The 115,343-nt window shown below is 71.5% G+C and carries 93 protein-coding genes and 2 pseudogenes; 38 read left to right on the top strand and 57 right to left on the bottom strand.

Annotation, left to right across the window (positions count from 1 at the left end; translation table 11 throughout):
* Window positions 1–198 precede the first annotated feature (198 nt).
* Entirely contained in the window at window positions 199–1,029 is an 831-nt protein-coding gene (locus FL583_RS05175) for an NADPH-dependent F420 reductase (RefSeq protein WP_205751857.1), read from the bottom strand.
* Between the two features lie 17 nt (window positions 1,030–1,046).
* Here FL583_RS05175 and FL583_RS05170 point away from each other — a divergent pair, with 17 nt between their 5' ends.
* Complete coding sequence (locus tag FL583_RS05170; RefSeq protein ID WP_170323491.1) at window positions 1,047–1,853, top strand: LysR family transcriptional regulator; 807 nt, start codon at window positions 1,047–1,049, stop codon at window positions 1,851–1,853.
* A gap of 71 nt (window positions 1,854–1,924) precedes the next feature.
* Window positions 1,925–2,368: a DDE-type integrase/transposase/recombinase gene (locus FL583_RS41425; RefSeq protein ID WP_170323490.1), complete on the top strand. Its 444-nt coding sequence runs from the start codon at window positions 1,925–1,927 to the stop codon at window positions 2,366–2,368.
* Here FL583_RS41425 and FL583_RS05160 read toward each other — a convergent pair.
* Window positions 2,286–2,741 (bottom strand): VOC family protein, encoded by a 456-nt coding sequence (locus tag FL583_RS05160; RefSeq protein WP_142703301.1) that lies wholly within the window; start codon window positions 2,739–2,741, stop codon window positions 2,286–2,288. The two genes, FL583_RS41425 and FL583_RS05160, sit on opposite strands and share 83 nt — an antisense overlap.
* Window positions 2,742–2,803: 62 nt before the next feature.
* Between FL583_RS05160 and FL583_RS05155 the strand changes: the two genes are divergently transcribed.
* The 4 genes from FL583_RS05155 to FL583_RS05140 all read left to right on the top strand — a co-directional run bounded on the left by FL583_RS05155 (window position 2,804) and on the right by FL583_RS05140 (window position 8,230).
* Window positions 2,804–3,823, top strand: a complete 1,020-nt coding sequence (locus tag FL583_RS05155) for a helix-turn-helix transcriptional regulator (RefSeq protein ID WP_142703300.1) — start codon at window positions 2,804–2,806, stop codon at window positions 3,821–3,823.
* 578 nt (window positions 3,824–4,401) lie between these two features.
* The gene (locus tag FL583_RS05150; protein WP_142703299.1) at window positions 4,402–5,001 is read left to right on the top strand and encodes a hypothetical protein; all 600 of its coding nucleotides are present in this window, start codon (window positions 4,402–4,404) and stop codon (window positions 4,999–5,001) included.
* A 274-nt stretch (window positions 5,002–5,275) separates the two neighbouring features.
* On the top strand, window positions 5,276–7,414 hold the full coding sequence (locus tag FL583_RS05145; RefSeq protein WP_142703298.1) for a hypothetical protein: 2,139 nt from the start codon (window positions 5,276–5,278) through the stop codon (window positions 7,412–7,414).
* 555 nt (window positions 7,415–7,969) lie between these two features.
* Window positions 7,970–8,230: a hypothetical protein gene (locus FL583_RS05140; RefSeq protein WP_142703297.1), complete on the top strand. Its 261-nt coding sequence runs from the start codon at window positions 7,970–7,972 to the stop codon at window positions 8,228–8,230.
* 390 nt (window positions 8,231–8,620) lie between these two features.
* On the opposite strand, the gene FL583_RS39945 is transcribed toward FL583_RS05140, so the two are convergent.
* From FL583_RS39945 to FL583_RS42795, 3 genes and pseudogenes are all read right to left on the bottom strand, one after another.
* Window positions 8,621–8,776, bottom strand: coding sequence for a hypothetical protein (locus FL583_RS39945; protein WP_170323489.1), 156 nt, complete (start codon window positions 8,774–8,776; stop codon window positions 8,621–8,623).
* Between the two features lie 686 nt (window positions 8,777–9,462).
* Window positions 9,463–10,032 carry a hypothetical protein gene (locus tag FL583_RS05135; protein WP_142703296.1) on the bottom strand — a complete coding sequence of 190 codons (570 nt, stop codon included), beginning with the start codon at window positions 10,030–10,032 and terminating at the stop codon, window positions 9,463–9,465.
* 291 nt (window positions 10,033–10,323) lie between these two features.
* Window positions 10,324–10,520: pseudogene (locus tag FL583_RS42795) on the bottom strand (hypothetical protein); the annotation flags it as partial.
* A gap of 584 nt (window positions 10,521–11,104) precedes the next feature.
* Between FL583_RS42795 and FL583_RS05125 the strand changes: the two are divergent.
* The gene (locus FL583_RS05125; protein ID WP_170323487.1) at window positions 11,105–11,533 is read left to right on the top strand and encodes a TIGR02391 family protein; all 429 of its coding nucleotides are present in this window, start codon (window positions 11,105–11,107) and stop codon (window positions 11,531–11,533) included.
* 147 nt (window positions 11,534–11,680) lie between these two features.
* Here the strand turns inward: FL583_RS05125 and FL583_RS05120 are convergent, their stop codons facing one another.
* The 4 genes from FL583_RS05120 to FL583_RS05105 form a co-directional block, all read right to left on the bottom strand.
* Window positions 11,681–12,262 carry a hypothetical protein gene (locus FL583_RS05120; RefSeq protein WP_142703294.1) on the bottom strand — a complete coding sequence of 194 codons (582 nt, stop codon included), beginning with the start codon at window positions 12,260–12,262 and terminating at the stop codon, window positions 11,681–11,683.
* Window positions 12,263–12,298: 36 nt separating this feature from the next.
* On the bottom strand, window positions 12,299–12,994 hold the full coding sequence (locus FL583_RS05115; RefSeq protein WP_142703293.1) for a hypothetical protein: 696 nt from the start codon (window positions 12,992–12,994) through the stop codon (window positions 12,299–12,301).
* Window positions 12,995–13,676: 682 nt separating this feature from the next.
* Window positions 13,677–17,114 carry an AAA family ATPase gene (locus tag FL583_RS05110; protein WP_170323486.1) on the bottom strand — a complete coding sequence of 1,146 codons (3,438 nt, stop codon included), beginning with the start codon at window positions 17,112–17,114 and terminating at the stop codon, window positions 13,677–13,679.
* A gap of 45 nt (window positions 17,115–17,159) precedes the next feature.
* Window positions 17,160–17,498, bottom strand: coding sequence for a hypothetical protein (locus FL583_RS05105; RefSeq protein ID WP_142703291.1), 339 nt, complete (start codon window positions 17,496–17,498; stop codon window positions 17,160–17,162).
* 96 nt (window positions 17,499–17,594) lie between these two features.
* Here FL583_RS05105 and FL583_RS05100 point away from each other — a divergent pair, with 96 nt between their 5' ends.
* Window positions 17,595–18,605 carry an ABC transporter substrate-binding protein gene (locus FL583_RS05100; protein ID WP_142703290.1) on the top strand — a complete coding sequence of 337 codons (1,011 nt, stop codon included), beginning with the start codon at window positions 17,595–17,597 and terminating at the stop codon, window positions 18,603–18,605.
* Between the two features lie 47 nt (window positions 18,606–18,652).
* Here FL583_RS05100 and FL583_RS05095 read toward each other — a convergent pair whose 3' ends face one another.
* Complete coding sequence (locus FL583_RS05095) at window positions 18,653–19,258, bottom strand: response regulator transcription factor (protein WP_142703289.1); 606 nt, start codon at window positions 19,256–19,258, stop codon at window positions 18,653–18,655.
* Window positions 19,255–20,370, bottom strand: a complete 1,116-nt coding sequence (locus FL583_RS05090) for a sensor histidine kinase (RefSeq protein WP_142703288.1) — start codon at window positions 20,368–20,370, stop codon at window positions 19,255–19,257. Before FL583_RS05090 ends, FL583_RS05095 begins: the two co-directional genes overlap by 4 nt.
* 86 nt (window positions 20,371–20,456) lie before the next feature.
* On the opposite strand from FL583_RS05090, the gene FL583_RS40755 reads away from it, so the two are divergent.
* From FL583_RS40755 to FL583_RS05075, 3 genes are all read left to right on the top strand, one after another.
* Window positions 20,457–21,200, top strand: coding sequence for a hypothetical protein (locus FL583_RS40755; protein ID WP_205751856.1), 744 nt, complete (start codon window positions 20,457–20,459; stop codon window positions 21,198–21,200).
* 47 nt (window positions 21,201–21,247) lie between these two features.
* The gene (locus tag FL583_RS05080) at window positions 21,248–22,144 is read left to right on the top strand and encodes a LysR family transcriptional regulator (protein WP_142703287.1); all 897 of its coding nucleotides are present in this window, start codon (window positions 21,248–21,250) and stop codon (window positions 22,142–22,144) included.
* 66 nt (window positions 22,145–22,210) lie between these two features.
* Window positions 22,211–22,858, top strand: a complete 648-nt coding sequence (locus tag FL583_RS05075) for an SDR family oxidoreductase (protein WP_142703286.1) — start codon at window positions 22,211–22,213, stop codon at window positions 22,856–22,858.
* Here the strand turns inward: FL583_RS05075 and FL583_RS05070 are convergent.
* Window positions 22,849–23,382: a dihydrofolate reductase family protein gene (locus FL583_RS05070; protein WP_142703285.1), complete on the bottom strand. Its 534-nt coding sequence runs from the start codon at window positions 23,380–23,382 to the stop codon at window positions 22,849–22,851. The two genes, FL583_RS05075 and FL583_RS05070, sit on opposite strands and share 10 nt — an antisense overlap.
* Before the next feature lie 72 nt (window positions 23,383–23,454).
* Between FL583_RS05070 and FL583_RS05065 the strand changes: the two genes are divergently transcribed.
* The 5 genes from FL583_RS05065 to FL583_RS05045 all read left to right on the top strand — a co-directional run bounded on the left by FL583_RS05065 (window position 23,455) and on the right by FL583_RS05045 (window position 28,616).
* Window positions 23,455–24,075, top strand: a complete 621-nt coding sequence (locus FL583_RS05065; protein ID WP_142703284.1) for a winged helix-turn-helix transcriptional regulator — start codon at window positions 23,455–23,457, stop codon at window positions 24,073–24,075.
* Window positions 24,076–24,163: 88 nt separating this feature from the next.
* Window positions 24,164–25,204, top strand: coding sequence for an aromatic ring-hydroxylating oxygenase subunit alpha (locus tag FL583_RS05060; protein ID WP_142703283.1), 1,041 nt, complete (start codon window positions 24,164–24,166; stop codon window positions 25,202–25,204).
* Between the two features lie 24 nt (window positions 25,205–25,228).
* Complete coding sequence (locus FL583_RS05055; RefSeq protein ID WP_142703282.1) at window positions 25,229–26,620, top strand: purine-cytosine permease family protein; 1,392 nt, start codon at window positions 25,229–25,231, stop codon at window positions 26,618–26,620.
* Window positions 26,617–27,639 carry an isopenicillin N synthase family dioxygenase gene (locus FL583_RS05050; RefSeq protein ID WP_142703281.1) on the top strand — a complete coding sequence of 341 codons (1,023 nt, stop codon included), beginning with the start codon at window positions 26,617–26,619 and terminating at the stop codon, window positions 27,637–27,639. Before FL583_RS05055 ends, FL583_RS05050 begins: the two co-directional genes overlap by 4 nt.
* Entirely contained in the window at window positions 27,636–28,616 is a 981-nt protein-coding gene (locus tag FL583_RS05045; protein WP_142703280.1) for an adenosine deaminase family protein, read from the top strand. Before FL583_RS05050 ends, FL583_RS05045 begins: the two co-directional genes overlap by 4 nt.
* Here the strand turns inward: FL583_RS05045 and FL583_RS05040 are convergent.
* Window positions 28,613–29,224: a helix-turn-helix domain-containing protein gene (locus tag FL583_RS05040; RefSeq protein WP_142703279.1), complete on the bottom strand. Its 612-nt coding sequence runs from the start codon at window positions 29,222–29,224 to the stop codon at window positions 28,613–28,615. The two genes, FL583_RS05045 and FL583_RS05040, sit on opposite strands and share 4 nt — an antisense overlap.
* Before the next feature lie 107 nt (window positions 29,225–29,331).
* On the opposite strand from FL583_RS05040, the gene FL583_RS05035 reads away from it, so the two are divergent.
* Complete coding sequence (locus tag FL583_RS05035) at window positions 29,332–29,676, top strand: hypothetical protein (protein WP_142703278.1); 345 nt, start codon at window positions 29,332–29,334, stop codon at window positions 29,674–29,676.
* 12 nt (window positions 29,677–29,688) lie between these two features.
* Here the strand turns inward: FL583_RS05035 and FL583_RS05030 are convergent, their stop codons facing one another.
* The 10 genes from FL583_RS05030 to FL583_RS04925 form a co-directional block, all read right to left on the bottom strand.
* Window positions 29,689–30,237 (bottom strand): GNAT family N-acetyltransferase, encoded by a 549-nt coding sequence (locus FL583_RS05030; protein ID WP_142703277.1) that lies wholly within the window; start codon window positions 30,235–30,237, stop codon window positions 29,689–29,691.
* A gap of 97 nt (window positions 30,238–30,334) precedes the next feature.
* On the bottom strand, window positions 30,335–32,314 hold the full coding sequence (locus tag FL583_RS05025) for a right-handed parallel beta-helix repeat-containing protein (protein WP_142703276.1): 1,980 nt from the start codon (window positions 32,312–32,314) through the stop codon (window positions 30,335–30,337).
* A 153-nt stretch (window positions 32,315–32,467) separates the two neighbouring features.
* Window positions 32,468–33,238, bottom strand: coding sequence for a hypothetical protein (locus FL583_RS05020; RefSeq protein ID WP_205751855.1), 771 nt, complete (start codon window positions 33,236–33,238; stop codon window positions 32,468–32,470).
* A gap of 32 nt (window positions 33,239–33,270) precedes the next feature.
* Entirely contained in the window at window positions 33,271–57,867 is a 24,597-nt protein-coding gene (locus tag FL583_RS39935; protein WP_170323485.1) for a non-ribosomal peptide synthetase, read from the bottom strand.
* A gap of 33 nt (window positions 57,868–57,900) precedes the next feature.
* Window positions 57,901–59,655, bottom strand: coding sequence for an ABC transporter ATP-binding protein (locus tag FL583_RS04950; protein WP_142703275.1), 1,755 nt, complete (start codon window positions 59,653–59,655; stop codon window positions 57,901–57,903).
* Entirely contained in the window at window positions 59,652–61,337 is a 1,686-nt protein-coding gene (locus tag FL583_RS04945) for an ABC transporter ATP-binding protein (RefSeq protein ID WP_142703274.1), read from the bottom strand. Before FL583_RS04945 ends, FL583_RS04950 begins: the two co-directional genes overlap by 4 nt.
* A complete protein-coding gene (locus tag FL583_RS04940; protein ID WP_142703273.1) occupies window positions 61,334–61,555 on the bottom strand; it encodes an MbtH family protein in 222 nt (73 codons plus the stop codon). Before FL583_RS04940 ends, FL583_RS04945 begins: the two co-directional genes overlap by 4 nt.
* 27 nt (window positions 61,556–61,582) lie before the next feature.
* Window positions 61,583–62,614, bottom strand: a complete 1,032-nt coding sequence (locus tag FL583_RS04935) for a FecCD family ABC transporter permease (RefSeq protein WP_142703272.1) — start codon at window positions 62,612–62,614, stop codon at window positions 61,583–61,585.
* A complete protein-coding gene (locus FL583_RS04930; protein ID WP_240746585.1) occupies window positions 62,611–63,660 on the bottom strand; it encodes a FecCD family ABC transporter permease in 1,050 nt (349 codons plus the stop codon). Before FL583_RS04930 ends, FL583_RS04935 begins: the two co-directional genes overlap by 4 nt.
* 5 nt (window positions 63,661–63,665) lie before the next feature.
* The gene (locus FL583_RS04925) at window positions 63,666–64,964 is read right to left on the bottom strand and encodes a lysine N(6)-hydroxylase/L-ornithine N(5)-oxygenase family protein (protein WP_142703271.1); all 1,299 of its coding nucleotides are present in this window, start codon (window positions 64,962–64,964) and stop codon (window positions 63,666–63,668) included.
* Between the two features lie 159 nt (window positions 64,965–65,123).
* Between FL583_RS04925 and FL583_RS04920 the strand changes: the two genes are divergently transcribed.
* Complete coding sequence (locus FL583_RS04920; RefSeq protein ID WP_142703270.1) at window positions 65,124–66,074, top strand: methionyl-tRNA formyltransferase; 951 nt, start codon at window positions 65,124–65,126, stop codon at window positions 66,072–66,074.
* Here the strand turns inward: FL583_RS04920 and FL583_RS04915 are convergent.
* Window positions 66,050–66,715 (bottom strand): GntR family transcriptional regulator, encoded by a 666-nt coding sequence (locus FL583_RS04915; RefSeq protein WP_142703269.1) that lies wholly within the window; start codon window positions 66,713–66,715, stop codon window positions 66,050–66,052. The two genes, FL583_RS04920 and FL583_RS04915, sit on opposite strands and share 25 nt — an antisense overlap.
* Window positions 66,716–66,811: 96 nt before the next feature.
* Window positions 66,812–67,573: a LamB/YcsF family protein gene (locus FL583_RS04910; RefSeq protein ID WP_142703268.1), complete on the bottom strand. Its 762-nt coding sequence runs from the start codon at window positions 67,571–67,573 to the stop codon at window positions 66,812–66,814.
* Window positions 67,574–67,866: 293 nt separating this feature from the next.
* Here FL583_RS04910 and FL583_RS04905 point away from each other — a divergent pair, with 293 nt between their 5' ends.
* Complete coding sequence (locus FL583_RS04905) at window positions 67,867–68,643, top strand: IclR family transcriptional regulator (protein ID WP_142703267.1); 777 nt, start codon at window positions 67,867–67,869, stop codon at window positions 68,641–68,643.
* 638 nt (window positions 68,644–69,281) lie between these two features.
* Here FL583_RS04905 and FL583_RS04900 read toward each other — a convergent pair.
* Window positions 69,282–70,394, bottom strand: a complete 1,113-nt coding sequence (locus FL583_RS04900) for an ROK family protein (protein ID WP_142703266.1) — start codon at window positions 70,392–70,394, stop codon at window positions 69,282–69,284.
* Window positions 70,391–71,626 carry a Gfo/Idh/MocA family protein gene (locus FL583_RS04895; protein WP_142703265.1) on the bottom strand — a complete coding sequence of 412 codons (1,236 nt, stop codon included), beginning with the start codon at window positions 71,624–71,626 and terminating at the stop codon, window positions 70,391–70,393. Before FL583_RS04895 ends, FL583_RS04900 begins: the two co-directional genes overlap by 4 nt.
* Window positions 71,627–71,692: 66 nt before the next feature.
* On the opposite strand from FL583_RS04895, the gene FL583_RS04885 reads away from it, so the two are divergent.
* From FL583_RS04885 to FL583_RS04870, 4 genes are all read left to right on the top strand, one after another.
* Entirely contained in the window at window positions 71,693–73,117 is a 1,425-nt protein-coding gene (locus FL583_RS04885; RefSeq protein ID WP_205751854.1) for an ROK family transcriptional regulator, read from the top strand.
* A 62-nt stretch (window positions 73,118–73,179) separates the two neighbouring features.
* Window positions 73,180–74,439 (top strand): ABC transporter substrate-binding protein, encoded by a 1,260-nt coding sequence (locus tag FL583_RS04880; RefSeq protein ID WP_142703264.1) that lies wholly within the window; start codon window positions 73,180–73,182, stop codon window positions 74,437–74,439.
* Window positions 74,440–75,396, top strand: coding sequence for a carbohydrate ABC transporter permease (locus FL583_RS04875; protein WP_142703263.1), 957 nt, complete (start codon window positions 74,440–74,442; stop codon window positions 75,394–75,396).
* Window positions 75,389–76,189 (top strand): carbohydrate ABC transporter permease, encoded by an 801-nt coding sequence (locus FL583_RS04870; RefSeq protein ID WP_142703262.1) that lies wholly within the window; start codon window positions 75,389–75,391, stop codon window positions 76,187–76,189. The genes FL583_RS04875 and FL583_RS04870 overlap by 8 nt, the downstream gene beginning before the upstream one ends.
* A 45-nt stretch (window positions 76,190–76,234) precedes the next feature.
* Here the strand turns inward: FL583_RS04870 and FL583_RS04865 are convergent, their stop codons facing one another.
* On the bottom strand, window positions 76,235–77,305 hold the full coding sequence (locus FL583_RS04865; RefSeq protein ID WP_142703261.1) for a TauD/TfdA family dioxygenase: 1,071 nt from the start codon (window positions 77,303–77,305) through the stop codon (window positions 76,235–76,237).
* A 33-nt stretch (window positions 77,306–77,338) separates the two neighbouring features.
* Here FL583_RS04865 and FL583_RS04860 point away from each other — a divergent pair, with 33 nt between their 5' ends.
* The gene (locus FL583_RS04860) at window positions 77,339–78,604 is read left to right on the top strand and encodes an acyltransferase family protein (RefSeq protein WP_142703260.1); all 1,266 of its coding nucleotides are present in this window, start codon (window positions 77,339–77,341) and stop codon (window positions 78,602–78,604) included.
* A 180-nt stretch (window positions 78,605–78,784) separates the two neighbouring features.
* Here the strand turns inward: FL583_RS04860 and FL583_RS04850 are convergent, their stop codons facing one another.
* Entirely contained in the window at window positions 78,785–79,057 is a 273-nt protein-coding gene (locus FL583_RS04850; RefSeq protein ID WP_142703259.1) for a hypothetical protein, read from the bottom strand.
* 126 nt (window positions 79,058–79,183) lie between these two features.
* Between FL583_RS04850 and FL583_RS04845 the strand changes: the two genes are divergently transcribed.
* A complete protein-coding gene (locus FL583_RS04845) occupies window positions 79,184–80,290 on the top strand; it encodes an acyl-CoA dehydrogenase family protein (protein WP_142703258.1) in 1,107 nt (368 codons plus the stop codon).
* On the opposite strand, the gene FL583_RS04840 is transcribed toward FL583_RS04845, so the two are convergent.
* Genes FL583_RS04840 through FL583_RS04825 form a run of 5 tightly spaced genes read right to left on the bottom strand, consistent with a single transcriptional unit; the run spans window position 80,287 to window position 82,422 of the window.
* Complete coding sequence (locus FL583_RS04840; RefSeq protein ID WP_142703257.1) at window positions 80,287–80,712, bottom strand: VOC family protein; 426 nt, start codon at window positions 80,710–80,712, stop codon at window positions 80,287–80,289. The genes FL583_RS04845 and FL583_RS04840 overlap by 4 nt on opposite strands.
* Complete coding sequence (locus FL583_RS04835; protein WP_205751852.1) at window positions 80,705–81,562, bottom strand: helix-turn-helix domain-containing protein; 858 nt, start codon at window positions 81,560–81,562, stop codon at window positions 80,705–80,707. Before FL583_RS04835 ends, FL583_RS04840 begins: the two co-directional genes overlap by 8 nt.
* 54 nt (window positions 81,563–81,616) lie before the next feature.
* Entirely contained in the window at window positions 81,617–81,931 is a 315-nt protein-coding gene (locus FL583_RS04830; protein WP_142703256.1) for a TfoX/Sxy family protein, read from the bottom strand.
* The gene (locus FL583_RS39930) at window positions 81,928–82,092 is read right to left on the bottom strand and encodes a hypothetical protein (protein ID WP_170323484.1); all 165 of its coding nucleotides are present in this window, start codon (window positions 82,090–82,092) and stop codon (window positions 81,928–81,930) included. Before FL583_RS39930 ends, FL583_RS04830 begins: the two co-directional genes overlap by 4 nt.
* Before the next feature lie 18 nt (window positions 82,093–82,110).
* Entirely contained in the window at window positions 82,111–82,422 is a 312-nt protein-coding gene (locus tag FL583_RS04825; RefSeq protein WP_142703255.1) for a hypothetical protein, read from the bottom strand.
* Window positions 82,423–82,468: 46 nt separating this feature from the next.
* Between FL583_RS04825 and FL583_RS04820 the strand changes: the two genes are divergently transcribed.
* The 3 genes from FL583_RS04820 (at window position 82,469) to FL583_RS04810 (ending at window position 84,146) form a co-directional block, all read left to right on the top strand.
* Window positions 82,469–83,020 carry a TetR/AcrR family transcriptional regulator gene (locus FL583_RS04820; protein WP_142703254.1) on the top strand — a complete coding sequence of 184 codons (552 nt, stop codon included), beginning with the start codon at window positions 82,469–82,471 and terminating at the stop codon, window positions 83,018–83,020.
* 8 nt (window positions 83,021–83,028) lie between these two features.
* Window positions 83,029–83,568: a DUF4865 family protein gene (locus FL583_RS04815; protein WP_142703253.1), complete on the top strand. Its 540-nt coding sequence runs from the start codon at window positions 83,029–83,031 to the stop codon at window positions 83,566–83,568.
* A 269-nt stretch (window positions 83,569–83,837) separates the two neighbouring features.
* On the top strand, window positions 83,838–84,146 hold the full coding sequence (locus FL583_RS04810; RefSeq protein WP_142703252.1) for a hypothetical protein: 309 nt from the start codon (window positions 83,838–83,840) through the stop codon (window positions 84,144–84,146).
* 110 nt (window positions 84,147–84,256) lie between these two features.
* Here FL583_RS04810 and glpK (FL583_RS04805) read toward each other — a convergent pair whose 3' ends face one another.
* From glpK (FL583_RS04805) to FL583_RS04790, 4 genes are all read right to left on the bottom strand, one after another.
* Complete coding sequence (gene glpK / locus FL583_RS04805) at window positions 84,257–85,756, bottom strand: glycerol kinase GlpK (protein ID WP_142703251.1); 1,500 nt, start codon at window positions 85,754–85,756, stop codon at window positions 84,257–84,259.
* 43 nt (window positions 85,757–85,799) lie between these two features.
* On the bottom strand, window positions 85,800–87,512 hold the full coding sequence (locus FL583_RS04800; protein ID WP_142703250.1) for a glycerol-3-phosphate dehydrogenase/oxidase: 1,713 nt from the start codon (window positions 87,510–87,512) through the stop codon (window positions 85,800–85,802).
* A 65-nt stretch (window positions 87,513–87,577) separates the two neighbouring features.
* Entirely contained in the window at window positions 87,578–89,083 is a 1,506-nt protein-coding gene (gene glpK, locus FL583_RS04795; protein WP_142703249.1) for a glycerol kinase GlpK, read from the bottom strand.
* A gap of 12 nt (window positions 89,084–89,095) precedes the next feature.
* Window positions 89,096–89,950, bottom strand: a complete 855-nt coding sequence (locus FL583_RS04790) for an MIP/aquaporin family protein (protein WP_142703248.1) — start codon at window positions 89,948–89,950, stop codon at window positions 89,096–89,098.
* A gap of 138 nt (window positions 89,951–90,088) precedes the next feature.
* On the opposite strand from FL583_RS04790, the gene FL583_RS04785 reads away from it, so the two are divergent.
* From FL583_RS04785 to FL583_RS04775, 3 genes are read left to right on the top strand one after another with little or no spacing between them, the layout of a single operon-like run.
* Window positions 90,089–90,847 carry an IclR family transcriptional regulator gene (locus tag FL583_RS04785; protein ID WP_142703247.1) on the top strand — a complete coding sequence of 253 codons (759 nt, stop codon included), beginning with the start codon at window positions 90,089–90,091 and terminating at the stop codon, window positions 90,845–90,847.
* A gap of 5 nt (window positions 90,848–90,852) precedes the next feature.
* Window positions 90,853–91,413 (top strand): DUF2238 domain-containing protein, encoded by a 561-nt coding sequence (locus FL583_RS04780; protein ID WP_142703246.1) that lies wholly within the window; start codon window positions 90,853–90,855, stop codon window positions 91,411–91,413.
* A 59-nt stretch (window positions 91,414–91,472) separates the two neighbouring features.
* On the top strand, window positions 91,473–92,477 hold the full coding sequence (locus FL583_RS04775) for a LamG domain-containing protein (RefSeq protein ID WP_170323483.1): 1,005 nt from the start codon (window positions 91,473–91,475) through the stop codon (window positions 92,475–92,477).
* Here FL583_RS04775 and FL583_RS04770 read toward each other — a convergent pair.
* Entirely contained in the window at window positions 92,455–92,946 is a 492-nt protein-coding gene (locus FL583_RS04770; RefSeq protein WP_142703244.1) for a MarR family winged helix-turn-helix transcriptional regulator, read from the bottom strand. The genes FL583_RS04775 and FL583_RS04770 overlap by 23 nt on opposite strands.
* Before the next feature lie 47 nt (window positions 92,947–92,993).
* On the opposite strand from FL583_RS04770, the gene FL583_RS04765 reads away from it, so the two are divergent.
* Window positions 92,994–93,986, top strand: coding sequence for an EamA family transporter (locus FL583_RS04765; RefSeq protein WP_142703243.1), 993 nt, complete (start codon window positions 92,994–92,996; stop codon window positions 93,984–93,986).
* Window positions 93,987–93,996: 10 nt separating this feature from the next.
* Here FL583_RS04765 and FL583_RS42790 read toward each other — a convergent pair.
* Window positions 93,997–94,140, bottom strand: a pseudogene (locus FL583_RS42790) (antibiotic biosynthesis monooxygenase); the annotation flags it as partial.
* A gap of 43 nt (window positions 94,141–94,183) precedes the next feature.
* Window positions 94,184–94,555, bottom strand: coding sequence for a response regulator (locus FL583_RS04755; RefSeq protein ID WP_170323482.1), 372 nt, complete (start codon window positions 94,553–94,555; stop codon window positions 94,184–94,186).
* A 43-nt stretch (window positions 94,556–94,598) separates the two neighbouring features.
* Here FL583_RS04755 and FL583_RS04750 point away from each other — a divergent pair, with 43 nt between their 5' ends.
* On the top strand, window positions 94,599–95,708 hold the full coding sequence (locus tag FL583_RS04750) for a class II histone deacetylase (protein ID WP_142703240.1): 1,110 nt from the start codon (window positions 94,599–94,601) through the stop codon (window positions 95,706–95,708).
* On the opposite strand, the gene FL583_RS04745 is transcribed toward FL583_RS04750, so the two are convergent.
* From FL583_RS04745 to FL583_RS04720, 6 genes are all read right to left on the bottom strand, one after another.
* Window positions 95,672–96,061 (bottom strand): VOC family protein, encoded by a 390-nt coding sequence (locus tag FL583_RS04745; protein ID WP_142703239.1) that lies wholly within the window; start codon window positions 96,059–96,061, stop codon window positions 95,672–95,674. The genes FL583_RS04750 and FL583_RS04745 overlap by 37 nt on opposite strands.
* A gap of 11 nt (window positions 96,062–96,072) precedes the next feature.
* Window positions 96,073–97,581: an L-piperidine-6-carboxylate dehydrogenase gene (amaB, locus tag FL583_RS04740; RefSeq protein ID WP_142703238.1), complete on the bottom strand. Its 1,509-nt coding sequence runs from the start codon at window positions 97,579–97,581 to the stop codon at window positions 96,073–96,075.
* Entirely contained in the window at window positions 97,578–99,059 is a 1,482-nt protein-coding gene (locus FL583_RS04735; RefSeq protein ID WP_205751851.1) for a VOC family protein, read from the bottom strand. Before FL583_RS04735 ends, amaB begins: the two co-directional genes overlap by 4 nt.
* Window positions 99,059–100,390: an L-lysine 6-transaminase gene (lat, locus tag FL583_RS04730; protein ID WP_142703237.1), complete on the bottom strand. Its 1,332-nt coding sequence runs from the start codon at window positions 100,388–100,390 to the stop codon at window positions 99,059–99,061. Before lat ends, FL583_RS04735 begins: the two co-directional genes overlap by 1 nt.
* 141 nt (window positions 100,391–100,531) lie before the next feature.
* Window positions 100,532–100,993, bottom strand: a complete 462-nt coding sequence (locus FL583_RS04725) for an Lrp/AsnC family transcriptional regulator (RefSeq protein WP_142703236.1) — start codon at window positions 100,991–100,993, stop codon at window positions 100,532–100,534.
* Window positions 100,994–101,064: 71 nt separating this feature from the next.
* Window positions 101,065–101,664: a TetR/AcrR family transcriptional regulator gene (locus FL583_RS04720; protein WP_142703235.1), complete on the bottom strand. Its 600-nt coding sequence runs from the start codon at window positions 101,662–101,664 to the stop codon at window positions 101,065–101,067.
* A 76-nt stretch (window positions 101,665–101,740) separates the two neighbouring features.
* Between FL583_RS04720 and FL583_RS04715 the strand changes: the two genes are divergently transcribed.
* Together FL583_RS04715 and FL583_RS04710 are read left to right on the top strand one after the other, a co-directional pair.
* Entirely contained in the window at window positions 101,741–102,706 is a 966-nt protein-coding gene (locus FL583_RS04715) for a quinone oxidoreductase family protein (RefSeq protein WP_142703234.1), read from the top strand.
* A gap of 29 nt (window positions 102,707–102,735) precedes the next feature.
* On the top strand, window positions 102,736–103,704 hold the full coding sequence (locus FL583_RS04710) for an SMP-30/gluconolactonase/LRE family protein (RefSeq protein WP_142703233.1): 969 nt from the start codon (window positions 102,736–102,738) through the stop codon (window positions 103,702–103,704).
* Between the two features lie 59 nt (window positions 103,705–103,763).
* Here FL583_RS04710 and FL583_RS04705 read toward each other — a convergent pair whose 3' ends face one another.
* The 4 genes from FL583_RS04705 to FL583_RS04690 all read right to left on the bottom strand — a co-directional run bounded on the left by FL583_RS04705 (window position 103,764) and on the right by FL583_RS04690 (window position 107,478).
* The gene (locus FL583_RS04705; protein WP_142703232.1) at window positions 103,764–104,534 is read right to left on the bottom strand and encodes an enoyl-CoA hydratase; all 771 of its coding nucleotides are present in this window, start codon (window positions 104,532–104,534) and stop codon (window positions 103,764–103,766) included.
* A gap of 76 nt (window positions 104,535–104,610) precedes the next feature.
* Window positions 104,611–105,597 carry an NAD(P)H-dependent flavin oxidoreductase gene (locus tag FL583_RS04700; RefSeq protein ID WP_142703231.1) on the bottom strand — a complete coding sequence of 329 codons (987 nt, stop codon included), beginning with the start codon at window positions 105,595–105,597 and terminating at the stop codon, window positions 104,611–104,613.
* 2 nt (window positions 105,598–105,599) lie between these two features.
* Complete coding sequence (locus tag FL583_RS04695) at window positions 105,600–106,766, bottom strand: thiolase family protein (RefSeq protein WP_142703230.1); 1,167 nt, start codon at window positions 106,764–106,766, stop codon at window positions 105,600–105,602.
* A gap of 88 nt (window positions 106,767–106,854) precedes the next feature.
* Entirely contained in the window at window positions 106,855–107,478 is a 624-nt protein-coding gene (locus tag FL583_RS04690) for a TetR/AcrR family transcriptional regulator (protein WP_205751850.1), read from the bottom strand.
* A gap of 49 nt (window positions 107,479–107,527) precedes the next feature.
* On the opposite strand from FL583_RS04690, the gene htpG reads away from it, so the two are divergent.
* Window positions 107,528–109,372, top strand: coding sequence for a molecular chaperone HtpG (gene htpG / locus FL583_RS04685; RefSeq protein ID WP_142703228.1), 1,845 nt, complete (start codon window positions 107,528–107,530; stop codon window positions 109,370–109,372).
* Here the strand turns inward: htpG and FL583_RS04680 are convergent.
* Window positions 109,355–109,744 carry a DnaJ family domain-containing protein gene (locus FL583_RS04680; RefSeq protein WP_142703227.1) on the bottom strand — a complete coding sequence of 130 codons (390 nt, stop codon included), beginning with the start codon at window positions 109,742–109,744 and terminating at the stop codon, window positions 109,355–109,357. The two genes, htpG and FL583_RS04680, sit on opposite strands and share 18 nt — an antisense overlap.
* A gap of 24 nt (window positions 109,745–109,768) precedes the next feature.
* Window positions 109,769–110,479, bottom strand: coding sequence for a hypothetical protein (locus tag FL583_RS04675; protein ID WP_142703226.1), 711 nt, complete (start codon window positions 110,477–110,479; stop codon window positions 109,769–109,771).
* Window positions 110,480–110,560: 81 nt separating this feature from the next.
* Between FL583_RS04675 and FL583_RS04670 the strand changes: the two genes are divergently transcribed.
* Window positions 110,561–111,064, top strand: a complete 504-nt coding sequence (locus FL583_RS04670) for a mycothiol transferase (protein ID WP_142703225.1) — start codon at window positions 110,561–110,563, stop codon at window positions 111,062–111,064.
* Window positions 111,065–111,069: 5 nt separating this feature from the next.
* The gene (locus FL583_RS04665) at window positions 111,070–111,414 is read left to right on the top strand and encodes a TraR/DksA family transcriptional regulator (protein WP_142703224.1); all 345 of its coding nucleotides are present in this window, start codon (window positions 111,070–111,072) and stop codon (window positions 111,412–111,414) included.
* Here FL583_RS04665 and FL583_RS04660 read toward each other — a convergent pair.
* The 4 genes from FL583_RS04660 to FL583_RS04645 form a co-directional block, all read right to left on the bottom strand.
* Window positions 111,315–111,719, bottom strand: coding sequence for a hypothetical protein (locus FL583_RS04660; RefSeq protein WP_142703223.1), 405 nt, complete (start codon window positions 111,717–111,719; stop codon window positions 111,315–111,317). The two genes, FL583_RS04665 and FL583_RS04660, sit on opposite strands and share 100 nt — an antisense overlap.
* 76 nt (window positions 111,720–111,795) lie before the next feature.
* The gene (gcl, locus tag FL583_RS04655; protein ID WP_142703222.1) at window positions 111,796–113,493 is read right to left on the bottom strand and encodes a glyoxylate carboligase; all 1,698 of its coding nucleotides are present in this window, start codon (window positions 113,491–113,493) and stop codon (window positions 111,796–111,798) included.
* The gene (locus FL583_RS04650) at window positions 113,494–114,369 is read right to left on the bottom strand and encodes a 2-hydroxy-3-oxopropionate reductase (protein WP_142703221.1); all 876 of its coding nucleotides are present in this window, start codon (window positions 114,367–114,369) and stop codon (window positions 113,494–113,496) included.
* The gene (locus FL583_RS04645) at window positions 114,366–115,178 is read right to left on the bottom strand and encodes a hydroxypyruvate isomerase family protein (protein WP_142703220.1); all 813 of its coding nucleotides are present in this window, start codon (window positions 115,176–115,178) and stop codon (window positions 114,366–114,368) included. The genes FL583_RS04650 and FL583_RS04645 overlap by 4 nt, the downstream gene beginning before the upstream one ends.
* Between the last annotated feature and the right edge of the window lie 165 nt (window positions 115,179–115,343).

The following is a 115,343-nucleotide window of genomic DNA, read 5'->3' as shown; positions in this document are numbered from 1 at the left end:
AGAGCGGTGTCGGCGATGGCGGTGAAGGTCCGGGCGTCCACGCCTGCCCGGGCCAGATCGAGGACGCGCTGTTCGTCGAACTTCCCGACCGGGCGCGACGCCGGCCGTCTCGAGGCGGCCATCAAAGACGTCGGCCCGCTGCGGTTGCCGGGTAAGCAGTACATCGCCGTGCGTTTCCAGGCCGTAGGCGACTGCCGGTCAACGAGCGGACAGACCCGCCGCGGCGCGGTAGAGCGCAACGATGTCGTCGAAGAACGTCGGTCCCTGTTCCCAAGTGTCGATGATCGACAACACGGCGGAATGACGCACTGTCACCGCGTCGCGGTCAGCGAGCGTGAGCGCCGCCCGCAACTGCTCGGCGCTCAGCTCGGTGCAGTACGCGGGTGCCCCGGCTTGCAGGCGCCAGGTGTCCTCGGCCGTTCCCGCGTCGACCGGATCGAAACCGGTGTCGTCGACCAGATCCATTACGAGCCGCTTCGCGACGACATCGGAGCCGGCGACCGCTACGGCCAGCCGGTCGGCGGCTCCCCGTGGCCGCCCCTTGTCCGCGAGCGTCGTCTGCAGCAGCGAATTCCACGCCCGCACGACCGGGCGACCCAACTGTCGCTCTAGCCAGACGCCCTCGGCCTCTCCCCGTTCGATCTCCTCGATCCGGCCGTCCCGGCGCGGGTAATAGTTCGACGTGTCGGCGACCGGAACCCCAGCCGGGAGCCGATCGACGATCGTTCTGAGCTCCGGCATCCGCCGGAACGGGATCGACGTGATCAGCACGTCCACGTCCACGTCGCGTCCGACGTCCTCGAGCGCCGACGCGGTCGCGCCCGACTCCGCCGCCAACTCGGCAAGGCTCTGCGGTCCGCGCGTATTCGCGATCGTCACGACGTGACCGGCCCTGCTGAGCCCACGCGTGAGACTGGCCCCGATGCTTCCGGTGCCGATGATCCCAATCTTTGCCACAGTGTCCCTTTCTCTGGTGGGACAAGAATGACAACCGAGGGCAGCTCCCTGCGATGACGAGAAAATCATCATTCATTACCGTGGAGGTCATGAAACGCCTGGAGGTCCGGGAGCTGGAGTACTTCCTGGCCGTGGCCGACACACTGCACTTCGGCCAAGCCGCCGAACGGCTCGGCATCGCTCCTCCCCCGCTGTCGCGGGCGATCGCGCAGCTGGAACGCCGCCTCGGACGGCCCTTGTTCAAACGGACGAGCCGCCGGGTCGAGCTGACCGCGGCCGGCCAGATCCTGGAGGTCGAGGCGCGGGCCGTGCTGCGCTCCCTCGACCGCGCGATCCTCCGCACCCGCCAGGCCGGTCAGCCCGTGCTGCGCATCGCGACACCACCCGGGACGGGCGCGGGTCTGCTGCGCGATTTGGTGCGCGGCTACGTCACGACCTTCGGCGGCGGCTCCGTCGAACTCGTCTTCACCCGCGAGCAGACGAGTGCCGTCCGCGACGGCCGCGCCGACGTCGCACTGATCTGTTCCAGCGACGACCTGAGCGGTCTGGACGCGCAAACCGTCACAACCGAACGCCCAGTAGCACTCGTCCCGTCCGACCACCCGTTGGCGGGTCGCACCGCGGTGACGCCAGCCGATCTGCTTCGCGACCGCGCCTACCGGGCCGAACTCCCACCCGTCGGGCTGGACGCCTTGGTCGACCTCGTCGCCACCGGGCAACTGATCGCGGTGATCGGCGACAGCGCCGTTGACCGCTTGGGGCACCACGTCGTGGCAGTCCCGGTGACCGGGCTACCCGCGACGGAGGTCCTCCTGGCCTGGCCGGCCGACGCGCACGACACCCGCGTGGCCGACCTGCTCGACTTGATCGAGCTCCCCCAGCGCCGACCGGCGTGATGGGCCGCCCCGCGAGTCGGGGCGGCCCGTGACCGCCGTTGCCGTAGGCCACGTCGTCCGGCGAGAGACCGATGTCCTTTCAATTGCCGGGAGGCTTCCTCCGGGACCGCGCCGACACCCAGCGGCAGTTCCGGGCCGACGGGCCGAATCGACTCTGGCTCACGGACTCGACCGAGCGTCGGGCGAGTGAAGGAAAGCTCAACGTCTGCGCGGTCAAAGACGTCTGGTCCAACCGGATCGTCGGCTATTCCACTGGCGACCGCATGGAATCAGCGATCGCCGTCCGCGCCGTCGAGTACGCCGTTGCCCGACGGGGCGGGAACGTCGCCGGTTGTGTGCTGCACAGCGACCGCGGCGGCCAATTTCGTTCGCGAAAGCTCGCCAACGTCACCCGAAAGACCCTCAGCGAGACAGTCCCGCGTGCGGCTGGAATTACGCCTCGGAGGGCAGCATCCTGGGTGTGCGGTTGCGCTGCAGCTGCTGTCCCTGCGGTGTCACCGGCGTGTAAAGGTTGATCAGCGCCCCGTCGGGGTCGCGGATCAGGACCGACAGATTGCCCCACGGCATCATGGTGGGAGGTTGAACCACGTCGAGGTCGTTCCCGAACTGGGTTACCAGCTTTTGATATTCGGCTTCGGCATCCTCGACGAGGAATTCGACGATCGCGCTGTTGTTGGCGCCTCCGCGGGGGGTATTCGCGGTGATGAAAGCAACGCGGTCAGGACCGCTGACCGCGAAGGTCGCCGAAGGCGTCACTAGTTCGACGAAGTCGTCGGTCAGGTACTGCGGTGTGGCGCCGGTGAGGACCTCGTAGAACCGGACGAGGCGGGGAAGGTCCTCGGTGATGACGCGTACCGAGGCGAGCTGAACGGTAGTTGGTGAAGTCATGCAGCGACGGTAAATCCGATAGGGGTCAGTTTCCGCCCGGTATCGTGGGCAACATTGGTGACATGGCGAGACCGACTGCACGAGTCCTGGCCCTGCTTGAGTTGCTGCAGGCCGGCGGCACCCACACGGTCGCTGACCTCGCCGAGCGCCTCGAGGTCGATAAACGCACCGTGCGTCGGTATGTCGAGCATCTGCGCGAGCTGGACATTCCGGTGGACGCGGTTCGGGGTCGGTACGGCGGTTACCGTCTCGCCCGCCACTACCGCATGCCGCCACTGATGCTGACCGACGAGGAGGCCCTCGCCGTGGTGTGGGCGCTGCTGTTCGACCGCCATTCCGAAGCCGGCCCGGCGTCATCGCTCGCAGTGGACAACGCGATGGCCAAGGTGCGCCGGGTGCTACCTGACTCGCTCGCTCGGCGCATCGACGCGGTACTGCAGACGGTGGACTTCACCGGCGTACGGAGCGTCAGCGGCCGGGACCATGCCACTGCGAACCAGTCCGGCAACCGGGATGGACGGACGCTGCTTGATCTGGCCGAGGCAGCGCGAGACCGGCGGCTCGTCGCGTTCGATTATCAGCCTCGTCAGGGACGCTGGGCGCAGCGGCAGGTGCAATCGCACGGGGTGGTGGCGCACCGCGGTCTGCTCTACCTCACCGGATTCGACGTCGACCGGCAGGGGCTGCGAACCTTTCGCCTGGACCGCATGGCCGGTCTGCAGGTGCGGTCGGTCACTTTCGCCGCGCCAGCCGACGTAGATCCGGTCGCGCAGGTCGTCGGACCGCTGACCGCGGCACCGTGGCGGCACGACGTGTCGGTGCTCATCAATGCAGACATGGCATATGTGCAGACCCGCATACCGGACACGCTGGCCTCGGTGACGCCGGCTGCCGACGCTACGAGAGGTGACGGCTGGCTGCGGGTGTTTCTGCGTGCCGAACACCTCGAATGGGTCGCCGGCACCCTGGCCGCGCTAGACCGGCCCTTTGTCATCGAGCAGCCCCCGGAACTACACGACGTGGTTCGCGAACTCGGACGCCGCCTCATCGAGGGCGCAGTTGATCGAAGCGACCACCGGTGACGGCGACGCCCGTCGAGGCTCTCGGACGCAGTTGCGCGGGTGTCATAGGGGTTCGACGGCGGTGCCGTTGCGCCGAGGGTCGATCAGCACTTCGGCGTGTGTCCCGCGATCTCCGAGCAGGTCCAAGTCGCTGCTGACGCCGCCGAGTCCAACCCGTCCGGTCAGCAGGGGCGGGGGCCACCTTGCCCTCCGTAAGAGGGGTGGCCGGTGAAACACAACCGCCCGCGGGCAGGACGCACTACGCGCGCGGCGCTCCGGGACTGGTCTGTAATCGCGGGCGATACGGGTAACCACGACTCGCCCTACCTGACGACATCGGCTACGAAGCCAGGCTTGCGCCCCGAAACAGCCCGATCCACGGCCATCACCCCACCGCGAACCACGCCGCTGCAGTACATCCGAGCAACCACGACCCGGCGGCGAGCGGCGTTGCCGGCGCGGCCGTCTGCGCCGAACGCGGCCCGGGTTGCCTCAGGCGTTCTTTCGGACGGCAGCGGATCGCCCCGGCGAAACGCGGTGCCGATAAAACCGTGGTACGCGTCGAGTCCTTACCGGATCTGGGGGCAATGATGAGTGGAGTGTCGGCTGAGGGGTTCAGCCAGAGCAACGGGTCGCAATCGCGCTGGCGTATCCGGCATGTCTACACCGGTCTGGAGCGAATCCGTTGGAGCGTCTACTACGCAGCGCTCAAAAAGGTGTTCGATCGAGCCGCGGCGGATGGCCTGGTCTTCGCGCTGGCTCAGTTCGAGGCGCGGACTCATGCTGAGATAGAGGCCGCACTCGCCGACGTGCACGACGTGGATCTGCTGCTGCTCGACTTCCACGGGTACGTGGACGGGGCCGGAGAGGTCCGCCTATGCCTGCTCGAGGAGGACGCGGGCTACAAACTGGCGGACCTCGACGCCCGCTCCTGTGACGCTTCGGTCGTCGTGCTTAGCTGCTGTCAGGGCGGGTCGGACGAGTTCCGAGACGAGCTACGCCGGCTAACGCGCCGCGATCTGGTCACGGTCGGGCACTCTGCCACGGTCGACACCGGCGACGACACTACGGTCGGCGTAGTGGAGGCGCTGATCCGGTCCAGTCGCCCGGGCATCCTTGACAAGGCACACGAAGTCTCCGAGCGCGCCTTAGCCAGTCGGCAATGGTCCGTCGCGACCCTCGCGACGAGCGCTTCCTAGGCCCGGGCGCCTGCTCCGTAGCGTCAGGGGTGGGATCGAGCCGGGAGCCATACCAGAGGAGGTGCGCCGAGTCATGGACCGAGCGCACCTCCCGAGCAAACTACGCGGCAATAGAGTGCGTGCCGATGGCAGACTCAATACAACTGACCCAGCACGGCTGCCGTAGCTGATGCAGCCTCGTTCCGGACACCTACTCTCCTGCGCGAGGTGATTGACTGACCGGCGACGCCGCGGGGTAACTCCTCGGACTGATCTTGAGGGGCTGAAGGGTTCAGTGGATGGATTTGTCCGCCAGGACACGATCGGGCTGCAGCTAGGACCACGACCGCTGGCCCTTGGGGTCGCAGAAGCCGATCTGGAGCAGTTAACCCTCGCGTTTCGAGCGGCCAGCAGTATGTGGGGTGGACGGCGCTTTCCTATAGTCGCGATCGACTTGGACGGTCAGCCCACCGCCGCCGGTGGCGCACTTCAGTTGATCGACGTGGCCGGGGTGGCCGGGCTGATCGATTTCAGTGGTCGAGTACGTTCTGGAACGAAGGTGGCACTAGGAGCGTTCGAAGTTGACGTCGCAGCGGCACGCCCCCTAGATGATGGTCGGCAGTGGAGCCCGTCAGCATTTGGCGTCCATACGGACGCGGACCTTCAGCAGATGCAGCTGGTCGAGGCTGCGGATGATGATGCCTTTGGGTTGGCGGCGGTCGGCCGTCTGGCATGCCGTGATGAATTGGAAGAATGGCGTTCTCACGGAGGAGAAGTAGTCCCCGTCGATGACAGCACGCTGGTGAGCGCACAGCTCAACCGTTGCGGGGTCATCGATTCCACGCTGCATAGACTGTCCACGTCCTACGCTTCAGGAGCATTCCTCGATGCAGCGGTATTCGTATACGTGGCACCGGAAGTTCCTACTTTCGAGGACTTGCAATGGTTCTGGAATACACGCGCGCTGCGCCCAAGCGAAGGTGGAACCGACCTTCTCATCACGCGCCAGCTCGCAGACGCGGCAGCCGCCGACATCCAATCGAAGGTTCGGGCCGTCGCGCGATCCAGCCCCACACTCTTTATCTGCAGCTTGTCTGTTCCCACGGACGAGCTCCAAGAAATACTGCATAGATTTGAGATCCTCGAGCATGCGGGCTCTAAATGGACCGACTTTCCGGTCAGAAAGAGCACCATAGAGCCGACCGCAGTCGTCAACACAGAATTTCGTAACCACTGGCAGGGCGCCAGACGATACGGGGCAGGCGCGGCGCATATCACGACCGCAATTTACCGCCCGACGACGATCGTCGACTGGCCCAACCCTGTGCCCTATCGTTCGACTTCTTTCGGTGCTCCAGTCGAACTCGGACTCAGTGGAAATCTAATCGAGGTGCCTCAACGACCGGCCGTGGCCGAACTCTTCCTCTCGGGATCTCGGTGGGCAGGACCGGAGCTGCGGGTACCCACACGCCTGTACCCGCGTTACCAACTTCCGCTCCACCTGCCAGACCCAGATGCCATCCTGCGTGCGGCAACATCGTTGAACTTCCGGCAATCCGACAAAGCTCGGCAACTCCGCGCAGTGCTAGCCCATGAGGCGGGCCGCCTGGACTTTTACCGAGAACCAGCCGCAATTGCCGTCATCGAGGCGCTGACCCCGGCGGACTCTCGAGGCCTCAGGCGCGCGCTCGAACATGTCTCCCCGGACGATCGCGATTATCTCCGCGCCGCTGTGGCCGCCTTCCGAGACCGTGTTCGGACACTGGACGACGTCGCAACATCCCTGCAGCAGCCAGCCCCGAGCGCACCTCTCGGGCAGGTGGCGCGAGCGCTCAATGAACTGGTCGCCCGTGGCCACGTAGTCCGCGGGCTGCGTGCAGACTGCAGCGTCTGCGACACACAAGAACTGCGTCATCTGGACGACGCCCCGCCCCAGCCGGTCTGTCGGGCCTGCCGGGCCCCCGCCGCCTATAAACTCGCCGACCGCGGCGAGCCTGCCCTGCACTATCGGCTATCGCCCGCCATGCGCATCATCAGCGCGAACGGTGGGCTGCCAGTTCTCGCTGCCGCGGCCGTCCTCGAAGCCGAAGGCGCCTACGTCGTAGGCGGCGCGGAACCGATCGACGGGCCGCCCTTCGAGGTAGACCTCCTAGGCTGGCACAAGCAAGACGTACTTGCCGGCGAGGCAAAACGTCGCGCGCCAGGCTTCACCGACGTCGCGTCCGACGTCGGGAGCAGTGCCAAGTTCGGCGCGACAGTTCACATCGCGGCAACTCTCGAGCCAGTCGATGATGCACTACGCGAACAACTGGAGGCTGCTTGCGACGAGCACGGCCTTCGACTCCGTGTGCTTGACGGGCCGGTCTTGCTGACAGCTGACACGCCCTCCATCGGAATCGACAGCGCGTCGGCGTCGGTTGACCCGAGCAGTTGAGCAGAAGCCAGTCCGTTACACGCTGCGTGCAGGCGCCCAGGCGAAGAGCCGGTGCGTCTCACCTACTCGGATTACCCCCCATTGCGACGAGGCGGGCTCAGACCGTCATCACTGATCGCTTCGAAGGCACGCCCCTCCGGTGCGGCTAAGTTCAAGGCGCCGGCCCGGCATCCGCCCCTCCGAGGGACCAGTCGATTCGTATCGATCGACGCCAGTTTTATCGCAAGCCGCACGCGTTCTCACCAGGCCTGCGCTGTTCATCGCATCATCACTGCTGGCAGGGGGTATTTCTCGAGATTCTGATCGATAAGCGCGGGTGGATAGACCCGGACGAGGCGACAGGACCCGAGTGATTATCGTGGCGACTGTCTTGGTTGGGCCAACCCGGTTCACTCACGTTCTTTTGGGCTTCCGGCAGTGATTTCCCGCCGGTCACTCTTCAGAATTGAAGGGGCGCCCGTAAGCGAGGACTCGAAGAGTGGCCCCCGTCGTGGTCAGACGACGAGGGCCGGCGCAGAACCAGTCCGTAGGTTGGTCGACCGAGGAAGGCCCCGCATGAATAGCGTAACGAGCAACAAGCCGCCAGCGGCAGAGCTGGGCATGAGGGATCCGGCTGAACCGCACGTGAAAGAGTTCCCGCGCTGGGCAGTCATGCTTTTCATGGTGGCGGTGTCCGTCGCCGTCGGTGAAGCCGCAGGGATCGTGGCGGCGGCGGGCGGGATGGCTCCGGCAGCGGCGATCGGTGTGGGTGCGGCTGTGTTCGGCGACGCGCTCGGCTTGTCCCTCGCGGGCTGCCAGTACCTACAGCGAAGCTAGGCGAGGGGGCGGGCGGTCGGGCGCCCGCCTTTCCACGTTGGCATCCGGATCGCAGACTGCGCAGGGCATGCGCCCCCACTTCCGCGGTCTCGATCGGAACCCAGAGTTCGTCGGCCACGCCGTAGCCACCTTGCCCGTGGCGTCCTGCTCGCCAGCCGCTGCACGTCGCGTCGGTGTGGTATCGGTCGCTGGCCTCGGATGTGAGGACGTTCTGGCCCGACACCGCTGAGGGCGGGATCGCGGGGACGCCCGGCATCGCTTCTCCCTTGCGGTAGGAACGTCGATCGCCGCTTTCGCCGGCTGCCTCAGTCCAGACGACGGGGCCCCGCCCGTAAGCAAGGTCCTCGTCGGTCGTCCAAGTGAGCTCGAGGCCCCGCTCGATGTCAGTGCTCACCCGAGCTTCTTGTCGGTACAGCGGATCCACGCTGGCTCGAAGCCCGGCAGGCATGTCTTCGGCTGGATGACGCGAATGAGGATCGGCGGCATGCACGTGTCGTGCAGGTGCCATTGAGCGCTGCCGTCGTGGTTGAGCGGGGTCTCGGCCACGGCTCACCTTGTCGCGTCAAGCCGAGCGGGAAGCGTCGGCTCTCGCATCGCGGCAGGAGCAAGTCCGGTGAGAGGTTCGGCTGCGCGGTCCAGCCACCTCCACGTCACGCGTCAGACCTAAGAAGCCGGACTACCCAACGCGGCAAGTGAGTGTGTCGCTGCGAGTGTGCTCGACTAGATGGCATCAACGGATCAGCAATCACCCTCCACAATCACCGTCAACTTGGCAGAAGTGACGACCGGTTCGAGGGTTTGGTGTCTTTGAAGAGCGTTTCGGCTAAGAGTATCTATGTCCGGCGCCGCTCGATGGTGTTCGGATGGCTTATCCAGCGGCCGCGTGCTGGCGAATCGTGACGATCACGATACCGTCGCGCATGGCCAAGGAAGCCGTTGAGAGGTGATACCTGTATGGCCACGGCCAGAGGCCTTCCGCTTCATGACGAGCCAAGCCGGGTCGGCCATCTCTCAGACTCGGAGCGACGCCTTGCAGCGGTTAGACCGAGCCGTGTCTCGAAAATCATTCTGCGCCATGCACAGCAGTACGCGTCGTACCCTAAAGGGCTTTCGGAGCTGACGGGAAGCAGTCAAGAGAGTAGATGGTTTTGCACATTCGGGGCAGACCGCGGACGGGCGCGCTAGCCACTGGACCGCGGGTCAATGAACAACGGGACAGCTGGCCCGTTTGTTCAGAAACTGAGGATGCAACACCCGTAGTTGAAAAATTCATAATAGTGTTTCCCTGGGCCGCGACCGCCTATGACGTTCGGAGTTGGAGCCGCACCCTCATGATTCGACGATACGTCATGACCGCACTCAGGGCAAAGTGCGGCCGATCTGGGGTTGACCTTGACGACAGCCGAATCGGCGGAGCGAAAAACGGACTCAATCATTTTAGGCCCGTGTTCTCGAATGCCTTGCTGGATGAACTCGAACGCGCCGTACATGTGTCCGCAGTTGCTACAGTTGATCCGATTGGAGTTGCAGAAGCCGTCAATGCGAATTCCGAAGCGCGCCTCGATACGCATCTTTTCATCAGCACCAACCTCCTCCAGCCCAGACTCTACGCGCCGTTCTGGCGTCCAGTACCATGCCCGAATTGCACTATACTGAAGATGGGACACATAGAATGTTGCTGAATGCCCTGCTTTTACCGCTTCCTTGACTAATGCAACAACCGTCGCGCTCTCGGCCGAGACGATACAAGATCCCCCCGCCACGGCTGAATCGATGTATTCGAATGCGAGTCCAGCGGTCACTGGAGTTTCCTTTCGTGCAGAGGTGTTTGCTTCTCGGGTTCCATTTGCCTGGGCTCCAACTAGCCGGCGCGTGATCAGTAGAATGACACGTTTACAGCCCTGCCCTCTAGTGGCAATCTTGCGCCAATTTTCATGGAACCTTCAGGTGGGGTGTGCAAGGCGTTGCGGCCGGTCAGGGCGCCTCGTTACTAGGTCATTCCGAGGGTCGCTTTTCCGCGGCCGAACCGTCCCTCACTGAGACGGATCTGATGGTATGGAAGTCCGATTGATGCAGCCATAGAGTCCGAGGGGTGAGGGCGATGGCCGTCCGTCGGCGATCAGCCGGATCGCAGCGTGGTAGGCGTCCAAGTGGGTGAGGTCGTGTCCGTCGAGCTCAGGCAGGGTGTGCCGGACTACGAGCCGGGCGTCTTCCGGGTGCAGGCGATGCAGATCTTGTTCCGCGCGTTCGCCGAGGTGGCGGCGAGCAGCTCCCGGGGAAACTGCGCGAGAGATCCTGGTCCGGTACAGGAAAGCGGAAAGTAGTCAGCCGCCACGTCGCCGCGAGGTACTGTCGGTGATGGACTGGGCGGCCGAGGCGGTCCGGGACTGCACCGAGAACGTCCGGCCCAAATTCGGCGTCGGGCATCCCGCGCCGTGGGTGACGCAGCGCGGTGGCCGGATCTCCGTCACGCACTCGACCGGCTCCGCCCCTGTCCTCGCGACCAGCGACGAGGGCCTCGTTGGCTGCGTTCCACCGAAATCCCGGGATGAACTGCAAGCGCTACTTCGTGAAGGCGGCGCCGGACCAGGTGGTCTCGAGAACACAGGTGGGGCTACCAAAGCTGCCCCGTCGAGGTAGCGCGGGTCGTCATCAAGCCGGGCCGGACGGCCTGCCAGGCCGCCGGGATCCGTATCCGCAGCCTCTACAACACGCCACTTCAATGCCGACTGTGGCGGATCGGTTTCCGCTGATCACATACCGGCTGAGGCCTCAGGCGAGAACGGCCTTCCCGACGGCGGGCCTGGTCAACTTCGACGGGCCTGAAGGTGCTGGCGACGGGCGCAACGCGTCAGCGAGCTGGGACGCGAACTCGTGAGCGATCCGCACCTTGTCGCGAAGATCTGGGCGGCCGACAGGCTGGCGGGCGACATCGATCCCTTGCTTACCTCTGCTCGGACCAATTTCGCGCTTGGGGACTATGAGACGGCGGCGTTCGCTGCGATGAAGGCCGTCGAGGTTGAGGTTCGCCGCGTTTCGGGCCTGCCGAATGAATCGCTCGGGGTCGCATTGATGCGAAAGGCCTTCAGCCCTAAGGATGGCGTGTTGAGGGATCCGAAAGCCGAAGGTGGAGAGCAGCAGGCGACGGCCGACTTGTTTGCGGGCGCGATGGGCGCCTACAAGAACCCTGCGAGTCACCGCCCGGTGCAGTTCAATGATGCCGTGGAGGCGGCCGAAATTATTCAGCTTGCGGACCTTCTGCTAAGGATTGTGCACCGCGCGGAGGCTCGGACCAAGGATTAGTCCCCCCAGCTGGCCGGCGTAGCACTCGCAGAGTTGTCCGCAAATACTCCGGTTGACCGCGATCACCGCAGCAGAGTAACGCGCCCTCAGGATTGTCTCCGAATAGTTCGGATTGGCGCCGTCGTCCGTTTCGGCTCAGACAAATGGCTATATGCTTCGATCATCGTCCCGAAATCCGCGACGGACTTCCGCTAGCGCCTCGAGCGCGGCGGCATCCGGCGTGTGACCACGCCCGTCGGCGGAGATTTGCGCCGCAAGCTCGCCAATCCGCTTTGTTACGGCAGCAATAGAAAGTTGTACGCCTCGCGTCTTCTTTGCCACGTCTCCTGAATGATTCTGGAGCGCTACTTTGGCAAGCGCCGCCGCATCCAGCGAATCATCGATGCTCGTTTCGAGTCCAGGGTCTCGCCGGATTGCGGCGCCCGCCATTCCCTTCAACTGACTTGCTTGCCACCTCCATACCCCCAAGTGATGAATGATGCTGTCCGGATCTGCCCGCCCTATAGCCCACTCAATATCCGACTCCGCACGCTGAAGCTGCGGAATGAGGATCAATAGATGATTTCTCATCAAGGAGACTTGCGTGTTCTTCGCAGCCTGTTCCGCCCGCTCCGCCGCGGCTCTTGCTGCTGACGCCTCGGCAAATGCCTTTCGGATTTGCCATATCGCGATCCCCAGCCCGATGAGCTGAAGCGGAAGTGCGCTCCAATCATTTATAAGATCAAGCATTGATTGCGCCCGAGATCTTGAGCGTCCACGAAGGGGTCATTCGGCTGACACATCCGACGCATCCGAATCAGTCTGGGATGCATGGGCTCGCTCGTCGAGCCGTCGTTGCAGCGCTTCGTCCCGCTTGTCGCCGTCGCGGACGTAAACGGCGACACCTCCACGCACACCCTCCTGCCATTTTCCCAGCTTCTTGTCGATATCTCGCAGAGCCTTAGCGGCGTGGTGGACGCCGTAAATGTTCACCCACATTCTTCCCTTAAAGGCGCCCCAATCGAGGATCGATTCGGTTGGCTTCATCTTACGGTTCCGCGAGTCGCGATAAGCCATCGTAACTCGATGCCGCTCCGGGAGGTCAGCCGAAGATCGCTCAGGACCGAAGTCCCACATCGTTCGCCACTCCTGGCCGGGCACCAACGTTGGCAGCTCATCAAAGAGCCAAACATCCTCGATTGAACCCTCTGACGTTCGCTGCAAAACGGGATCGCTTTGTAGCGTGACGCTAGTCGCCGCCGTCGTCCCAAAATTCCTCACTACCAGGTCAATAATTTGCGGCGATGCCTCACTTGGCTCCATGAAAGCGACGACGTAGGGTTGAGCCTGTTCCTCGCGCAGTCGGCGAGCCTCGCGGACTTGACGGAGAGCGATCGAACTGGCGGCAAGTGCGACGATAACAGTAAGAAATGAGGCAACAGCCGACCAGTCGGCCGGGCCCCATGCTGTGAAGTCAGGCATCTTGCTCCAATGTCGCTTTGCTGAACTTAGCCGCAGACTATCGCTTCAGTCTCGTCTGTTAGCAGCCGAAGGACTTGACCTGCGGGACCGGGAGGCGGAACGTCCTCCCGCGCAGACGAGCGGCAGCTTTTCAGCGAGGAAGGATACCGGGCTGATTAGTCGGGTAGCTGGGGCAGGGAGACCGGCCAGCGCTCTTGTCCGCACGATATGCGCCCTCGTGTCCATCATTGCTCTGGGCAGAACATCCGACCTTCGGCATGTGCGTACGTTCCCGCGCGGACGGTGAGGGGGCAGGACCGATGACCGTTGTCGTCTTCGGCCCACCCGCCCCATTCCTCTGCCGCGCCCAGCTCACCACTCGCTCACCTCAACCAGAGCATCCCGCAGGCATCCCCCGAACCCTCCGCGGCTTCCAGGTCTGAGCCTGCTGAGCCTCTCGCTTGCAAGGGTCGTGCAAGGCTCAACCACCACACTGATCGTCACCGGGCGGGGACCCGCAAGTCCTCCGTCCTCCGCGCCGGGACTCGCTGCGGAGGAGGGGGCGCGGCGAGCCCCGGCGCGGCCGGCCCGCTCCCGCGTCAAAACGACCCACCCAACGGCCGCCTGCGGCGACCGACCCGACCCGATCCGACCCGCATCCCGCGGCCGGCTCCACGTCCGAAGGGAGATCGTCAGGAGAGCCCTAGGAGACCTGGTGCGTCAGCACCTGGGCCCGTGCGGAGACCTCCGCCATGCCCAGGCGGTCGGCCGTCACCAGGACCTTGCGCAGCAGGGCCGCGGCTTCGCCGCGATCGCCCGGACCGTCGCGGAGCAGATGCGCCCGCGCCTGGTCGAGGCGGACGCGGGCGAGCGTCGGCGCCGCTGCCGACACCAGCCGGGACGCGATGCCCAGCTGGCCCAGTGCCTCGTCCGGATTACCGGCGGCGAGCGAGAGAGTCCCGGCGAAACGTGCCGCGGGCCCGATCAGCGCGGTCGGCCACCCGGCGAGGAGCACCTCGTCCAAGTGCGGGCGCAGCAGCGCCGCTAGGCGAGTTCCGAGAGCCGTGAGTTCGGGACCGGCGACCGGGCTCTCCAGGAGCAGCGCGCACGCGTCGGCGAGGAGGCCGAGAGCCGGGGTGGCCCACCCCTGTGGCGGCAGGGTGGCCAGCCCGGCGGTCTCGTCGACGAACGCGGCGAGCAGGTCGGCCGCGTCCTCGTACCGGCTGGTCCGGGCGTGCGCGAGGATGAGCGCGGCCTGCCAGATTCCGAAGAAGCCGTGTTCCTCGATCTGGTCGGAGAGACCGAGGTCGAACAGCTCCTCCATCCGGCCCTGCTCGTGCCGGAGCCAGAAGAACTGGCCCATCCAGGTCTGTCTCAGCGTGCTCACCGGGAGCGTCTGGGTGCTCTCCAGCTCCTGCACGGTGCGGGCCTGTTCGCCGAGGATGCGCGCCTCGGCGGCGTCGAACTTGCCGCGCCAGAGGTCGAGGAGCGTCTGCAGGACGCTCAACTGCCAGACGTTGAGCGGGCTGCGGTTGAGCTGGACGTGCTGGCGGAACTCGTCGACGGCGGCGAGCGTGTCGCCGAGCCGCCCGAGGCGCAGCCGGTCGATCGCCAGCGCCACCAGGCCCTCGCTGCGGAAGTACGGCGACTGCGCGCGGAGGCTGGTCTCGTAGAGCCGGCCGGCCAGCATGACCAGCTCGGACGGCGGCTGCGTGTCGTAGAGGCCCCACCGGCACTCGGTGAGGATCTCGCACTGGACGACCGGGTCCCAGGACGGTTGCAACGAGGCCAGCGCCACCTCGGCCAGCGCCGCTCCGGACTGCCCGTCCGGCGTGGCGACGTCGATCGACATCGCGGTCTTGTGGGCGAGATGGGCGCGTAACTGGGCGGCCAGGGCGTCGCTGTCGGGCTCGCGCGCCAGGTCTGCCAGACACGTCCGGAGAATGGTCGTCAGCTGGACGTCGACCTTGCCCGGGTCGGACCAACGGCGGGCCAGCTTGACCGCGGCCACGGCCTGCAGCCGCGGCCGCCCGGCGGCGACCTCGTAGGCGGCGAGGTAGTCGCGGCCGGCCTCGTCCATGAAACCGGTGTCGTTGCGGGCGTCACCGAGCGCGACGAGCAGCGCGAAGCGCGTCGGTGGCGAACAGTTCCGGCGCAGGCCCTCCTCGGCCCAGGCCATCGCCGCCTTCGGCGCGAACGTGTGCTGCTCGGCCTGGGCCGCGGCCAGACAGGCGATCGCCACCTGCTCCTCGGTCAGTTCGACGGCGGCGGCGCGGGCGTGGTTGGCCAGCCGGACGGAGAGGGCCTGGTCGAGGACGCGAGCGGACTTGATCCGAGCGTCCAGGACCTCGAACGCGCGCCGGTGCAGGCGGCGAGCCAGCGCCGGATCCTGCTCGAGGCCGGCCAGCACCTCCTCGCGCCAGAGCGCGTGCCGGAACCGGACCCGGCCGTGCCCCTCGATCGCGCGGCTCGCGACCGCGGCGGCCTGCTCCCGGTCGGCCTCGTCCGGGCTCAGCCCGAGCATCTCGGCGACCAGCCCGGCGTCGATCCCCTCGTCGATGCACGTGATGGCGGCCGCGGCCAGCCACGGTGACGGCGCGGTGCGCCGCTCCTCGGGCGCCGGCTCGGCCGGCGCGTCGAGTTCGCCGAGGCGCACCGGTAGGCCGCCGGTCGCCCGGTAGGCGGCCAGGATGTCGTCCTCCGTCGGCTCCCGGGCCAGGGTCTCGGTCAGCCACTCCCGGACGCCGTCGGCGCCGAGCACCGCCGGCCGGAGCGCGATCAGCGACCCACGACGATCGTCGCGCGGCCACTCCGGCCAGGCCCCCTCGTCCCGTCCGGACAGGACGAAGCCGACGCCGACGTCTCCGACCGCGGCCCGCACGTCGTCGAGGAGTTCGAGCGCGCGGGCGCTGAGCAGGTCGGCGTTGTCGAACACGACGATCAGCCCGCCGGGCCGGGCGGTGCGCCAGAGCAGCGAGCACAGCACCGAGGTCAGTTGCCGGGGCGAGCGTTCGGACCCGCCCTGGCCGGCCACCGCGGACAGGAAGTCGACGAGCGTCCCGCGGTCGAGAGGGCTCGGGCCGGTCGACGGATCCCGTCGGATCCGGGCCCACAACGCGCCGGCCACGATCCGCCAGGGCTGCAGGTCTCCGGATGCGTAGCAGGTCGCGGTCACGACCGCGGTGCCCTGCCGGTCGGCCAGCCGGCCGAGCTCCTCCACCAGCCTGGTCTTGCCGACGCCACCCACGCCGACGATCGTGAGCGCCACCGGACGCTTATCGGCGATCGGTTCGAGCACCGCGGCCAGCGCGGCCGTCTCGGCGTCGCGTCCGACCAGACGGGCGGGCGTGCCCGGGTCGCGCGGGCGGGGGGCGACCCGTAACGGCCGGTGGACGTCGAACCCGAACTCGTGCAGCGAAAGCAGATCGAACGCCCGGGTGGCGACGTCGTCGTAGCCGTGGGTGGCGCGGCGGGCGTCGATGAGGGCCTCGGCGGCGGCGCCGGACTCCTGGAGCGTGGTGAGGAAGCGGGCCAGCCAGACGCCGTCCGTCATGGCGTCGGCCACCGCCGGGCGGGGTGCTTCTACGAGGACGTCGTAGCGGCCGAGCCGGAGGCCGACCTCGGCGAGGTGCGTGACGAGGTCGGCGCGCTGGCGCTCCAGGGCCGCGACCAGCCGCAGGCACGGCTCGGGGACGTCGTCGCCCCAGAGCGCGAACGGCGCGTCGGTCCACTCCGCGGCGGCGGCCCGGTAGGCGTCGAGGGCGTCGGCGTCGCGGCCCGCGGCCGCGCAGTGGTCACCCTCGGTCACGAAGTGTCCGAACCGGACCGCGTCGACGGCGGCGGACGGGCCCTCGCCGAGGTGGCCGGTGAGCTGGTAGGTGCGCCGGTCGCGGTTGAACGCGATGTCGAGGTCACCGGCCGACAGCCGCTTGCGGAGCCGGGCGACCACCGGCGACAGACCGTCGCCGCGGGGCGCGTCGCCGTCGGCCCAGACCGCGTCGACGAGCTGATCACGGCGCACCGGGCCCGGAGCGGCCACCAGGACGGCGAGGACCGTGGCCTCCTGGCGCGCGATCTGCAGGGGCCGGCCGTCAACGACGACGTCGACCCGGCCGAACACCCGGATCCGCAAATCGGTCACGGCGGAAGTGTGGCACGGCACCTCGTACGGTGTCCGGCCCACTCGTCAGCAGCCGCAGGACACTTTGGAAAAGACGAGGGGCGCCAGGATGTCCGGTACGGCCGCGACTCCCGGTCCGCCGGCGTCGAGCCAGCCGACGACCGCGTCGACGCGTTCGGAATCGAGGATCTCGCCCAGGTAGACGACCCGGGCGCCGTTCCGGCGCGCCGGAGGGCTCGGATGGACGACGACGACGTTGGACCGCGCGCACAGGTCGATGCATTCGCTGACGCGGACCCGGGTCGCGGCGCGCAGGGCGGTGAGGTGGGCGTCGTGGTCGACGTCGGGGTGCTTCGCCGGGCTGCCGCAGCAGCAGTCGCGACAGACGGTGACCGAGCAGCTCATGGGACTCCCGGAAGCGATCGGAGACTAGGTTAGCCTAGCCTAAATTCTGCTAGGGTCCGGAAGACTTCCTCGGGAGCTTCGGGACAAGGAGTGTTGATGACGTCACGCTGGTTACGCGCTGCTGCCGGTCTCGCCGCCGGTCTGCTGCTGGCGTCCGGATTGGCCGCGTGCGGTTCCGATGACGACGGTGCTGCTTCGTCGTCGTCCGCGTCCTCGTCGGCGTCGTCGGCGTTTCCGGTGACGATCGAGCACAAGTTCGGGTCGACGACGATCGAGAAGCAGCCGACCCGGGTGCTGACCGTCGGCTGGAACGACCAGGACTTCGCGCTCGCGCTGGGCGTCGTGCCGGTGAGCACCCGCGAGTGGTTCACCGAGTACCCGACGTACCCGTGGGTCGCCGACAAGCTCGGCGGCAAGAAGCTGCCCACGTTCTCCGCGGAGATCAACTACGAGGCGATCATCAAGCAGAAGCCGGACCTGATCCTGGCGATCTACGAGACGATCAGCAAAGAGGTCTACGACAAGCTGTCGGCGATCGCCCCCACCGTGATCCAGTCCAAGGACTACAAGGACGAAGAGACGCCGTGGGACGTGCAGACGCTGACGACGGGCCGGGCGCTGGGCAAGTCGGCCGAGGCGCAGGCGCTGGTCACGAAGGTGAAGGACGCCGCCGCGGCGGCGACCGAGGCGCACCCGGAGTTCGCCGGCAAGACGCTGGTGGAAGATTACGGCCCGGAGAACGGCTCGCACTGGCTCATCGGGGCCAACGACCCCAGGCGGGCGCTGTTCGATCTGCTCGGGTTCAAGACCCAGCCGGACAGCGGGGACGTCAGCGAAGAGCGGCTCGACCTGTTGGACAAGGATGTGCTTTTCGTGAACGGGGCGACCAAGGCGGACATGCTGAAGAGGCCGGTGTTCGCGCGGTTGAAGGTCGTGAGTGAGGATCGGACGCTGTACACGGGGTTCGACACGCCGCTGGCCGGGGCGTTGTCGTACAGCGGGCCGGATGCGTTGTTGTATGCGCTGGAGACGTTGGTGCCGGAGTTGGCGGCGGCGACGGACGGGAAGCCTTCGACGCCGGTGAAGGATCTTTCGACGGCGGCTTGAGTTCTGGGGGTCGGGCTCGCGGTGGCGGGCGCTACCACCGCGACCCGTCAGATCCAGCCCTGTTCCCGGGCCTTGGCCGTGGCGTCGGCTCGGGTTCCGACGCCTAGTTTGGCCAGTATCGCGGTCAGGTGGTTGCGCACGGTGCCCGGTGACAGGGCCAGCCTCCGGGCGATCACCCCCACCGGCACGTCGGGGTCGGCGCATCTCAGTACGTCCAGTTCCCGGCCGGTCAGGGGACATTCCGGCAGGCTCAGCGCGTCCGCGGCCAGGGCGGGATCCACGTATCGTCCGCCCTCGTGCACTCGGCGGATGACGTCGGCCAGGGCGCCGCCGGGGGAACCCTTCGGCAGAAAGCCCTTCGCGCCCGCGGCCAGGGCACGTTGGAGCTGGGCCGGGCGGGCCCGTCCGGTGAGGATCACCGTGGCGCAGTTCGGCAGGACCCGGGACAGCTCGGCGGCGGTGGCGATTCCGTCCAGCTCCGGCATCTGCAGGTCGAGGATCGCGACGTCCGGGCGGTGGGCCAGCGCCACGCTGATCGCGGTCCGGCCGTCGGCGGCCTGGGCCACGACGGACAGGTCGGGTTCCAGGTCCAGGAGCGCGGCCAGCGCGACGCGGATCAGCTCCTCGTCATCGGCCAGCAGTACCCGGATCACGGCGTCGAGGGTACGACGGCCTCCAGCGTGTAGTGGCCGTCGGCCGCGGTGGTGCGGAGTTCGCCGCCGGCCTCGGCGAGGCGGTCCCGGAGGCCGCGCAGGCCCGAACTGTGCTCGTCCGACGTCGACGGAAGCACTCCGTCGTTGACCAGCGTCATTCGCGTCCGGTCCTCGTCGACCTGGATCGTGATCGTGCACCAGTGCGCCCGGCTGTGCCGGAGCACGTTGGTGGTGGCCTCGCGGAGGGTGGCCGAGAGCACGTCGGTCACCGTCGCGGGCAGTTCGCGGTCCGGCGCGGTCACCGTGCAGGAGACCCCCGAGGACCGCAGGAGGTCCCGGATCGCGGTCAGCTGGTCGCGGAGGTCGACCCGGCGGTAACCGTGCACCACCTCCCGCAATTCGGTGAGCGTCGATGCGGCGATCCGCCGCACCTCCGCGGCCTCCGAACCGGCTCGCTCGGCGTCGATCGTCGCCAGGCGCTCGACCAGTTCGGCTTTGAGGGCGATCACCGACAGGTTGTGCCCCAGCAGGTCGTGGACGTCGCGGGCGAACCGCAGCCGCTCCTCGGCCGCCGCCAGCTGGGCCTGGGCTCCGCGGCCCCGTTCGGCCTCGACCAGCAGGTCCCAGAACCACACCTGCAGCCGGTTGACCGCCGCGATTCCGAGACCGAAACCGAGCGTGATCACCAGCGCGTCCAGGCGCCGGTCGGGCGTCAGGGCGACGGCGGCGGCTCCGGTTGCGGCGGCCAGCAGGGTTGCCGGCGTGGTCGACGTCAGCACCGGGAACAGACCGACCAGGCAGGCGGCGAGCCAGGACCACGTGGGCCAGCCGTCACCGACCGGTCCGACCAGCGGCACCGAGATCAGCGCGGCCGCCGCGAACGCGACCGTCGCCCGACGGCGGGTGGGCGGCGTGATCCACGGGGTGATCAGCACGTACAGCACGAACGCCTGCGCCACCGCGAACGCGGTGATGCCGACCGCGCCGAGGACGACCCAGCGGACGTCCGACTCCCGCACCAGGCCGACCGCAGGCAGGAACAGGCTCATCGACGCGTTGACGGCCAGCCCCACCAGCGTGACCGTCCGGGCCTGGCGCAGTCGTCGTCGCATGGGGCGATCGTAGGGAGCGGCCGGTCACGCCCGACCCGGGAAAAGTTCACGGGTTCCGCGCGGCCGGACCGCCCGAGGCTGCCGGCATGACACTTCGATTCCTGCGGCACTTCGCCGAGATGCTGGTCGCGATGTACGTCGGCATGCTCGTGCTCGGCCCGCTGTGGCCGATCCCGACCGATCGGGCCGACGTCGCCTCGTTCGTGATGGCGACCGACATGTCCCTCGCGATGGCGGTCTGGATGTGGCACCGCAGCCACGACCGGCTCGCCATCGGCGAGATGACCGCGGCGATGTACGCGCCGTTCGCGGTGCTGCTGCTCCCCTGGTACGCCGGGCTGTGGTCGAGCGGGATCGTGCTGGTCGGCGGGCACGTGCTGGGGATCCTGGCGATGGCCGCGGTCGTGCTCCGCCATCCGACCGGCTCGGCCGGCCCGCGCACCGGCCCGCTCACCCGGTGGCCGACGGCGCTCGCTCTGCTCGCGACCGTCGACAACGTCGTCGACCCGCGGCCGCTTCCGGCCTGGAGCCTGGTGGTGCTGGCCGTCAGCTATCTGCTGATCGGTCTCCTACGGCGGACGCTTCGGCCCGCGCGCGTTCTCCGCCGGCAACTGGCCGCGGCCGGCTTCTATCTGACGCTGATCGCGGTCGCGCTGCTGGCTCCGGGGGACGTGGGGCTGTGGGTGGTCGGGACCGGGTGGCTGGCCCATGCCGGGTGGGACTGGTGGCACCACCATCACGACGCGGTCGTGCCCCGCCCGTTCGCCGAGTGGTGCGGGGTCGTCGACGCGGTGATCGGGATCTCGGTGCTCGTCAGCGTCGCGCTGTGACCGGCTCGGCGGGGTGTCGGCCCGGCTCGGCTGCTTGAATCGACGGCATGGCTGATCTGGACCTGCGTCGCCTGCGGTACTTCCTCTCGCTGGCCGACGAGCTGAACTACGGCCGCGCGGCGGAGAGCCTCCATCTCGCGCAGCCCGCCCTCAGCCGGTCCATCGCCGCACTGGAACGCGAGCTGGGCGTCAAACTCTTCGAGCGCTCGCGGGCCGGCACCCGCCTGGCCCCGGCCGGCGAACTGCTCCGGGAGGAAGCCCGGGAGTTGCTGCGCGCGGCCGACGCCCTGCAGCGGCGGGTCCGCGTCGCCGAGCGCGAGGGCCGCAGCATCACGCTGGGCTTCGCCCCCGGCGTCATCCTGACGCCGATCATCCGCCACCTCGAGCAGGCCTTCCCCGGCCTGCTGGTCAACGTGCTGCGCACCACCTGGGGCGACCAGATCACCGCCCTCCGCGACGGCCGGGTCGACGCCACGTTCGCCACCCGGCCGTTCGACGACGAGGGCCTGGACGTGGTCGAGCTGTACTCGGAGGCTCGCGTGGTCGTCCTGCCCGACAGCCATCCGGGCGCCGGTGAGCGTGAGCTCACGCTGGCCGACCTGGCCGACGACCTGCTCCTGCAGCCGGCCGCCGCGGTGCCGGAATGGACCGGCGCGGTGGGCTATCCCGGCTTCGACGACGCGAAGGGCCAGCCGGCCACCCCGACGGTGGAGGAGAAGTTCGAGCACGTGGCGGCCGGGCGCGGGGTGCTGCTGCTGACCGGATCGGCGGCCCGCTTCTACCGCCGCCCCGGCGTCACGTCGGCCCGCGTCGCCGACCTGCCCGAGACCCGGATCTGCCTGGTCGTGGAGCCCCAGCGACGCTCGGCCGTGCTGCGCGAGCTGGAACGCGTGGCTCCGTCCCTGAGCTGCGCTGATGCCGATGCGGCATCAGTTGGGACCTGATCGGTCTTGGCGGCCCCGAGCCCTGGGGGCCGAGGCTGAGGAGAACCTTCCACGGAGGAACTTCTCATGGCGCTCTCGTCCTCGTCCCACGTCGTCGTGCTCGGCGGAACCAGCGGAATCGGCCAGGCGGTGGCCCGGGCCGCGGCGGCGGCCGGCGCTCGGGTGAGCGTCGGCGGCCGCTCGTCCGACCGGCCGGTCGACGTCACCTCCTCGGCGTCGCTGGCGGCGTTCTTCGCCGCGGCCGGACCGTTCGACCACCTCGTCTACACCGCGGGCGACGCGCTGGCCCGCGGGCCGCTGACCGACTACCGCCCGCAGCTGGCCCGCGACTTCTTCGGCGTTCGGCTCTTCTCCGCCCTGGACGCGGTGCGCCTGGCCCTCCCGACGCTGAGCCCGACCGGCTCGGTGACGCTGACCAGCGGGGCTGCCGCCTTCCACGGCGGACCGGGGCGCCTCCTGGGCTCGACGGTCAGCGGCGCGGTGATCACCGCCGCCCGCTCGCTGGCCGTCGAACTCGCTCCGATCCGGGTCAACGTCGTCGCGCCGGGCATCGTGCGGACGCCGCTCTGGGCGGGGGCACCGGAGGATGTGCTGGCGTCCGCGGCCCAGCCCGACGACGTCGCGAAAGCCTATCTGGCGTTCCTGGAGCAGGACCACGTCACCGGCAACGTCGCAGTCGTCGACGGTGGCAGCAGCCTGGGCGCTCAGGCATAGGCCGTCTCGTAGTGCAGCTTCACCGCGCCGTTGGGGAAGCGCAGCGAGTCGGTCAGCGACAGGCTCAGGCCGGTGGTGTCGACGTTCTCGAACAACCGGCGGCCGGCGCCCACCGCGGTCGGGCTGTAGATGAAGTCGTAGCGGTCGACCAGCCGGCCGCGGATCAGGTCGGTGTCCACGTCGCTGACCCCGTATTTGATCAGCCGGACGCTAGCCTCCTTCAGAGCTGCGATCGACGAGATCGGGTCACCGGTCAGTGCCCTGGAGTTCCAGCCCAGATCGTCGGCCCGGTGGGTGACTATCCACTTCGGCATCGCGTTGATCGCGTCGATGTAGGGGTCGCCCGAGAGCGGGGCCCAGCTGCGCGAGAGGTCGTCGTACGCGCGCCGGCCGAGCAGGAACGCGTCGTAGGAGGCCAGCTCGTCGAGCGAGTGCTGCCGGGCCGCGTCGTCGAACATCGCCCACTGCCACGGGCTCTCGACCACTCCGTCGAGCGAGACGAGTGTGCTGACCACCAACGTCATGGGGTCTCCTCGATAGTCGGTTTTTCCGACCTTACACTTGGAAAAACCAACCGGCTCACACTTGGATCAAACATGAAGACGTACAGCGACGCGTGCGGGGTCGCGCGGGCGCTCGACCTGATCGGCGACCGGTGGGCGCTGCTGATCGTGCGTGAGTTGATGCTGGGTCCGAAGCGGTTCGGCGCGCTCGCGGACGGGCTGCGGGCGGCGGGGCCGGACATGGTCGCCAAGCGGCTCCGCGAGCTGACCGACCACGGCATCGTGGTGCGCCGGTCGCTGGGCGCACCGGCCAACGTCGACGTCTACGCGCTGTCGCCGCGCGGCCTGGCGCTGCGGCCGGTACTGCGCGAACTGGGCCGGTGGGGAGCGACGACCAACCTGCCGCCGGACCATCTCGGGCTCACCGACGACGCGTTCCTGCTCGCGTTCGACGCCGTCTTCCCGGGGCGGGACGACACGGAGTTGATCGTCGAGTTCCGTCTCCCGGGCGGCCCGGCCAACGCGCGGGTCGCCGACGGCGGCATCGAGGTGGGGTGGGGCGCGGCGGCCGAACCGGACCTGGTGCTCGAGGGCGACCCGGACGCCCTCGGCTCCGTCCTGTGGAACGAGGCCGACCCCGATGCGTCCGGCGTCCGGGTCATCGCCGGCCGCGCGCTGCTCGACCGATTCCGCGCGCTGACCACGATCCGCTGACCCGGGTTACCAGGTCGAAACGCCAGCGTCATCCCACCGACAATCCGAGCCCCAACCATAAGTGTCACTTACTGATTGGGGTCGTCGGATGGCCACTACCGCTGCTCCGTCGTCATTCTTGTCCAATATCGATCCGGCGCTCCGCCAGTTCTGGCACCCGGTCGCGCTCACCACCGAGGTCCCCGACTCCGGGCGTCCGCTCCGCGTCGACCTGCTCGGGCACAGCTGGGTGATCCTCCGGCTCGACGGCCGTCTGGTGGCGCTGTACGACCGCTGCCCGCACCGGCTGGTGCCGCTCAGCGAGGGCACCGTGGTCGGCGATCGGCTCCAGTGCCGGTACCACGGCTACGAGTTCGACGCCGACGGCCGATGCCGGCACGTCCCCGCGCTCGGAACCGAACCGCCACCGCCCCGCATCCGGGTGCCGACCGCCCACGTCCGGCCGGCCTTCGGGCTGGTCTGGCTGTGCGAAGCCGAGATCGAGCCCGCGTTTCCGCTCAGCGAGTCCCCGTATCTCGATCCCGACCTCGACACGTTCGTCGCCGGGCCGTTCGAGACGCGGGTCGACGCCGGCCTGCTGACCGACAACTTCCTCGACGTCACCCACCTGCCGTTCCTGCACGCCCAGACGTTCGGCGGAGTCACCGACGAGGTCCACGAACTCGAGGTCGAGCGCTCCGGCTGGTCCCTGCGCCAGAGCACCGATTCGGTCACCACCGAGCGCGGCGAGACGCTGCCGGTGCACTACGACTACACGCTGCACGCTCCGTTCGCCTGCCAGCTCGCGATGACGACGCTGGCCGGCGACCGCGAGGGCCGGACCGACTACGTCTGGTCGTTCTGCCAGCCCCAGGCGGCCGACCGGACCCGGTGGTTTCTGGTCCACGCCTACGCCGGGCTCGATCACGACCCGGCGGCCGTCGCGGACGCGGCCGAGTTCCAGACCCGGGTGGGGCTGGAGGACCTGTCGATCCTCGAGCCCATGCGCCGGCCGAGCCTGCCCCTCGACAACAGCGAATGCCACACCCGGGGCGACAAGGGCTGCGTCGCCTACCGCCAGATCATGAAGTCCGTCGCCGCCGGAGAGTCCCGGCCGCTCACGGCCGCCCCCACGTCGCACGCCGTCTGACCGAGCACGCTCCGGAGAGTCGATATGCCAGAAACCGAAAGAATCGAGCAGACCGGTATCGCCCTGATCCCGGACGCCGAGCGTCGTGGTCGCGCGCGTGACCTCGGCTGGCTCTGGGCCGGCACCACGCTCACGATGCAGACCGTGCTGTTCGGCTCGTTCCTGCCCTACCTCGGGCTGAACCTGGTGCAGTGCGCGGTCGTCATCGTCCTCGGCAACCTGGCCTGGGTCGTCGTCGGCTACGCGAGCCTCCAGGGGGCCGCCGCCGGCACGTCGATCTTCGCGATCACCCGGGCGTCGTTCGGCACCCGCGGTGGCCGGATTCCGGCCTTCCTCAACTGGCTCACCCAGATCCTGTACGAGACCCTGGGCCTGTCGGTGATCGCGCTGGCGCTGCTCGCGCTGCTCGACCGCGCCGGTCTGTCGACCGGCGGCACCGCGACCACGGTCGCGCTCGTCGTGGTCGCCGCCGTCGTGCAGCTCGTGCTGCCGTTACTCGGTCACGCGTGGATCATGCGCGCGCTGCGCTGGATGACCCCACCGTTCGTGGCCCTGTTCATCGTGCTGACGATCCTCGCGGCGCCGAAGGTGAGCATCGACGGGCCGGCCGGCGGCGCGGCCGCGATCGCCGGCGGGTTCGCGCTGGTACTGGCGGGTGGGAGCTTCGCCTGGGTGGTCAACGCGTCGGACTACTCGCGGTACCTGCCGGCCTCCACGTCGCGCCGGGGCATCGTCACCGCGGTGTCGGTCGGCGGCTTCCTCAGCACGACGCCGCTGATGATCCTCGGGGCCGCGGTCGCCTCGATCCCCGCGTTCGGCGGCGACATCATCTCCGGGCTGCCCAGCGCGTTCCCGGCCTGGTTCGTGGTGCCGTACCTGGTCTTCGTCATCGCGCAGAACTACGGGGTGAACGCGGTCGACATGTACTCGTCGAGCCTCACCCTGCAGGCCGTCGGGCTGCCACTCCGGCAGTGGCAGGCGACCACGCTGGACTGCGCGCTGTCTTCGGTGCTCACGATCACCGTGCTGCTCTCCCCGTCGGTCAACACCGCGATCTCGAACATCATCCTGTTCGTCATGGTCTGGATCGCGCCCTGGTCGGCGGTGTTCCTCACCGACTGGGCCCTGCGTCGCGGCCGCTACGACCGGCAGGCCCTGTTCGAGCCCGGGCCCGGGCCGTACTGGGGAACCGCCGGTTACCGGGTGCCGGCGCTGGTCGCCCTGGGCGCCGGCGCCGCGGCCAGCCTGGCCTGCATCAACACCGCGGTCTTCGTCGGGCCGGTCGCGCGGGCACTGGGCGGCGCCGACCTCAGCATCCCGGCCGGGTTCCTGGTCGCCGCCGTGGTCTTCCTGCTCACGTCGCGCACGCCCGCGACCGCCCCGGCCCCGTTGCTCGTCAGTGAGGTGACCCGATGACTTTCGACGTCCCGATCGTCGACATCAGCAGTTACACCGGAGGGTCCGACGCGACCGATCGGCGGGCGACCGCGCAGGCGATGGACGCGGCCTGCCGCCGGGTCGGGTTCGTCCAGGTCGTCGGGCACGGTGTTCCGGCCCACGCGACCGCCGGTCTCGCGTCCGCCATCGACGACTTCTTCGCCCTCGGGGCGTCCGAAAAAAGGACGTACCGGTCGGCCGGAACGAACCGCGGCTATACGCCGCCGAAGGCGGAGGCGCTCAGCTTGAGCGCCGGCGTCGCGCCGGCCAACCGGATGAAGGACTTCTTCGAAGCGTTCAACGTCGGCACCTCGGCCGCGGACCACCCGGACCTCGGGCTGCCCGCGGACCACTACGCGCCGAACGTCTGGCCGACCGGCCTTCCGGCGTTCGAACCTGCGGTTCGCACCTACTTCCGGCAGGCCCAGCGCGTAGCGCGCACGTTGACGACCATCTTCGCGGACGCTCTGGCGCTGCCGCCCAGCTACTTCCGGACGTTCACCGACCACTCGATCGAGGTGCTGAGGCTCAACAACTACGCGCTCCCGCCCGGCGAGATCGAACTCGACGCCGACCTCACCGGCATGGGCGAGCACACCGACTTCGGCATCGTGACCGTGCTCTGGGCCGACCGGATTCCCGGGCTGCAGGTGCTCGGCCACGACGGGAGCTGGCACGACGTGATGCCGGCCCCGGGCGCCCTGCTGGTCAACCTGGGCGATCTGATGGCTCGCTGGACCGACGACCACTGGGTCTCGACGCTGCACCGGGTCAAGCCGCCGGTCGTCGACGGGCGGATCCTGCGGCGCCGTTCGGCCGCGTTCTTCCACGACGGGAACAGCGACGCGATCATCCGCCCGCTCGGCGACGGGAGCTCGTACCCGCCGATCTCGGTCGACGAGCACATCGCGGCCAAGCTGCGCGGCTCGCGCGGCGGCGTGCTGAACACCGCCGCCGATCGCGAGGCGCACCGGATCCGGACGGCGGTGACCCGGTGACCGACGTGCTCGACTACGTCGCGGTCATGCCGAAGGTGGAGCTGCACTGCCACCTGGAGGGCTCGGTGCCCGCCGCCACGGCGATCCGGCTGGCCGCGCGCAACGGGGTGGCGCTGCCGACCGACGACCCCGATCAGCTCTACCGCTTCGGCTCGCTGGAGCAGTTCCTCGACCTCTACGTCGCGGTGTCGGCCGCGCTGGCCGGTCCGGACGACCTGGCCCAGGCGGTCTACGACTCGCTCGCCGACGCCGCCCGGGGCTCGCACCTGCGCTATCGCGAGTTCGCGTTCAACCCGACGAACCACCCGGGCGTGAAGCTCGCCGACATGCTGCCCGCGATGGCCGACGCCGCCCGGTCGGCGGAGTCCGAGTTCGGCGTCGTCACCCGGTTCCTCGTCGCCATCAATCGGGAGCAGCCACCGGAGGTGGCGCTCGAGCTCGTGCGGTCGGTCGTCGCGCTGGAGCATCCCTACGTCGTCGGGATCGGCCTCGACCACAACGAGCTGGCCGGCCCCCCGGCGCTGTTCGCGGACGCGTTCGCCCTGGCCGGGGCGGCCGGGCTGGGCCGGACGGCGCACGCGGGCGAGCGGGGGAACGCGACCGAGGTGCGCGAGACCATCGAGCTGCTCGGGGTCGACCGCATCGACCACGGGTACGCGGTGCTCGGCGAGCCGCAGCTGGTGTCGGAGAGCATCGCGGCCGGCGTGCACTTCGCGTCCTGCTGGACGACGTCGAGCTTCCACTCCGCGGGCCGCTCCCCGATTCCGGACATGGTCGCGGCCGGTCTGCCGGTGTCGGTGAGCTCGGACGATCCGCCGATGTTCGGCACCGACATCGGCCGCGAGCACGCGGCCGCGGCAGCCGGGCTGGCCTGGAGCCCGGCCGACGCCCGCGCGTTCGTGCTGCGCGCTGCCGCCGCCGCGTTCGGCCCGGACGACCTGGCCGGACGCTTGGAGGCCGAGTTCGACGCCCTCTAGGTGTGGACCGTGTTGACGACGATGGCCTCGGCCGGTTCGCTCCCCAGCAGACGCCAGCGGTGGGCGACGTCGCCGTCGTGGTGCAGCGCGTCGCCGGCCTGCAGCATCACCTCGCGGCCGTCCTCGAACTCGACCGCGATCGCCCCGGCCACCACGTAGACGACGTCCTCGCCCTGGTGCTCGTACCACTGCTGGGGATCGTCGTCGGGGCGGATCACGTAGTGATACCCCTCCAGGACGTGGCCCGGGCCCGGCCGGGTGATCAGCCGCGGACGCTGGGTGGCGGCGGTCGCGGTCGCCGGGATGACCATGCCGTGCCCGGACCGGGTCACCAGCGCCGACTCGGAGCTACCCGGCAGCAGCGCGCTCGGGGCCACCCCGAGCGCGCTCCCGATCCGGTACAGGGTCGGCAGCGAGAGGGACGACCGGCCCGCTTCCAGCTGGCTGATGAACGGACCCGACACCCCCACCCGCCGAGCCAGCTCCGCGATCGAGATGCCCGCCTCGACGCGCTGGGCCCGCACGATCGCCCCGACGTCCCGGGCCAGCGCGTCCTTGTCGCCGGTCGCCTCGCCGGACTCGGGCAGGTGGTCCTTTCCAGTCCTCACGCCCCCAGCATCCCAAACGGAGATGACCGGTGCCTCGCGGTGGGAAGGTGGTCCTCCGGTTCGAGAGGCGTGGAAACGCGCCCGGCGCGGGGAGGCTCCGTGAACGCGTGGTGGGTGGGGGGGCGCTGCGCGCGATGCTGCGCTGCCGGGACGAACGGTCGGCCGGCCCGGTGGACGGAAACGAGACGGTGAGCGAAGCGCTGGAGGCTTTCGAAACGCTGCACGAGAAGTCGCAGGTCATCTCGATGCTGACCGGGAACCGGAATCACCCGGTCCGGTTGGCCGCCCGACGCGTGCGCGAGCCGATGCTCCCGTTACGCGACGACCTGATCGCCGGGTCGACGCTGTCGGACGACGAGGTTCGGGAGTTGGTGACGCAGCATCGCGAGGGGCGTAATCAGCTGATCCAGGCGGCGCAGACGTATCTGGGGGTGACGGACCGGCTCCGGTAGCGGGCCGGGGTGTCAGGCGCGTCGGGACTGCCATTCGCTGAAGAGCTGGCCGTAGATGATCTCGTCGGCGCGGCTCCCGAGGTACCAGGCGTTGCTGCGCAGCCGGCCCTCCTCGACGAACCCGCAGGCCAGGGAAATCGCCCGCATCGGGGCGTTGACCTCCAGCGTGTCGATCTGGAGCCGCTCCAGGCCGCGGTGCCGGAAGCCGAAGACGCAGATCGCGTCGAGCGCGTCCCGGCCGAGGCCGTGGCCGCGCGCGGAGCCGAGCAGACTGATCCCGATGTGCGCGGTGCGGTGGAACGGGTCGATGTCCCAGAGGCCCACCCGGCCGATCGCGGTACCGTCCTCGTCGTCGAGCCGCTGGATCGCGAAGAACACCGAATCGGGCTGCTGCCCGGTCTCCTGCTCGTCGTGCTCGGCTTGTTTGCCGGCCAGGCTGCGGGGCCGGTACGGGCGCCCGTCGGCGAGCGCGACGTGCTCGGCGTCCGCGTCCATCTCGTAGAGCGTCTCGACGTCGGCGCGGCGGAGCGGCCGCAGGCCGATGGCGCGTCCCCTGAGCATTGGACCATCGAATCAGCCGGCGACGCACGAGCAAAACGACTTTGACCCGAGGGCCCGGGAACGCGAACCGTTCCCGGGCCGTGGCCGGAGGGTCAGGTCACCACACCCGCACCCGGGTCTCGCCGGCCCGCAGGGCCGTGAGCGGCCCGGCCGGATAGTCCTTCCCCTCCTCCTTCCGCACCCCGGCCAGGTCGACGTCGATCACCGCCGGCCGCCCGTCTCGCTCCTCGAACTCCGCGTCGACGAACCGCACCCGCTCCAGGTCCAGACCGCCGATCACCCCGACCCGAGCGCCGTCGAAGCCGTCCGGCAGCCGGGTCTGCAGGTAGACCTCGTCGCCTTCGTCGACGACCTCGACCGACGCCTCGCCGTCGAGGACGGTGACGCCGGCCTCGCGGTCGGACGCCCCCGCCCCGGCCAGGTAGACGTTGTCCCGCGCGTACAGAGGCTGTTTGACGCCGGGGAAGCGCTCGTGTTCGCCGTGATCGTTCGACTGCTCCTCGATCCGCCCCAGGTACTCGGCGAACGTCGCCGGGTGTCCCTGGTAGATCTCCAGGCCGTGGCCCGGCTCGCCGCGGAACCGCGCGCCCGGGGCGTAGGCCCGGTCGACGTCGCCGCCGAGGAAGACGTTGCCGACGTAGCGGTCGTCGGCGCCGTAGATCTGCGCGTATCCGGCGACCTGGGTGCTGTGCGGAACGTGGTACGGCGTGGGCCGGTCCATGACCGGCCGCCACTGCAGGGTGCCGACGAACAGGTTGTTGACGAACGCGCCGCCCTGGCTGAACGACTCGAACGACACCGGCGAGGCGAACACGTTGTGGTCGATCAGGTAGGGCCCGTGGCTGACCTCGACGAACAAGTCGCGATTGTTGTTGTAGAAGACGTTGCGCGAGACCCGGACCCCCTGCGCCTGCCAGTCCAGCCAGGTGCCGAGCGAGCAGTCGTGGATCCGGTTGTGCCGGATCACCACGTCGAGCGGGGCGTGCAGCTTGATGCCGCCGATCTCGTAGCCGTAGAACTCCCGCTTGAGGGCGATGTCGTAGATGTGGTTGTCCTCGATCGTCGAGAACACGCAACCGAGGTGACCCACGATCCCGTTCTGGCCGCAGTCGTAGATCGTGTTGCGCCGGATCACGTGCGAGCCGATGTGTTCGGCGTCCCAGCCGATCCGGCGGGCCGAGAAGACCGACTCCAATTGATACTGGTAGCCGGGCTTGTCGCCGCGGGCCGTCGCGAAGTTGTGCCCGGTCGAGGCCTCCTTGCCGATCGAGATCGCCGAGCACTTGGCGTCGTGAATGACGTTGTCCTCGATGATCCAGCCCTTGGCCCAGTTCGGGCCGATCAGGCCGGGCTGGTCGGCGGTGGGGGGCACCCAGGGGCAGGCGGCCTGGGCGAGCTCGAAGCCGCGGACCGTGATGTAGTTCAGGTGATGCTCGGCCGGGTAGAACACCGACCGGCGCACGTTGATCTCGACCAGCTCGGCCCGCGGATCCGCGCCCTGGAAATTCGCCCAGATCGTCGTCGCGTCCGCGCCGACCTCGGCGTACCAGACGTAGCGCGTCTGCTCCGGGTCCCGCACGCGGTCGGGAAGCTCGGTCCACTGGTCGAGCACCTCGGTGCGCCGGGGTGGGTCGGACACCTCCGCCCGGGTCGGCACCTCGTAGAAACTCCGGCCGTTGAGGTAGACGTCCCCGAGGTGCTTCCGCGGTGCGTCCGGGGCGGCGTGGACGAGCCAGTCGCCGTCGACCGGCTCGGCGAAGGGGTTGAACGACCCGAACAGCGTGTGGGGGACGGACGTCGTCCACACCGTGCCGTCGACCGGCTCCCACTCGGTGATCTGCTCCGAGCCGGTGATGACGACGTGCTCCCCCGGCGCGGCCTGATAGGTGATCCGCCGCCGGTCGCTCAGACCGCCCCGCCGAGGACGGACCCACTCCCGGTACACGCCCTCGTGGACGATCACGGTGTCGCCGGGGAAGGCCAGCTCGGCGGCCCGGTTGATCGTGCGTAACGGCTGGTCCGGGGATCCGTCGGAGGAGTCGGAACCGGTGATCGCGACATGGAAGGCAGATGGCATGAGCGGGGCATCCTCAGCATTCGACGAGCGTGCGGCTTGCTCCGATCAGACTGCTACACGCCCGTCCGGGCGGCCCGCCAGATCCCGATTCCCCGCGACGCCCCGACGGCCAAGGCCGGGAAGCGGTCACTTCCCGGCCCTCGCGCTGCTGTGTCAGGCGCTGTCCGGCTGAACTGGGACGAGGAGCCAGCGGGCGAAACAGCTCGAGTCGTCGAGTTCGGTGTACGTCCAGATGTCGACTCGGTACTGCGGGGCCCAAGCGGTGACGAGCAGTCCGGTGTCAGGCTCTGAGGTTGGCGATCCGTGTTCTGACGGCGTCTCTCCGGCCCGCGCCGGGAGCAGCGTCATGGAATTGTGCCCGGTGCCGTCGCTGGCGGCGCTGAAGATGGCGATCTCCCCGCTGCCGACGTTGATCAGGGCGCTGGGGCCGGTGGGGTCGCCGACGTGTTTCAGAGCGGCGGCGACGGTCTGTCGGTAGTCGTCGCCGGATGCTTGGACGATGGCGATGGTGCCGTCAGCGGACTCGAAGACCTCCTTCCAGCTGTCGTCCCGGACGACGCCGTCCGCGCCGACGACCGCAGCGGTCTCGGGCCCGACCGCGATGGCGGTTTGATCGTCGTTCAGGTCGACGATGCGATCGAAGTACTCGTCCTGGCTGAAGCCGAGCCAGTGGTGCCTGCTGTCCGCGTCGATGGCCAGGTAAGGCTCGCCGTTGGTCCACAACCGACCGATGTGCTGCCAGGTCCGATCCACGGGGAAGAGTATCCACACCGCTTCGCGCTCAGCTGTCTCGATGTCGGGGCCGCGGTGAGCGGCTCGGCCGCCCGTGCGACCGAGGATGCGTGGTCGGACATCGACGTCTTCTTCGGGGTGGACGCCGCGCCGGTCACGCAGGTCGTGGCCGACTGGACCGCCTGGGTCCACGACCAGTTCGGCGCGCTTCGATGGACCCCCGCTCAACCCAGACGATCCGCGATCAGCGGGCCGATCACCCGGAGCACCTCACCATCCAGCAGCTCGGAGTGCGCACACTCCACCGGCACCGCCTCCAACCCCGGCGTCAGCGGCCTCCACCCCGTCGACGCCGGCCCCGCGAACCCCCGCTCCGGCACCATCGCGTCCACGAACAGCACCTCTCCCCCGTACGCCTCCCACCGTGCGGTCAGGAAGACCCGATCACTGGCCAGGTACGTCTCGACGATCCGGGCCACCTGCGCCTCCTCCAGCGCCCCGATCACACCCCCGTCCGACGCCCGGATCATTGCCACCGCCTCCTCGATCGTCAGCTCGTCGGTCACCGCATGGCCGAGCTCGGCCATCAGCCCGGCCACCGAACCCGCCCCAGCCCCCGCGTCCATCCGCGCGTCCAGCATTCCGACGAAGCTCACGGTCCGGCCCCGCGACACCAGTTCGGCCGCCAGCTGGTGCGCCACCGCCCCGCCGAACGACCAGCCCAACAGGCGGATCGGCCCCTGCGGAGCCATCAAGACCACCCGATCCGCGTACGTCAGCACCACCTCCCGGAAAGACTCCGCGCCCTCCCCGGTCAGCCACGGCGACTGCAGCCCGATCAGCGGCACGTCCTCCGGCAGATACTTCGCCAGCCCGACGAACTGCCAGCTCAACCCACTGGCCGGATGCACGCAGAACAGCGGCTGCCCACTCCCGGCCCGCAACACCAGCACCGGATCCAGCCCATCCCCGGCAAAACCCGCCTCCGAGGAAACCCGCGCGGCCAGCAACGACGGCGTCGACAGCGTGAACAGCTCCGCCACCGGCACCGTCACCCCCAACTCCGACCTCAACGCCGTCGCCAGCCGCACCAGCAACAACGAATGCCCACCGCGCGCGAAGAAGTCGTCATCCACCCCTACCGGCACGCCGAGCACGTCCCCCATGACCCGGCACACCGCCGCCTCCAACCCCGACGCCGCCTCCCGCCCCGACGACGATCCCACCACCGACGGCAACGCTCCCCGGTCCACTTTCCCGTTCGGCGTCAGCGGCAGCGCGTCCAGCTCCACCCACGCCGACGGCACCAGGTACGACGGCAACCGCGCACCCAACCACTCCGACAATCCGTCCGACGACCCCACCACGTACCCGACCAACCGATCGTCCCGGGCCGCCACCACGACCGCCCCGACCCCGGGCGCCGACGCCGCGACCGCCTCGATCTCCCCCAGCTCGATCCGGAACCCGCGCACCTTCACCTGGTCGTCGGACCGCCCGAGGAACTCCAGCCGCCCGTCCACTCCCCACCGCGCCAGGTCACCCGTCCGGTACAGCCGCGAACCGCCCGGCCCGGCCACGAACCGCGACGCGGTCAGCCCCGGACGACCGAGATAACCCCGCGCGACCTGCGCACCCCCGAGGTACAGCTCCCCGACCACACCCGGCGCCACCGGCCGGAGGAACGCGTCCAGCACCAGCGCCTGCACGCCCGGCAGCGGACGCCCGATCGACGGTCGCCGCCCGTCCACCTCGTCCGCCGTCGCCCACACGGTGACCTCGGTCGGACCGTACAGGTTCGTCACCCCGGCGGTCCGCGCGCGCAACGCCGACGCCAGCGCCGGCGGCAACGCCTCGCCCCCGACCAGCGCCCGCACCCCGGAGAGGTCCACCGGCGACGCCTCCAGCAGCGCCGTCCACAACGACGGGGTCGCCTGCAGCACGGTCACCCGGTGCCGGACCACGAGGTCGGCCAGGACCAGCGGATCCACCGCCGACGGGGCTAGCACTACGCAGGCCCCCACCCGCAGCGGCGCCAGCAGCTCCAGCACCGAGATGTCGAACGACAGCGTCGTCACCGCGAGCAGCCGATCGTCCCGGCCGATCGGCGCCGGCTCCCCCAGCGCGCCGAGGAACGCGTCGAGGTTCCGCCGCGTCACCACCACGCCCTTCGGGCGCCCGGTCGACCCCGACGTGTACAGCACGTACGCCGCCGCGTCGGCGTCCACCACCCGATCGGTCCAGGGTCCGTCCCCGTCCAGCCGCCCGACGTCCACCACCGGCACGTCGAACGCGGACGCCGAGGACGCGAGCACGACCGCCGGGCGGGCGTCGTCGACCATGAACGCGAGCCGCTCCGCGGGGAACGCCGGATCCAGCGGCAGGTAGGCCGCGCCCGTGCGCAGGACGCCGACCACCGCGGCGAGCAGGTCGGCCGTGCGCGGCAGCGAGATCCCGACCAGCGACCCCGGCCCGACGCCGAGCGACGCCAGGTGCACCGCGACCCGGCGGGACGCGGCCTCCAGTTCCCCGTACGTCAGCGTCCGCTCGTCGGAGACCAGCGCCACCGCCGACGGATCCCGGGCCAGGAACGCGTCCACCCACGACGGTCCGCCGGACGGCAACAGCGCGCCCGAACCCCACTGACGCAGCTCGGAGCGGTCGGCGAGCGTCAGCACCCGGGCGTCGGAGATCGGCGTGTCCGGCCGGGCCCCGACGTCGGTGAGCAGCACGACGAGCCGGTCGAGCAACCGCTGCACGACCTGGGCGGTGAACCGACCGGTGTCGTACTCGACGGTCACCTCCAGCGCCCCGCCGTCGACGAACGTGACGTTCAGATCGACCTTCGGATCCGCGGCGAACCCGGGAGCCTCCAGCACCGGTAGCCCGAACAGCGAGTCCGACGGCGCGGGCCGGTGGAAGTACCCCAGCATCACCTGGAAGAGCGGGTTCCGCCCCGGCACCCGCGGCGGGTTCACCGCCTCGACGACCTGCTGGAACGGGAGCGTGGCGGCGTCGAACGCGGCCAGATCCGTGTCCCGGAGACGGCGGACCAGCTCGGCGAACGTCGGCGCGCCGGACAGGTCGGCCCGGAGCACGACCGTGTTCACGAAGAACCCGACCAGGTCGGCGAGGGCCGCGTCGCTCCGGCCCGAGGTCGGGCTGCCGATCGGTATGTCGGTGCCGGCGCCGTGCCGGTACAGCACCGTGGCCAGCGCCGCGTGCAGCACCATGAACAGGCTCGCCTGCTCGCGCCCGGCCAGTTCCCGCAGCGGCTCGACCAGCGCGGCGGGCAACGACAACGACGCCACCCCGGCCGCGCCCCGAGCTGCGCCCCCGCCCGGCAGCGCGATCTCGGCCGGCAGCGCGATCTCGGCCGGCAGCCCGTCCAGCGCCCGCACCCAGTACTCCCGCTCGGCCGCCGCCCGCGCGGCCAGCACTCCTTCCTGCCACAACGCGTAGTCCGCGTACTGCACCGGCAGCGGATCGAACCGGGGCACCTCCCCGCGCAGCCGGGAACCGTACGCCACCGACAGATCCCGGAGCAGCGGCCCGTCCGACCACTCGTCCATCGCGATGTGATGCAGCACCAGCACGAGCAGCGTCTCGTCCCCGTCGAGAATCACCGACACCCGAAGAGGCACGTCCACCGCCAGATCGAACGACTGCCCCACCGCCGAGGCCACCGTCCCCCCGACCGACACCGGAACGTCCGGCGACGACACCACCCGCGCGACCGGCCCGGGATCCACCACCGTCCGCAGCACCTCGTGCCGCGCGACGACGTCCCCCACCGCCGCCCGCAGCGCCCCCACGTCCAGACGCCCGCGCAGCCGCACCAGCAGCGGATAGTTGTACGCGCTCGACCCCGGCGAGATCTGCTCCAGCAGCCACAACCGCTCCTGGGCGGCCGACAGCACCGGCGACGCGCCGGCACCCCGCGGCGACAACGGCGCCACCGCCGGCCCACCCAGAAACGCCAGCAGGCGCTCCGGCGTCCGCGCGTCGAACAGCGTCCGGAGCGACACGTCGCCGAACTCCGCCCGCACCGCCCCGAGCAGCCGGATCGCGGTCAGCGAATGTCCGCCCAGGTCGAAGAAGTCGTCCTCCGGCCCGACCGACTCCACCTCGAGCGCGCCCGCGAACAGCGCACACAGCCGCGCCTCCCGCTCCGACCCGGGCGCCCGCGACTCCGAGACCGTCGCCGCGGGCACCGGCAACGCGGCCACGTCGAGCTTCCCGTTGACGGTCAGCGGCAGAGCGTCCACCGGAACGAACGCGGACGGAACCAGGTGCGACGGCAACCGTTCCACCAGAGCGTCCCGAAGGCCGGAGACGGAACCCACGACGTACGCCACCAGGCGCGCACCGCCGGCCCCCGGCCGGGCCACGACGGCGGCCTGCCGGACGCCCGGCAGGCCCTCGAGAGCAGCCCGGACCTCCCCCGGCTCCACCCGGTAGCCGCGGATCTTCACCTGGTCGTCGGTGCGCCCGAGGAAGTCGATGTTCCCGTCCGCGCGCACTCGGACCAGGTCACCGGTGCGGTACAGCCGCGTCCCGCCCGGCCCGGCCACGAATCGCGACGCGGTCAGCCCCGGGCGCCTCAGGTACCCCCGGGCCAGCCCGGCCCCGCTGATGTACAGCTCCCCGGGCGTACCCGCCGGCACCGGCCGCAGCCACGCGTCGAGCACGTGCGCCCCGGTGTTCCAGATCGGACGCCCGACGGTCGCGGTCGCGCTGTCGGTCGTGCCGCCGCCGAGCGTGTTGATCGTGTACTCGGTCGGCCCGTACAGGTTGTAGCCGAGCACGCCCGGGGTGTCGCGCAGCACGGCCCAGAGCGTCTCGGACACCGCCTCGCCCCCGAGCAGCACCAGCGCGGGCCGGTGCCCGTCGAGCAGCCCGAGGTCGACCAGGTGCTGGGCGTAGGTCGGCGTCACGTTGAGCACGTCCACCCGCTCGGCCTCGCAGTACGCGACCAGCGCGTGCGCGTCCCGGCGCAGCTGCTCGTCGCACACCAGCACGTGGTGCCCCTCGACCAGCCAGAGCAGCTCCTCCCACGACATGTCGAACGCGAAGCTCACCGTGTGCGCGATCGTCAGCTGCCGTCCGCCGGTCGCCGCGATCACCGGCGCGAAGATCGCTTCGCGGTGGTTGAGCTGCATGTTCGTCAGCCCGCGGTACGGCGTCACCACGCCCTTCGGGCGTCCGGTCGACCCGGAGGTGTAGATCACGTACGCCGGATGGTCCAGCCCGTGCCCGGCCCGCGGCAGCGGCCCCCCGTCCTGCCCTTCCGGCACGTCGTTGATGTTGACGATGAGCGGCGAACCACCGCCCGACGGTTCTTCGCGGGCCTCCGCGGAAGCCGACGTCAGGCGGTCGTCGGTGGCCAGTACGAGCGCGGGCCGGGCGTCCTCGATCATCGTGAACAGCCGCTCGTCGGGCAGGTCGAGCTCGAGCGGAAGATACGCGGCGCCGGTCGCGAGCACCGCGAACAGCGCGACGACCATGTCGAGCGAGCGCGGTAGCGCGAGCCCGATCAGGAGTTCGGGGCCGGCGCCGCGCTCGAGGAGGAACCGCGCGAGCCGGTTGATGCGCGCGTCCAGCTCGCGGTAGGTGAGCGTGGTGCCCGCGAACGTGAGCGCGGGCGCGTCCGGAGTGCGGCGAGCCTGGTCGGCGAACAGCTCGGCGATCGTGGCGTCCGGGATGTCGTGGACGGTCGCCTGCCGCTCGGCGGCCCGCCGGGCGTCTTCGCCGGGCAGCGCCAGCGAGATACGCGCCAGCGCGTCGGATCCGATGACGGCGGCCGTCGCGATCGCGCGGGCCTCGGCGACGGCGGGCTCGACGGCGAGGGTCTCCGCGGGGTCATCCGCGGCGGGAGTCTCCGCGGGGTCATCCGCGGCGGGAGTCTCTGCGGTCGCAGTCTCGGCCGTCGCAGTCTCGGCCGTCGCGGACTCAGCCGTCGCGGACTCAGCCGTCGCGGACTCGATGGCGGCGGTCCCGACGGCGGCGGAGGCCTCCGAGGCGGGAGTCTCCGCGGTCGCAGTCTCGGCCGTCGCCGACCCGGCCGCCGCGGACTCAGCCGCCGCGGACTCGATGGCGGCGGTCCCGACGGCGGCGGGGGCATCCGAGGCGGGAGTCTCCGCGGTCGCAGTCTCGGCCGTCGCAGTCTCGGCCGTCGCAGTCTCGGCCGTCGCAGTCTCGGCCGTCGCGGACTCAGCCGCCGCGGACTCAGCCGCCGCGGACTCAGCCGCCGCGGACTCAGCCGCCGCGGACTCAGCTGCCGCGGACTCGATGGCGGCGGTCCCGACGGCGGCGGGGGCATCCGAGGCGGGAGTCTCCGCGGTCGCAGTCTCGGCCGTCGCGGACTCGGCCGTCGCGGACCCGGCCGTCGCGGACCCGGCCGTCGCGGACCCGGCCGTCGCGGACTCAGCCGTCGCGGACTCAGCCGCCGCGAACTCGATGGCGGCGGTCCCGACGGCGGCGAGGGCCTCCGAGGCGGGAGTCTCCGCGGCGGCCCGCCGGGCGTCTTCGCCGGGCAGCGCCGGCGAAATACGCGCCAACGCACCGGACCCATTCCCGGCGGCGGTCTCGACTGCGCGGGTCTCTGCGGCGGCGGTCGCAGCGGCGGCGGTCGCGGTGCTGCCGGCGGCGGGGCCGGGGGCGGCGGTCACGGTCTCGGCCGTCGCGGTGTCCGGGGTCGCGGTTTGCGCGGTCGGGGCCTGCGCGGTCGGGGCCTGCGCGGTCGCGGTCTCGGCGGCGGACCGCCGGGCGTCCTCGCCGGGCTGCGCAACCGAGAAGCGCGTCAATGCACCGGACCCGTTCTCGGCGGCGGTCTCGATCGCGCGGGTCTCGGCAGCGGTCTCGATCGCGTGGGTCTCGGCGACGGCGCGAGTCTCCGAAGCGGGAGTCTCCGCCGGGGCGGTCTCCGCGGCGGCGGCCTCCGCGGAGCCGATCACGGCGGCGGCGGTCGCAGCGAGGGCGATCGCGGTGCTGCCGGCGTCGGGTCCGGAGGCGGCGGTCGCGGTCTCGATCGTCGAGGCATCCGCGGTCGCGGGCACAGCGGTCGCGGGCACAGCGGTCGCGGGCACAGCGGTCGCGGGCACAGCGGTCGCGGGCACAGCGGTCGCGGGCACAGCGGTCGCGGGCACAGCGGTCGCGGGCACAACGGTCGCGGACTCGGCGGCGGACCGCCGGGCGTCCTCGCCCGGCAGCGCAACCGAGAAGCGTGTCAACGCACCGGACCCACTTCCGGCGGCGCTCTCGACCGCGCGGGTCTCGGCGGCGGCGGTCTCCGCGGAACCGATCACCGCGTCGGCGGTCGCAGCCAGGGCGATCGCGGTGCTGCCGGCGCCGGGGCCGGAGGCAGTCGTGGCCTCCGCGGTCGCGGCCTCCGCGGATGCGGGCTCGACGGCGGCCCGTCGGGCGTCTTCGACGGGCAGCGCAACCGAGAAGCGCGTCAACGCACCGGACCCACTTCCGGCGGCGGTCTCGACCGCGCAGGTCTCTGCGGCGGCGGCCGCAGCGGAACCGATCACGGCGGCGGCCTCAGCGGCGGCGGCCTCAGCGGCGGCGGCCTCAGCGGCGGCGGCCTCAGCGGCGGCGGTCTCGGCGGCGGCGGTCTCGGCGGCGGCGGTCTCGGCGGCGGCGGTCTCGGGGCTGCCGACATCGGGGCTGCTGGCGTCAGAGCTGCCGGCGTCGGGGGCGGCGGCGGTGCTGACTGCGGCTAGGGCGAGGCCGAAGCGGGCCAGCAGGCGCTCGGCGCGGGACCGGTCGACGACGTCCGGGCGGTACTCGAGACGCACCCGGAGCCGCTTGCCGGGCGTCGCGACCCAGGTCAGAGGGTAGTGCGTCGCGTCGACGGCCTGGGCGGTCTCGAAGCCGTGGGCGGACTCCAGGTCGGTGAACGTCTCGTCGTCGAGGAAATTCTGCAGCACGTACAGGCTGTCGAACAGCGTGGTGTGCCCGGCCGCCCGCTGGATGTCGCCTAGCCCGAGGTACTCGTGCGGCATCATCGCGATCCGGTCGGCCTGGACGCGGGCCAGCACGTCCGGCACCGAGTCGCCGGCCTCGAGCCGGACCCGCTGCGGCACGGTGTTGAGGAAGACGCCGACGACCTCGTCGGCCCCGTCCACGTCGGTCGGGCGCCCGGCCACGGTGGTGCCGAACACCACGTCGGACGAACCGGCCTCGTACCCGAGCGTCAGCGCCAGAGACGTCGAAATGAGCGTGTTGAGCGTGACGCCGGACCGGCGGGCCTGGTGGGTGAGGGCGCGGGTCGCGTCCTCGGAGAGGTCGAGCACGAGGCTGGTGGGCAGCACCGGCTCGGTGCCGACGGCGGCGGCCGGGAACAGCACGGTCGGGTCCAGACCGGACAGTGCGTCCTTCCACGCGGCGGCCGACGCGTCGGAGTCCTGGCGGGCGAGCCAGCGCAGGTAGTCGGGGAACGTGGCCGGCACCGGGTCGGGACTCCAGGCCTCGCCACGGCGGAAGGCGCCGTAGGCGCCGAACAGGTCACGGAGCACCAGCTCGCGGGACCAGCCGTCCCAGAGCAGCAGGTGGTAGGTGAAGAGCAGCCGGTCGGTGCCGTCGGCGCGCCGGATGATCGTGAGCCGGGACAGCGGCGGAGTGGCCAGGTCGAACGGTGCCGACCGGTCCGCGGCCGTGACGTCGTCGTCGGTGACGTGGATGCGCGGGGTGAGCCCGGTGCCGACGACGGCGACCGGCCGGGGGTGCCCGTCGGCGACGAAGCCCAGGCGCATCGCCGGGTGCCGCTCGAGCGTGGCCGCGTAGGCGAGAGCCAGCGCGTCGGCGTCGATGCGAGAGGCGAAGTCGAACGCGTTCTGGGCGATGTAGACGTCGTCGTCCCCGGCGAGGCGGGCCTGGAAGAAGAGCCCCTCCTGGAGCGGCGAGAGCGGCCAGACCTCGCCGGGGAGTTCTTCGGTCGCGTCGGCGCCGGTGCTCAGGTCGGTGAGAGCGGCGGTCCAGCCGTCGGTGATCGCTCGCACGTCGTCGGAGCTCAGACCGTCCGTGGGATACGTGAACACCGCCCGGAGGCCCTCGTCCGTCGCCGCGACGTTGACCTCGAGCAGGTACGGCGTCCCCAGGTCGGGGTCGGGCGCGACGCGGAGCGCGTCGCCCTCGGGGGCGGAGGACCAGTCCGCGGACCGTCCGGCCGAGAACCGGCCGAGGTAGTTGAACAGGACCTGCGGGGTGCCGAGGCGGGCCAGCGCGGGCGCGGTACGCGGGTTCGCGTACCGGAGCAGGCCGTACCCGAGGCCGTGGTCGGGCGCCCGCCGGACCGAGTCGCGGACCTGCCGCAGCACACCCTCTCCGGCGATCTCGGGCAGCCGAATCGGAGCGATCGTCGTGAACCAGCCGACCGTCCGGGACAGGTCGGCGCCACCGATCGGCTCGCGTCCGTGCCGCTCCAGGTCCACGACCAGCGGCCGATCACCCCGCCACGCCGAGATCGCCAGGTGCAACCCGGCCAGCAGCGTCTCGGTCACGTCGACCTCGGCGTCGGCCGGGACCCGCGTGAGCAGCGGCTCGGTCACGGAGGCCGGAAGCGTCACGACGAGGTCGGTGGTGGCGCCGACCGTGAGGCCGGCCGTGGACCGGGCCGGGTCGAGCTCGCCGCCCGGGGCCAGCACCGAAGTCCAGTGCTCGAACTCGGCCAGCCGGGCCGTGTGGCCGGCCTCCTCGGTGAGAGTGCGGGCGAACGCCCGCAGCGAGGTGCCGACCGCGGCCGGCGTCTCGGCCGCGGCGAGCGTGGCCAGGTCGTCGGCGAGAATGCGCCAGGAGACCCCGTCGACGACCAGGTGATGGGCGACCAGGAGCAGGCGCCCGCGATCGCGCGGTCCGCGGTCGAACCAGACCGCTTCGAGTATCCGTCCGGAGTCGGGATCCAGCCGCCCGGCGGCCGCGTCGGATTCTTCCGCGATCACCTCACGGAGCCGGTCGTCGCCCATGTTCCTGGCGTCGACCACCGAGAGGTTCGTCGCCGCGGTGGCGGCGACCTCGAGCGACCAGAGGACCGGGATCGGCCGGTGCAGCCGCAGCCTCAGCGCGTCGTGGCGCGCGACGAGTGCGCTGACCAGCGCGGTGACGCGGTCCGCGCCGAGCCCGGTCGGGGTGAGGAGCAGTTCGGCTTGGCAGTGCCGGTTGATTCGGCCGCCGAGCTCCGCGAGCCTGCTCACGATCGGCAGCAGCGCAACTTCTCCGACCCCGTCGGCCGCCGCCGCGGAAGGCGCGGCAGCCGCGGGCGCCGCCGACCTAGCCGGCGCTACCGCTTCGGCCAGCGCCGCCGGGGTCCGGTGAAGGAACACGTCCCGTGGGGTCACGGCAAGACCCCGGCGCTTGGCCCGGTTGGCCAGCTGAATCGCGATGATGCTGTCCCCACCGAGCCGGAAGAAGTCCTCGTCTCCCTCGACCCCGTCGAGCCCCAACACGAACGAGAACTCCTCCCGCAACACCCCCACCGCGTCCGCGCGCGCCGCGCCGGAAGCGGGCGCGGGCGACAGCACCGAGCCCAGCGGTAGCGCGGAGGAAACCGGCGGGGAAGCCGGTGCGGTGGGTGGGGGTGCGCTGGTGGGTCGGGTGCGCTCTGGGGCCGGTAGGGCGTCTCGGTCCAGCTTGCCGTTGACGGTGAGGGGCAAGGACTCGACCGGCACGATCGCCGACGGGACCATGTAACCCGGCAACGTAGCCTCCAGCGCGGCTCGCAGAGCGTCCACATCGAACACCTCGTCGACCGGAACGCGCGGCACGACATAGGCGAGCAGGCGGTCTCGGTCCTGGGCATCCCGGCGAACCAGCGCCACGGCATTGGCCACCTCGGGGCGCGCCAAGAGCGCGGCCTCTATCTCGCCCAGCTCGACCCGGTACCCCCGGATCTGCACCTGGAAATCCGAGCGGCCCAGGTACACGAGCTCACCGGCCGGGGTCCAGCGGGCCGTGTCCCCGCTCCGGTACAGCCGCCCGGGCCCGAACGGGTTCGCGACGAAGCGGGACGCGGTCAGGCCGGGACGGTCCAGATACCCGCGCGCCAGCTGGTCGCCGGCGACGTACATCTCCCCCACGACGCCCGGCGGCACCGGGCGCAGCGCGCGGTCCAGCACGTACACGCGCAGGCCCGGCAGCGCGTCACCGATCACCGAACCGGCCTCGGCGTCCGACGCGCTCAGCGCGCGGAACGTCACGTGAACCGTGGTCTCGGTGATGCCGAACATGTTGACGAGCCGGGGCGCGTCGTCGGCGTGGCGGGCGTACCAGGGCGCCAACCGGCCCAGGTCGAGCGCCTCGCCGCCGAAGACCACGTATCGCAGCGCCAGGTCGTCCGGCGCGTCCCGATCGGCCTCGATCAGCGGGTAGAACGCGGACGGCGTCTGGCTGAGCACGGTGACCTGCTCGTCGGCGAGCAGGGTGCGGAAGCGGTCCGGGTCCCGCGCGACCTCGGGGTCGACGACGACGACGCGGGCGCCGTGCCGGAGGGCTCCCCAGAGTTCCCAGACCGAGAAGTCGAACGCGTAGGAGTGGAACATCGTCCAGACGTCGTTCGGTCCCAGTGCGAAGTGGTGGTCGGCCGCTTCGAGCAGGCTGAGGACGTTGCGGTGGGTCACCGCGACGCCCTTGGGGCGGCCGGTCGAGCCGGACGTGTAGATGACGTAGGCCGTGTTGTGCTCCGAGAGCGGCGCGCGGTCGGTGATCGGCGTGCCGTCGTAGTGCTCCGAGTCTTCCAAGGCGATCGACGGGACGTCGGCGTCCACTGTGCCGAGTACGCACACCGGGGCCGCGTCCTCGAGGACGAAGCGGACCCGGGCAGCGGGGGCGGTGACGTCCACCGGCAGGTAGGCGGCACCCGACTTCAGGACGCCGAGCAGCGCGACGACGAGGTCGGCCGACCTGGGCATTGCGATCGCGACCCGGTCCTCCGGCCCGACGCCCCGCTCGATCAACAGCCGCGCCAGCCGGTTCGACCGCTCCTCGAGCTCCCCGTAGCTCAGAGAACTACCACCGAAGGTCACCGCGACCGCGTCCGCGCTCACCGCTGCCGCCGAGAACGCCTCCCCCAACGTCCGAACCGCCCGCACCTCGTCCTCGAGGCGGAGATCCAGGCGCGCGACCGGCTCGTCCAGGCCCTCGACCATCTGCTCCAGCACCCGCGCAACCCGCGCCAGCAGCCGCGCAGCCTCCTCCTCACCCACCAGCCCGACGTCGTACTTCAGCTCCAGCGTCAGCCGATCCCCGGGAAACGCCACCAGCGCCACCGGGTAATGCGGCGAATCCGTCCCGGTGAACCCGCTCACCTCCAGCGACCCCGGCCGCTCCGGCGCCCGCACCGCGGGGAAGTTCTCCACCACGACCATCGTGTCGAAGAACGCCCGCACACCGGCCACCCGGGCCAGCTCCGACAGCCCGACCTGCTGCACGTCCAGCACGTCGGTCTGCTGCTCGTGCAGCCGGGACAACACCGCACCGACCGTCTCGGACACCGACCACCGCATCGGCACCGGGATCGTGTTGATCAGCAACCCGACGATGCCCTCGACGCCCGGCAGCGTCCCGCCGCGGCCCGACACCGTCGACCCGAACACCACCGAGTCCCGGTCGAGCAGCCCGCCGAGGACGAAGCCCCAGGCTCCGTGCAGCAGCGTGCTCAGCGTGACCCCACGCTCCCGGGCAACCGCGGCGAGCGCCTCCGGCGCCAGGTGATGGAACACGCTGTCGTGACGGTCCGGCACCCGACCGGCGTCCACCGGTACCAGCATCGTCGGCTCGGCCCCGTCCAGCGCCAAGGCCCAGGTCCGAACGGCCCCGTCCCGCCCGACGACATCAGCGACGTGATCCGCGAACGTCACGGCCGGATCCGGCAAGGACGCCCCACCCCGCGAATACGACTCCACCACATCGCTGAACACCAGCGGATACGACCAGCCGTCCCCCACGATGTGGTGCATCGTCTCGACCAGCCGATGCTCGGTCTCCGAGAGCGTCACCAGCGCGTACCGCACCAACGGCCCGGTCGCCAGATCGAACGGCTCCGCCAGCTGCGCCGCGCACACCCGATCCAGGTCACCGTCGAACTCGGCCCACGGCACCTCGACCCGCTCGGCGATCACCTGCACGACCCGCCCGTCCGACAGTGCCGGGAAGCTCGCCCGGAGCGCCGGGTGGCGCGCCACGGTCGCCTCCACGGCCCGCCGCAGCACCGCCGCGTCCACCCGCCCGGTCAGCCGCGCGACCTGCTGAACGACGTAGGAGTCCGCCCCCCGCTCGGCGATGCTCGACTGGAAGAACATGCCCTCCTGCAACGGCAGCAACGGCAACACGTCGGCCGGCGTCCCCAACTCGTCCACATCGGCCTGGGAGAGCCGGACCAACGGGAAGTCCGACGGGGTCGGACCGGACAGGTCCGGGCAGGCGGCGAGCGCGCGCAGCGCGGCCATCCAGCGCTCGGCGAGCCCGCCGACCTCGTCCGCGGACATCAGACCGGTCGGGTACGCGAGGGTCGCGGTGAACGCGCCGTCGCGGACCAGCGCGTTGACCTCCAGGGTCATCGCCGGGTTGCTCGGATCGACGCTCTCGCGGAGGTCCTCGACCGCGGTCCAGTCGTCCGACGGACCGGCGCCGAACCGGCCGAGATAGTTGAACAGGATCTGCGGGGGCGTGCCCCAGTCGCCACTGCGCGGGTAGCGCAGATAGCGCAGCACGCCGTAGCTCAGCCCGTTCGACGGGACGCCGCGCAGCTGCTCCTTCACCGCCTTCGCCGCGGCGGCCAGCGCCGGGCCCGCGGCCAGCACGTCGTCCCAGCTCAGCGCGCCCGGGTCGAGCCGGACCGGCGCGATCGCGGTGAACCACCCGACGGTCCGCGAGAGGTCGGGCGACGCCTCGGGGAGCTCGCGCCCGTGGCTCTCCAGGCTGAGCACGGTCGCGGACTGCTCCCCGGCCCGCCAGTCGGCGACCGCCAGCGCGAACCCGGTGAGCAGCACGTCGTTCACCCGGCCGCGGATCGCGGCCGGTACCCGGCCGAGGAGGTCGGCCGTGACGTCCGGCGGCAGGGTCACGGTGAGCTTCGCGACGGTCGCGCCCGTGTCGATGGTGGGGTCGGCCGGGCGGCTTCCGAGGGTCGGGTCGGGCTTCGACAGGACGCCCTGCCAGTACGCCCGGTCGGCCTCCACGTCCGCGGTGCGGACCAGGTCCGCCCAGGTCCGGAAGCTCGTCGGGACCGGTGGCAGGTCCGCGGGGCTTCCCTGGTTCCAGGCGGACGCGAGGTCCGCGGCCAGAATGCGCCAGGAGACCCCGTCGACGACGAGGTGGTGGACGACGAGCAGCAGCCGCCGTTCGGGCTCGTCCCACGCGGCCCGGAGCATCACGCCGCGCTCGGGGTCGAGGCGCGCGGCTTCGGCGTCCGAATCGAGTACGGACGTGGACCGGAGCAGCGCGGACGCGTCCACGGCCCCGGCCGGCGGGACCTCCAGCGTCCACCCGCCGGAGCGGTCGAGCCGGGCGCGGAGCAGGTCGTGGCGGTCGAGGAGAGCCTGGAGCAGCTGCTCCAGCCGGGTGCGCGACAGGCCGGCCGGGGTGCGCAGCACCATCGACTGGGCGAAGCCGGTGAGCGGGGTGCCGGCCTGCTCGGTCTCGGCCAGCATCGGCGTGAGGTGCACGGTGCCGACGCCGCTGTCCGTCGCCGCCTCGACCGGCGCGGCGGCCGGCAGCGCGCCCGCCAGCGCCTGGACCGTCCGGCGGCGGAACACGTCCCGGGGCGTGAGCGTGAGGCCGGCCGCGCGGGCCCTCCCGGACACCGCGATCGACGAGATGCTGTCGCCGCCGAGCGCGAAGAAGTCGTCGTCGATCCCGACCGACGGCAGACCCAGCACCTCGGCGAACACGTCGCAGAGCACGGCTTCGGTCGCGTCCCGGGGCGGGCGCGCGGTCCCCCCGCCGGGCGGCTGCGGCACCGGCAGCGCCCGGACGTCGAGCTTCCCGTTGACGGTCAGCGGCAGAGCGTCCACCACCGCGAAACGCGTCGGAACCAGATAGTCGGGCAGACGCTCGGAGAGCGTGGAACGGACCCGCGCCGGAAGCTCCGGGGAGTCCCCCACGAGGTACGCGGCGAGCAGCTTCGTGCCGGTGGACGGGTCGGTCCAGGCGACCGCGGCGGCCTGCCGGACCTCGGGCAGCGCGCAGAGCGCGGCCTCGACCTCGGCAAGCTCGATGCGGTAGCCGCGGATCTTCACCTGGTCGTCGCTGCGGCCGAGGAAGTCGAGGTTTCCGTCGGAGCGCTGCAGGACCAGGTCGCCGGTGCGGTACATGCGCCCGCCGGGCACGTTCGGGTCGGCGACGAACCGCTCCGCGGTGAGCGCCGGGGCGTGCAGGTAACCGCGGGCCAGTCCGGCTCCGGCGATGTACAGCTCCCCGACGACGCCCGGCCGCACCGGCCGCAGGAACGCGTCGAGCACGTAGCCGCGGGTGTTCCGGATCGGGGTGCCGACGGTCGGGGTCGGCGAGTCGTCGGTGCCGCCGCCGAGCGTGTTGATCGTGTACTCGGTGGGTCCGTACAGGTTGTAGCCGCGCGGACCATCGTCGGTGGACAGTCGGGACCAGACCGTGTCGCTGACCGCCTCGCCGCCGAGGAGCACCAGGGTCGGCGGATGGCCGTCGGCGTCGAGGAGCCCGGCGTCGAACAGGTGGTGGGCGTAGGTCGGGGTGACGTTGACGACGTCGATCCGGTTGGCCCGGCAGTACGCGACGAGCGCGACCGCGTCCCGGCGGAGCTCCTCGTCGCAGACGTGGACCTCGTGGCCCTCGACCAGCCAGAGCAGCTCTTCCCACGACATGTCGAACGAGAAGCTGACCGTGTGGGCGATCCGCAGGCGGCGCCCACCGGCCCGGGCCACGGTCGGATCGAAGATCTCGGCGCGGTGGTTGAGCTGCATGTTCGTCAGGCCGCGGTACGGCGTGACGACGCCCTTGGGCTTGCCGGTGGAGCCCGAGGTGTAGATGACGTAGGCGGTGTGGTCGAGCCGGTTCCCGCCGGTGAAGGCTTCCTCGGCGGTGAACGGACCGCCGGACTGCGCCGCGCGGGCGGCTTCCGTGGCCGGGGTGTCGAGGACGAGGACCCGGCCGCCGTAGGTGTGCTGGGCGTCGGCCAGGGCCAGGTTCGCGGTGGTCGTGAGCAGGAGCGCGGGGCGGGCGTCGGCGATCAGGTCGGCCAGTCGCTCGACCGGGTGGTCGAGCTCGAGCGGCAGGTAGGCCGCTCCGGTGCGGAGCACCGCGAACAAGGCCACGACCATGTCGACGCTCCGCGGCAGCGCGAGCGCGACGATCGCCTCGGGGACGGCGCCGTTGACCCGGAGGAGCCGCGCGAGGCGGTTGACCCGGGCGTCGAGCTCGGCGTAGGTGAGGGTCTCTTCCTTGGCGACGAGCGCGGTCTCGTCCGGGAGCCGGGCGGCCCGGTCGGCGAGGAGCTCGGCGATCGTCGCGTCGGGGAGCGGGTGCTCGGTCCTCGTCCAGTCGTGGGCGAGCGCGGCGCGCTCGGCGTCCGTCGAGAGGTCGAGCCGGGCGACGGGCTGGTCGAGGCCGGTGGTGAGCAGGTTCGTGAAGTGGTCGACGAGGTCACGGGCGTCGGACTCGGTGACCAGGTCGGGTCGGTACTCGAGCTTGATCGTCAGCTGCTCGCCCGGGGTGAGGACCCAGGTCAGGGGGTAGTGGGTGGTGTCGTGGTAGTCGACGTCGACGATGCCCTGGGCGGTGTTCAGGTCGCGGAACGTGTCGTCGCCGAGGAAGTTCTGCAGGACGTAGAGCGTGTCGAAGAGCTGGTCGGTGCCGGTGGCGCGCTGGATGTCACCGAGGCCGAGGTAGTCGTGCGGGGTGAGGTCGACCCGATCGTCCTGGACGCGTCGGGCCAGGTCGGCGAGGGTGTCGCCCGGCCGGGCGGTCACCCGCACCGGCACGGTGTTGAGGAACAGCCCGATGACGGTGTCGGCCCCGCGCAGGTCGGCCGGGCGTCCGGCCACGGTCGTGCCGAACACGGCGTCGGTGGTGCCGGTCCGGTGGCCGAGCAGCAGGCCCATCGCGGCGGTGAGCACGGAGTTGAGCGTGACGCCCTGTGCGCGGGCGGCGGCGGTGAGGCGAGCGGTCGCGTCGGCGGGCAGCGTCGCCAGGATCCGGTCGGAGAGCACGGTCTCGCGGCCGACCGCGGCCGGCACCAGCAGGGTGGGTTCGGCCCCGGCCAGCGCGCCGGCCCAGGCGAGGCGGGACGCGTCGGCGTCCTGCCGGGCGATCCAGTGCAGGTAGTCGGGGAAGCCGGTGTCCCGGGGCAGGACGCCGTGCGCGCCGCGGGAGTCGTAGAGCGCGAACAGCTCGCGCAGGACGAGTTCGCGGGACCAGCCGTCCCAGAGCAGGAAGTGGGAGGTGAGCAGCAGGCGGTCAAGTCCATCCGGAGTGTGGACGACGGTGAGCCGGACCAGCGGCGGGGTGGTGAGGTCGAACGGGCGCTCGCGGTCGTCGCGGAGGATCGCGTCGAGGGAGGCGGTGCGTTCCTCGACGGTGGGAGTCAATGTGGCCGCGATGTACTGGACGGGCGCGGGGACGCCGGTGAAGCCGGCGCGGAGCGCGGGGTGGCGCGCGAGGAGGGCGTGGAACGCGAGCGTCAGTGCGTCGACGTCGACGCGGCGGTCGAGGGTGAAGATGTTCTGGGCGATGTAGGTGCTGGCGGTGGGTTCGTAGGAGGCTTGGAAGTAGACGCCTTGCTGTAGGGGGGAGAGGGCCCAGATGTCGGCGACCGGGACCGGCGCGGAGCCCACCACGGCGTCGATCTGCGGCTGAGTGAGCGTGACGGTTGGCAGGGTGGCGGGGGTGAGGTGGGGGGTTTCGGCGGCGTTGTCGGCGACGGTCTCGGCGTTGTTGAGGGCAGCGCCCTCGCCGGCGGCACCGCCTTCGCCCGCTGGAGCGGCAGCGCCCTCGTCCGCGGCAGCGGCAGCACCCTCGTCAGCGGCAGCGGCGTCGGCGGAGAAGGCGGCGGCAGACGTAGGAGCAGCGGCGGCGGTGGCGGCTGCAGCCGCGCGGGCGGTGGTAGCGGGAGTGTCGGAGGGGGCGGGATTGGCAGTGGCGTCGGCGGAGGAGGAGGCGGGGAGGCTCGGGGAGGTGAGAAGGGTATCGAGCGCGGTGGCGGTGCGGGCTCGGAAGACGTCCTGGGTGGACGCGACGATTTCCTCGGCGGCGAGCCGGTGCACGAGCCTGATCGCAGTGATGCTGTCGCCACCGAGCGCGAAGAAGTCCTCGCCGGCGCCGACGGTCGCGCGCCCGAGCACGGCGGCGATCGCGCCCGCGATCCGCTCGGCGCGCGGGGTCGCCCGAGGCTCGGTGGTCCCGGCGGGCGCCGGGTCCGGGAGCGCGGACCGGTCGCGCTTACCGTTCGGCAGCACCGGAATCGCCTCGATCACGGTGACGGTGCTAGGCACCAGGTAGTACGGCAACTGTTCCCGCAGCGCAGCGAGCACGCGCGCCGGCTCGGCCGCCGACACGACCGGAGGGGCAACCGCCGCAGGCGCGGAGCCCCCGTCAGAGGCAGGGCCGCCATCGGGCGCGGGACAACCGTCGGATGCGGGACCACCGTCGCGCACGGAGGCGCCATCGAACACGGAGGCGCCATCGCGCACGGAGGCGCCACCAGGCCCGGAAGTCCCGCGGGGCGCAGGACCACTATCAGGCACGGAGCCGCCGGCAGGCGCGGGACCACCGTCGCACGCGGAGCGGCCATCGAGTGCGGAGGCGCCGTCGCGCGCGGAGATGCCATCGAGTGCGGAGGCGCCATCTGTCGCAGGACCGCCATCAGGCACGGAACCGCCATCAAACACGGAACCGCTGGCAGGCGCGGAGGTTCCCTCGGAGGCGGGGCGCGGGCCTGCGGGGACGACGTAGGCGTGCAGGGAACGGGCGCCCGCGGCGCCTTCCCGGACGGTGGCGATCGCATCGGCGACGCCAGGCAGGCGTCGAAGCGCAGCCTCCACTTCGGACAGCTCTACGCGGTGACCGTTGACCTTGACCTGGTCGTCGGACCGGCCGAGGAACTCGACCCGGCCGTCGGGGGTCCAGCGGCCGCGGTCGCCGGTCCGGTACAGACGGGCTCCGGGCGCGCCGAACGGATCGGCGACGAACCGGGCCGCGGTCTCGGCCGCGCGGCCGAGGTACCCGAGCGCGACCTGCGGCCCGCCGACGTAGATCTCGCCCGCTGAGCCCGGAGCTACCAGCCCGAGCGCGCTGTCGAGGAGGTAGACCGTGGCGCCGGGCACCGGAACTCCGAGCGTCACCGGGCCGCCCGGCCTCACCGGCCCGGTCAGCACGTCACCGGCAACCTCGGAAGAGCCGTACGAGTTCACGATCTCCGCGTCCGGGCTGGCCGCGGCCAGCGCCCGCACGGTGTCGTCGCTGAGCGGTTCGCCGCTGACGATCCAGCGCCGGACACCTCGGAGCCGCTCGGGAGCGGTCTCGGCGAGCGCACCCGCCAGGCTCGGGACAGCGAGGACCTGACCCGCCCCGGACGTCTCGATCAGCCGCGTGAGCGCGTCGCCGTCCGCGCCGGTGGCGGCGTCGGCGAGCACGATCGTCGCGCCGGCAACGAGGCCGCCGAGGAGCTCGGTGGTGCCGTCGACGAAGCTCAGCGAGCTCCGGGCGACCCGGACGTCGTCGCGCTCGAGCGACCACGCCCGGCGCGCCCAGGCCAGCCGGTGCGCGAGCCCGGCATGCGTGCCGACCACCGCCTTGGGCACCCCGGTAGACCCGGACGTGAAGATCACCGTCGCCGCGTCGTCGGCCGCCACCGCGGTGAACCCCGCCACCGCGGTGAACCCCGCCACCGCGGTGAACCCCGCCGCCGCGGTGAACCCCGCCGCCGGGGTGAACCCCGCCACCGCGGTGAACCCCCCTGCGGCGGGCGCCTCCGCGCAGTCGGCGATCTGCCGGGTCGGCACCGGACCGGGCGGGGCCGGGGCATCCGTCAGGAGGAGGGTCGGGCGCGCGACCTCCAGCATCAGGTTCCGGCGCGCTTCCGGGTACTCCGGGTCGATCGGGAGGTAGGCCGCGCCGGCACGCAGGACGCCCACGACCGCCACCGGCAGCGCGACGGTCCGCCGCGCCGACACCGCGACCACGTCCCCCCGGCACACCCCGGCCCCGGTCAGCGCCGCCGCCACCGACGCACTCCGCTGGTCCAGCTCCGCGTAGGTCAGCGACTCCCCGTCGAGACCCGCCGTGATCGCCACCCGGTCCGGATGGGCCGCCACCGCGGCCGCGATCATCGCCAGCACCGTGTCTACCGGTCCGACCGGCTCGCCGGTCCCCATCGCCAGCACCCGGCTCCGGTCGGACTCCCCTACCACCCCGACCCGCTGCGACGGCTCCGAGACCAACGCCGTCAACACCTTGGCGTACTGCTCCAGCAGCGCAGACGCGCCGTCGGCGTCCAGGAGCGCTCGGTCGTGGGTGAGGGCCAGCCGCAGAGTCTGTCCCGGCCTAGCCATCAGCGTCACCGGATAGTGCGGCGCCTCCACGACCTCGAGCCCGGTCACCCGCAGCGACGCGTCCTCCGGCGCACCGGGCACCGGATAATTCTCGATCACCACCAGCGTGTCGAACAGCTCGCTCAGACCGACCCGCCGCTGGACGTCCGCCAGCCCGGCGTGCTCGTGTTCCACGAGCGCTCGCTGGCCGTCGGCATAGCGGCGGACGACGTCCGCGACCGTGTCGTCGGCTCCCCATCGGACCCGGGCCGGAAGCGTGTTGATCAGCAGACCGACCATCGTGTCGAGGCCCGGCAGGTCGCCCGACCGGCCGGAGACGGCCGAGCCGAACACGACGTCGGACCGGTCGCAGGCGCGGCCGAGCAGCAGGCCCCAGGCCGCGCCGAGCACGTTGCTGACCGTGAGGCCCTGCGAGCGGGCCCACGCGTTCAGGTCTTCGGCGGGCAGGTCGAGCTCCACGCGGCCGAATCCGGCCTCGGGCCGAGCCGGGGGCGGGAGCACGTCGGCGAGCCGGGTCGGGGAGTCCAGGCCGGTGAGCGCGCCGGCCACCGCGGTCACGTCCGCGTCGGTGTCGCGGGCCGACAGCGCCCGGAGGAACTCGCGGTACGGCACGGTCGGCGGTAGCGGCGTGCCCTCGTGCAGCGCGATGAGGTCGCCGAGCACGAGCGGCACCGACCAGCCGTCGGCCAGGATGTGGTGCACGGTCTGCACGAGGAACGCCCGGTCGTCCGCGACCCGCACCAGCGCGTACCGCATCAACGGCGGCCGCGCCAGGTCGAACGCCTCGGCCCGCTCCGCCGCAACGACACTGTCGAGACCACCCGCACCGGTCAGGTCGACCGTGCGCCACGGCACCGGCCCCCGATCCGCGATCACCGCGCGGACCGTCCCGTCCCCCATCGGCCGGAACCCCGCCGCCAGGTTCGGATACCGGTCGAAGATCTGCTCCGCCGCCCGCCTCAACCGCTCCGCGGACACCGAACCCCGCAACTCGATGATCTGCTGAACCACGTACGGATCCGCGTCCGGCCGGAACGTCGCGTGGAAGTACAGCCCCTCCTGCAACGGCGCCAGCGGCAGCACGTCCCGCAGCCCCGGCACGTCCAGCCCATCCACATCGGACTGCGACAGCCCCACCAGCGGGAAGTCCGACGGCGTGAACCCGACCACGTCCGGAGCCACCGCGATCTCGGTCAGCCGGTCGGCCCACTCCCCGGCCAGCGTCTCGACGTCGGACTCCTCCAGGACCCCGTCCGGCCAGGTCAGCCGGGCCTCCAGCACCGGCCCCCGCGGACCCTCGACCGCGATCGCGTTGATCTCCAGCACCCGCGGCAACGGCATCCGCGGATCCCGCCGCTCCAGCACCGTGTCCACACCCGACACCAACGCCCACGGCTCCGGCGTGTCGGCCGAGAACCGCCCGAGGTAGTTGAACAGCACCTGCGGCTGCGCCGCCAGATCGTCACGCCCACCGAGGTGACGCAGCGCGCCGTAGCTCAGTCCCCGGTGCGGCACCGCCCGCAACTGCTCCTTCACACTCTTGACGACGACGCCCAGCCCGCCGGCCGGAACCGACAGCGCGACGGGGTACAACGTCGTGAACCACCCCACGGTGCGCGAGAGATCCAGCGCGCCCGGCAGCACGTCCTCCTCGCGCCCGTGCCCCTCCAGCTCCAGCAGCACCGGCCCGGCCGCCCCCCGGAACCGCACCAGAGCCAGCGCCAGCGCGGCCACCAGCGCGTCGTTCACCCCGCCGTGGATCGCCGACGGCACCGGCCCGAGCAGCCGGGCACTGACGTCCGGCGGCAGCGACACCAGCAGGCTCTGCTCGGTCGCGACCGTGTCCCGCGCCGGGTCGAGCGCCCGCCGCCCGAGCAGAGGATCGGGCGTGCCCGCGACCGCACCCCAGTATTCGGACGCCGCCACACCGCCGCCGTCGCGGTCGCCCAGCCCGGCGGCCCAGTCCCCCAGCCTTCCGGCCCATTCACGCAGGCCGGTCGTCGCCGGCGGCAGCGGGTCCCCACCGGCCAGCGTCCGCAGGTCCTCGGCCAGGATCCGCAGCGACACCCCGTCCACGATCACGTGGTGCGCCACCACGACCAGCCGCCCCTCGGCGGCCACCCCCGGGACCGCCGGCGGCGTCAGCCAGCGAAACCGCACCATCCGGCCCCCGGCCGGGTTCAGCCCGGCCACGGCCGCGTCGACCTGCGCGGCGACCGCCGCGTCGTCGGTGCTCCCCACCACCACGTCGAGGACGTCGTTGGCCGACGGCGTGCCGACCGGCAACACCTCCAGAGCGCCCGAGGCGTCGACGCGACTCCGTAAGGCGTCGTGCCCGGCCAGCAGCGCGTCGATCATCGTGCGCAGCTCGGCGGCCCGGAGCGACCCCGGCGTCCGGAGCACGATGCCCTGGAAGAACCCCTCCATCGCCGGCTCGTGCTCCCCCAACCACGCCAGAACGGGCGTCGGCGGTACGACGCCGATCCGCTCGGGCGACGCGTCCGCCGACGTCTCGACCACGGTCACGACGGTGGCGAGCGCACCCGCCGTCGGACGGGCGAACAGGTCGCGGGGCCGGACGCGGAGCCCGGCCTTCCGGGCCTCGCGCACGACGGCGATCGCGACGATCGAGTCGCCGCCGAGCGCGAAGAAGTCGTCGTCGGCCCCGACCCGTTCCCGGCCGAGCACGGTCGCGAACACGTCGCAGAGCGCCTGCTCGGTGGGGGTGCGGGCGGCCCGCGAGATCGGGGCCGAGGGCAGCGAGAAGGCCCGCAGCCCGGCCCGGTCGACCTTGCCGTTCACGGTCGTCGGCAACGCGTCGAGCACGACGAACGCAGACGGAACCATGTACTCGGGCAGCCGCTCGGCGCACCACGCCCGCAGCGCCTCAGCCGTAGAAGACCCGGCCGCGAACCCGACCAGATGGTCGGACGGGACCCGCTCCACGATCACCGCGGCCTGCCGCACGCCGGGGTGCGCGGCCAGCACGGCCTCGACCTCCTCGAGCTCCAGGCGCATTCCGCGGATCTTCACCTGGTTGTCGGCCCGCCCGACGAATTCCAGCGTGCCGTCGGCGGTCCAGCGGGCCAGGTCACCGGTCCGGTAGAGACGCGAGCCAGGTCCTCCGAACGGGTTGGCGACGAATCGGCCCGCCGTCAGACCGGGAGCGTTGATGTAGCCGCGGCCGAGCAGGAACCCGGCCGCGTAGAGCTCGCCGGTCTCCCCGACCGCGACCGGCTGGAGCGCGTCGTCGAGGACGTAGAGCTGGGTGTGCGGGTTCGGCCGGCCGATCGAGGTCGCGATGCGCTCGGCCCGGTCGGAGTAGATGACGTGGGAGACGCCGATCGTCGCCTCGGCCGGTCCGTAGCCGTGGTACAGCGTCGTCGTCAGCTGGGCGCGGAACCGCTCGAACAGCTCCGGGGTCAGCACCTCGCCGCCACACCAGACGTGCTTCAGCCCGGCCAGCGCGGTACCGCCCCGGGCCATCTCCAGTAGCGTGTCCAACATGGACGAGACCAGGTAGACGAACGTCACCCCCTCGTCCCGGATCAGGTCGAGCAGGTACTGCGGGTCGCGCTCCCCGCCGGGCTCGGCCACCACCACGTACCCGCCGCTCACCAGCGGCAGCAGGATCTCGTTCACCGAGATGTCGAAGGCCAGCGGCGCCTTGAACAGCGACGCGTCGCCCGGTCCGAAGTGCAGGATCTCCTCGACCTGCCAGCGCAGCCGCTCGGCGATGGCCTCGTGCCGGATCATCGCGCCCTTCGGCGTCCCCGTGGACCCGGACGTGAAGATGACGTAGGCCAGCGACGGCCCGTCGGCCGGAACGAGGAACGGATCGGCGGGGAACCCGCCGTAGCGCCAGTCCCCCAGGTCGACGGCGAACTCGCCGGAGCCGGCCACGACGAACCGGGCCCGGGCGTCGGCGAGGACCCGTTCGCGACGCGACGCGGGCCAGCCCGGATCGACCGGGACGAACGCCCCACCGGCCAGCAGGATCGCCAGCACCGACACGACCATCTCGGCCGACCGGGGCAGGCTGACGCCGACGACGTCCTCGGGCTCCAGCCCGGCCGCGCGCAGCGCGCGGGCCAGCTGGAACGCGCGCTCGCCGAGCTCGCCGTAGGTCAGCCGGACGCCGCCCGGAGCGACGAGCGCGAGCGCACCGGGGTCGGCCGCGACCCGCTCGACGAACCACTCCGGGACCGTGCCGGTGGGCGCGGGCGTCGTCGCGTGGTTCCACGAGGCCAGCGTTTTCAGCCGCTCAGCACGCATGGAATCACTCAGAGTGACGGAAGTCATCGCGTCCTGCCTATCGAGTCGGAGCTGTGCGATTTACTGAACCGGGGCGGGGGTCCGCCCCTCCCAGGCCTGCCAGAGCTGCGCGTACCGGCCGCCGGCGGCCACCAGGTCGGCGTGCGACCCGTCCTCGACCGTCCGGCCGTGTTCCAGGACGACGATCCGGTCGGCCGACGCGGCCTGGGTCAGCCGGTGGGCGACGATCAGCGTGGTGCGGCCCGCGGTCGCCGCGGCGGCGGCCGACTCCAGGTCACGCGCGCCCGCGCTGCCGGCCTCGGCGGTGGCCTCGTCGAGGATCGCGATCGCCGGGTCGAGCAGGACGAGCCGGGCCAGCGCCAGTTGCTGGGCCTGGGCCGGGGTCAGCTCGTGGCCGCCCTCGCCGACCAGCGTGTCGAGCCCCTCGTCGAGCGCCTCGGCCCAGCCCAGGGCGCCGACGCGGTCGAGCGCGGCGGTCACGTCGTCGCGGGTGGCGCCGGGCGAGGCCAGCCGGGCGTCCTCGATCAGCGGACCGGCGAAGACGTGCGTCTCCTGGCTGATGATCGCGACGTTCTTCCGGAGCTCCGCGGGCGGCAGGGACTCCACCGGGACGCCGCCGATCAGCGCCGAGCCCCGGTCGGGCCGGAGCGACCCGGCCGCGATCAGCGCCAGCGTGGACTTCCCGGCGCCGGTGGAGCCGACCAGCGCGACCTTCTCGCCCGGCGCGATCCGGACGCCGACGTCGAACAGCACCTGGGTGGTGCCGTCGTAGCTGAAGTCGATCCCGGACAGTTCCAGGGTCGCGTCGGCCGGGGCCTCGGCGGCGGCCGGGGTCGGTTCCGGCGGCATCGAGACGACGCCGACGAGCCGGGCCAGGCTCGCGCCGCCGGCCTGGATCTCGTCGAAGCTGAACAGCAGCGCGCCGATCGGGTTGAACAGCCGGTGGAACAGCACGGCCGCCGCCGACGTCTGGCCGACCGTGATCGCGCCCTGCTCGACCAGGAAGAACCCGGCCACCAGGATCGCCGCCAGGCCGAAGAACTCGGCCCGGTTGACCCGTCCGACGAAGCGGGTGAAGAGCGTGAAGACCGACACCGAGACGTCCCGGGCCCGCTCCGAGGCGCGCCCGATCTCGGCCAGGTGCTTCTGCTCCAGCCGGTAGGCGTGCACGGTCCGCAGCCCCTGCGAGCTGTCGACGAGCAGCTGGCCGCGCTCGGCGACGGCCTCGCGCTCGGCCTGGTAACCGGGCGCCGACCGGGGCAGGTACCACCGCAGCGCGAGGACGTAGAGCGGCACCGCGACCGCCCCGGCCAGCCCGAGCCGCCAGTCGATGCCCGCCATCGCGGCCAGGCTCAGCACGCCGAGCAGCAGCGACGACACCATGTTGGGCACGGCCTGGGTCACGGCCTGGCCGATCGCGGCGACGTCCGCGCCGACCCGGGACAGCAGGTCGCCCTTGCCGGCCTGTTCCAGCACCGGCGTCGGCAGCGTCAGCGCCCGGCCGACCACCTGTTCGCGCAGGTCGGCCAGCATCCGCTCGCACAGCCGGGCGATCACCATCGTCGACAGGCCCATCGCGACGCCGCCGAGCACGGCCGAGACGACCACGACGATCGTCACCCGGACGATCACGCCGGTGCCGGCCCCCGCGCGCACCTGGTCGACCAGGTAGCCCAGGACGTACACCGGCACCACCGACGCGGCTGCCGCGACCAGCCCGACGACGAGCGTCGCCAGCCCGTCGAGCGGCCGGGAGCGCAGCTCGCGCCACACCCAGGCGCCGGTCCGGCGCGGGCTCGCGACCGGGAGGATCATCGGAGCACCGTCCTGCGGTAGAAGTCGTCGGCGCCGAGGCCGGCGTGCGTGCCTTCGGCGACCACCCGGCCGCCGTCGACGACGACCACCCGGTCGGTGATCGCCATCAGGGCCGGGCTGCTGGCGACGAGCACGGTCGTCAGCTCCCCGGTCCGGAGGCGGCGGATGCCCTGGGCGATGACGTGCTCGGTCACCGAGTCCATCGCGGTCGTCGGGTCGTGCAGCACCAGCACCCGCGAGCGGACCAGCAGCGCGCGGGCCAGCGCGACCCGCTGCCGCTGCCCGCCGGAGAGGTTCGCGCCGCGCTCGACGACGACGTGGCCGAGGCCGTCGGGGTGCGCGGAGACCACCTCGTCGGCGGCCGAGCACCGGAGCACCTCGTCGAGATCTTCGTCGGCCGCGCCGGCCCGGATGTTCGCCTCGAGGCTGCCGCCGAACAGGTCGGACTTGTGCGGCTGGACGAGCAGCGCGCCGCGGGCCTCGTCCAGGTCGAGCTCGTGCAGGTCGACGCCGCCGAGCCGCACCGACCCGGCCCGGTCCTCCGGCGGCACCCGGCCGGCGAGCACCCGGACCAGCGCCTCACCGTCGGCGGGCTGCGCCGCGACGATCCCCAGCACCTCGCCGGGCGCGATCCGCAGGTCGAGGTCGAGCGTCCCGTAGCGCAGCCCCTCGAGGTCGACCGCCACCGGGCCGCCGTCCAGCCGGGCCTCTGCCGGAGGCAGGAGCGGGGGTGCATCGGCAACCACGGCAATGCGCTGCGCGGACGCCCGGGCCTCGGCCACCCAGCTCGGGACGATCGCCAGCAGGCCGAACGGCTCCAGCAGGAACTGGGCCAGGCCGATCACCGTGATCAGCTCCCCGACCGTGATCCGGCCGGTCAGCGCGAAGTACCCGGCCAGGATCGCGACGCCGCAGGCCAGCAACGTGGACAGCGTCGTCGAGGCCATCAGGTAGCTGCCCTGGGTGCGGGCGGCCCGGAGGGTGGCCCGCAGCGAGGCGCGGCTGACCACCCGGTAGCGGGCGCTCGCGGCCTGCTCGGCGCCGATCCCGCGCAGCGGCCGGACGCCGCTGACCAGGTCGGTGGCGAGCGACGTCGCCCGGCCGGCCAGTTCCTGCTGGCTGGTGACCCGCTTGGTGATCACCGGCGCGGTGAGCTGCAGGCCCACCAGCACGACCGGGGTGCCGATCAGCACGAGCAGCCCCAGCGGGACGTCGATGACCAGCAGCGCGATCGCCGCGACGACCGTCGCCACGACCGCACCGCAGATCCGCGGGATGTAGTCCAGCAGGTACGACGTGTTGTCGGCGTCCGACGTGGACACCGTGAGCAGCTCACCGGCGGGCAGGTCGGTGCGGATGCCCCGGGGGTCGAGGATCCGCCCCGAGACCTCCATCCGCAGCAGGTGGGCCTCGTCGGCGATCGCGAGCATCAGCTGGCGGGCGCCGAACCGGTAGCAGATCGTCAGCAGCGTGAACAGGCCGGCCAGCACCGCGACCCAGAAGCCCAGGCTCCCCCGGTCGCCGGTCGAGACCGCCCGGTCGACGATGACGCCGATCAGGATCGGCACCAGCGTCTCGCAGATCTGGTGGGCGCCGATCAGGGCCGAGCCGACCGTGAGCCGGCGCCCGTTCCGCGTCACCGCCCGGCGCAGGACCCGGGACCCACCGGCCGCACCGGTCAAGACGACATGCTCTCGCGGAGGCTGCGGGGCCGCAGGTCCGTCCAGTTCGCCTCGACGTAGGCCAGGCACTCGTCCCGCCCCGCGCCGTCGTTCCCGCCGAACACCACGGTCCAGCCCGACGGCACGGCGGCGAACGTCGGCCAGAGCGAGTGCTGGTCCTCGTCGTTCACCAGCACCAGGAACCGGCCGCTCTCGTCGTCGAACGGGTTACTCGACATGACTTGTCCTCCCGGAAGGATCGATCTTCATTGCGTGCGTGACACCCGAGCCAGGACCCAGGCGAAATACACGCCGCCGACGGTCACCGTGACCACGCCGACCGGCAATTGGGTGGGCGCGAACGCGTGCTGGGCCACCCAGTCGCTGACGATCAGGAGCAGCGCGCCCATCGCCGCGGCCGGGGCGAGCGCGATGCCGGCCGAGCCGGTCAGCCGCTGGGCCAGCTGGGGCGCGGCCAGGGCGACGAACGCGATCGGCCCGGCGGCCGCGGTCGCCACCGCGATCAGCGCGACGCCCAGGCCCAGGTAGACCATCCGCGCGGCCTCGACCCGGACGCCGAGCCCGGTCGCGATCTCGTCGCCCAGCTCGAGCAACAACAGGCGCGAACCGCCGATCGCCAGCCCGATCATCAGCACCACGATCAGCGGGACCACCCACGGCACCTGCGTCCAGTCCAGCCCGTTCAGGCTGCCCTGGCCCCAGATCGTGGCCGCGTACGCGGCCTGCAGGTCGACCTTGATGACGAACCACTGGTTGACCGAGATCAGGATCGCGTTGACCGCGATGCCGACGATGATCAGCCGGAATCCCTGGACGCCCCGGCGGTAGGCCAGCAGGTACACCGCGAGCGCGGTGGCCAGCCCGCCGACCAGCGCACCGGCCGCGACCATGAAGTACGCGTTGCCGACGAACACCGTGACGACGAGCACGCCGGTGAACGCGCCGGTGTTGAAGCCGATGACGTCCGGGCTGCCCAGCGGGTTGCGGGTCAGGGCCTGGAAGATCGCGCCGGACAGGCCGAGGGCGGCCCCGATCGTCAGCGCGAGCAGCACCCGGGGCAGCCGCAGGTCGATCACGACGAGGTCGGCGATCGGCGAACCCTGCCCGACCAGCGCGGCCAGCACCTCCTTCGGCGACAGGACGACGTCCCCGGTGCCGAGCGAGACGACCGCGGCCGCGAACGCCAGCGCCAGCAGCACCGCGCAGACGACGACCGTCCGCACCCGGAACCGCACCGACAGCGGGCCGGGCCGGATCGCGGCGAACGGCAGCGTCACGGCCCGCTCACCACCTTCCGCGTCCGGATCCACCAGATCAGCACCGGGGCCCCGATGAACGCGGTGACGATGCCGACCCGCAGCTCGCCCGGGCGCACGACCAGCCGTCCGACGATGTCGGCGATCAGCAGCACGATCGGCCCGCCGAGGATCGTGAACGCGAGGATCCAACGCTGGTCGGTGCCGACGACCCAGCGCGCGAGGTGCGGCACGACCAGGCCGAGGAACCAGATCGGGCCGACCGCCGCGGTGCCGCCGCCGGCCAGCAGCACGATCGCCACCAGCGCGACGATCCGCGTCCGGGTGATGTCGACGCCGAGCGCCCTGGCCAGGTCGTCGCCGAGTGCCACCGCGTTCAGCGACCGGGCGACGGCCACGGCCAGCAGCGTCCCGACCAGGATGAACGGGGCCACCGCGCCGGCGATGTCGAGCCCGCGGCCGGCCAGCGACCCGACGTCCCAGAAACGCAGGTAGTCGAACGCACGGGGACGGATCAGCTGCACCGCGGACGACGCGCCCTCGAGCACCGCGCCGAGCGCGACCCCGGCCAGCGTCAGCTGGACCGGGGTCGGGCTCCCGCGCGACGCCGACCCCAGCAGGTAGACGCCGACCAGCGCGACCGCGACCCCGAGGAACGCGAACCAGACGTACGACGTGAAGCTCGTGAGCCCGAGGAAGCCGATCGCGATCACGACGAACAGGGCCGCCCCGGAGTTGATGCCGAGGATCTGGGTGTCGGCCAGCGGGTTGCGGGTGACCGCCTGGATCACCGCGCCGCAGACCGCGAACGCGACGCCGGCCAGCAGGCCGAGGACCGTCCGCGGGACGCGGAGGTCCCGGACGACCGACTGGTCGTCGGTGCTCGTGTAGTGGAACAACGCGTCCCAGGCCGTGCCCGGGCTCACCGTGCGGGTGCCGAGCAACAGGCTCAGCACGCACACGACGACGAGCAGCGCCGCGGCGCCGAGCAGCACGCCGCCGCGGCGCAGGTTCGCCGCGGCGGTCGGCTCGGTCTCCGGGGACGGCCGATCGACCAGGGTGGTCACGTCGGTCAGGCGGCCATCAGGATCGAGGCGGCGCGCCGCTCGAGCACCGAGCCGAGCACCTCGCCGACGCGGATCGCGGTGTTGGAGAGCAGCGCGGACGAGATGCCGTGCGTGTGCTCGGTGCCGCCCTGCAGGTAGATGCCGCACTGCAGGCGGGGGTCGGTGAGCGCGCGGTAGTCCCGCCCGACGCGCGGCCGGCCCTGCTCGTCGCGGTGGCAGAGGTCGCCGAGCTCGCCCAGCACCGCGTACGGGTCGGCCTCGTCGTACCCGGTCGCGAACACCACCGCGTCGGCCTCGAGCGCGGTCCGCTCGCCGCTGACCAGCGACTGCAACGTGACGGTCAGCCCGTCCGGGTTCTCGACCACCGACGTCGTGCGGGTGAGGTTGAGCAGGCGCAGCCGCTCGCGGCCGAGCACCTTCTCCCGGTACGTGCGCCGGTACAGCTCCTGGATGAGGTCGATGTCGACCACGGAGTAGTTCGTGTTCGCGTGGTACGCCATCATCGCCTCCTTGACCTCGGCCGGGGCGTCGAAGTACTCGTCGACGGCGTTCGGGTCGAAGATGCGGTTGGCGAACGAGCTGTCGTCGGCCGGCGAGTAGCCGTAGCGGGAGACGACCGCGCAGACCTCGGCGGCCGGGAACTGCTCGTGTAGGAACGCGACGGCCTCGGCCGCGCTCTGCCCGGCGCCGACCACGATCAGCCGCTCCGGCGCGGTGCCGTGCAGCGAGCCGACGTTGCGCAGCAGGTCGCTGGAGTGCCAGACCCGTTCGGAAGCCTGCACGCCGGCGGGCATCCGCGGCCGCAGGCCGGTGCCGATGACCAGGTTCCGCGTCCGGTTCGTGACGATCGCGCCGTCGCGCCGGGAGACCACGTCGAGCTCCCGGACGTCGCCGGTCCCATCGGTGACGGGCAGCACCGAGATGACCTCGGTGTCGTAGCTGACCTGCTCGTTCACCTTGGCGGCGGCCCAGGTGAAGTAGTCGTGGAACTCGACCCGGAGCGGGAACAGCGTCTTGTGGTTGATGAAGTCGACCAGCCGGTTCCGGTCGTGCAGGTAGCGCAGGAAGCTGTAGTCGCTCGTCGGGTTGCGCAGCGTCACCAGGTCCTTGAGGAACGAGACCTGCATGGTGGCATCCTCGAGGAGCATCCCGCGGTGCCAGCCGAACTCGGGCTGCCGCTCGAGGAATCTCGCGGCCACCGTCCCCTCCGGAACGCCGTCGTTGTGCTCCGCCACCGCGATGGCCATCGCCAGGTTCGACGGGCCGAAGCCGATACCGACGAGATCGAGTCCAGGCTGAGACATGTCCGTTCCCCTCGCACGGCGGGACCAGAGGCGGCCCCCGCAACTTAGGGCACCCTAACCTAAGTGGAAGGCCTCGCCTACCCCTCGGTCAGTTAGGCGAGCCTTGCTTAAGATAGCCCAACCCCGTGGGCGGTTTCGAGGTTGTTACCAGGAGGACCAATGCGGCTCGTGATGTTCGGTTATCAGACCTGGGGCCATCGGACGCTCCATGCTCTGCTCAGGTCCGAGCACGACGTCGCGCTGGTCGTCACCCACCCGCCGGGCGAGGGCGTCTACGAGAAGGTCTGGTCCGACTCGGTCGCCGACCTGGCCGGATCCGCCGGGATTCCGGTCGTGCTCCGCGACCGGCCGGACGACGACGAGCTGTACTCCCTGCTCCGCGACGTCGCTCCGGACGTCATCGTCGCGAACAACTGGCGGACCTGGATCCCGCCGCGGATCTTCTCGCTCCCCCGCCTCGGGACGCTGAACGTCCACGATGCCCTGCTGCCGGCCTACGCCGGCTTCTCGCCGTTGATCTGGGCCTTGATCAACGGCGAACGCGAGGTGGGGGTCACCGCGCACTTGATGGACGCGACGCTGGACGCCGGCCCGATCGTCGCGCAGCGGGCGATCCCGGTGGGACCCAAGGACACCGCGACCGACCTGTTCTGGGCGACGCTGGAGTTGATCGAGCCGCTGGTGTTGTCGGCGTTGACCTCGCTGGAGAGCGGGCGCACGGACTTCCCGGCGCAGGACCGGTCCCGGGCGAGCTTCTTCCACAAGCGGTCCGAAGAGGACATCCGGATCGACTGGACGTGGTCGGCGGAGGAGCTGGAGCGGCTGGTCCGGGCCCAGTCGGCGCCGTATCCGGCCGCGTTCTGCTTCCACCGGCAGGAACGCCTGGAGATTCTGGCGGCGGACGTCTCCGAGGCCGTGTACGGCGGCACGCCCGGCCGGATCTTCTACCGCGAGGGCGACGGGGTGGCGATCGTCGCCGGGGCGTCCGCCCGGCGCGGGCGCAACCGCGCGCTGGTGGTGACCCGGGTGCGGACGTCGGAGGGCAAGGAGCTGCCCGCGGTGGAGTACTTCCGGACGATGGGCGGCTACCTGACGTCGTACGCGGCCTGAGAGAGCACCCGCTCGGACAGCAGCAGGTAGTCGCGGAGGAGGTCGGCGGCCCGGCCCGGGTCGCCGGCCTCGTAGATCGTGGTGATCTCGGCGTTCCGCGCGACGAACGGCCGGTGCAGTGCCTCGGCGTCGGGGGCGGCGACGAACGCCAGCCGCAGTTCGGCGGTGAGCTGCTTCATCCAGGCGTTCAGCCGCGGGCTGTCGGCCAGCGCGATGATCTGCTCGTGGAAGTGCATGTTCGCGGTGCCGACGGCGCGCCAGTCGCCGGCCGTCGCGAGGTGCTCGGCCTCGTCGACCGCGGCCCGCATGCTCTCCGCGCGAGGCGGGTCGACCGGCGCGCCGCGCAGCACCGTGCACTCGAGCAGGATCCGGACCCGGTAGATGTCGGCGATCTGGGCCGCCGACAGCGCCGCGACGAACACCCCGCGGTTCGGGACCCGGACCAGCAGCCCCTCCTCGACCAGCGTGCTGAACGCCTCGCGCAGCGTGTTCCGGGAGACGCCGAGCTCACCGGTCCAGCGGGCCTCGGACAGCCGGGAGCCCGGCGCGAGCTGCCCGGCCGTGACCCGTTCGCGGAGCTCGGCCACCGCCCGCGCGGCCGAGCCGATCGCTGGCTTGTCGACGTCGGCGGCGGTCGTCATTGGCCCAGTCAACCATCAGACCTGTCAGCGGCTGCCCGGGACGTCGCCGATCCGTCGGCGTCGCTCCCGGGGCGGCCCGGCCGTCGGCCGCGGCCGTCAGGCCGGGCTCCCGGCGAACGGCGCGAGCGGGATTCCGGCCTCGTCCAGCGCGGTCCGGACCGCGCGGGCCATCTCGACGGCGCCGGGTGAGTCGCCGTGGACGCAGAGCGACTCGGCCTCCACCCGGACCACCGTGCCGTCCACCGCGACGATCTCGCCGTCCCGGACCAGCCGCACCATCCGCGCGGCGACCTCGGCCGGGTCGTGCAGCAGCGCGCCGGGCTCCCGGCGCGGCACGAGCGTCCCCTCGGGCGTGTACCCGCGGTCGGCGAACGCCTCACGCACCGTGCGCAGCCCGGCCTCGTCGGCGAGCCGGAGCCACTCCGAGCCGGGCAGCCCGAGCACCGGCAGCGTCGGGTCGAAGCGGGCGACGGCCTCCACCACGGCCGCGGCCTGAGCCGAGTGGTGCACGATCGCGTTGTAGAGCGCCCCGTGCGGCTTGACGTACGCGACCCGCGCCCCGGCCGCCCTGGCCAGCCCGTCGAGCGCCCCGAGCTGGTACAGGATGTCGGCGACGAGGTCGGCCGGGTCGTAGTCGATGAACCGGCGGCCGAATCCGGGCAGGTCCCGGTAGCCCACCTGCGCGCCGATCACGACACCGGCCGACACGGCCCGCGCGCACGTGTCGAGCAGAGTCCGCGGATCGCCGGCGTGGAACCCGCACGCGACGTTGGCGCTGGTCACGACGTCGAGCAGCGCGGAGTCGTCGCCCAGCCGCCACGCGCCGAAGCTCTCCCCCAGGTCACTGTTCAGGTCCATGCCCCGCGCTCCCTCCGTCGTCGGCGCAGTCCGCTGGTCGCTCGCTGAGACCCGCCTGAATGCCCTATCGGGCATTACGCGGCCCAGTCAATCGCGCCGTTCTCCACCTGCTTGGCCGTCGCCGGCGTTCGACCCGGTGAGCGGGCGCGGTAACCCAGCCACGCGGTTCCGCTAATCGGAACGCATGCCGTATCGCCGGAGACGGCTACCTCGTCGGATCAGGAACTCAGGTATTGACAAACGTTCCCGCTAGGGGAACGGGTAACGTCAGCGCAAAGACCGGAAGGAGACCGATGGTCAGCGACGGTACGGAGGGCGCCGGCCGGGTCGCCGACGTCCTGCTCCGGTTCGTCGACGGGCCGCAGTCGTGGGGGGTCTCGGCGATGGCCCGGGAGCTCGACCTTAGCAAGGCGGTCGTGCACCGGATCATGCGCTCGCTGGTCGACCGGGGCATGCTGACGATCGACGCGACCTCGCGCACATACCAGCTCGGACCGGCGGCGGCCGCGATCGGCGCCCGAGCGCTGCGCGACTCGAAGCTGCGCCGGGTGTCGCTGCCGCTGCTACGCGAGCTCCAGACCACGACCGGCGAGACGACGACGCTGTCCGCGCGCGTGCACCGCGGGCGCGTCTATCTCGACCAGGTCGTCAGCACGCACGAGATCAACATGACCGTCGAGCTCGGACGGCGCTTCCCGCTGCACGCCGGCGGCTCGGGCCGGGCGATCCTGGCGTTCCTGCCACCCGACGAACGGGAGGCCGTGCTGCACGGCGAGCTCCCGACCCTGACGTCGGCCACCACCGTCGACCCGGAGCGGTTGCGTGGGCTGCTGGTGGAGACGCGGAGGGTCGGGGTCGCCGACTCCGGCGGGGAGCGGCAACCCGGGGCCGGGTCGGTGGCGGCGCCGATCTTCGACCTGGACGGTCAGGTCGTCGGGTCGATCTCGGTGTGCGGGCCGATCCACCGGCTGACGCCGGACGTCCGGCACGGGTACGGGGCGCGAGTGGCCGAGACCGCTGACCGGATCAGCCGAGCCCTCGGCTGGCGCGGCGGCCTACCCCCGGAGTAGCACCCGCCGCCCCGCCCTGTCCTGCCGCCCCGCCCTGTCCTGCCGGCGCGGATGCCCACCGCCGCGGGTGCCTGCCGCCGCGGGTGCCTGCCGGCCCGGGTGCCTGCCGGCGCGGGCGCCCACCGGCGCGGGCGCCCACCGGCCTCCGGCCCGGGGCCGGAGGCCGGCGATCCGGAGCCGGGTGCCAGCGGCCGGGGCCGGGCGCTGCGACAGCCCTGGCCCCGGGTGCCGACCGGGCCGAGGCCGCTGCCAGCGGGCCGGGCCAGCGCCGGGGCCCAGTTGCCGGAGGGCCAGGGCGAGCGACGGCAGAACGGGGCCGAGTGCTGGCGGGGCGAGTGTCGGCGGGCTGGGGCCGGGCGCCTGAGGCCGGGTGCTGGCGACCCGGGGCCGGAGGCCGGCGGCCGGCGGCCGGACGCTGGCGGTCCGGGTGCCGGAGGCCGGATGCCCGAGGCCGGAGGCGGGTGCCCGGCGGCGGAGGCCGGATGCCGCGGGCCGGTGCCGCAGGCCGGGCGCCGGGTACCGCAGACCGGGCGCCGGAGGCCCGAGGCCAGAGGCCCGAGGCCCAGGGCGAGCGACGGCAGGGCGGGGCCCCGAACGACGGCGGGTCGAGGGCCGGGTACTGCTGGCCGGGTGCGGGGCTACCGGCTGCCGGGGGTCCGGGTGCTGGTGGGGTGGGTGCTGGCGGCTCGGGCTAGGAGGGTGGCGCCGGCGCAGCCGGCTCGGTCGCCGAGGGCGGCCGGGAGGATACGGGGGCGTGGGAGGAACGTGGCGCGTTCGGCGAGTGCCGCTTCCAGCGGCACGAAGAGGGTCCGGCCGGCCTGGGCGAGGCCTCCGCCGATCACGATGACGTCCGGATCGAGCACGGCGGACGCGATGCTGAGCCCGTCAGCCAGGGCCTCCACCGCCCGCTGCCAGACCGCCACGGCCCGCGGCTCCCCGGCCGCCGCCCGCCGAGCGATCTCCGCCGCCGTGACGACCGGCCGCCCCAAGGCTCCCGCAGCCCCGCGGACCGGCGCCCCATTCACCGCCGCTCCGCCGACCGGCGCCCCACCCACCGGCACCCCACCGACCGCACCCCCGCCCACCGGCGCTCCGTCGGCGGCCGGGCGCCCGCTGAGCGGGGAGCCGGGCTCGGGGGCGGCGAGCACCTCGGCGTACCGGGCCTCGATGGCAGCGGCCGCGGCCTCTGCTTCCAGGCAACCTCGGCGCCCGCACGCGCAAAGCCGACCCCCAGAACGGACCAGCACGTGGCCCAGCTCCCCGGCCGCCCCGTGCGCTCCCGCCTCGACCCGGCCATTCCGCACCTGCGCGGCCGCGATCCCCGTCCCGACCGGCACGAACAGCACGTCGTCCAGCCCGGCCAGCTCCGCCTCGGCGAGCCCACCGGCCCGCACGTCGTTGGCCAGCGCGACCGGCAGCCCCAGCCGCTCCTCGATCCGGTCGCGCAGCGGCAGGTCGCGCCAGCCCAGGTTGACCGAGTGCCGGGCGATCCCGGCCTCCTCGTCCACCAGGCCCGGCACCGCGACGCCGACCGCGACCGGCACCCTCCCGGCCGCCGTCGCCCGGTCGCGCAGCGACTCCAGCACCGCGAGGAGCGTCTCGACGACGGCCTCGGTCCCGCGCTCCCGGCCGGTCGGGCACGCTCCCGCCCCGTCGGCGCCCGGACCGACGAAAGCCCCCGTAGCGTCCGCAATGGCGTATTTGAGGGACGTGCCGCCGAGGTCGGCGGCCAGCACCACCTCGGGTCTCACCGGAGCTCGACGACCGTGCCGGAGAGCCGGGCGCGCTCGGCGGCCCACACCACGCGGTGGCCGGCCAGCGCGCTCGCCGCGTCCGAGTCGAGCCCGGACCGGTCGCCGGAGGCGACCGCGGCGAGGAACCGGTCGACGAGCTCGTGGTCGCCGTCGGTGTGATCGGCCGACAGCGACGTCTCCGCGGTCACGACCGTCTCCTCCGCGCCGGTCCGGAAGTCGACGACGCGCAGCGTGACGCCGTCGCCGTCGATGTACCCCTGGGTGCCGAACAATCGGGTCTTGCGCAGCTCGAACGGGGTGAACGCGGTCATCGTGAACGACCCGGTCGCGCCGTCCGCGAACTCCAGCGACACCACCTGGTGGTCGACGACGTCGTTGTCGCTGTCGTACACGCAGCGCCCGTACGGGCCGGTCCGCAGCGCCTCGGTCACGCCCTCCACGGTGTGGTCCGACGTCACTGCCGACAGGGGCCAGAACTCGCGGTCGGGATCACCCAGGCAGTCGAAGTACAGCCGGGTCGCCGAGTATGCGCAGGTGTCCTGCAGCGGGCAGTCCAGACAACGGTCGGCGGCCTCAGCCGGCCGGGACGATGCCCGGAAATGCGTCAGGCGCCCGAACGAACTGACCCGGCGGACCGGCCGGCCCATCAGGTAGAGCAGCCAGTCGAGGTCGTGGCAGGCCTTGGCCAGCAACATCGGCGACGACGTCTTGCTGTTGCTCCATTCCCCCCGGACGAACGAGTGGGCCTGATGCCACCACCCGACCGGCTCCAGGTGCTGGACGCTCACGACCTCGCCGATGCGCCCGGCGTCCAGCAGCTGCTTCAGCGCGTGCGTGTAGGGCGTGTAGCGCAGGACGTGGCACAGCACGAACAGCACCCGGTTGCGGTCGATCGCCTCCTGGATGCGCTCGCCGTCGTCCTCGGTCGGGGCCAGCGGCTTCTCGGCCAGCAGGTGATAGCCGAGGTCGGCCAACGCGATCACCGGGCCGGTGTGCACCTGGTCGGGCGTGGCGACGATCGCCGCGTCGGCCAGGCGCCCGGCGGCGACCAGCTCGCGCCAGTCGGCGAACGTGTGCTCGACTCCGTAGCGGGCGGCGAACCGCTCCCGGCGCCCCGGGTCGGGTTCGGCGACCGCGACGATCTTCGCTCCACCGCTGGTCACCGCGCGTTCGGCGTAACCCTGGCCGCGGAGGCCGGCACCGACCACGACTAAACTGACTTGGTCCACGAAGCCCTACTTTCTATCCTCTCCAGGATTAGTAGCTCGATGGCGACGGTAGGTCAAGGAGGACCGATGGCGGACGAGATCGCCGGTGGGGACCTGTCGCGGCTGCGTCAGCTCAACACCCAGGCGATGGTACGGGCTCTGCGGACCGGGGATCCGGCCACGCTGACCGAGCTGGCCGCCCGCACCGGCCTCTCCCGGGCGTCCACCGAGGACGTCGTCGGAGCGCTGGTCGAGCAGGGGTGGGCGGCCGAGGTGCCGCCGGTCGCCGGAGCCATGGGGCGGCCGGCCCGCCGGTACCGGTTCCGCGGCGACGCCGGCGCGGCGCTCGGCGTCGACATCGGCGGTCATCGGGTTCGCGCGCTGGTCACCGACCTGGACGGGACCGTCCTCGGCCGCGCCGAGGCCGAAGTCGCGCCGGAGGCGGGCCGGGCCGAGCGCCTGGCCGCCGCCGACGCGGTCGCGGACGAAGCCCTGCGCGCGGCCGGGGTCGGCACGCACGAACCCGACGCGGGCCGCCGCACGCCGACCGGCCATGGTGCAGCCGCGCCCGGCACCGGACGCAACACCGCCGGAGCCGGTGCGGGCCGCCGCGCAGGCGGATCCGGTGCGCGTCGCACCGCGGCCGGATCCGACCCGCGCCTCGACCTGTCGGGACCGACCGCGGATGAGCCGGAAACGGCCGGACCCGGGTCGGCCGACGGGGGGTCGTCCGGCGAGGGAGCGGCCGGCGGTCGGGCGAACGGCAGCGGGTCGGCCGACCGGGTGGCGAGCGGCGGCGGGGCGAGCTTCGGGCCCTTCGGCCCCGGCGTGGGCGGGGGGCCCGTGCTCTGGGCGGTCGGGGTCGCCAGCAGCGGGCTCGTCGACCCCTCCGGCCGGGTCGTGCTCTCGGTCGCGATCCCGGAGTGGACCGGCGTGCAGCTGGCCGACCACTTCGGCGCCCGGTTCGGCGTACCGGCGCTGGTCGACAACGACAGCCGGCTGGCCGCGCTGGCCGAGCAGTGGCTCGGGGTCGCCCGCTACGCGGCCGACTTCGTCTACCTGCTGGCCGGCCTGCGCACCGGCCTGGGCCTGGTGCTGGGCGGCACCGTCCACCGGGGGTTCGGCGGCGCGGCCGGCGAGATCGGCGCGCTCCCGCAGGCCGGTTGGATCCGCGCCCAGGAGCACCTCGCGGGCCGCGAGCCGGCCGCGCTGTTCGCGGCGGCCCGCGGCGGCGACCGGTCCGCGCTCGGCGCGGTCCGCCGCTACGTGCGCGACCTCGCGGTCGGTACGGCCGCGCTGGTCCTCACCCTGGACCCGCAGATGGTCGTGCTCGGTGGCGGCTTCTCCCGGTCGGCCGACGTCCTGCTCGACCCGCTGCGCAAGGAACTCGACAAACACTGCATCCGGACGCCCGAGGTGCTGGCGTCGGCGCTCGGCGAGGAGAGCGTTGCGCTGGGTGCGATCAAGCTGGCGGTCGATCACGTCGGGGCCCGGATGTTCGCCAACGCTTGACAGAATTTCCCTGGAGTCCATTATTAGTCCCAATCCAAGGCCAGGCATTGGAAGGACTCCCCATGTCATGGTTACGACGCACCAGCGTCGCCCTGGTCGGCATCGCCGCCGTCCTCGCTGCTAGCACCGCGTGCGGTGGGTCGAAATCGGACGACGACCCGAACGCGAAGGCCACGCTCTCGTATGCGGTCTGGGACAAGAACCAGGTCCCGGCGATGGAGAAGCTCGCGGCCGACTTCCACCAGAGCCACCCGAATATCACGGTGAACGTCCAAGCCACGCCGTGGGAGACGTACTGGACGAAGCTCAAGGCCGCGGCCAGCGGTGGCGCCGCGCCCGACGTCTTCTGGATGAACGGCCCGAACTTCCAGCTCTACGCGACGAACGGCGTGCTGAAGCCGCTCGACGACGGCACCGACCTCAGCAACTACCCGAAGTCGCTCGTCGACCTGTACACGGTCGACGGCAAGACCTACGGGATCCCGAAGGACTTCGACACGGTCGGGCTCTGGTACAACAAGACGCTGTTCGACGCGGCCGGCGTCAAGTACCCGGACGACACCTGGACCTGGGACACGTTCAAGGCCGCGGCGAAGAAGCTGACGAACAAGGCCAAGGGCGTCTACGCGATCGGCTCCGAGCTGACCTCGTTCCAGGAGTACCAGTACAACACGATCTACCAGGCCGGCGGCCACGTCATCTCCGACGACGGCAAGAAGTCGGGCTACGCCGACCCGGCGACGATCGAGGGCCTGACGTTCTGGACCGACCTGATCAAGAGCGGCGCCTCCCCCGACCTCAAGACGATGACCGACACCCAGCCGATCAACCTGTTCGAGTCGGGCAAGCTCGCGATGTACTACGGCGGCTCCTGGGACGCGGCCGAGTTCTCGACGAACGGGTACACCAAGTCGCGCGTGGACGTGGCGGTGCTGCCGCAGGGCAAGAAGCGGGCCACGATCATCCACGGGCTGGCCAACGTGATCTCGGCCAAGACCGCCCACCCGTCGGCCGCTTCCCAATTCGTCCAGTACCTGGGTAGTAAGGAGGCGGCCGAGCTCCTCGCGCAGTCCGCGGGGGTTCTGCCCGCGTACAACGGGACGCAGGACGCCTGGGTGAAGTCGCACCCGGAGTTCCACCTGCAGGCGTTCCTGGACCAGCTCGACTACGCGGTGCCGTACCCGGTCTCCCGGAACACGGCCGCCTGGCAGGAGCTGGAGACCAAGTACCTGACGCCGGCCTGGAACGGGCAGACCGACGTCGCGACCGCGGCCAAGCAGCTCGCGTCGGCCATGGACGGCGCGCTCGCGGACGAGAAGTAGATGGCGGTGCTCGAGAGGGTCGAGGTCGCGGCGCCGCCGCGGCCTCGGCGGCGGGACCGGATCCGGTGGAGTGAGGCGCTGTGGGGATACGCGCTGATCGCGCCCACCGGGCTCGGCCTGCTCGTGTTCTACCTCTGGCCGGTGCTGCAGACCGCGTACCTGTCTTTCACCGAGACCGGGCCGTTCGGCGGGCCGGCCACCTGGACCGGCCTGAACAACTACCGGGAGCTGTTCAGCGACGGCGAGTTCGGCCGGGCGACGCTGAACACGATCCTGTACACGGTGCTCGGGCTGCTCGGCGTGCCGATCGCGGTGGTGTTCGCCGCGCTGCTGAGCCGGCCCGGCCTGCGCGGGGTCGCGGTCTACCGGACGATCTTCTTCCTGCCGGTCGTGACGACGCCGGTCGCGATCGCGATGATCTGGCGCTGGGTCTACAACGGTGACTTCGGAATCCTGAACTATCTGCTCTCGCTGGTCGGGATCGAGGGTCCGCACTGGGTCGCCGACAGCCGGACCGCGCTGATCGCGCTGGTGATCGTCGGGATCTGGACCGGGCTGGGGTACAACCTGGTCATCTTCATCGCCGGGGTGAAGGGGATCCCGCGGCAGTACTACGAGGCCGCGGAGATCGACGGGGCCGGGCCGATCCAGCAGTTCTTCCGGATCACGGTGCCGCTGCTCTCTCCGACGATCTTCTTCGTGTCGGTCGTGTCGGTGATCGGGTCGTTGCAGCTGTTCGACCTGGTCTACGTGATCGCCGGGGGCTCGAACACGGCGTCCCGGGCGAATCCGGCGTTCGACAGCATGGAGACGATCGTCTACCTGTTCTACGCACAGGCGTTTCAGCAGAACGACAAGGGCTACGGCGCGGCGATCGCAATGATGCTGCTGGTGCTCATCGTCGGGCTGACCGCGGTGCAGTTCCGGATGCAGAAGCGGTGGGTCACGTATGACTAAGAAGATCCATTTCTTTCTGGTGATCGGCGCGCTGGGCATGATCGCGCCGTTCGTGTGGCAGGTGCTGACGTCGCTGAAAACGCTCGAGCACACCGCCCGGGTGCCGCCGACGATCGTGCCGGACTGGCGCTGGGCCAACTACAGCCGGGTGTTCGAACTGATTCCGTTCGGGCAGCAGTTCGTGAACACGGTGCTGATGACCGCCGCCCGGACGATCGGTCAGGTGCTGCTGTGCTCGCTGGCCGCGTACGCGTTCGCGCGGCTGCGGTTCCCCGGGCGGACGTTCCTGTTCGGGCTGTTCCTGTCCGTGCTGATGGTGCCGCCGCAGCTGTTCATCATTCCGCAGTACCAGATCATCGCGGATCTGGGCTGGCTGAACAGTCTGCCGGCGCTGATCGTGCCCGGGTTGTTCAGCGCGTTCGGGACGTTCCTGTTGCGTCAGTTCTTCCTGGGGCTGCCGGTCGAGCTCGACGAGGCCGCGCGCCTCGACGGCGCGAACCCGCTGCGGATCTGGTGGTCGGTGATGGTGCCGCTGGCTCGCCCGGGGATGGTGGCGCTCGGTATTTTGACGACGATCTGGTCGTGGAACGATTTCTTCTGGCCGTTGGTGGTGAACAACGACCCGGAGAAGATGACGCTGTCGGCCGGGTTGGCCTCGATGCAGGGGCAGTTCCTGACCGACTATCCGGTGCTGATGGCGGGGTCGTTGCTGGCCTCGCTGCCGGTGATCGTGGTGTTCGTGCTGATGCAACGCCAGTTCGTGGAGGGAATCGCGCTGACCGGCACGAAGTGAGCTACGGCCCGGCCGGCGGACCCCGGCCGGCCGGGTCGGAGAGCGTCAGATCAGGCGGGGAATCACCGCGGTCTTCACCGAGAACTGGCCCAGGTCGGGGACCTCGCGGCCGGCGTCGCGGAGTTCGCCCCGCGCCAGCACCGGCTTGCCGAAGTTCGGCACCAGCGGACGGTCGGTGTCCCGCTTGAGCCAGAGCCGCAGCAGGTGCCGGCGGCGCTGCCACTCCGGGTAGTCGGTGAACTCGGTCCGCGAATGCAGCGCGGCATAGTTCGAGACCCACTGGATGTCACCGGGCTGGAAGTCCATGTCCAGCGCCATCCCGGGCTCGTACGTGATCTCGTCGAACAGCTTGATCACCTCGACCTGCGCGTCGGTCAGACGCGGCACCTCGGGGTAGTTCTGGCCGGTGAAGATGTACGTCGAGCCCGCGTAGATGCTGCAGACCCCGTCGACGATGCTGACGATCGGCGTCGCGTAGGTGTTGGCCGGGGCGCCGTCGTCCTGGCGCTTCCAGTCGTAGTGGACCGGCTCGAGCAGCAGCGGAGCCAGGTCGGGACGGCGGGCCAGGATCTCGTTGAAGATCTGCGCACCCGAGACCAGGCTGGACGCGCCACCCTCCTTGGCCGGGCGCAGGCAGAACAGCGCCACCGCGTCCGAGCTGTCGGAGTGGAAGACCAGCTTGTCGCGGATCCGCGCCGACTTCGCGGTCGGGTCGTCGATCGACTTGTCCGACGTGGCCACGACGTGGTCGATCAGGTCGGACATCGAGCCCTGGTACATCGGGGCGCCGAGGTGCAGACCGGTGAGGTAGAAAATGGCCCCGGACAGCGCGTCCGAGTACATCTCGGTGTGCAGGCCCCGGATGAGCACGAACCCGCGGCCGCGGGACATGTCGTAGGCCCACTGCTCGATCGCCTGCGCGCACACCGGGAGCGGGTAATCCTCGGCGGTGACCGTGCGCAGGTCCGGGTCGTCGCTCACGAACTTCCGGCCTACGGCCTCCAGCTCCGCGATTTCCGCGTCGCTCAGGTGGTAGATCCAGGTCCGGTTGGTGGCCAACTCGTCACCGCGCCAGGCGGACGGTCCGGTCACGGGCGAAAGCATGGTGGACGTCATGGTGCTCCCATCGGCTCGACCGGGCGCCAGAGTATGAGCGGACAAACAGCGAGTAAATGTGCGGGGGACAACAAAAACTCCCCCACGCCTTGTCCGCGCCTGGCAGCGCTCACGTTCCACACCCAGGATCTGTTCTGGGCGCCGGCGCACGGGCACCTGGGCGTCACCGTGTTCTTCGTGATCAGCGGGTATCTGATCACGACGTTGCTGCTGCGCGAGGCCGCGCGGGACGGGCGGATCTCGCTGGGCGGCTTCTACCTGCGCCGGGCGTTCCGGATCCTGCCGCTGTACTACGTGTCGCTGGCGTTGTTCAGCGTGCTGGGGCTGGCCGACTACACCGGCGACTACGCCCACCGGTTCGTGCTGTTCCTGACGTACCTGAACGAGTTCTCCGGGGCCGGCACGTTCGGGCACAGCTGGTCGCTCGGCGTCGAGGAGAAGTTCTATCTGGTCTGGCCGTTGCTGGTGTTCGTCGTACCGACGCTGGCGCGGCGGCGGGCGCTGGTCGGGGTGGGGCTCGCGCTGGTGACGAGCGTGCTCGGGGTGGTCGATCGGGACACGTATCTGGCGTTGTACGGGCCGATCCTGCTCGGGTGCGTGCTGGCGATCGCGATGGATTCGCGGCGCGGCTTCGCGGTGGTGTCGTGGCTGGCGCGGCCGGTCGGTTCGGTGGCGATCGCGATGGTGGCCGTGTTCGCGCTGGTGGTGGACACGAATCCGGGGCCGGTGCATCCGTGGTTCGCGGTGGCGGTGGCCGGGTTGCTGCCGAGTGTGCTGGTGGGGCGGCGGTTCGCGTGGGGGTGGCTCACGGTGGCGCCGATGCGGTGGATCGGGGCCCGGTCGTATGCCGTGTATCTGATTCATCCGCTGGTGATGTCGGCGGTCGATCTGGTGGTGCCGTCGGACGGGCGGCCGGGGGGCGGGGTCGCGGTGGTGCGGCTGGGGTTGATGGTCGCCGGGTCTTTGGGGTTCGCGGAGGTGCTCTACCGGACGATCGAGCGTCCGATGATCCGCGTCGGCCATCGTCTGGCCGGACGGGCCAAGGACGTCCGGGCGGTCCCGTCCGCGCCCGGCGTCCGGGGCGAGGGCCGGGTGGGCCCGGCACCGGGGACGGTGGAGCCGGCGTGCGCGGAGCCGGACGCCGCGGGCCCGGCCGTCGGCGCGCCGGATGGCGCCGATGCCGCCGAGGCGGTCGCCCCCCACCCCGCCCCGGCCACGCACCCACGGGCCACGCGACCGCCGTCGGTCCCGGCCCAACGGGCCACCCCCGCCTCGGCCACCGAAGCGCCCCAACGCTGACCGCGCCCCGCGCCGCCGCGCAGCGCGCGGACCGCACCCCCACGCGCCGCACGGCCCGCACCGCCGCCGCGCAGCGCGCGGCCAGCACCCCGACGCGCCGCACGGCCCGCACCCCTACGCGCCGCGTAACCCGCACCCGCGCGCAGCGCGCGGCCCGCGGGTCCGCGGCGGGTGCACGGGTCAGGCGTCCAGGCGGCCGGTGCCGTGGCAGAAGAAGCAGTGGCGGGTGCGTAACCGGCGAGCCGCGATGAACGTGTTCGACCCCCTCCCCCGGCAATGCACGCACCGATCCGGATGCCGCCGCACCCAGCTCGGCACCCCGAGCGGCGCCGCCGCCGTCACCCCGGCCAGCAGCACCGCATACACCACCGGATTGATCGCCGTCGCCGACAGCACCCACGCCGCCGCGCCCAGCCCCACCGCCAGCACGATGATCGCCACGAACAGTCTCACGCCGTCCCCCAACGGACCGTGACCTACAGATCCCCTGGCAGCGAGTAAGACCGCCCAATCACGACAAGTCAATACATCCGTAAATCACCGGCGTATAACCGGGCGCGACCGTCCATAGTGATCACCATGACCTCCCCCTATGACCTCACCAGTGCCGAACAGACACTCCTGTCCACGGTCACAGACCTCGCCGAAGGTTTCGCTGCCACCGCCGCCGCCTACGACGACCGCGCCGAGCTCCCCCTCGACCACCTCGAAGCGCTCACCGCCGCCGGCGTCGAGCAGGCCATCCTCCCGGCCGACGTCGGTGGCAACGGCGTCAGCTACCAGGCCTTCGGCGAGCTCATCCGCATCCTGGCCCAGGCCGACGCCTCGGTCGCGACGATCTTCCTGATGCACGCGGGCGCGGGCATCGCGCTGGCCCAGCTCACCGCCCCCACGCTGGGCTCCTACTACGCCGACGAGTTCCGCCGCGGCGCCCGCTTCGCCAACGCGCTCTCCGAACCGGCCAGCGGCAACACCTTCCTGCAACCTCAACAGCCCGCGATCCCGGCCGACGGCGGGTTCACGCTCGACGGCGCCAAGCGCTTCGTCTCGGGCAGCGAGATCGCCGAGCACCTGCTGGTCAACGCCCTGGTCGACGGCGTCCCGGCGTTCTTCGGGCTGGAGCCGGACGAGACCGTCGAGACGATCCCGATCTGGGACACGCTCGGGTTGCGCGCGACGCGCAGCCAACTCCTCGCGTTCCACTCCACGCTGCTGCGCAGCGATCACCGCGGCCGCGGCCTGCTCCCGACCGACTTCGCCGCGATCCCGGCCGGCCTCCCGGCCGTCTCGCTCGGTATTGCCGACGCCGCCCTGGCGGCGTTGGTCGCGCACGCTCGCGGCCGCGTCATTCAGGGCCAGCCCCTGACGCACCAACAGTGGGTGCAGTACGAGGTCGCGGACGTCGAGAGCCGACTGGAGGCGGCCAAGGCGTACTTCCGGCTGGCGCTGTTCCACGCCGACTCGGGGCTCCCCCGGACGATCGGCTCGCTGTCCCGGGCCAAGCTCCTGGCCAACCGGGTCGCGGTCGACGTCGCTCGGCTCGGCGTCCGGATCGGCGGCGCCTCGGGGTACCTGCGGACGTCGCCGATCCAGCGCCACCTGCGCGACGCCGAGGCCGGTCAGTTGATGGCCTACTCCACCGAGGTCCTCTCGGGCCAGGTCGGCGCGGAGATCCTCGGCCTTTAGCGCGCGTGGCCCGGGTAGGTGCCGAACGACCAGAGGTTGCCCTCCGGGTCGCGGGCGGCGAAATCCCGCGACCCGTAGTCGGTCTCGTGCAGACCCTGAAGGATCTCGGCTCCGGCGGCGACGGCCCGGTCGTGCACCGCGTCCGGGTCGCTCGTGACGACGTACCCGCCGAACGTGCCCGGGGTCAGCGTCCAGGGGTTGCCGGCCTCCTCCCGGGCCTGGCCCATCATGATGCCGCCGCCCTCCGGCCAGGACAGCTCGGCGTGGTGGATGACGCCCCCGTCCTCGTAGGCGACGACCTCCTCGAAGCCGAACGCGGCGACCAGGAAGTCGATCAGGGCCCGGGCGTCGCGGGCTCTGAGCGTCGGCCAGACCTGCGGGGTCGGGGTCGTCTGCGCGGGACTTGCTGCGGTCTCAGTCATGGGAACCAGCTTTCCCCGGGACGTCCCCATGGGCTTGGACGAATCGGCGCTCCTCGGCGAGCCAGCCGCTCGGCGACGAGCCGGCGAGCTCGCGGAAGTCGCGGGCCAGGTGGGCCTGGTCGTAGTAGCCGCAGGCGACCGCGAGGTCGGCCAGCCCGAAGCCGGAGCCGGACAGCGGCGGGCCGGACATCAGCCGTCGCCGGGCGCGGTCGAAGCGGGCGATCTTGGCCGCGGTCTTCGGCGAGACGCCGAGCTCGGCGCCGAACCGGCCGGAGAGCCGCCGGACGCTCCAGCCCACCGCTTCTGCCGCCTGGGCCACGCCGGCCGTCCCGCCGACGAGCAGCCGCCAGGCCTCGGCGATCTCCGCTTCTGGCCCTCCGTCGGACCGTAGGAGGCGCGCGAGCATCGCGTCCATCACCGCGAAGCGGGCGGGCCAGCCGGACGCGGACCGCAACCGTTCGTGCAGCTCGACGGCGACCGGGCCGAGCACGTCCTCGGCGTGGACGTCGAGGTGGCCGAGTTCTCCGGCCGGCAGGCCGAGCAGCCGGCGCGCGCCGAGCGGGTGCAGCGCGAGCTGGACGCCGGACTGCCGTCCGTCGTGGGTGATCAACGCCGGGACCGTGTGCAGCCCGCCGACCAGCGTCGTGTACTCACCGCCGGGCTGAGCCGGATCGGGGTGGGAGTCGACGACGAGCGGATCGTCGAGCGTGACGATCAGCGTGAGGTACGGCGAGGGCAGGCCGCGGTGCACGGCGGGCGCGATCCCGGCCTGGCGGTAGCCGGAGTACCAGGCGACGAACGGCCGCAGCGCCGGCGCCGGGCGCGCGTGCAGCATCTCGTCGATCACCACGGGTCCATTGTTCCCTCAGCGCGCGGTGAACCGCTCGGCCACGCGTCGCCGTCGTCAGCCCCGCAGGTGGCTCAGCGAGGCGCCGGCGTAGGACGCCCAGCGCTCGGCGTGGTCGACCGGGACCAGCACCCAGTCCTTGAACGGACGCCCCTTGCCGGAGGGGTCGAAGAGTTCGGCGCCGGCCAGGGCGAGGGCCTCGCTGTGCGGCGGGGTGCCCGCGCCGAGTTTGAAGACCATGTCGTCGCGGTGGTAGACCGCCAGGACCTTGTCTTCGAACTTCAGGGCCTGGCGCCCGAACATCTTGCCGGGCCGCACGCCTTCCGGGGCCAGGTCGTCGACGATCTCGGCGAAGTACTCGTCGGGGCTCATGACGTCTGTATACCGCCCGCGAGGAAGCCACGGGCCACCTCCGGGAGGCCGGCGTAGGAGCCGGTGCGCAGGACCTGTGCGATCTCGGCTCCGGCGGGCGGAGAGACGTAGTGGGCCTCGACCAGGTCGGAGAGCCGGCGGACGAGCGCGTCGTTGTCCATCGGTCCACAGTGACGGGATCAGTCGGGCTTGCCCCAGCCGTGGAGGGTCTGGGCGCGGTAGTGGGCGAGGATGGCCGGCACCCCACCCCGGGCGGCGTTCAGTTCGGTCGCATCCACCCGCCAGAGCGTGAACTCCCCGGGCTTGCCGGGCACCGTCAGATCGACCGACTCGATGCCCACCCGCCACGACGGATCCGGCGCCCACCAGGCCTGACACTGCTCGCACCAGCCGGCGTCCCGCTCGCTGATCGGGTTGATCGACGGCTCGAGCAGATCGTGCTGATCGTCCGGGCAGAGCCCGTCGAACAGCCGGTCGGTAGGAATCGTCACGCTCCTATTGTTCCTGACGCGCTCTGTACCTACTAGTGTGTACGGAGTGGATGCGGCCGAGCGGTTGATCACCAGCACGCAGGACCTGCTGTGGGAGCGCGGATACGTCGGCACCAGCCCGAAGGCGATCCAGCAGCGGGCCGACGCCGGACAGGGCAGCATGTACCACCACTTCACCGGCAAGCCCGACCTCGCGCGGGCCGCGATCACCCGCAGCGCCGCCGAACTGCGCGACCTGGCCGCGCAGCAGTTCGACGCCCCCGGCTCGGCCTACGACCGCATCGCCGCCTACCTGCGGCGCGACCGGGACGTGCTCCGTGGCTGCCGGGTCGGGCGCCTGACCCAGGATCCCGACGTGATCGCCAGCCCCGCGCTCCGCGAGCCACTGGAGGCCACGCTGTCCTGGCTGCGGTCCCGGCTCGCGGCCCTGATCGCCGAGGGCGTGGCGGCGGGCGAGTTCCGCGCTTCCCTCGACCCGGAGGCCACTGCGGCGACGCTGGTCGCCGTGGTGCAGGGCGGCTATGTGCTGGCCCGGTCGGCCGACTCCCCCGCGCTGTTCACCCAGGCCGTCGACGGCGCGCTCGCGCTGCTGAGATAGGAGTCCCCGTGCACGCGATGCAGTACGAGATACCGCTTCCCGCCGACTACGACATGGACATCATCCGGCGCCGCGTCGCGACCCGCGGCGCGTCGACCGACGACTTCCCCGGCCTCGGGATCAAGGCCTACCTGATCCGCGGGACCGTGTACGCGCCGTTCTACCTGTGGAACGACGCGGCCGGCATGAACCGGTTCCTGTGGGGCGGGGGCGGGTTCGAGAACATCGTGCGGGACTTCTGGCGGCCGCCGGTGCGGCACTGGATCGGCCTCGCGTTCCGGCGCGGCCCCGCGTTCGGCGAGGCTCCGACGGCGGCGACCCGGGTCGATGCCCCGATCGACGACCCGTCCGACTTCGTCGATCCGGCCCTCCACGGGCTCGCGATGCGAGCCAAGAATCCGGACGTCCACTCGACCGCGCTCGTCGTCGATCCCTTCACGTGGACGCTGACGCACTTCACGTTGCGACGGGACGCCCCGCCTGGCAGCTATGAGGTGCTCCATCTCAGTGAGCCGGGCTTGGAGGATTTGGGAGACTCCGTTTCGTGAGGCGGCCGTCGGCCAAGGGGGTGGCTGTGCGGGGCGGGCTGATGGATGAGCGCTGCCCGCTCGGCACGCTGATCGGAGCCGGCCTCGTTGATCAGCTGCGGCTCGGCCTCGGCCGCCTCGATGACGATTCGCCGCTCGTCCTGACATCACGACGGCTCCGTCCTGCTCCTGCCTCGGGCTGCTGCACCCGAACTCGGTGACGGCACGACATCTGCAACACCCTGTCCGCACGACAGGTTTAGTGCGATTTGTCGCTAGAGTTCGAATCCGTGATCGCAGGATTCGGTGCCGGGATCGGCGTGGCCCTGGCCTTGACGCTCCTGCTGCTGCCTCTGATGATCTACGGCATCTCGGCGATCGCGCTGCTGTTCGATCGGGCGACGATCTGGACCCCACCGCGCTACGTCCTGACGCTCAGCAGCATCCTGACCGGGGTTTACGGCGTCTACGCGGTGCGGTCGGGTGCGCCCGGAGGATTCGGCTGGGGTCTGCTCGCGGGCGTCGCCGCCGTCGCCACGGTCCGTTGGCTGCACCGACGCCGCCGGGAGGTTCGCGGCGCCCCCACCTTCCTGCGCTGATCCGCGCCGGGCGCACTCCGCGCCCGCAACCGCCTACACAACGGCCCCAGCGGACCCGCCACAGCCGCCGCGGACGCGGACTGCCCCGACGGGCCGCCGCGGCCCAAGCATCAGCTCGCGTGAGGCCGAATCCAGCCGAACGTCCGCTCCACCGCCCGCTGCCAATTGTCGTACTCCTCGGCCCGCCGGTCCGCCGCCATCGCCGGGCTCCATTGCGCCGCTCGGTGCCAGTTCTGCCGCAGCGCGGCCAGATCGGCCCAGTACCCCACCGCGAGCCCGGCCGCGTACGCGGCCCCCAGCGACACCGTCTCCGCGACCATCGGCCGCACCACCGGCACGTCCAAGACATCAGCCACGAACTGCATCAGCAGGTTGTCCGACGTCATCCCGCCGTCGACCCGGAGCGTGCGCAACTCCAGGCCGGAGTCGGCGTTCATCGCGTCGACGACCTCGCGGGTCTGCCAGCCGGTGGCCTCCAGCACCGCCCGGGCCAGGTGGCCCTTGGTGATGTACGACGTGAGCCCGACGATCACGCCCCGGGCCTCGCTCCGCCAGTACGGCGCGAACAAGCCCGAGAACGCCGGGACGATGTAGCAGCCGCCGTTGTCGTCGACCGAGCGGGCCAGCGTCTCGATCTCCGGCGCGGTCGAGATCAGCCCGAGCGAGTCGCGGAACCACTGCACCAGCGAGCCGGTGATCGCGATCGAGCCTTCCAGCGCGTACGTCGCCGGCGAACCGCCGATCTGGTACCCCACCGTGGACAACAGCCCGTGCGTCGACCGCACGACCTCCGCCCCGGTGTTCAGCAGCAGGAACGAGCCGGTGCCGTACGTGCACTTCGCGTCGCCCGGGGAGAAGCACACCTGGCCGAACAGCGCCGCCTGCTGGTCTCCCAACGCCGCCGTGATCGACACTCCCGGCAGCACCGAGGTACACACCCCGTACACCTCGGCCGAGGACCGGATCTCCGGCAGGATCGCGGCGGGGATGCCGAAGAATTCCAACTGCGCCGGGCTCCACTGGAGCGTCCGCAGGTCCATCAGCATCGTCCGCGACGCGTTGGTGACGTCGGTGACGTGCGCACCGCCGGTGAGGTTCCAGATCAGCCAGGTCTCCATCGTCCCGAACAGGATCTCGCCCCGCTCGGCCCGCTCACGCAGCCCCGGCACGTGGTCGAGCTGCCAGCGCAGCTTCGGCGCCGAGAAGTACGTGGCCAGCGGTAACCCGCAGCGAGCCTCGGCGGCGGCCGCGCCGGGCAGCGCGGCCAGCTCTTCGACCAGCGCGTCGGCCCGCATGTCCTGCCAGACCAGCGCCTGCCCGACCGGCTCCCCGGTGTGCCTGTCCCACAGCACGCAGGTCTCGCGCTGGTTCGCGATGCCGATGCCGACGACCTGGCTGCCGTCGATGCCCGCCTCGGCCACCGCGCGCGGGACGATGCGCCGGACGTTCCGCCAGATCTCGGCCGCGTCGTGCTCGACCCAGCCCGGCCGGGGATAGAGCTGACGGTGCTCGCGCTGCGCCACCGACACCAACCGGCCGAGCTGGTCGAACACGATGCAGCGGGTGGAGGTCGTCCCCTGGTCGATCGCGATGACGTACCGCGAAACCATGCTCGGCCCTCCTCCCGGTCGCCGATAGTCAGATCCTAGATACTCATCGCGCCAACGGGACCACATCGGCGGCGCCCAGCCGCGTCGCGTCCGCGGTCTCGTCGTCGGGCTGATTCTGGGAGGCGCGCTCGGCCTCGACGCGACGCAGGTAGTTCTCGACCTCGCGTTCCACCTGCTCGTCACTCCAGCCGAGGACCCCGGCCATCAGCTCCGCGGCCGGCCGCGCAGCGGCCACCCCGCGGTCGGCGACCTCGATCGAGATCCGGGTCCGGCGGGTCAGGACGTCTTCCAGGTGCCGGGCGCCCTCGTGCGAGGCCGCGTAGACGATCTCGACCCGCAGGTAATCCTCGGCGCCGTCGAGCGCCGCGCCCAACGACGAGTCCGACGCCACCAGAGCCAGCAGTTCGTCCACCAGCGACCCGTACCGTCCGAGCAGGTGCTCGACCCGGGCGACGTGCAGGCCCGACCGCGCCGCGATCGCGTGACGCTGGTTGCGCAGGGCCCGGAAGCCCTCGGCCCCGAGCAGCGGCACCGTGTCGGTGCACGACTTCGGCGCCCCGCGGTCGAGCGCGTGGACGGCCGCGTCGACGGCGTCCCGGGCCATCACCCGGTACGTCGTGTACTTGCCGCCGGCCACGACGACAAGCCCCGGCTGCGGTGACGCCACCGTGTGCTCGCGGGAGAGCTGCGACGTCGACTCGGACTCCCCGGCCAGCAGCGGCCGCAGCCCGGCGTAGACGCCGACGACGTCGTCCTTGGTCAGCGGCGTGATCAGCACCTTGTTGACCTCGGTGAGCAGGTACTCGATGTCCCGGCTGGACGCGGCCGGGTGGGCCTTGTCGAGCGCCCAGTCGGTGTCGGTGGTGCCGACGATCCAGTGCCGGCCCCAGGGAATCACGAACAGCACCGACGACGCCGTGCGCAGGATGAGCCCGGTCGAGGACTGGATCCGGTCGCGGGGCACCAGCAGGTGGATGCCCTTCGAGGCCCGGACGTGGAACTGCCCGCGCTCCCCCACCATCGCCTGGGTGTCGTCGGTCCATACCCCGGTCGCGTTGATGACCTGCTTGGCCCGGATCTCCAGCACCCGGTCGTGCTCCAGGTCGCGGACCCGGACGCCGGTGACGCGCTCGGACTCCCGCAGGAACCCGATCACCGGGGCCCGGGACAGCACGTGCGCTCCGTAGGCCGCGGCGGTGCGCGCGAGGAACATCGTGTGCCGGGCGTCGTCCACCTGGGCGTCGTAGTACTGCAGGGCGCCCACCAGGGCGTCCTTCCGCAAGGAAGGACACGCCCGCAACGCACCGCGGCGGGTCAGGTGCCGGTGGTGCGGCAGGCCGCGGCCGGAGCTGGACGCGCTGAGCACGTCGTAGAGCGCGACCCCGGACCCGGCGTAGAGCCGCTCCCAGCCGCGGTGCTTGAGCGGATAGAGGAAGCGGACCGGGCGCACCAGGTGCGGCGCCAGCCGCTGGACGAGCAGCCCGCGCTCGTGCAGCGCCTCCCGGACCAGCCCGAAGTCGAGCATCTCCAGATATCGCAGGCCACCGTGGATCAGCTTGCTCGACCGGCTGGACGTGCCGCTGGCGAAGTCGCGCGCCTCCACCAGCGCCACGGACAGCCCGCGGGTCACCGCGTCCAGCGCCGCGCCGGCGCCGACCACCCCTCCGCCGATCACTACGACGTCCAGTTCCTCGCCGTTGCCCAGCGTGCCGAGCGCCGTCTCCCGGGCCTCGGGCGAAAGCCTGCCGGTGTCCATCGATGCTCCCCTCGGGATGCGCGGGGCGGCCGGAGGGCCGCCCCGCGGACCAGTGCGTGCCCAGCTCAGTCGACGTCAACCCAGTCGAGCGTGCGCTCGACCGCCTTGCGCCACTTCGCGTAGCCCTCGCTGCGCCGGTCTTCGTCCCAACTCGGCTGCCAACGCTCCGACTCGTTCCAGTTCTCGCGCAGCTCGTCGGTGTTCTTCCAGAACCCGGTGGCGAGCCCGGCCGCGTAGGCCGCGCCGAGCGCGGTGGTCTCCGCGACCACCGGCCGGCTGACCGGCACCCCGAGGATGTCGGCCTGCAGCTGCATGCACAGGCTGTTGGCCGTCACCCCGCCGTCGACCTTGAGGACGTCGAGCGTGACGCCGGAGTCCTGCTCCATGGCCTCGGCGACGTCCCGGCTCTGGTAGCAGATCGACTCCAGCGTGGCCCGGGCCAGGTGCGCGTTCGTGTTGTACCGGGACAGGCCGACGATCGCGCCTCGGGCGTCCGACCGCCAGTACGGGGCGAACAGGCCGGAGAACGCCGGGACGAAGTACACGCCGCCGTTGTCGTCGACCTGGCGGGCCAGCGACTCGCTCTGGGACGCGCCGCTGATGATGCCGAGCTGGTCGCGCAGCCACTGCACGGCCGAGCCGGTGACCGCGATCGAGCCCTCCAGCGCGTACGTGGCCGGCTGGTCGCCGAACTGGTAGCAGACGGTGGTGAGCAGCCCGTTCTCCGAGCGGACCAGCTCGGTGCCGGTGTTGAGCAGCAGGAAGTTGCCGGTGCCGTAGGTGTTCTTGGCCTCGCCGGGCGAGAAGCAGACCTGGCCGACGGTGGCGGCCTGCTGGTCGCCGAGGTCGCCGGTGAGGGGCACCGCGCCGCGCAGCGGCCCGTTCGCGTCCAGCTCGCCGTAGCCGTTGGGATCGGACGACGGACGGATCTCGGGCAGCATCGACCGCGGGATGTTGAAGAAGCCGAGCAGCTCGTCGTCCCAGTCGAGCGTCTCGAGGTTCATCAGCATCGTGCGGCTGGCGTTCGTGACGTCGGTGACGTGGGCGCCGCCGGTCAGGTTCCAGATCAGCCAGGAGTCGGTGTTGCCGAAGATCGCGTTGCCCTCCTCGGCGGCCTGGCGCACCCCGTCGACGTTCTCGAGGATCCACTGGATCTTGCCGCCGGAGAAGTACGTGGCCGGCGGCAGGCCGGCCTTCTGCCGGATGGTCTGGCCGCGCTCGTCGCGGTCGAGCGCGGACGCGATGCGGTCGGTGCGCGTGTCTTGCCAGACGATCGCGTTGTAGTACGGGCGACCGGTGCGCTTGTCCCACACCACGGTCGTCTCGCGCTGGTTGGTGATGCCGAGCGCGGCGAGGTCGGACGCGGAGATGTTCAGGTTGTTCATCGCGGTACGGATCACCGAGGCGGTGCGCTCCCAGATCTCCACCGGGTTGTGCTCGACCCAGCCGGCCTGCGGCAGGATCTGCTCGTGCTCGAGTTGGTGACGGCCGACCTCGTTGCCACCGTGGTCGAAGACCATGAACCGGGTGCTGGTCGTGCCCTGATCGACTGCGCCGACGAAATCAGGCATGGTCTGTAGCTCCTAAGCGATCTTCTCGGTGGTGCGGGTGTCCCGGGCATCGGCGGACGGCAGGTCGCCCGGCTCCTGCGGCTGGTCGGACGGCAGGAATCGGCCGATGAGCAGACCGTAGAGGCCGGCACCGACAAGAGCGCCGATGATCGGGGCGATGATCGGCACCCAGAAATACAAGTTGCCGTACTGGTCGCTCCAGGCCGTTTCGTACCCGGTCAGGTAGGAGGCCAGGCGGGGCCCGAAGTCACGCGCCGGGTTGATCGCGTAGCCCGCGTCCGTGCCCCAGGCCATGCCGATCGCGACCACCAGGAACCCGATGATCAGCGGCGTGAGGTTGGCCAGCGGCGGGTTGTTGCGCAGGTCGGTGAGCGCCAGGATGACGAACAGCAGGATCGCGGTGCCGATGACCTGGTCGCGGAAGGCGCCCCACTCCGAGACCGGTAGGCCGCCGTTGCCGGGCAGCGTCGAGAAGACGCCCTGGGTCTTGATCGTGTTGCCCGGGTCGACCTTGGCCAGCACTTCGCTGTAGTTCCAGCGGACGAGCAGCGCGGCGACGAACGCCCCGGCCGTCTGGGCGACGATGAAGGCCGGGACCTTGCGCCAGGAAAAGCCTTTGAACACCGCGAGGGCGATCGTGACCGCCGGGTTGAGGTGCGCGCCGCTGATCCGGCCGGCGACGAACACGCCGAGCGTCACGCCGAAGCCCCACGCCCAGGCGATGCTGTCGTGGTCGCCGAGCTCACCGCCGACCACCTGGGCGACGACGCCGCATCCGAACAGGATGAGGATCATCGTCCCGGCGAACTCCGCCGCCATCTCACCGACTGTGCCTGGGACCTTCGGAATCTTGAACCGTTCCGCCATTGGACCTCCCGGGGCAGGGGCCGAGGGCCGCCACTGGCCTGATCTCGGCCGTGATACGGGTCAGACGCTAGGAACGCTTTTTGCCCGCCTCAACGGGGTTCGTTCGACATTGTCGAATTCGGGTTTATGGTCGGAGGCGTGCCGGGCTCGGTGCAGTCGATCGAGCGAGCCGCCGCGATCCTGCGGTTGCTCGCCGAAGCGGCGGGCCCGATGCGGGTCAGCGAGATCGCCGAGGCGCTCGGCCTGGCCACGCCGACGACCCACGGCCTGTTACGGACGCTGTGCCAGGTGGGTTTCGTGTCCCAGGACGGCGCCGGCGGCAAGTACCGGCTCGGGGCCGCGCTGCTCGACCTCGGCGGCGGCCCGCTCGACCTCAACGAGCTGCGGTCCCACGCGATCAACTGGGCCGACCCGCTGGCCGCCCGCACCGGCGAGGCGGTGCGCATCGGCGCGTTACAGAGTGGCGCGGTCGTCATCGTCCATCACGTGTTCCGTCCGGACGACACCCAGCAGAAGCTCGACGTCGGATCGTCGCTGCCCGCGCACGCCACCGCGCTCGGCAAGGCGCTGCTGGCGTACGCGCCGAACCTCGCCGTGTTCGTGTCGAAAGGATTACCGCCGTACAGCCACCGGACGATCACGACGGTGGCCGGGCTCCGGGCCGCGCTGGGTCAGGTGCGCCAGCGCGGCTGGGCGTCGGAGGTCGAGGAGATGACGGTCGGCCAGGCCGGGGTCGCGGTGCCGATCCGCGGGCCGGGCGGGCTCGTCGTCGGGGCGATCGGGGTGTCGGGAGCGGTCGACCGGATCTGTGACCCGTCGGGCCGGCCGCGGCCGGGGGTGGTGAGCCGGGTACGGGAGGCCGCCCGCGCGGTGTCGAGGGACCTCGCGGAGAATTAGCCGCCGTGCGCAAGTGGATCGCTCCGGCCGCCGTGTTGATCGCTACCGTGGCGCAGTTGGTGGTGGCCAGTTTCAGCGACCTGCCGCAGTTCGCGGGCAAGGGGTTCGCGGCCCGGCTGGTGCTCTACCCGGTGATGATGCTGATCGTGCCGGTGGCCTGGCGGCTGTGGGGGTCGGGGCCTCCGCCGGTGGTCGGGTTCACGCTGATCATGCTGCCGTTCCTGATCGACGTCACCGGGAACACGCTGAACCTGTACGACTCGATCTCCTGGTGGGACGACGCGAACCACTTCGTGAACTGGTTCCTGCTGTGTCTGGGGCTGGCGCTGGTGCTCCGGGTGGCCGATCTCCGGCCCGCCTGGGTGCGTTTCGGGCTGGTGATCGGCGGTGGGGCGCTGCTGGCGCTGATCTGGGAACTCGGCGAGTGGTACGCGTTCATCCGGCACGGCACCGAGCTCGACACCGCGTACGAGGACACGCTCGGCGACATGACGCTGGGCACGTGCGGGGCGGTGCTCGCGGTGGTGGTTCTGACCGCCATGCAGCGGCGTGTGCGGTCGAGTTAGCACGGTTCAGTGCGATATGAACCCTTCCGCGACGGAGGGGGCGGCTAATGAGCCGATGGATGTTGATCGCCGTGATGGCCATGCTCGCCGCGGCCCCGGCCGCGGCGGGCGCGGCGCCCGCTCCGGCCGCGCCGGGGGTGGTGCTCGAGTCGTTGACGGTGGCGGACACGGCCGAGGACGGGCAGCAGGTCTCCGCGTCCGCGCGGCTGCGGGCCACCGCCGAGTCGGTCCCGGTCGACGCGATCGCCGTCGCGGTCCGCGACTCCAACGGACGGCACTTCGACTTCCCCGGCGCGTCCGCGGCCACGATCCCGTCGTCCGGCTTCACGCTGACGACCGGCGCGCGGACGTTCCCGGCCGGCGACTACCGCATCCTGGTCGCGGTGAAGGCGGGCGGGCACTGGACCGGGCTCACCCCGTACCGCTACCTGACCGTGCGGGCGAATCCGGTGACGTTCCGGCAGGACTTCAGCGGACCGGCCGACGCCGGCCCGAACTACGGGCTGACCACCGCGATGTGGTTCGGCACCGACCGGGCCCGGCTCGACGGGCTCGGGCATCTCGTCCTGAGCGCCGACCGGCTCTCGATGCTCGACACGTCCGGTAACGACGGCGCTGCGGCCTGGACGCAGCAGGGCGGCCACGTCGAGATCCGGATGGCCGCGCCCTCGGGCGGGCAGGCGATCCGCGCCGGGTTCCGCACGATCGGCGCGGACGCCGCCGCCACCGGCCGGGCCGCCACCGGCCGCATCGACATCGCCTCGATCGACGGCGGGCAGCCCGGCGTCGTCGGGCAGTACGCCCACGGCGGGACGCCGGACCTGAACTTCGGAGCCGTCGCACCGGTGAGCGGCGACTGGCACGTGTACGCGCTCGACTGGCGGTCGGGTGCCGACGGCTCCCTGAAGTGGTCGGTCGACGGCGTCGTAACCCAGGAACTGACCGCGGCCAGGGCCGGCGCCGCCTGGACCGCGTTCCGCCGCCCGCACGCCCTCGAACTCGAGACGAACGGCGGCGCGCTCGTCGTCGACTGGATCCGCGTCAGCCGCTATCCCGAGCGCTGAGCAGTTTCCCCAGCAACCCGGCCAGCGCCGCCCGCTCGTCCTTCGTGAGCGCGGCCAGAATCGACTCTTCGGTCGCCAGATGGGTGGGTAGGGTCCGCTCGACCGCTGCCTGGCCGGCAGGAGTCAGCGTCACCAGGCTGCCGCGGCCGTCGTCCGGGTTCGGCGACCGCTCGATCAGCCCGCGCGCTTCGAGCCGGTTGAGGCGCTGAGCGACCGCACTGGACGTGATCATCGCGTCGGCCGCCAGCGCCGCCGGGGTCAGCCGGTGCGGGGCACCGTTCCGGAGCAGCGTCGCGAGCACGTCGAACGATCCGCCGTCGAGGCCGTTGGCGGCGAAGTTCTTGGCCAGCTTCGCGTCGACCACGGCCGATACCCGCGAAAGACGCCCGATCACCGCCATCGGCGAGACATCCAGGTCGGGGCGCTCCTCGGCCCACTGGGCGAGGATCCGATCCACGTGGTCGCTCATGTCGTGCAACCCTAGCGAATTGCTAAGAGCTTAGTTATATTCGCTAAGTGCTTAGCAATCGGACGCTTCTCCTCACCGCGGTCGCGCCGGCGACCTGGGGAACCACGTACCTGGTCACGACCGAGCTGTTACCGCCCGGCCGTCCGCTGCTGGCCGGGGTGCTCCGGGCGCTCCCGGCCGGTCTGCTGCTGCTCGCGCTCACCCGCACGCTCCCCCAGGGCCACTGGTGGTGGCGGTCGCTGGTCCTCGGCACGCTCAACATCGGCGCGTTCTTCGCGTTGCTGTTCGTCGCCGCCTACCGGCTGCCCGGTGGGGTCGCGGCGATCGCCGGCGCGCTCCAGCCGCTGCTCGTCGCCGGTCTGGCGACGGTTGCGCTCGGCGAGCGGCTCCGCCTCCGGACCGTCCTCGCCGGTGCGGCCGGCATCGCCGGCGTCACGCTCGTCGTGCTGACCGCCCAGGCTCGTCCGGACGCTCTGGGGCTCGCCGCCGCGCTCGGCGGCGCGGCGTCGATGGCGGCCGGGATCGTGCTGGCCAAGCGGTGGACGTCACCCGCTTCACCCCTCACGACGACGGCCTGGCAGCTGATCGCCGGCGGGCTGGTGCTGGCGCCGCTCGCGTTCGTGGTCGAGGGCGCGCCACCGCACCTGTCGGCCCCGGCGATCGGCGGGTACACGTACCTGTCGATCGTCGGCACCGGGCTGGCCTACGTGCTCTGGTTCCGGGGACTGGCCGTGCTGCCCGCCGGCTCGACGTCGTTCCTCGGCCTGCTCAGCCCGGTCGTCGCGGTGCTGGCCGGCTGGCTCGTCGCCGATCAGGCCCTGACGCCGGCCCAGGCGGCCGGGGTCGTGATCGCGCTGGCCGCCGTCGTCGTCGCGACCCGTCCCGAGCCGCACCCCTCCGCCGCCGGGGCTAGGGCGCTTCTACGCTGGAGATCCGGTACTTCTGTACGGACGCGTCGCGTACCTCCGGCAGGTCGAGCTCCGGGCCGCCGGAGTTCCGGAACCGGAGCAGGTCCTCGTCCGACTCCCATCGCTCCATGATCACGATCCGCCCCGGGTCGAGCGGATCCGGCGCCTGCACGAAGTCGGCGCACCCGGCGAAGTCGCGCGCCAGCGCGGTCACCGACGCGACCCCGTCCAGGTACCGATCACGGTCGCTCGCGTCCACCCGGAGCCATCCGGCCACGATGATCATCAGCTGTCCCTCCCGTGGTCGACTCTCGACCGCAGGGTAAGACTCACAGCACGGGTCTGGGGCGCACCAGCTCGTCGACCGCGTCGCGCAGGTCCTTGGCCGCGAACGGCTTGGTCAGGTACGGACAGCCGGTCGCCTGCATCCGCGTCATGAGCTCGCCGGACGAGAGCACGGTGACGAACAGCGCGGGCAGCTCCGGATGCATCCGGCGCAGCTCCCCGAGCAGCTCCACCCCGTCCGTACCCGGCAGATCGACGTCGAGCACGGCGGCGTCCGGCGGCACGTCCCGGTCGAGCGTCCGCAGCGCCGCACCGGCCGTGGCCACCGGCACAACCGAGTGACCGGCCGCCTCGAACCGGTGGACCAGCAGGTCACGCAGATCGGGCTCGTCCTCCACCACCAGCAACCGCGCCATGTTCCTCCATCGGCAGCCCGGGGCCGGTCCTAAGTTCGGACCCATGACGACCGGGTGGGTGACGCACGAGCGGTACTACTGGCACGACACCGGCACGGCGGGCGGGCCGCTGCCGGTGAGCCGGTGGGTCGAGCCGATGGAGCACATCGAGAACCCGACCGCCAAGCGCCGGTTCGCCAACCTGGTCGCCGCCTCCGGGCTGCTCCCCCACCTCACCCCGATCGAGCCCCGCTACGCGGAACCGGCCGAGCTCACCCGTGTCCACACCCCGGCCTACGTCGCCGAGATCGAGGCCGCCGCGAACAACGGCGGCGGGAACCTCGGCGGCGGCACCCCGTTCGGCGAGTTCTCGTACGAGATCGCCCGGCTGTCGGCCGGTGGCGTGCTGGCCGCGGTCGAATCCGTCGTCTCCGGGGCGACCGCCAACGCCTACGCGCTGGTCCGGCCGCCCGGCCACCACGCCACCCCCGCCCACGGCCGGGGCTTCTGCCTGTTCAACAACGTCGCGATCGCGGCCCGCCACGCCCAGGAGGTGCTGGGCATCGAGCGGATCGCGATCGTCGACTGGGACGTCCACCACGGCAACGGCACCCAGGACACGTTCTGGGACGACCCGGACGTCCTCGCGATCTCGATCCACCAGGACGGCGTCTATCCGCCCGGGTCGGGGCCGGTCACCGACGTCGGCGGGCCCGGCGCCGAGGGCGCGACGATCAACGTGCCGCTGCCCCCGGGCTCCGGCGACGGCGCCTACCGGGCCGCGTTCGACCAGGTCGTCGTCCCGGCGCTCGATCGGTTCGGGCCCGGCCTGATCCTCGTCGCGTCGGGGTTCGACGCGAACGGCTTCGACCCGCTGGCCCGTCAGATGCTGCACTCGGAGTCCTACCGCGAGATGACCCGCCGGGTGATGGACGCCGCCGAGCGGCACTGCGACGGGCGGCTCGTGCTCGCGCACGAGGGCGGCTACTCGCCGTTCGCGGTGCCGTTCTGCGGGCTGGCGGTACTCGAGCAGCTCAGCGGCGTCCGGACCGAGGTGGAGGACCCGTACCTGCCGATCGTCGAGAACTACGACGGCCGACTACGGCCGCACCAGGCCGAGGCGATCGCCGAGGCGGCTCAGTCGGCCGGGCGCTCCTGGATCGTCCAGGAGTAACCGTCGGGGTCGTCGAAGAACACGAACGAGTTCCACGGTCCGCCGCGCCCGTCGACGCGGTCCGCGCCCTCGAAGTGCTGCACCGGGCTGACCGCCACACCGGCACCGGCCAGCTCGGCCCGGGCCACGTCCACGTCGGCGACGACGAACACGAGCGCGGGCCGGCCGCCGGTGTCATCGCCCGGCTTCAGCTGCACCGAGCACCCCGAGCCGGCCGCGGTGAGCTGCACGAACCGGTTCTCGCCCTCACCCATGTCGAGGTCGACCGCGAACCCCAGCTGCGAGGCGTAGAACCGCTTCGACGCGTCCACGTCCCGGACCGGGAGGATGACGACTTCCAGCGAACCGTCCACGCCGAGCAGGATTACACGAACGACACGTCCTGGGCGAGCAGCAATTGGCCCGAGGCGTTCACGGTGTTCGTCGCCCGGCGCATGTACGCCTTCCAGGCGTCCGACCCGGACTCGCGGCCGCCTCCGGTCTCCTTCTCGCCGCCGAACGCTCCGCCGATCTCCGCGCCGGACGTGCCGATGTTGACGTTCACGATCCCGCAGTCGGCTCCGTCGGCGGCCAGGAACCGCTCCGCTTCCTGCTGGTCCCGCGTGAAGACTCCGGACGACAGGCCCTGCGGCACGTCGTTGTGCAGCGCGATCGCCTCGTCGAACGTCTCGTAGGTCAGGACGTACAGGATCGGCGCGAACGTCTCGGTCCGTACGACGTCCGTCTGCGCGGGCATGCGGACGATCGCCGGCTCGGCGTAGTAGCCCCCTTCGGCACCGGCGACCTGACGACGCCCTCCGCCGACGAGCACCTCTCCCCCGTCGGCCCGGGCCGCGTCGAGCGCGGAGTTCATCGCTGAATACGCCGCCGCGTCCACCAGCGGGCCCACCAGCGTGTCGCCGTCCAGCGGGGACCCGATCGGCAGCTTTCCGTAGGCGCTCGTCAGCTTTCCGAGCAGCTCGTCGACCACCGACGAGTGGACGATCAGCCGGCGCAGCGTCGTGCACCGCTGGCCCGCGGTACCGGCCGCCGCGAACACCACGGCCCGCGTCGTGAGGTCCAGATCGGCCGACGGCGTGACGACCGCGGCGTTGTTGCCGCCCAGCTCCAGCAGGCTGCGGCCGAACCTCGCCGCGACCCGCGGACCGACCTCGCGCCCCATCCGGGTCGAGCCGGTAGCGGAGACCAACGGCACCAGCGGCGAGTCGACGAGCGCCTCGCCGACCTCCCGCGCACCGATCACCACGCGATGGAGATCCGCGGGCGCGGAGTGCTCGGCGATCGCCCGGTCGAGCAGCGCGGAGCAGGCCAGCGCGGTCAGCGGCGTCTTCTCCGACGGCTTCCAGACCACGGCGTCGCCGCAGACCAGCGCAACCGCGGTGTTCCACGACCAGACCGCGACCGGGAAGTTGAACGCCGAGATCACGCCGACGACGCCGAGCGGGTGCCAGGTCTCCATGAGCCGGTGCCCGGGGCGCTCGGACGGCATCGTCCGCCCGTACAGCTGCCGGGACAGCCCGACCGCGAAGTCGCAGACGTCGATCATCTCCTGGACCTCACCGAGCGCCTCGGAGCGGATCTTGCCCGCTTCCAGCGTCACCAGCGTGGCCAGTTCGTCCTTGTGCTCGCCGATCAGGCGTCCGAGCGTCTTCACCAGCGCGCCGCGGACCGGGGCGGGCACGACCCGCCACTCCAGGTACGCGGCGTGCGCGGCGGCGATCGCGGCGGCCGTCTCGGCCGCGTCGGCCTCGTGCACGGACAGCAGCTCCTCGCCGGTCAGCGGCGTCCGGACCGGCAGCGGTCCGGTCAGCGCGGCGTCCGCGACGCCACAGGCCTTGAGCGCGTTCCGCGCGCTCTCGTGCAGGTCGATCATGAGATCTCCAGGGTGAGCGCCTGCAGCGAGGCGCGCGTCAGTTCTTCATTGCGGACGATGGGGTCAGCGACGTCTCGGCCGAGCGCGTCGCTCATCCACCCGACGTCCCGGGCGGTGCCGGTGAGCGCGTCGTCGCGCTGCCCGGCGTCGGTGAGATTGGACTGGAAGATGCCCGCCGCCGACCGGGGCAGGAAGTCCTCGTAGACGATGGGTTCGCGCACCGCGATCCCGGCCGCGACGAGCGCGTGCACGTCGGGCCCGGCCCCGGCGGCTTCAAGGGCGCCCGGGGCAGCGGCGGCGGGCGCGGGAGCGCTGGGCGTCGCGCCGACGCGCGCGGCCTCCTCGGCGCGAACCGCGCCTCGCGCGAGCACCTCCCGGTCGGCCGCGCGGAGCGCGCGCAGCCGGTCCGGGGCGTCCGCGGCCGCGCGGTAGGTGAACGCGCCGAGGCCTCGGCGGTCGAGGTCCTCCTCGGTGGCCGGGAGGCGCTCGCGCCAGACCTCGGCCGCCACCTCCGTGCGTGGGCGGCCCGAGGCGGCGCGGCGGGCGTCGACCTCGGCCAGCAACTCGTCGTACAGGGACCGCCCGGCCGCGGTCAGCGCGATACCGCGGGCCTCGACCTCGCCGAACCGGACCCGCAGCTCGCCCGGCCCGTCGGTGAACCCGCGCGGCTCGGCCAGGGCCCGGAACGACGTCTGCCGGAGCAGGACGTCCGGGCCCTCCCAGGCCGGTGGCCCCTGGATCTCGTCGATCATCGTGACGCCGAGATCGGTCATCCGCCGGTAGAGCTCGTCGATGTCGAGCACCCGGGGCGTGAGGTGGTTGATGTGCGTGGACGACACCCCGCCGATGTCGGCGGCCACCGCCGAGATCCGGGCCAGCTCGTCGTACCAGCCCCGGTCGATCGGCTCCCGCGACAGCGCGAAGCAGGCCGTGGCCGCCTCGACGAACTCGGCCGCGTCGCTCCCCCCGAGACCGTGGTCACTCTCGGCTCGCGCGGCCAGCTCGAGAACCCGGGGCGGGAACAGCTGACGCCGGGCCAGAAACGTCTCCAGCCGCTCCTGCAGCGACGCCGAGAAGAACCGGCGGTCGTCGGTGACCAGCACCGACGTGAAGACCCGGAACGGGTTGCGGGCGAGCTCGCCCGCGTCGAGCGGCCGGAACGCCGTCGACACCACCGGCACCGAGGACGCCGACGCGTCACGCAGGTCGTAGAACCCCACCGGGTGCATGCCGAACCCGGCGAAGATCCGGCCGACCTGACGCAACTCCTCCGGCGTCCCGACCCGGATCGCGCCGTGCCGCTCGGCGGTGACCCGGCCGATGCTGCCCAGCCGCTCGGCGTCCGCACCGCGCTCGGCCAGGACGTCGGCGTTGACCTCGGCCGACACCCGCAGCAGCGTCGTATAGGCGGGCACCTCCCGCCCGTACATCTCCGACAGGGAGCGGGCGAACGCCGCCCGCAACTCCCACTGCTGCACTACGCCTCCAGACGGCTCAGGACCCGGTCGATCGCCGCGACTCCGGCGTCCAGTTCAGCCTCGCTGATCGTCAGGGCCGGACGGAAGCGGACGCTCCGGTTTCCACAGCCCAGCGCGAGCACGCTCTCGTCGAGCCGCAGCCCCTCGATCAGCGCGTCCCGCGTCGCCGCGTCGGGCAGCGTGAAGGCACACATCAGCCCGCGTCCGCGGACGTTGGTCACGGCTTCGTGCCGCTCGCCGAGCGTCCGCAAGAGGGTTTGGAGCCGATCGCCGAGAACGGCGGCCCGGGAGACGAGTTTCTCGTCGCGGACGACCTCGAGGATCCGGCGGGCCCGCACCATGTCGGTGAGGTTGCCACCCCAGGTGGAGTTGAGCCGGGAGCTGACCGCGAACACGTTGTCGGCGACCTCGTCGACGCGGCCGCCGGCCATGATGCCGCAGACCTGCGTCTTCTTGCCGAACGCGACGACGTCGGGGACGACGCCGAGCTGCTGGAAGGCCCAGTTGGTGCCGGTCAGGCCGACGCCGCTCTGGACCTCGTCGAGGATGAACAGCGCGTCGTGCTCGTGGCACAGGTCGCGGAGGGCCCGGACGAACTCCGGGCGGAAGTGGTGGTCGCCGCCCTCGCCCTGGATCGGCTCCATGATCGCGGCCGCGATGTCGTGCGGGTGGGCCTCGAACGCTTCCCGGGCCAGCTCCAGGGCTTCCTTCTCGGCCTGCTCGACGTCCACGCCGTCCCGGACGTACGGCGCCGGGATCCGGGGCCAGTCGAACTTCGGGAAGCGCGCGACCTTGTTCGGGTCGGTGTTCGTGAGCGACATCGTGTAGCCGGTGCGGCCGTGGAACGCGTGCTCGAGGTGGAGGATGCGGGTGCCGAGCGCCGGGTCGATGCCGTGGGCCTCGTTCCAGCGGCTCTTCCAGTCGAACGCGACCTTGAGCGCGTTCTCGACGGCCAGGCCGCCGCCCTCGATGAAGAACAGGTGCGGGAGCCGCTCGTCGCCGAGGACCTCGGCGAACGTCTCGACGAACCGGGCCATCTCGACGGTGTAGATGTCGGAGTTGCTGGGCTTGTTCAGCGCGGCCCGCAGCAGGTCGGCGCGGAACGTCTCGTCGCCGGCGAGCGCCGGGTGGTTCATGCCCAGCGCGGAGGACGCGAAGAACGTGAAGAGGTCGAGGTACTCGTGGCCGTCGCGGGCATCGACGAGCGTCGAGCCGTGCGAGGCGTCGAGGTCGAGTACGAGGTCGAATCCGTCGGCCAGGAGGTGCTTGCCGATCACGGCGTGCACGGAGCCTGCTCGGACCGCCTGCGGGGAATCCACGATCTGAGTCATGACACAACGCTAAGACGATCTTTACGGTTTCACAATGTTTCTCCCGCAATATTTCCTGTAGTCCGCATGCTCGCCGCATACTTTCCGGCGCGCGAAGCGCGCCGGGTTCTGACCTGGAGCCCGCCCAGGGTGGCGCGGCTGTCAGCGTCGTTCTGGGCGGGCCGCCCTCTCGAAGAACGTTTGTAGGACGACGGTGGTGCGGGTGCGGACGTTGGCGACCTGGCGGATCTCGGTGAGGAGGTCGTCGAGGGCGCGCGGGGACGGGACCCGGACGAGCAGGAGGTAGCTCTCCTCGCCGGCGACCGAGTAGCAGGCCTCGACCGCGTCGAGCTCGGCCAGCCGGGCCGGGGCGTCGTCGGGCTGCGCCGGGTCGAGCGGAGTGATCGCGACGAACGCGGCGAGCGGCAGGCCGAGCGCCTCTGGATCGACGTCGGCCGCGTAGCCGCGGATGACCCCGCGCTGCTCCAGGCGCCGGACCCGGGCCTGAGTGGCCGAGACCGACAGTCCGGCCGCGGCGGCCAGCGTCGAGAGCGTGGCGCGGCCGTCGGCGGCCAGCTGCGCGACGAGCGTGCGGTCGACGTCATCTTCGAGTGGCGAGGTCACCCCCCGGTCATATCACCAGCAGCGCCGGCCAACCGCGGGCCGACGCCTCCGCGCGGCCTCCGGCCGGCCGGTCAGTGGCCGGCGAGCGCACCGCGGGCCAGCGCCCGCAGGCCGGCCTTGACGTCGCCGGCCCGGTCGGCCTCGAGAAGGTCGAGCACCGCGCCGCTGCGCAACGGGGCCAGCAGCAGGTGCGCCACCGTCCCGGCATTGGCACCCGCCGTCGGCTGGCCGGCTGCGGTCAGCAGCTCGGCCACGTGACCGTGCCAGAACACGTAGACGGGGTGCTCGGCCAGCGTCGCCTCGTCGTGCGGGGCCACCGCCTCGGCGTGACCGAGCGCCGCCAGCAGGTTCTTGTTGCGCGCGACCACGTCTACCACCGCGTCCAGAAAGGCCTCGAGACGGTCGGCCGGCGGCGCGCCGGGGCCCAGCGGCGGCGGGCCGCCGTCGACGGCCTCCCGGAGCGCGAGCGCGCGCTCCTGCATGAGCGCGACCATCAGCCCCATCCGGCTGCCGAACCGGTGGAACACCGTGCCCTTCCCGACCCCGGCCTCGGCCGCGACGAGCTCCATCGAGATCGCCTCCGGCCGCTGACGGGCGAGCAGCGACTCGGTCGCGCGCAGGATCGCGACCCGGTTCCGAGCCGCGTCGGCCCGTTCACGACGAGGTGGCATCGACTCCCCTTTTAAATGGACCGCCGGTCCACTACGGTCGAGGTTGACCGCTGGTCCACTTTAACGGGAGGCTCCGATGCGCCGTGTCCACTACACCGAGTACGGCGGGCCCGAGGTACTGACACTCGAGGACGCGCCGGTCCCCGAGCCCGGTGCGGGCCAGGTCCGGATCCGGGCCGAGGCGATCGGCGCCAACTTCGTCGACACGCGCTTCCGGCGGGGACCGAGCAGCGGCGCGCTGTTCGCCCGGCCGCTGCCCGGCTCCCCCGGCGGCGACGTCGTCGGCGTCGTCGACGCGGTCGGGCCGGACGTCGACGAGGGGCTGCGCGGACGCCGGGTCGCGGCGCTGGTGGCCGAGGGCGCGTTCGCGGACTACAGCGTCGCGGACGCCGCCTGGCTCGTCCCGGTGCCCGACGAGCTCGACGACGGGGCGGCGAGCATGCTGCCGACGTCGGCCCCGGTGGCACTGGGCCTGCTACGGACCGGCCGGCTGGCGCCCGGAGAGACCGTGCTCGTGCACGCGGCGGCCGGCGGCATCGGCCATCTGATCGTGCAGCTGGCGCGGCTGCTGGGCGCCGGATCCGTGATCGCCACCGCGAGCTCACCGGCCAAACTCGACTTCGCCCGCGAGTGGGGCGCCGACGTGGCGATCGACCACACCGACCCGGCCTGGTTCGAGAAGGTCACGCCCGGCGTCGACCTCGTCCTCGACGCCAACGGCGGGGACGTCCTGCGGCGGAGCCTGGAGCTGCTCGCGCCGACCGGCCGGGCCGTCGTGTACGGGGCGGCCGGCGGCGAGCTGGTCGAGATTCCGGTGACCAGCCTGTTCCCGCTCCGATCGGTGCTCGCCTACTCGATCCTGGGCCGCCGGGCCGCGGCTCCGGACGTCGTCCGGGACGAGCTGGCCGAACTCGCCGGCATGCTCGCCGACGGGCGCCTGCGGACGCACGTCCACGCCCGCCTCCCGCTGGCCGAAGCGGTGGAGGCGCATCGGATCCTCGACGCCCGGGCACAGCACGGACGCGTGCTTCTCACGCTGTGAACTACACAATGCTGTAGTAGCTTCGCGTCATGGATGCCCACACGGTCAGGAAGTCCACCGCGCGCGTCGCCCTCGCCGCCGCGCTACTCACCGGCGTATCGGCCACCACGTTCATCAGCCCCGCGGCCGCGGCCGCGCCGACCACCCGCGCCGCCCAGACGACGTACCCGCTGCCCGACGGCTTCCGGCCCGAGGGCATCGCGATCGGCCGTCAGCCGGTCGCCTACTTCGGCTCGCTCGCCGACGGCGACATCCTCCGGGTCGACCTGAAGTCGGGGAAGTCGACGGTCGTCGCGCAGGGTCCCGGCACCCCGTCGGTCGGCCTGAAGCTCGACGACCGCGGGCGACTGTTCGTCGCGGGCGGCGCGGCCGGCAACGGCCGGATCGTCGACGTGCACAGCGGCAAGACGCTGGCCGCCTTCACGTTCACGAAGGAGACCGACACGTTCGTCAACGACGTCGTGCTCACCCGGTCGGCCGCGTACTTCACCGACTCCCGGCAACAGCAGCTCTACCGGGTGGACCTGTCGACGAAGAACCCCGGCCAGAAGGACGTCACGACGATCCCGCTGACCGGCGACATCGTCTACACGGCGGAGGGCAACAACGCCAACGGCATCGCCCGGACGCCGGACGGCACCGGTCTGATCATCGTCCAGTCGACGACCGGCAAGCTGTTCCGCGTCGACCCGGCCTCCGGCGTGAGCAAGGAAATCCGCGTCACCAAGGACGGGCAGCCCTACCTGGCCACCAACGGCGACGGGCTGCTCCGGATCGGACAGACGCTGTTCGTCGTCCAGAACCGGATGAACCTGATCGCGGCGCTCGACCTGCACCGGGACTCCGCGACCGTGACGGCGCTCATCACCGACCCCCGGTTCGACGTCCCGACGACGCTCGCCGTCTACCGCGACCGCCTCTACACGCCGAACGCGCGCTTCACGACCACGCCGACGCCCGCCACCCCCTACACCGCGGTCAGCATCCCGCTCCCGTAGCCCGTACCCGGCCGGGCCGCCTCCCGCGGCCCGGCCCGGCCCGCGGCCGGGAGCCTGCCTCAGGCTCCGGTGAACTTCGGCGGACGCTTCTCCGCGAAGGCCACCACGGCCTCGGCCAGGTCGTCGGTCTGCAGCAGCCGCCCCTGGTTCTCGAGCTCGCGCCCCAGCGCCGGCTCGAGCGCGCCGAGCGTCGACTCGTTGATCGCCCGCTTCGTGGCGGCCAGCGCCAGCGGCGCGCCGGTCGCGAGCCGCTCGGTCAGCGCCTTGAGCGACGAGTCGAGCTCGTCCGCCTCGACCACGCGATAGATCAGCCCCCAGGCCAGCGCCTCGGCGGCCCGGATCCGCTCCGGGACCAGCGCCATCGCCATCGCCCTGGCCCGCCCGATCGACGTCGGCACCAGCGCGGTCGCCCCGCCGTCGGGCATCAGGCCGATGCTGGTGAACGACAGCAGGAAGTACGCGTCCGACGAGGCCAGCACCAGATCGCAGGCCAGCGCCAGCGAACACCCGACGCCCACGGCCGGCCCGTGCACGGCCGCGACCGTCGGCTGGCGCGCGTCACGCAGGGCCCGGACGACCCGGTTGGCGGCCAGGATCGTGTCGGTACCCGGCCGCCCGTTCGTCGCGCCTTCCTTGAGGTCGGCGCCGGAGCTGAACGCCCGGCCGTTCCCGGCCAGCACGATGACCCGCACGTCCGCGTCGGCGGCCGCCTCCTCGAGCAGGTCGGCGAGGTCGTCGAGCACCGCGGTCGTGACCGAGTTCAGCCGCTCCGGCCGGTTGAGCCTGATCGTCAGCACCGCGCCGTCGCGGTCGACCTCGATGTCGGTCATGACAGCACCTCGCTACGCTCGGCGCCGCCATGACCGACGGTCCGCTCTGCTAGCTGAACCTCGCGCAGACGCTCGGTCATGACACCTCCACTGGAGCGAGCAGGCCGGTCAGCCGACCGCGGATGATCGAGGCCGCCTCGTCGACGATCCGCCGCACCAGGTCCCCCGCCGTCGGGATGTCATGGATGATGCCCTGCACCAGGCCGACGGACCAGATCCCGGCCTCGACGTCACCGTTCTCGTAGACCAGCCGGCCCCGGGCCCCGGCCACCAATTCCCGGACGTCCGCGAACTCACCGCCAGCAGCGAGGATCCGCACGACCTCGGTCGACACCGAGTTCTTGGCCACCCGGGCGGTGTTCCGGAGCGGACGGAAGATCAGCTCGGTGTCGCGCTCGTCGGCGTCCACGATCGCCTGTTTGACCGCCGGCGCGATCGGCGATTCGACCGTGCACATGAACCGGCTGCCCATGTTGATGCCGTCGGCGCCCAGGGCCAGCGCGGCGACCAGCCCCCGGGCGTCGCCGAACCCGCCCGACGCGATGAACGGAATCGACAGCGCATCGGCGGCCGCCGGAATCAGCACCAGCCCCGGGACGTCGTCCTCGCCGGGGTGACCGGCGCACTCGAACCCGTCGATCGAGACCGCGTCCACGCCGATCCGCTGCGCCTTCAGCGCGTGCCGCACGCTGGTGCACTTGTGGATGACCTTGACGCCGTGTTCCTTGAACAGCCCCATGTGCGGCTCGGGATTCGACCCGGCCGTCTCCACGATCCGGATGCCGGCGTCCACGATCGCCCGCCGGTACTCGTCGTACGGCGGCGGGTTGATCGTCGGCAGGATCGTGAGGTTCACGCCGAACGGCTTGTCGGTCAGCGTCCGGGCCTTCTCGATCTCGCGGACGAGGTCGGCCGGCGTCGGCTGGGTCAGCGCCGTGATGAGTCCGAGGCCGCCGGCCTCGGAGACGGCCGCGGCCAGCTCGGCCCGGCCGACCCACTGCATGCCCCCTTGGACGATCGGGTGCTCGACGCCGAACGTCTCGGTGAATCGGGTCCGCAGCACGCTCAGAGCCGCTCGACGATCGTCGCGTTGGCCATGCCGCCGCCCTCGCACATCGTCTGCAGCCCGTACCGGCCGCCGGTGTCCTCGAGGTGGTTCACCAGCGTCGTGAGCAGCCGCGTCCCGGACGAGCCGAGCGCGTGGCCGAGCGCGATCGCGCCACCGCGCGGGTTGAGCTTGGCCGGGTCGGCGCCCAGTTCGTGGGCCCAGGCCAGCGGCACCGGCGCGAACGCCTCGTTCACCTCGTAGGCGTCGATGTCGTCGATGCTCAGGGACGCCTTGGCCAGCACCTTGCGCGTCGCCGGGATCGGACCGGTCAGCATCAGCAGCGGGTCGTCGCCGACGACCGCGAACGAGTGGAAGCGGGCCCGCGGCCGCAGGCCGAGCGCGGCGGCCTTCTCGGCCGAGACGATCAGCACCGCCGAGGCGCCGTCGGTCAGCGGCGACGAGTTGCCGGGCGTGATCGACCAGGTGACCTGCGGGAATCGCTCCGCGTAGGCCTCGGCGTAGAAGCTCGGCTTGAGCCCGGCGAGCTTTTCCGCGGTGGTGCCGGCCCGGACCGTCTCGTCGATCGTCACGTCGCCGACCGGGATGATCTCGCGGTCGAACGCCCCGGTCTTGATCGCCTCGGCCGCGCGGGCGTGCGAGGTCGCCGCGTACTCGTCCAGCTGCTCCCGGCTGAACTTCCACTTCGCCGCGATCAGCTCGGCCGACACGCCCTGGTTCACCAGGCCCTCCGGGTAGCGCGCGGCGAATTTCGGCCCGAACGGGTTCTGGCCGATCGCCGACGTGCCCATCGGCACCCGGCTCATCGACTCGACGCCGCAGGCGATCACCACGTCGTACGCGCCGGCGATCACGCCCTGCGCGGCGAAGTGCGCGGCCTGCTGGCTGGAGCCGCACTGCCGGTCGACGGTGGTGGCCGGAATCGACTCCGGCAGACCGGCCGCGAGCACGGCGTTGCGGGTGATGTTCACGGCCTGCTCGCCGGCCTGGCCGACGCAGCCGCCGATGACGTCGTCGATCTGGGCCGGGTCGATCCCGGTGCGCTCGACCAGTGCGGACAGCGCACCGGCGAGCAGGTCGACCGGGTGGATGCCGGAGAGCGCGCCGCCCGGCTTGCCCTTCCCGGCCGGAGTACGGATGGCTTCCACGATGACCGCGTCACGCACAGCTGCCTCCTCGGCTATCCCGTCGTCGGGCATCTCCGAGTCTCGTCGGCTCCGGAAGAAACAGTCAAGGCCGACCGGAAATTGGCGCTCACTTCGTGAGCAGGATCTCCTTGGCCAACTGCTTCCACCCGCGCAGGCTCGGCTCGGTCGTCGGGTCCCGCTCGTCGAACGCGTAGGCCAGTGCGACGCCTCGCATGCTGGTGAACAACGTGTTCCGGACGACGGGGTAGAGCGGGTGCGCGGCCAGCTCGGGCCCGAACATCCCGTCGAGCGAGGCCCAGATCTCCCGTCCCAGCCGACGCTCGGCCGGCCGGATCACGTCGGCCAGCGCGGGCTCGGTGCGGGAGGCGACCCAGAGCTCGGTCGCGGCCCAGAACTGGGGCTCGTTGAACGACCTCCACAGCCCCTCGACGACCGCGTCGATCCGTTCGGCCGGGTCGACCGGCAGCGCACGCTCGCCGCCCTGTTCGCGCCGGAGCGACAGCACGTGGTGGGCCGCGGCCACCAGCAGCTCCTCCTTGGACGGGAACTGGTGCAGCAGCCGACCCCTCGACACCCCGGCCTTGGCCTGGATCGCCAGCGTGTTGGCGCGGGCGTACCCGCCCTCGATCAGCAACTCGACCGCTGCGTCGAGGATGCGCAGGCGGGTCTCCTGGCTGCGCTCGGCCTGCGGCCGACGCGCGGCGGTATTGGCCTCGGGCGAGCTCGACATGCGGTCGAGCATACGAGCCGACGCGGGCGTCCTAGGATTTCGGCGGACGATGACGAGAAAGGGACGTGCAGTGACCGAGACGCTGGAGTTCCAGGCCGAGACCCGGCAGCTCATGCAGCTGATGATCCATTCGATCTATTCGAACAAGGACATCTTCCTGCGCGAGCTGATCTCGAACGCCTCCGACGCCCTGGACAAGCTCCGGATCGAGAGCCTGGTCGATTCCGACCTCGACGTCGATCGCTCCGATCTGCACGTCGAGCTGGCCTCCGACCGGGACGCCCGCACGCTCACCGTGCGCGACAACGGGATCGGGATGACCCGCGACGAGGTCGTCTCGCTGATCGGCACGATCGCGAAGTCGGGCACGGCCGAGATGCTCCGCCGGCTCCGCGAGACCGAGCAGAGCGCCGAGCTCATCGGTCAGTTCGGCGTCGGGTTCTACTCCGCGTTCATGGTGGCCGACCGGGTCACGCTGGTGACCCGCAAGGCCGGCGAGGCCACCGGCACCCGGTGGGAGTCCACCGGCGAAGGCACGTACACGATCGACGAGGTGGACGACGCCGGGCAGGGCACCACCGTGACGCTGGAGCTGAAGCCGGCGGACGACGACGACCAGCTGTACGACTACTCCGACCCGGCCGTGCTGCGCAGCATCGTCAAGAAGTACTCGGACTTCATCGCCTGGCCCATCCGGCTGGCCGGCGCCGAGGAGCCGGTGAACTCGATGAAGGCGCTCTGGGCCCGGCCCCGGAGCGAGGTCACCGACGAGGAGTACAACGAGTTCTACAAGCACGTCGCGCACGACTGGACCGACCCGCTCGAGGTCGTGCACATGAAGGCCGAGGGCTCGTTCGAGTACGAGGCGCTGCTGTTCGTCCCGGCCCGGGCCCCGTTCGACCTGTTCACCCGGGACGCGCCCCGGGGCGTCCAGCTCTACGTCAAGCGCGTGTTCATCATGGCCGACGCCGAGGCGCTGATCCCGCGGTACCTGCGGTTCGTCAAGGGCGTCGTCGACGCGGCCGACCTGTCGCTGAACGTGTCCCGGGAGATCCTGCAGCAGGACCGGCAGATCCAGGCCGTCCGCCGGCGCCTGGTCAAGAAGGTCCTGGGCACGCTGCGCGAGCTCTCCCCGGAGAAGTACCAGACGTTCTGGGCCGAGTTCGGGCGCGCGTTCAAGGAGGGCCTGATCGAGGACCCGGCGAACCGGGACGCGATCCTCGACCTGCTGTCGTTCTCCTCGACCGCCGAGGAGGAGAAGCTCACGACGCTCCGGGAGTACGCCGACCGGCGGCCCGAGGGGCAGACCGAGATCTACTACCTGACCGGCGACTCCCGGGCCACGATCGAGAACTCGCCGCACCTGGAGGCGTTCCGGGCCAAGGGCTACGAGGTGCTGATCCTCACCGACCCGATCGACGAGGTCTGGGTCGACCAGGTCACCGAGTACGACGGGATCCCGCTCAAGTCGGTGGCCAAGGGCGCGGTGGACCTCGGTTCGGAGCCGGTGGAGCCGGGCGCGTTCGGCACGCTGCTGTCGTGGATGACCGAGACGCTGGCCGAGTCGGTCAAGGAGGTCCGGCTGTCGTCGCGGCTGGTCACCTCGCCGGCCTGCGTGGTCGGGGACGCCGACGACCTGACGCCCACGCTGGAGAAGATGTACCGGGCGATGGGCCAGCCGCTCCCGCCGATCAAGCGGATCCTGGAGCTCAACCCGGAACACCCGCTCGTCGTCGGACTTCGGGACGCGTACGGGAAGGACGCGGACGACCCGACGCTGCCGGAGACCGCCGAGCTCCTCTACGGGATGGCGCTGCTGGCCGAGGGCGGCGAGCTGGCCGACCCGGCCCGCTTCTCCCGGTTGCTCGCCGAGCGGCTAGCGAAGACGCTCTGACCAGCGGCGGACGACCCGGTCGATGTCGATCGGCATGAGGTTCAGCGGCGGTCCGACCGGAGCCACCCGGATCGCCGCGCGGATCTTCTTGTTGATCGGCTCGAGCAGGTCCCAGATCTGCTGCTCGGTGCGGGCCGCGTAGGCCGCGTCCAGCGCGTCCTCGACCTCCTTGCGCAGCGCCAGCGACGGCGGCACGACGCTCAGGTTCTCGCGCTTCATCTTCTGCTTGATCCACCAGAGCGGGTCGGGCGGGTCGTCGATGCCGGGGATCGGCTTGCCTTCGCCCGGCAGGTTGTCGAATTCGCCCCGTTCGATCGCGGCACTGATCTGCCGCTCGACCCAGGACTCGATCGGGCCGGTCTGCTCCGCCATGCCTTCCAGTGTGCCCCGGGCGGATCAGGACCGGGTCAGCGTGAACGTGCTGCAGCCGGAGAACTCGACGGTGCCGGTGATCGTGGTCGCGGAGATGCTGGTCGAGGTCAGGTTGACCATCCCGTAGCCGTCGGGCTGGTTGATCCAGGCCGTGCCGATCAGCCGCATGGTGCCGCCGGTGACGTTTCCGGCCATCGAGTACGAGCCCGACGGGACGTCCGTGTTGGTGGACGTCGCGTAGAACTCGAACGTGGCCTCGAGCGCGCTGTCCTGGCCCTCGATCGTCAGCGTCAGGCCGGTCTCGCCCTGGTTGCAGGTGTAGGTGCCCTTCCACACGCCGGCCACCCCCTGCTGCGCGGCCGCGGACGGCGACGCCGAGGGGGCCGCCGGGGCGCTCGACGTCACGGCCCGCGGGGTCTCCGCGTCGGATTCGCTGGCCTGGCCGACGAAGTAGCCCGCGGTGAACGCGACCGCGGCCACCACGATCAGCGCCACGATGCCGCCGATGACCAGCGGTAACAAGCTGCGGCGTCCGGGTGGGGGCGGTAACGGCGCGCCATAGGAAGCGTCCGGATAGGGAGGGAAGCCCGACGGCGGGTACGCCGACGTGGTCGGCGCGCTCGACGGATAGCCGGAGACCGGCGGGGCCGGAACCCCGGACTGGGGGAAAGGCGGCGGGTAGGCCGCCGTACCGGACGGGTAGTACGGGTCGGCTCCTGAGGTCGGAGGCTGCACCGGGTCACTCCAGGTCCGGGGGCGTCTGCGCCGGGCAGCCTACCGTGTGAGGACAACGCGGATTGGGGAACACTGGGTCGCATGGACGTCAACGACCTGCTCATCGAGTTGTTCGACCGGATCCCCGACGAGGTGCGGGTGGCCGCCGAGGGCCTGACCCCCGAGCAGTTGCGCTGGGCGCCGGCCGAGGGGGCGAACTCGGTCGGGTGGCTGATCTGGCACCTGACCCGGGTGCAGGACCACCACGTGTCCGAGTTGCTCGACGCCGACCAGGTGTACCTGACCGGCGACTTCGCCGGGCGCTTCGGGCGCAAGGCCGACCCGTCGGACACCGGGTACGGCCACGGCCCGGCCGACATCGCCGCGGTCCGGCCGGAGAGCGCCCAGGCCCTGTTCGACTACTACGACGCGGTGCACGCCCGGACGCGCTCGTACGTGTCGGGCCTGACGGCGGCCGACCTCGACGCGGTCGTCGACGAGCGGTGGGACCCGCCGGTCACGCTCGGGGTGCGGCTGGTGTCGGTCGCCGACGACGACTCGCAGCACGCGGGCCAGGCCGCGTACGTCCGCGGTCTGCTGCCGTAGCCACCATGGACGACGACGTGCTCCGCGCGCTCACCGAGGAGCGCGCGGACACGGTCGCCCAGATCAGCGCGCTGACCCGGGATCTCGACGGGATCATCGAGGCGGCGGCGATGGTCGCGACCGACGACGAGCACGACCCCGAGGGCACGACGATCGCCTACGAGCGCGCGCACACCGCGTCGCTGCTGTCGGCCGCGGCGGGCCGGCTGGACGACCTCGACCGGGCGCTGGCCCGGCACGCGGCCGGCGACTACGGGCGCTGCGAGTCCTGCGGCGGCCCGATCGCCCCCGAACGCCTCGCCGCCCGCCCGTCGACGTCCACCTGCATCGCCTGCGCCGCGGCCCGCTGACGGCGCCCCAGCAGATACACCCCGTACAGGGTCAGAACCGCACCGACCCCCACGACCGGCCCGAACACCCGATGATTCGACGCCGCATTCTGCGCCGCGGTGATCCGCGTCACCACCCCGCCCTGCTCCAGCACGCACACCTCGTCGGCCCGCATCTCGTGCCCGTGGCACTCGTTGCCGGTCACCCCGAGGACGGCCACCACCAGCAGGAACACCCCGATCACGAGCGCGGTCAGGCCGCTCGCGATCGACCCCCGGGGCGCCCGGGGCCGGGCGACCTCCAACTGCTCCCACGTGTTCCGCACCGCGACAGCGTCGCAGGTCGGAGGCGTTGGCGGGCCCGGTTCGACAACCATCGGACATCCGGAGGACACCGGCTGGTCACGGCAGCGGCTCGAACTCCGTCACCGCGTCGATCGAGACCCCGTGCGGCGTGTTCGCCTCCCGCTCGATCAGCACCTCGACGAGCACCGGCCGGCTGGTGCGCGCGGCCTCCTTGCGGGCCCACTCGATCGCCTCGCGGATCTCCCCGGGCGCGCTCACCCGCCGGCCGGAGCACCCGTAGGCCTCCATGATCTTGACGTTGTCGGTGCCGACCGCGTCGTAGTGGATGTCGACCTCGTAGTTCATCCCGTACGGGAGCTCGGCCTGCCGGATCAGCCCGAGGTACTCGTTGTTGAGCATGATCAGCACGAAAGGCACGTCGTACTGGGCCGCGACGGCCAGCTCCTCGACCAGGAACTGGAACGAGTAGTCCCCGACGACCCCGACCACCTCGGCGTCCGGGGCGGCCTTCTTGACGCCGATCGCGGCCGGGATCTCCCAGCCCAGCGGCCCGGCCTGCCCGCACACCTGGTAGCGCCGGGGCCGGTGCACCTTCTGGTGCTGGCCGCCCCAGATCTGGTACAGCCCGATCGCGGTGACGAAGTACGTGTCCGGCCCGAACGCGTCGTTGATCTCCCGGTAGACCCGTGGGGCCTTCACCGGCACGTCGTCGAAGTCCTCCCGGCGGGTGAGCGTCCGGCGCAGGTGCTGGACGCGGGTGACCCAGCCGTTGGGTTGCCTTCTGGCTTTCCTGGTGTGCGCTGCGGCCAGCAGCGCCCGGAGGAACAGCTTGGCGTCCGACACGACGCCCAGGTCCGGGCCGAACACCTTGCCGAGCTGGGTCGGGTCCACGTCCACGTGGATGAAGACCCGGTCGCCGCGGTAGACGTCCAGCGTGCCGGTGTGCCGGTCGCCGAACCGCGCGCCAACCGCCAGCACCAGGTCGGACTCCAGGAACGACGCGTTCCCGTACCGCTGCGAGGTCTGGATCCCGGTCATTCCGGCGTGCAGGTCGTGGTCGTCGTCCAGCGCGCCCTTGCCCATCAGCGTCACCTGCACCGGCACCTGCAGGTACTCGGCCAGCTCGCGCAGGTCGTCGGCCGCGTCGGCCAGCACGACCCCGCCTCCGGCGAGGATCAGCGGCCGCTGCGCGGACAGCAGCAGGTCGAGCGCGCGCTCCACGCGCGGTCCGTGCGGGGCGACCGGCGTCACCGGCAGCGGCGCGTCGATCGTCGCGTCCCACTCGATGAGCTCTTTCTGGACGTCGAGAGGAAGGTCGACGAGCACCGGGCCGGGACGGCCCTCCCGCGCCAGTTGGAACGCGCGCCGGAAGATCCACGGGGCCTGGGCCGCCTCTTTGACCTGCACCGCCCACTTGGTGACCGGTTTCGCGATCTCGACGATGTCGACGGCCTGAAAGGCCTCCTGGTGCAATTTGGACGAGACGGCCTGGCCGGTGATGCACAGGATCGGGATCGAGTCGGCCTGGGCGGTGTAGAGGCCGGTGATCATGTTCGTGCCGGCCGGCCCGGAGGTGCCGATCGCGACGCCGACGTTGCCGGTCGTGCGCGACCAGCCGTCGGCCATGTGCGTGGCGCCCTCCTCGTGGCGGACGATCAGGTGCTCGATGCCGCCGTCGGCCTGCAAGGCGGCGTAGAGGGGCAGGATGGCGGCGCCGGGGCAGCCGAAGACGGTGCCGACGCCCTCGGACTTCAGCACCTCGACGACCGCCTGCATCGCGGGGATCTTCGGCATTTACCGCTCCTGCCCGGCGAGGGTCTCGGTGACCTTGAGCAGCGCGGAGTGGTCGAGCGAGCCGTAGCCCATCGCGCGGGTGGCCGCGACCAGCTGGGCGACCAGCCCGGTGACCGGGAGGGCCACGTCCGCGCGCCGGGCCGCGTCGAGGACGATCGCCAGGTCCTTGTGGTGCAGGTCGATGCGGAACCCGGGCGTGAACTCGCGGGCGATCATCGACTCGCGCTTGAGGTCGAGGATGCGGCTGGCGGCCAGGCCACCGGCCAGCACGTCGAGAGCTTTCCCGGCGTCGATGCTCGAGTTCTCGAGCAAGACGATCGCCTCGCTGACCAGCGCGTAGATGCCGGCCACGACGAGCTGGTTGGCGGCCTTCACGACCTGGCCCGCGCCGGGGCCGCCGACGTGCCGCGGGGTGCCCAGCACCTCGAGCACCGGCCGCGCGGCCGCGTAGTCGGTCTCGTCGCCGCCGGCCATGATCGAGAGCATGGCCTGCTGGGCGCCGGTCTGACCGCCGGAGACCGGGGCGTCGAGCGCGCCGAAGCCCTGGCCGGCGGCTTTCGCGGAGATCGCCACCGAGGTCTCGGGGCGGATCGTGCTCATGTCGACGAGCAGGGTTCCGGTGGCGGCGCTCTCGAAGACCCCGTTCTCGCCCAGCACCACTTCTTCGACCTGCGGGTGGTTCGGCAGCATCGTGATCACGACGTCGGCGTCCTTCACCGCCTCGGCCACCGTGCTCGCTCCGGCGCCGCCGTCGGCGACGAACGCCTCCACCGCCGGGGTGTGGACGTCGTAAGCGGTGACGGTGTGGCCGGCCTCGAGGAGGTGCCTGGACATCGGGGCGCCCATCACCCCTAAGCCGATGAACGCGATGCTCATGACGCGACCTCCTCGAGTCCGGAGAGCCAGCCGAAGCTGTCGGCGCTGGCGCCGGTCGGGACGTACTCGACGCCGACCCAGCCGCGGTAGCCGTTCGCGGCCAGGCGGCCGAGGTGATGCTGGATCCGGAGCGCGCCGGTGCCGGGCTGGTGCCGGCCCGGGGCGTCGGCGACCTGGACGTGCCCGATCCGGGACGTGTGCCGGGCGATGACCGCGTCCAGGTCGTCGCCGTTGACCGCGAGGTGGTAGAGGTCGGCGAGCAGCCGGATGTTGCTCCGGCCGGGGAGCCGGTCGATGACCTCGAGGACGTCCACCGCCGTGCGCAGCGGGTACCGCGGTGCGCCGGACAGCGGCTCGATCAGCACGTCGGCGTCGATGCGTGAGGCCGCGTGCGCGGCCAGCACCAGGGCTTCGGTCGCGACGTCGTCCTGCTCGGCCGGGTCGATGCCGTCGAGGCGGTTGCCGTAGAGCGCGTTGAACGCCCGGCAGCCGAGCTGGGCCCCGATGCCGACCGCGATGTTGACGCTGTCGAGGAACTCGCCGGTGCGGCCGGGCCAGGACATCACCCCGCGGTCGCCGGCGGGCATGTCGCCGGCGAAGAAGTTCAGCCCGACGAGCCGGACCCCGGCGTCGCTGATCGCCCGCACGAACCGGTCGACGTCCGCGTCGGACGGCACGGCCTCGGCGAACGGCCACCAGAACTCCACCGCGTCGAACCCGGCCCGGCGGGCGGCGTCGGGGCGTTCGAGCAGCGGCAGCTCGGTGAACAGGATCGAGAGATTGACGTCGTACCGCACGGGATCCGTCATGCATTGCATTCTGTATGCAGTATGGCGCCGCCGTCAACGGCCGGGGTTCTCGCCGCGCGGCGAACTCGGCAGCCGCCGGCGCGTGACCGCGGTGGCTCGCGGGATCTGACGAGTGCGGAGGAGGTGCCGGTTGCGGTGTGGCGGCCGGGGTGGCCGGCGCCACGC

It is taken from the genome of Cryptosporangium phraense (genome assembly GCF_006912135.1).
GTDB classification, from domain to species: domain Bacteria; phylum Actinomycetota; class Actinomycetes; order Mycobacteriales; family Cryptosporangiaceae; genus Cryptosporangium; species Cryptosporangium phraense.
Note: the sequence above shows the minus strand (reverse complement) of the source record. Positions and strands in the feature narration are given on the sequence as shown.

What these genes read in the sequence shown, in the direction of transcription:
- FL583_RS04910 (WP_142703268.1), bottom strand. Translation starts at nt 67,573, where the DNA reads ATGGACCTGAACAGTGACCTGGGGGAGAGCTTCGGCGCGTGGCGGCTG.
- FL583_RS40755 (WP_205751856.1), top strand. Translation starts at nt 20,457, where the DNA reads ATGACACTTCGATTCCTGCGGCACTTCGCCGAGATGCTGGTCGCGATG.
- FL583_RS05160 (WP_142703301.1), bottom strand. Translation starts at nt 2,741, where the DNA reads ATGACTTCACCAACTACCGTTCAGCTCGCCTCGGTACGCGTCATCACC.
- FL583_RS04720 (WP_142703235.1), bottom strand. Translation starts at nt 101,664, where the DNA reads ATGCCACCTCGTCGTGAACGGGCCGACGCGGCTCGGAACCGGGTCGCG.
- FL583_RS05025 (WP_142703276.1), bottom strand. Translation starts at nt 32,314, where the DNA reads ATGCCATCTGCCTTCCATGTCGCGATCACCGGTTCCGACTCCTCCGAC.
- FL583_RS04870 (WP_142703262.1), top strand. Translation starts at nt 75,389, where the DNA reads ATGACTAAGAAGATCCATTTCTTTCTGGTGATCGGCGCGCTGGGCATG.
- FL583_RS04915 (WP_142703269.1), bottom strand. Translation starts at nt 66,715, where the DNA reads ATGACGACCGCCGCCGACGTCGACAAGCCAGCGATCGGCTCGGCCGCG.
- FL583_RS05120 (WP_142703294.1), bottom strand. Translation starts at nt 12,262, where the DNA reads ATGCTTGATCTTATAAATGATTGGAGCGCACTTCCGCTTCAGCTCATC.
- FL583_RS39930 (WP_170323484.1), bottom strand. Translation starts at nt 82,092, where the DNA reads ATGGACAACGACGCGCTCGTCCGCCGGCTCTCCGACCTGGTCGAGGCC.
- FL583_RS05060 (WP_142703283.1), top strand. Translation starts at nt 24,164, where the DNA reads ATGGCCACTACCGCTGCTCCGTCGTCATTCTTGTCCAATATCGATCCG.
- FL583_RS04845 (WP_142703258.1), top strand. Translation starts at nt 79,184, where the DNA reads ATGACCTCCCCCTATGACCTCACCAGTGCCGAACAGACACTCCTGTCC.
- htpG (WP_142703228.1), top strand. Translation starts at nt 107,528, where the DNA reads ATGACGAGAAAGGGACGTGCAGTGACCGAGACGCTGGAGTTCCAGGCC.
- gcl (WP_142703222.1), bottom strand. Translation starts at nt 113,493, where the DNA reads ATGCCGAAGATCCCCGCGATGCAGGCGGTCGTCGAGGTGCTGAAGTCC.
- FL583_RS05090 (WP_142703288.1), bottom strand. Translation starts at nt 20,370, where the DNA reads ATGCGACGACGACTGCGCCAGGCCCGGACGGTCACGCTGGTGGGGCTG.
- FL583_RS05070 (WP_142703285.1), bottom strand. Translation starts at nt 23,382, where the DNA reads ATGACGTTGGTGGTCAGCACACTCGTCTCGCTCGACGGAGTGGTCGAG.
- FL583_RS04790 (WP_142703248.1), bottom strand. Translation starts at nt 89,950, where the DNA reads ATGGCGGAACGGTTCAAGATTCCGAAGGTCCCAGGCACAGTCGGTGAG.
- FL583_RS04710 (WP_142703233.1), top strand. Translation starts at nt 102,736, where the DNA reads ATGGATGCCCACACGGTCAGGAAGTCCACCGCGCGCGTCGCCCTCGCC.
- FL583_RS05140 (WP_142703297.1), top strand. Translation starts at nt 7,970, where the DNA reads ATGAATAGCGTAACGAGCAACAAGCCGCCAGCGGCAGAGCTGGGCATG.
- FL583_RS04860 (WP_142703260.1), top strand. Translation starts at nt 77,339, where the DNA reads ATGAGCGGACAAACAGCGAGTAAATGTGCGGGGGACAACAAAAACTCC.
- FL583_RS05100 (WP_142703290.1), top strand. Translation starts at nt 17,595, where the DNA reads ATGACGTCACGCTGGTTACGCGCTGCTGCCGGTCTCGCCGCCGGTCTG.
- FL583_RS04770 (WP_142703244.1), bottom strand. Translation starts at nt 92,946, where the DNA reads ATGAGCGACCACGTGGATCGGATCCTCGCCCAGTGGGCCGAGGAGCGC.
- FL583_RS04680 (WP_142703227.1), bottom strand. Translation starts at nt 109,744, where the DNA reads ATGGCGGAGCAGACCGGCCCGATCGAGTCCTGGGTCGAGCGGCAGATC.
- FL583_RS04690 (WP_205751850.1), bottom strand. Translation starts at nt 107,478, where the DNA reads ATGTCGAGCTCGCCCGAGGCCAATACCGCCGCGCGTCGGCCGCAGGCC.
- FL583_RS39935 (WP_170323485.1), bottom strand. Translation starts at nt 57,867, where the DNA reads ATGACTTCCGTCACTCTGAGTGATTCCATGCGTGCTGAGCGGCTGAAA.
- FL583_RS04880 (WP_142703264.1), top strand. Translation starts at nt 73,180, where the DNA reads ATGTCATGGTTACGACGCACCAGCGTCGCCCTGGTCGGCATCGCCGCC.
- FL583_RS04865 (WP_142703261.1), bottom strand. Translation starts at nt 77,305, where the DNA reads ATGACGTCCACCATGCTTTCGCCCGTGACCGGACCGTCCGCCTGGCGC.
- FL583_RS05105 (WP_142703291.1), bottom strand. Translation starts at nt 17,498, where the DNA reads ATGAGCTGCTCGGTCACCGTCTGTCGCGACTGCTGCTGCGGCAGCCCG.
- FL583_RS05030 (WP_142703277.1), bottom strand. Translation starts at nt 30,237, where the DNA reads ATGCTCAGGGGACGCGCCATCGGCCTGCGGCCGCTCCGCCGCGCCGAC.
- lat (WP_142703237.1), bottom strand. Translation starts at nt 100,390, where the DNA reads ATGACTCAGATCGTGGATTCCCCGCAGGCGGTCCGAGCAGGCTCCGTG.
- FL583_RS04750 (WP_142703240.1), top strand. Translation starts at nt 94,599, where the DNA reads ATGACGACCGGGTGGGTGACGCACGAGCGGTACTACTGGCACGACACC.
- FL583_RS05050 (WP_142703281.1), top strand. Translation starts at nt 26,617, where the DNA reads ATGACTTTCGACGTCCCGATCGTCGACATCAGCAGTTACACCGGAGGG.
- FL583_RS05155 (WP_142703300.1), top strand. Translation starts at nt 2,804, where the DNA reads ATGGCGAGACCGACTGCACGAGTCCTGGCCCTGCTTGAGTTGCTGCAG.
- amaB (WP_142703238.1), bottom strand. Translation starts at nt 97,581, where the DNA reads ATGATCGACCTGCACGAGAGCGCGCGGAACGCGCTCAAGGCCTGTGGC.
- glpK (WP_142703249.1), bottom strand. Translation starts at nt 89,083, where the DNA reads ATGCCTGATTTCGTCGGCGCAGTCGATCAGGGCACGACCAGCACCCGG.
- FL583_RS04715 (WP_142703234.1), top strand. Translation starts at nt 101,741, where the DNA reads ATGCGCCGTGTCCACTACACCGAGTACGGCGGGCCCGAGGTACTGACA.
- FL583_RS05115 (WP_142703293.1), bottom strand. Translation starts at nt 12,994, where the DNA reads ATGCCTGACTTCACAGCATGGGGCCCGGCCGACTGGTCGGCTGTTGCC.
- FL583_RS04840 (WP_142703257.1), bottom strand. Translation starts at nt 80,712, where the DNA reads ATGACTGAGACCGCAGCAAGTCCCGCGCAGACGACCCCGACCCCGCAG.
- FL583_RS04905 (WP_142703267.1), top strand. Translation starts at nt 67,867, where the DNA reads ATGGTCAGCGACGGTACGGAGGGCGCCGGCCGGGTCGCCGACGTCCTG.
- FL583_RS04705 (WP_142703232.1), bottom strand. Translation starts at nt 104,534, where the DNA reads ATGACCGACATCGAGGTCGACCGCGACGGCGCGGTGCTGACGATCAGG.
- FL583_RS05055 (WP_142703282.1), top strand. Translation starts at nt 25,229, where the DNA reads ATGCCAGAAACCGAAAGAATCGAGCAGACCGGTATCGCCCTGATCCCG.
- FL583_RS04775 (WP_170323483.1), top strand. Translation starts at nt 91,473, where the DNA reads ATGTTGATCGCCGTGATGGCCATGCTCGCCGCGGCCCCGGCCGCGGCG.
- FL583_RS04665 (WP_142703224.1), top strand. Translation starts at nt 111,070, where the DNA reads ATGGACGACGACGTGCTCCGCGCGCTCACCGAGGAGCGCGCGGACACG.
- FL583_RS04755 (WP_170323482.1), bottom strand. Translation starts at nt 94,555, where the DNA reads ATGGCGCGGTTGCTGGTGGTGGAGGACGAGCCCGATCTGCGTGACCTG.
- FL583_RS04830 (WP_142703256.1), bottom strand. Translation starts at nt 81,931, where the DNA reads ATGAGCCCCGACGAGTACTTCGCCGAGATCGTCGACGACCTGGCCCCG.
- FL583_RS04645 (WP_142703220.1), bottom strand. Translation starts at nt 115,178, where the DNA reads ATGACGGATCCCGTGCGGTACGACGTCAATCTCTCGATCCTGTTCACC.
- FL583_RS04885 (WP_205751854.1), top strand. Translation starts at nt 71,693, where the DNA reads ATGGCGGACGAGATCGCCGGTGGGGACCTGTCGCGGCTGCGTCAGCTC.
- FL583_RS05080 (WP_142703287.1), top strand. Translation starts at nt 21,248, where the DNA reads ATGGCTGATCTGGACCTGCGTCGCCTGCGGTACTTCCTCTCGCTGGCC.
- FL583_RS04925 (WP_142703271.1), bottom strand. Translation starts at nt 64,964, where the DNA reads ATGTCTCAGCCTGGACTCGATCTCGTCGGTATCGGCTTCGGCCCGTCG.
- FL583_RS04800 (WP_142703250.1), bottom strand. Translation starts at nt 87,512, where the DNA reads ATGGACACCGGCAGGCTTTCGCCCGAGGCCCGGGAGACGGCGCTCGGC.
- FL583_RS05175 (WP_205751857.1), bottom strand. Translation starts at nt 1,029, where the DNA reads ATGATGATTTTCTCGTCATCGCAGGGAGCTGCCCTCGGTTGTCATTCT.
- FL583_RS04650 (WP_142703221.1), bottom strand. Translation starts at nt 114,369, where the DNA reads ATGAGCATCGCGTTCATCGGCTTAGGGGTGATGGGCGCCCCGATGTCC.
- FL583_RS05065 (WP_142703284.1), top strand. Translation starts at nt 23,455, where the DNA reads ATGAAGACGTACAGCGACGCGTGCGGGGTCGCGCGGGCGCTCGACCTG.
- FL583_RS04940 (WP_142703273.1), bottom strand. Translation starts at nt 61,555, where the DNA reads ATGTCGAGTAACCCGTTCGACGACGAGAGCGGCCGGTTCCTGGTGCTG.
- FL583_RS04875 (WP_142703263.1), top strand. Translation starts at nt 74,440, where the DNA reads ATGGCGGTGCTCGAGAGGGTCGAGGTCGCGGCGCCGCCGCGGCCTCGG.
- FL583_RS04670 (WP_142703225.1), top strand. Translation starts at nt 110,561, where the DNA reads ATGGACGTCAACGACCTGCTCATCGAGTTGTTCGACCGGATCCCCGAC.
- FL583_RS04950 (WP_142703275.1), bottom strand. Translation starts at nt 59,655, where the DNA reads ATGATCCTCCCGGTCGCGAGCCCGCGCCGGACCGGCGCCTGGGTGTGG.
- FL583_RS41425 (WP_170323490.1), top strand. Translation starts at nt 1,925, where the DNA reads ATGTCCTTTCAATTGCCGGGAGGCTTCCTCCGGGACCGCGCCGACACC.
- FL583_RS05075 (WP_142703286.1), top strand. Translation starts at nt 22,211, where the DNA reads ATGGCGCTCTCGTCCTCGTCCCACGTCGTCGTGCTCGGCGGAACCAGC.
- FL583_RS05170 (WP_170323491.1), top strand. Translation starts at nt 1,047, where the DNA reads ATGAAACGCCTGGAGGTCCGGGAGCTGGAGTACTTCCTGGCCGTGGCC.
- FL583_RS04920 (WP_142703270.1), top strand. Translation starts at nt 65,124, where the DNA reads ATGCGGCTCGTGATGTTCGGTTATCAGACCTGGGGCCATCGGACGCTC.
- glpK (WP_142703251.1), bottom strand. Translation starts at nt 85,756, where the DNA reads ATGGTTTCGCGGTACGTCATCGCGATCGACCAGGGGACGACCTCCACC.